This is a genomic window from Acinetobacter sp. YH18001, from assembly GCF_013416975.1.
GTDB classification, from domain to species: domain Bacteria; phylum Pseudomonadota; class Gammaproteobacteria; order Pseudomonadales; family Moraxellaceae; genus Acinetobacter; species Acinetobacter pseudolwoffii.
This window is the reverse complement of record NZ_VPEU01000003.1, coordinates 1-115,343: the sequence shown is the minus strand read 5'-3', so window position 1 is coordinate 115,343 and position 115,343 is coordinate 1. Positions and strand designations below refer to the sequence as shown.

General features: G+C 43.4%; 100 protein-coding genes, 2 tRNA genes and 1 pseudogene. 49 read left to right on the top strand and 54 right to left on the bottom strand.

Annotated elements, in window-relative coordinates; genetic code table 11:
• The first annotated feature begins 640 nt into the window (after positions 1 to 640).
• The 4 genes from FTV48_RS02170 to FTV48_RS02155 all read left to right on the top strand — a co-directional run bounded on the left by FTV48_RS02170 (position 641) and on the right by FTV48_RS02155 (position 7,732).
• Positions 641 to 2,242 (top strand): isocitrate lyase, encoded by a 1,602-nt coding sequence (locus FTV48_RS02170; RefSeq protein WP_005169883.1) that lies wholly within the window; start codon positions 641 to 643, stop codon positions 2,240 to 2,242.
• A gap of 258 nt (positions 2,243 to 2,500) precedes the next feature.
• Positions 2,501 to 5,602 carry a multidrug efflux RND transporter permease subunit gene (locus tag FTV48_RS02165; RefSeq protein WP_100534864.1) on the top strand — a complete coding sequence of 1,034 codons (3,102 nt, stop codon included), beginning with the start codon at positions 2,501 to 2,503 and terminating at the stop codon, positions 5,600 to 5,602.
• Between the two features lie 133 nt (positions 5,603 to 5,735).
• Positions 5,736 to 7,076, top strand: a complete 1,341-nt coding sequence (mgtE, locus tag FTV48_RS02160; protein ID WP_005097697.1) for a magnesium transporter — start codon at positions 5,736 to 5,738, stop codon at positions 7,074 to 7,076.
• A gap of 74 nt (positions 7,077 to 7,150) precedes the next feature.
• A complete protein-coding gene (locus FTV48_RS02155) occupies positions 7,151 to 7,732 on the top strand; it encodes a DUF4112 domain-containing protein (RefSeq protein WP_074383394.1) in 582 nt (193 codons plus the stop codon).
• A gap of 83 nt (positions 7,733 to 7,815) precedes the next feature.
• Here the strand turns inward: FTV48_RS02155 and htpX are convergent, their stop codons facing one another.
• Together htpX and FTV48_RS02145 are read right to left on the bottom strand one after the other, a co-directional pair.
• Positions 7,816 to 8,721: a protease HtpX gene (gene htpX / locus FTV48_RS02150; protein ID WP_005097694.1), complete on the bottom strand. Its 906-nt coding sequence runs from the start codon at positions 8,719 to 8,721 to the stop codon at positions 7,816 to 7,818.
• Between the two features lie 175 nt (positions 8,722 to 8,896).
• The gene (locus FTV48_RS02145) at positions 8,897 to 9,769 is read right to left on the bottom strand and encodes a lytic transglycosylase domain-containing protein (protein ID WP_005097692.1); all 873 of its coding nucleotides are present in this window, start codon (positions 9,767 to 9,769) and stop codon (positions 8,897 to 8,899) included.
• A 500-nt stretch (positions 9,770 to 10,269) separates the two neighbouring features.
• Between FTV48_RS02145 and ttcA the strand changes: the two genes are divergently transcribed.
• A complete protein-coding gene (gene ttcA / locus FTV48_RS02140; RefSeq protein ID WP_005097691.1) occupies positions 10,270 to 11,196 on the top strand; it encodes a tRNA 2-thiocytidine(32) synthetase TtcA in 927 nt (308 codons plus the stop codon).
• Positions 11,197 to 11,399: 203 nt separating this feature from the next.
• The gene (locus FTV48_RS02135; RefSeq protein ID WP_004280536.1) at positions 11,400 to 11,786 is read left to right on the top strand and encodes an SCP2 sterol-binding domain-containing protein; all 387 of its coding nucleotides are present in this window, start codon (positions 11,400 to 11,402) and stop codon (positions 11,784 to 11,786) included.
• A 96-nt stretch (positions 11,787 to 11,882) separates the two neighbouring features.
• On the opposite strand, the gene FTV48_RS02130 is transcribed toward FTV48_RS02135, so the two are convergent.
• Positions 11,883 to 12,998 carry a transglycosylase SLT domain-containing protein gene (locus tag FTV48_RS02130; RefSeq protein WP_005097690.1) on the bottom strand — a complete coding sequence of 372 codons (1,116 nt, stop codon included), beginning with the start codon at positions 12,996 to 12,998 and terminating at the stop codon, positions 11,883 to 11,885.
• Positions 12,999 to 13,360: 362 nt separating this feature from the next.
• On the opposite strand from FTV48_RS02130, the gene greB reads away from it, so the two are divergent.
• The 5 genes from greB to epmA all read left to right on the top strand — a co-directional run bounded on the left by greB (position 13,361) and on the right by epmA (position 16,599).
• Positions 13,361 to 13,855, top strand: coding sequence for a transcription elongation factor GreB (gene greB / locus FTV48_RS02125; RefSeq protein WP_005097688.1), 495 nt, complete (start codon positions 13,361 to 13,363; stop codon positions 13,853 to 13,855).
• 88 nt (positions 13,856 to 13,943) lie between these two features.
• A tRNA-Ser gene (locus FTV48_RS02120) sits at positions 13,944 to 14,033 on the top strand.
• Between the two features lie 258 nt (positions 14,034 to 14,291).
• Positions 14,292 to 14,381 (top strand) — tRNA-Ser (locus tag FTV48_RS02115).
• Positions 14,382 to 14,560: 179 nt separating this feature from the next.
• Positions 14,561 to 15,628, top strand: a complete 1,068-nt coding sequence (locus FTV48_RS02110) for a 4-phosphoerythronate dehydrogenase (protein WP_179999251.1) — start codon at positions 14,561 to 14,563, stop codon at positions 15,626 to 15,628.
• On the top strand, positions 15,625 to 16,599 hold the full coding sequence (gene epmA, locus FTV48_RS02105) for an EF-P lysine aminoacylase EpmA (RefSeq protein ID WP_005169915.1): 975 nt from the start codon (positions 15,625 to 15,627) through the stop codon (positions 16,597 to 16,599). The genes FTV48_RS02110 and epmA overlap by 4 nt, the downstream gene beginning before the upstream one ends.
• Positions 16,600 to 16,691: 92 nt before the next feature.
• Here the strand turns inward: epmA and FTV48_RS02100 are convergent, their stop codons facing one another.
• From FTV48_RS02100 to radA, 13 genes are all read right to left on the bottom strand, one after another.
• Complete coding sequence (locus FTV48_RS02100; RefSeq protein WP_179999249.1) at positions 16,692 to 17,927, bottom strand: multifunctional CCA addition/repair protein; 1,236 nt, start codon at positions 17,925 to 17,927, stop codon at positions 16,692 to 16,694.
• Between the two features lie 94 nt (positions 17,928 to 18,021).
• Positions 18,022 to 20,301, bottom strand: a complete 2,280-nt coding sequence (locus FTV48_RS02095) for an NADP-dependent malic enzyme (protein ID WP_005097682.1) — start codon at positions 20,299 to 20,301, stop codon at positions 18,022 to 18,024.
• A 140-nt stretch (positions 20,302 to 20,441) separates the two neighbouring features.
• A complete protein-coding gene (locus FTV48_RS02090) occupies positions 20,442 to 23,318 on the bottom strand; it encodes a bifunctional diguanylate cyclase/phosphodiesterase (RefSeq protein WP_179999247.1) in 2,877 nt (958 codons plus the stop codon).
• 176 nt (positions 23,319 to 23,494) lie between these two features.
• Complete coding sequence (locus FTV48_RS02085) at positions 23,495 to 24,205, bottom strand: 16S rRNA (uracil(1498)-N(3))-methyltransferase (protein ID WP_100329084.1); 711 nt, start codon at positions 24,203 to 24,205, stop codon at positions 23,495 to 23,497.
• Between the two features lie 107 nt (positions 24,206 to 24,312).
• The gene (metF, locus tag FTV48_RS02080) at positions 24,313 to 25,149 is read right to left on the bottom strand and encodes a methylenetetrahydrofolate reductase [NAD(P)H] (protein ID WP_005097677.1); all 837 of its coding nucleotides are present in this window, start codon (positions 25,147 to 25,149) and stop codon (positions 24,313 to 24,315) included.
• Between the two features lie 262 nt (positions 25,150 to 25,411).
• A complete protein-coding gene (gene ahcY, locus FTV48_RS02075; RefSeq protein WP_179999245.1) occupies positions 25,412 to 26,794 on the bottom strand; it encodes an adenosylhomocysteinase in 1,383 nt (460 codons plus the stop codon).
• Positions 26,795 to 26,985: 191 nt separating this feature from the next.
• Positions 26,986 to 27,843, bottom strand: a complete 858-nt coding sequence (locus FTV48_RS02070; RefSeq protein ID WP_179999242.1) for a DUF4062 domain-containing protein — start codon at positions 27,841 to 27,843, stop codon at positions 26,986 to 26,988.
• 109 nt (positions 27,844 to 27,952) lie between these two features.
• Entirely contained in the window at positions 27,953 to 28,471 is a 519-nt protein-coding gene (locus FTV48_RS02065; RefSeq protein ID WP_179999241.1) for a tetratricopeptide repeat protein, read from the bottom strand.
• Between the two features lie 98 nt (positions 28,472 to 28,569).
• On the bottom strand, positions 28,570 to 28,908 hold the full coding sequence (locus FTV48_RS02060; RefSeq protein ID WP_100329080.1) for a DUF3325 domain-containing protein: 339 nt from the start codon (positions 28,906 to 28,908) through the stop codon (positions 28,570 to 28,572).
• Positions 28,905 to 30,626, bottom strand: coding sequence for a PepSY domain-containing protein (locus tag FTV48_RS02055; protein WP_179999239.1), 1,722 nt, complete (start codon positions 30,624 to 30,626; stop codon positions 28,905 to 28,907). Before FTV48_RS02055 ends, FTV48_RS02060 begins: the two co-directional genes overlap by 4 nt.
• A gap of 1 nt (position 30,627) precedes the next feature.
• On the bottom strand, positions 30,628 to 30,984 hold the full coding sequence (locus FTV48_RS02050) for a hypothetical protein (protein WP_034608454.1): 357 nt from the start codon (positions 30,982 to 30,984) through the stop codon (positions 30,628 to 30,630).
• A gap of 209 nt (positions 30,985 to 31,193) precedes the next feature.
• Positions 31,194 to 32,198 (bottom strand): Tim44 domain-containing protein, encoded by a 1,005-nt coding sequence (locus FTV48_RS02045; protein ID WP_179999237.1) that lies wholly within the window; start codon positions 32,196 to 32,198, stop codon positions 31,194 to 31,196.
• A 118-nt stretch (positions 32,199 to 32,316) separates the two neighbouring features.
• The gene (gene radA, locus FTV48_RS02040) at positions 32,317 to 33,708 is read right to left on the bottom strand and encodes a DNA repair protein RadA (RefSeq protein WP_159138228.1); all 1,392 of its coding nucleotides are present in this window, start codon (positions 33,706 to 33,708) and stop codon (positions 32,317 to 32,319) included.
• A gap of 174 nt (positions 33,709 to 33,882) precedes the next feature.
• On the opposite strand from radA, the gene FTV48_RS02035 reads away from it, so the two are divergent.
• Positions 33,883 to 34,287, top strand: coding sequence for a hypothetical protein (locus tag FTV48_RS02035; RefSeq protein WP_005169959.1), 405 nt, complete (start codon positions 33,883 to 33,885; stop codon positions 34,285 to 34,287).
• Positions 34,288 to 34,389: 102 nt separating this feature from the next.
• On the opposite strand, the gene FTV48_RS02030 is transcribed toward FTV48_RS02035, so the two are convergent.
• On the bottom strand, positions 34,390 to 35,736 hold the full coding sequence (locus tag FTV48_RS02030; protein WP_005097666.1) for a sodium:alanine symporter family protein: 1,347 nt from the start codon (positions 35,734 to 35,736) through the stop codon (positions 34,390 to 34,392).
• 320 nt (positions 35,737 to 36,056) lie between these two features.
• On the opposite strand from FTV48_RS02030, the gene FTV48_RS02025 reads away from it, so the two are divergent.
• The 7 genes from FTV48_RS02025 to FTV48_RS01995 all read left to right on the top strand — a co-directional run bounded on the left by FTV48_RS02025 (position 36,057) and on the right by FTV48_RS01995 (position 42,204).
• Positions 36,057 to 37,460 (top strand): amino acid permease, encoded by a 1,404-nt coding sequence (locus tag FTV48_RS02025; RefSeq protein ID WP_005097664.1) that lies wholly within the window; start codon positions 36,057 to 36,059, stop codon positions 37,458 to 37,460.
• 133 nt (positions 37,461 to 37,593) lie between these two features.
• Positions 37,594 to 37,827: a lipoprotein gene (locus FTV48_RS02020; protein ID WP_005097662.1), complete on the top strand. Its 234-nt coding sequence runs from the start codon at positions 37,594 to 37,596 to the stop codon at positions 37,825 to 37,827.
• A gap of 24 nt (positions 37,828 to 37,851) precedes the next feature.
• Positions 37,852 to 39,096 carry a diaminopimelate decarboxylase gene (gene lysA, locus FTV48_RS02015; protein ID WP_005097661.1) on the top strand — a complete coding sequence of 415 codons (1,245 nt, stop codon included), beginning with the start codon at positions 37,852 to 37,854 and terminating at the stop codon, positions 39,094 to 39,096.
• Between the two features lie 13 nt (positions 39,097 to 39,109).
• The gene (gene dapF, locus FTV48_RS02010; protein ID WP_074383380.1) at positions 39,110 to 39,955 is read left to right on the top strand and encodes a diaminopimelate epimerase; all 846 of its coding nucleotides are present in this window, start codon (positions 39,110 to 39,112) and stop codon (positions 39,953 to 39,955) included.
• A 93-nt stretch (positions 39,956 to 40,048) separates the two neighbouring features.
• Positions 40,049 to 40,654: an alpha/beta fold hydrolase gene (locus tag FTV48_RS02005; RefSeq protein WP_227523632.1), complete on the top strand. Its 606-nt coding sequence runs from the start codon at positions 40,049 to 40,051 to the stop codon at positions 40,652 to 40,654.
• A complete protein-coding gene (xerA, locus tag FTV48_RS02000; RefSeq protein ID WP_005169981.1) occupies positions 40,655 to 41,590 on the top strand; it encodes a site-specific tyrosine recombinase/integron integrase in 936 nt (311 codons plus the stop codon).
• Positions 41,591 to 41,820: 230 nt separating this feature from the next.
• A complete protein-coding gene (locus FTV48_RS01995) occupies positions 41,821 to 42,204 on the top strand; it encodes a hypothetical protein (protein WP_005265835.1) in 384 nt (127 codons plus the stop codon).
• Between the two features lie 180 nt (positions 42,205 to 42,384).
• Here the strand turns inward: FTV48_RS01995 and FTV48_RS01990 are convergent, their stop codons facing one another.
• The gene (locus tag FTV48_RS01990; RefSeq protein WP_005265834.1) at positions 42,385 to 42,879 is read right to left on the bottom strand and encodes an Lrp/AsnC family transcriptional regulator; all 495 of its coding nucleotides are present in this window, start codon (positions 42,877 to 42,879) and stop codon (positions 42,385 to 42,387) included.
• Between the two features lie 112 nt (positions 42,880 to 42,991).
• Between FTV48_RS01990 and FTV48_RS01985 the strand changes: the two genes are divergently transcribed.
• From FTV48_RS01985 to FTV48_RS01960, 6 genes are all read left to right on the top strand, one after another.
• The gene (locus tag FTV48_RS01985; protein WP_100329074.1) at positions 42,992 to 43,597 is read left to right on the top strand and encodes a LysE family translocator; all 606 of its coding nucleotides are present in this window, start codon (positions 42,992 to 42,994) and stop codon (positions 43,595 to 43,597) included.
• 521 nt (positions 43,598 to 44,118) lie between these two features.
• On the top strand, positions 44,119 to 44,871 hold the full coding sequence (locus tag FTV48_RS01980; protein ID WP_005097655.1) for an electron transfer flavoprotein subunit beta/FixA family protein: 753 nt from the start codon (positions 44,119 to 44,121) through the stop codon (positions 44,869 to 44,871).
• 18 nt (positions 44,872 to 44,889) lie between these two features.
• Positions 44,890 to 45,822 carry an FAD-binding protein gene (locus FTV48_RS01975; RefSeq protein ID WP_179999235.1) on the top strand — a complete coding sequence of 311 codons (933 nt, stop codon included), beginning with the start codon at positions 44,890 to 44,892 and terminating at the stop codon, positions 45,820 to 45,822.
• A gap of 153 nt (positions 45,823 to 45,975) precedes the next feature.
• Positions 45,976 to 46,635, top strand: coding sequence for a hypothetical protein (locus FTV48_RS01970; RefSeq protein WP_100355612.1), 660 nt, complete (start codon positions 45,976 to 45,978; stop codon positions 46,633 to 46,635).
• A 320-nt stretch (positions 46,636 to 46,955) separates the two neighbouring features.
• Positions 46,956 to 49,949 carry a DNA gyrase subunit A gene (gene gyrA / locus FTV48_RS01965; protein ID WP_179999233.1) on the top strand — a complete coding sequence of 998 codons (2,994 nt, stop codon included), beginning with the start codon at positions 46,956 to 46,958 and terminating at the stop codon, positions 49,947 to 49,949.
• A 68-nt stretch (positions 49,950 to 50,017) separates the two neighbouring features.
• Positions 50,018 to 50,437 carry a hypothetical protein gene (locus tag FTV48_RS01960; protein ID WP_005169984.1) on the top strand — a complete coding sequence of 140 codons (420 nt, stop codon included), beginning with the start codon at positions 50,018 to 50,020 and terminating at the stop codon, positions 50,435 to 50,437.
• 33 nt (positions 50,438 to 50,470) lie between these two features.
• On the opposite strand, the gene FTV48_RS01955 is transcribed toward FTV48_RS01960, so the two are convergent.
• The 5 genes from FTV48_RS01955 to FTV48_RS01935 form a co-directional block, all read right to left on the bottom strand.
• Complete coding sequence (locus tag FTV48_RS01955) at positions 50,471 to 51,571, bottom strand: ABC transporter permease (RefSeq protein ID WP_179999231.1); 1,101 nt, start codon at positions 51,569 to 51,571, stop codon at positions 50,471 to 50,473.
• Complete coding sequence (locus tag FTV48_RS01950; protein WP_100355610.1) at positions 51,571 to 52,698, bottom strand: ABC transporter permease; 1,128 nt, start codon at positions 52,696 to 52,698, stop codon at positions 51,571 to 51,573. The genes FTV48_RS01955 and FTV48_RS01950 overlap by 1 nt, the downstream gene beginning before the upstream one ends.
• Positions 52,698 to 53,825: an HlyD family secretion protein gene (locus FTV48_RS01945; RefSeq protein WP_005170000.1), complete on the bottom strand. Its 1,128-nt coding sequence runs from the start codon at positions 53,823 to 53,825 to the stop codon at positions 52,698 to 52,700. The genes FTV48_RS01950 and FTV48_RS01945 overlap by 1 nt, the downstream gene beginning before the upstream one ends.
• Before the next feature lie 11 nt (positions 53,826 to 53,836).
• Complete coding sequence (locus tag FTV48_RS01940; protein WP_179999229.1) at positions 53,837 to 55,303, bottom strand: TolC family protein; 1,467 nt, start codon at positions 55,301 to 55,303, stop codon at positions 53,837 to 53,839.
• Between the two features lie 137 nt (positions 55,304 to 55,440).
• Positions 55,441 to 56,622 (bottom strand): type I restriction endonuclease, encoded by a 1,182-nt coding sequence (locus FTV48_RS01935; protein WP_100329066.1) that lies wholly within the window; start codon positions 56,620 to 56,622, stop codon positions 55,441 to 55,443.
• Between the two features lie 262 nt (positions 56,623 to 56,884).
• Here FTV48_RS01935 and serC point away from each other — a divergent pair, with 262 nt between their 5' ends.
• Positions 56,885 to 57,964, top strand: coding sequence for a 3-phosphoserine/phosphohydroxythreonine transaminase (gene serC, locus FTV48_RS01930; protein WP_005170010.1), 1,080 nt, complete (start codon positions 56,885 to 56,887; stop codon positions 57,962 to 57,964).
• Between the two features lie 593 nt (positions 57,965 to 58,557).
• Here serC and FTV48_RS01925 read toward each other — a convergent pair.
• On the bottom strand, positions 58,558 to 59,490 hold the full coding sequence (locus tag FTV48_RS01925) for a hypothetical protein (RefSeq protein ID WP_005097639.1): 933 nt from the start codon (positions 59,488 to 59,490) through the stop codon (positions 58,558 to 58,560).
• Between the two features lie 240 nt (positions 59,491 to 59,730).
• Between FTV48_RS01925 and FTV48_RS01920 the strand changes: the two genes are divergently transcribed.
• Positions 59,731 to 60,216, top strand: coding sequence for a YaiI/YqxD family protein (locus FTV48_RS01920; RefSeq protein WP_005097638.1), 486 nt, complete (start codon positions 59,731 to 59,733; stop codon positions 60,214 to 60,216).
• Positions 60,217 to 60,228: 12 nt separating this feature from the next.
• Entirely contained in the window at positions 60,229 to 61,143 is a 915-nt protein-coding gene (locus FTV48_RS01915; protein WP_179999227.1) for a DMT family transporter, read from the top strand.
• A gap of 9 nt (positions 61,144 to 61,152) precedes the next feature.
• Here FTV48_RS01915 and FTV48_RS01910 read toward each other — a convergent pair whose 3' ends face one another.
• Positions 61,153 to 61,716 (bottom strand): PilZ domain-containing protein, encoded by a 564-nt coding sequence (locus FTV48_RS01910; RefSeq protein WP_005097634.1) that lies wholly within the window; start codon positions 61,714 to 61,716, stop codon positions 61,153 to 61,155.
• A gap of 26 nt (positions 61,717 to 61,742) precedes the next feature.
• On the opposite strand from FTV48_RS01910, the gene FTV48_RS01905 reads away from it, so the two are divergent.
• From FTV48_RS01905 to FTV48_RS01895, 3 genes are all read left to right on the top strand, one after another.
• A complete protein-coding gene (locus FTV48_RS01905) occupies positions 61,743 to 62,978 on the top strand; it encodes a lipoprotein-releasing ABC transporter permease subunit (protein WP_005097633.1) in 1,236 nt (411 codons plus the stop codon).
• Positions 62,971 to 63,654 (top strand): lipoprotein-releasing ABC transporter ATP-binding protein LolD, encoded by a 684-nt coding sequence (gene lolD / locus FTV48_RS01900; RefSeq protein ID WP_005097632.1) that lies wholly within the window; start codon positions 62,971 to 62,973, stop codon positions 63,652 to 63,654. Before FTV48_RS01905 ends, lolD begins: the two co-directional genes overlap by 8 nt.
• Before the next feature lie 86 nt (positions 63,655 to 63,740).
• The gene (locus FTV48_RS01895; RefSeq protein ID WP_179999225.1) at positions 63,741 to 66,206 is read left to right on the top strand and encodes a DNA internalization-related competence protein ComEC/Rec2; all 2,466 of its coding nucleotides are present in this window, start codon (positions 63,741 to 63,743) and stop codon (positions 66,204 to 66,206) included.
• Here the strand turns inward: FTV48_RS01895 and FTV48_RS01890 are convergent.
• A complete protein-coding gene (locus tag FTV48_RS01890) occupies positions 66,195 to 67,169 on the bottom strand; it encodes a lysophospholipid acyltransferase family protein (protein WP_005170027.1) in 975 nt (324 codons plus the stop codon). The genes FTV48_RS01895 and FTV48_RS01890 overlap by 12 nt on opposite strands.
• Positions 67,170 to 67,295: 126 nt before the next feature.
• Between FTV48_RS01890 and sppA the strand changes: the two genes are divergently transcribed.
• Together sppA and FTV48_RS01880 are read left to right on the top strand one after the other, a co-directional pair.
• On the top strand, positions 67,296 to 68,318 hold the full coding sequence (gene sppA, locus FTV48_RS01885; RefSeq protein ID WP_179999223.1) for a signal peptide peptidase SppA: 1,023 nt from the start codon (positions 67,296 to 67,298) through the stop codon (positions 68,316 to 68,318).
• The gene (locus tag FTV48_RS01880) at positions 68,315 to 69,118 is read left to right on the top strand and encodes an alpha/beta fold hydrolase (RefSeq protein ID WP_179999221.1); all 804 of its coding nucleotides are present in this window, start codon (positions 68,315 to 68,317) and stop codon (positions 69,116 to 69,118) included. Before sppA ends, FTV48_RS01880 begins: the two co-directional genes overlap by 4 nt.
• A gap of 61 nt (positions 69,119 to 69,179) precedes the next feature.
• Here FTV48_RS01880 and purN read toward each other — a convergent pair whose 3' ends face one another.
• Positions 69,180 to 69,809, bottom strand: a complete 630-nt coding sequence (gene purN / locus FTV48_RS01875) for a phosphoribosylglycinamide formyltransferase (RefSeq protein WP_074383364.1) — start codon at positions 69,807 to 69,809, stop codon at positions 69,180 to 69,182.
• A gap of 6 nt (positions 69,810 to 69,815) precedes the next feature.
• On the bottom strand, positions 69,816 to 70,886 hold the full coding sequence (gene purM / locus FTV48_RS01870; RefSeq protein ID WP_005097626.1) for a phosphoribosylformylglycinamidine cyclo-ligase: 1,071 nt from the start codon (positions 70,884 to 70,886) through the stop codon (positions 69,816 to 69,818).
• A 135-nt stretch (positions 70,887 to 71,021) separates the two neighbouring features.
• Between purM and cxpE the strand changes: the two genes are divergently transcribed.
• From cxpE to FTV48_RS01850, 4 genes are all read left to right on the top strand, one after another.
• Positions 71,022 to 72,242 (top strand): chloramphenicol efflux transporter CxpE, encoded by a 1,221-nt coding sequence (gene cxpE / locus FTV48_RS01865; RefSeq protein ID WP_005097625.1) that lies wholly within the window; start codon positions 71,022 to 71,024, stop codon positions 72,240 to 72,242.
• A 14-nt stretch (positions 72,243 to 72,256) separates the two neighbouring features.
• Positions 72,257 to 72,961: a DnaA regulatory inactivator Hda gene (gene hda, locus FTV48_RS01860; RefSeq protein ID WP_005097624.1), complete on the top strand. Its 705-nt coding sequence runs from the start codon at positions 72,257 to 72,259 to the stop codon at positions 72,959 to 72,961.
• 120 nt (positions 72,962 to 73,081) lie between these two features.
• The gene (gene rbtA / locus FTV48_RS01855; protein ID WP_005170035.1) at positions 73,082 to 74,881 is read left to right on the top strand and encodes a rhombotarget A; all 1,800 of its coding nucleotides are present in this window, start codon (positions 73,082 to 73,084) and stop codon (positions 74,879 to 74,881) included.
• Positions 74,882 to 74,890: 9 nt separating this feature from the next.
• On the top strand, positions 74,891 to 77,302 hold the full coding sequence (locus FTV48_RS01850) for a CSLREA domain-containing protein (RefSeq protein WP_179999219.1): 2,412 nt from the start codon (positions 74,891 to 74,893) through the stop codon (positions 77,300 to 77,302).
• Between the two features lie 333 nt (positions 77,303 to 77,635).
• Here the strand turns inward: FTV48_RS01850 and FTV48_RS01845 are convergent, their stop codons facing one another.
• The 5 genes from FTV48_RS01845 to FTV48_RS01825 form a co-directional block, all read right to left on the bottom strand.
• Positions 77,636 to 78,049: a DUF3106 domain-containing protein gene (locus FTV48_RS01845; RefSeq protein WP_005097618.1), complete on the bottom strand. Its 414-nt coding sequence runs from the start codon at positions 78,047 to 78,049 to the stop codon at positions 77,636 to 77,638.
• Positions 78,039 to 78,356 carry a hypothetical protein gene (locus tag FTV48_RS01840; RefSeq protein WP_005097616.1) on the bottom strand — a complete coding sequence of 106 codons (318 nt, stop codon included), beginning with the start codon at positions 78,354 to 78,356 and terminating at the stop codon, positions 78,039 to 78,041. The genes FTV48_RS01845 and FTV48_RS01840 overlap by 11 nt, the downstream gene beginning before the upstream one ends.
• The gene (locus FTV48_RS01835; RefSeq protein WP_005097615.1) at positions 78,353 to 78,967 is read right to left on the bottom strand and encodes an RNA polymerase sigma factor; all 615 of its coding nucleotides are present in this window, start codon (positions 78,965 to 78,967) and stop codon (positions 78,353 to 78,355) included. Before FTV48_RS01835 ends, FTV48_RS01840 begins: the two co-directional genes overlap by 4 nt.
• 167 nt (positions 78,968 to 79,134) lie before the next feature.
• A complete protein-coding gene (locus FTV48_RS01830) occupies positions 79,135 to 79,911 on the bottom strand; it encodes an RNA methyltransferase (RefSeq protein WP_005097613.1) in 777 nt (258 codons plus the stop codon).
• A gap of 52 nt (positions 79,912 to 79,963) precedes the next feature.
• Positions 79,964 to 80,938, bottom strand: a complete 975-nt coding sequence (locus FTV48_RS01825) for a class 1 fructose-bisphosphatase (RefSeq protein WP_005097611.1) — start codon at positions 80,936 to 80,938, stop codon at positions 79,964 to 79,966.
• Between the two features lie 181 nt (positions 80,939 to 81,119).
• Here FTV48_RS01825 and FTV48_RS01820 point away from each other — a divergent pair, with 181 nt between their 5' ends.
• Entirely contained in the window at positions 81,120 to 81,305 is a 186-nt protein-coding gene (locus tag FTV48_RS01820) for an NF038105 family protein (protein ID WP_004645674.1), read from the top strand.
• Positions 81,306 to 81,384: 79 nt separating this feature from the next.
• Here the strand turns inward: FTV48_RS01820 and pal are convergent, their stop codons facing one another.
• From pal to FTV48_RS01785, 7 genes are all read right to left on the bottom strand, one after another.
• A complete protein-coding gene (gene pal / locus FTV48_RS01815) occupies positions 81,385 to 81,957 on the bottom strand; it encodes a peptidoglycan-associated lipoprotein Pal (RefSeq protein WP_004279115.1) in 573 nt (190 codons plus the stop codon).
• Positions 81,958 to 82,011: 54 nt separating this feature from the next.
• On the bottom strand, positions 82,012 to 83,295 hold the full coding sequence (gene tolB / locus FTV48_RS01810) for a Tol-Pal system beta propeller repeat protein TolB (RefSeq protein ID WP_171255748.1): 1,284 nt from the start codon (positions 83,293 to 83,295) through the stop codon (positions 82,012 to 82,014).
• A gap of 204 nt (positions 83,296 to 83,499) precedes the next feature.
• Positions 83,500 to 84,807, bottom strand: coding sequence for a cell envelope integrity protein TolA (tolA, locus tag FTV48_RS01805; RefSeq protein ID WP_179999217.1), 1,308 nt, complete (start codon positions 84,805 to 84,807; stop codon positions 83,500 to 83,502).
• Positions 84,808 to 84,810: 3 nt separating this feature from the next.
• Positions 84,811 to 85,260: a protein TolR gene (gene tolR / locus FTV48_RS01800; protein ID WP_005170046.1), complete on the bottom strand. Its 450-nt coding sequence runs from the start codon at positions 85,258 to 85,260 to the stop codon at positions 84,811 to 84,813.
• Positions 85,260 to 85,958 (bottom strand): protein TolQ, encoded by a 699-nt coding sequence (tolQ, locus tag FTV48_RS01795; protein WP_004279111.1) that lies wholly within the window; start codon positions 85,956 to 85,958, stop codon positions 85,260 to 85,262. The genes tolR and tolQ overlap by 1 nt, the downstream gene beginning before the upstream one ends.
• Before the next feature lie 26 nt (positions 85,959 to 85,984).
• Positions 85,985 to 86,392, bottom strand: coding sequence for a tol-pal system-associated acyl-CoA thioesterase (ybgC, locus tag FTV48_RS01790; RefSeq protein ID WP_004731733.1), 408 nt, complete (start codon positions 86,390 to 86,392; stop codon positions 85,985 to 85,987).
• A 266-nt stretch (positions 86,393 to 86,658) separates the two neighbouring features.
• Positions 86,659 to 88,002: an amidohydrolase gene (locus FTV48_RS01785; protein ID WP_167381270.1), complete on the bottom strand. Its 1,344-nt coding sequence runs from the start codon at positions 88,000 to 88,002 to the stop codon at positions 86,659 to 86,661.
• 249 nt (positions 88,003 to 88,251) lie between these two features.
• On the opposite strand from FTV48_RS01785, the pseudogene FTV48_RS01780 reads away from it, so the two are divergent.
• Together FTV48_RS01780 and FTV48_RS01775 are read left to right on the top strand one after the other, a co-directional pair.
• Positions 88,252 to 88,521 (top strand): annotated as a pseudogene (locus FTV48_RS01780) (acetamidase); the annotation flags it as partial.
• 195 nt (positions 88,522 to 88,716) lie between these two features.
• Positions 88,717 to 89,454 carry a hypothetical protein gene (locus FTV48_RS01775; RefSeq protein ID WP_228127725.1) on the top strand — a complete coding sequence of 246 codons (738 nt, stop codon included), beginning with the start codon at positions 88,717 to 88,719 and terminating at the stop codon, positions 89,452 to 89,454.
• 13 nt (positions 89,455 to 89,467) lie between these two features.
• On the opposite strand, the gene ruvB is transcribed toward FTV48_RS01775, so the two are convergent.
• From ruvB to FTV48_RS01755, 5 genes are all read right to left on the bottom strand, one after another.
• Positions 89,468 to 90,475 carry a Holliday junction branch migration DNA helicase RuvB gene (gene ruvB, locus FTV48_RS01770; protein ID WP_005097600.1) on the bottom strand — a complete coding sequence of 336 codons (1,008 nt, stop codon included), beginning with the start codon at positions 90,473 to 90,475 and terminating at the stop codon, positions 89,468 to 89,470.
• 222 nt (positions 90,476 to 90,697) lie between these two features.
• Complete coding sequence (ruvA, locus tag FTV48_RS01765; protein WP_005097599.1) at positions 90,698 to 91,300, bottom strand: Holliday junction branch migration protein RuvA; 603 nt, start codon at positions 91,298 to 91,300, stop codon at positions 90,698 to 90,700.
• A gap of 120 nt (positions 91,301 to 91,420) precedes the next feature.
• On the bottom strand, positions 91,421 to 92,761 hold the full coding sequence (locus FTV48_RS01760) for a deoxyguanosinetriphosphate triphosphohydrolase (RefSeq protein WP_005097598.1): 1,341 nt from the start codon (positions 92,759 to 92,761) through the stop codon (positions 91,421 to 91,423).
• 173 nt (positions 92,762 to 92,934) lie between these two features.
• Positions 92,935 to 93,066 carry a putative transporter small subunit gene (locus FTV48_RS14830; protein ID WP_005097597.1) on the bottom strand — a complete coding sequence of 44 codons (132 nt, stop codon included), beginning with the start codon at positions 93,064 to 93,066 and terminating at the stop codon, positions 92,935 to 92,937.
• 11 nt (positions 93,067 to 93,077) lie between these two features.
• Positions 93,078 to 94,715: a hypothetical protein gene (locus tag FTV48_RS01755; RefSeq protein ID WP_005170049.1), complete on the bottom strand. Its 1,638-nt coding sequence runs from the start codon at positions 94,713 to 94,715 to the stop codon at positions 93,078 to 93,080.
• Between the two features lie 1,354 nt (positions 94,716 to 96,069).
• Here FTV48_RS01755 and purL point away from each other — a divergent pair.
• From purL to FTV48_RS14905, 3 genes are all read left to right on the top strand, one after another.
• Positions 96,070 to 99,903: a phosphoribosylformylglycinamidine synthase gene (gene purL, locus FTV48_RS01750; protein WP_179999215.1), complete on the top strand. Its 3,834-nt coding sequence runs from the start codon at positions 96,070 to 96,072 to the stop codon at positions 99,901 to 99,903.
• Between the two features lie 526 nt (positions 99,904 to 100,429).
• Positions 100,430 to 100,876, top strand: coding sequence for a hypothetical protein (locus FTV48_RS01745; protein WP_051064989.1), 447 nt, complete (start codon positions 100,430 to 100,432; stop codon positions 100,874 to 100,876).
• A 352-nt stretch (positions 100,877 to 101,228) separates the two neighbouring features.
• The gene (locus tag FTV48_RS14905) at positions 101,229 to 101,354 is read left to right on the top strand and encodes a KGW motif small protein (protein ID WP_005170067.1); all 126 of its coding nucleotides are present in this window, start codon (positions 101,229 to 101,231) and stop codon (positions 101,352 to 101,354) included.
• Positions 101,355 to 101,543: 189 nt separating this feature from the next.
• On the opposite strand, the gene FTV48_RS01740 is transcribed toward FTV48_RS14905, so the two are convergent.
• Positions 101,544 to 103,286: an FAD-dependent monooxygenase gene (locus FTV48_RS01740; RefSeq protein ID WP_179999213.1), complete on the bottom strand. Its 1,743-nt coding sequence runs from the start codon at positions 103,284 to 103,286 to the stop codon at positions 101,544 to 101,546.
• Between the two features lie 171 nt (positions 103,287 to 103,457).
• Here FTV48_RS01740 and FTV48_RS01735 point away from each other — a divergent pair, with 171 nt between their 5' ends.
• The 3 genes from FTV48_RS01735 (at position 103,458) to FTV48_RS01725 (ending at position 106,290) form a co-directional block, all read left to right on the top strand.
• Positions 103,458 to 104,333, top strand: coding sequence for a LysR substrate-binding domain-containing protein (locus tag FTV48_RS01735; protein ID WP_179999211.1), 876 nt, complete (start codon positions 103,458 to 103,460; stop codon positions 104,331 to 104,333).
• A gap of 29 nt (positions 104,334 to 104,362) precedes the next feature.
• Positions 104,363 to 104,680 (top strand): hypothetical protein, encoded by a 318-nt coding sequence (locus tag FTV48_RS01730; RefSeq protein WP_005097590.1) that lies wholly within the window; start codon positions 104,363 to 104,365, stop codon positions 104,678 to 104,680.
• Positions 104,681 to 104,820: 140 nt separating this feature from the next.
• The gene (locus tag FTV48_RS01725; protein WP_159138207.1) at positions 104,821 to 106,290 is read left to right on the top strand and encodes a carotenoid oxygenase family protein; all 1,470 of its coding nucleotides are present in this window, start codon (positions 104,821 to 104,823) and stop codon (positions 106,288 to 106,290) included.
• Positions 106,291 to 106,516: 226 nt separating this feature from the next.
• Here the strand turns inward: FTV48_RS01725 and FTV48_RS01720 are convergent, their stop codons facing one another.
• Both FTV48_RS01720 and FTV48_RS01715 read right to left on the bottom strand, forming a co-directional pair.
• Entirely contained in the window at positions 106,517 to 107,320 is an 804-nt protein-coding gene (locus tag FTV48_RS01720; protein WP_179999209.1) for a nitroreductase family protein, read from the bottom strand.
• Positions 107,321 to 107,393: 73 nt separating this feature from the next.
• Positions 107,394 to 108,194 carry an enoyl-CoA hydratase-related protein gene (locus FTV48_RS01715; protein ID WP_005097587.1) on the bottom strand — a complete coding sequence of 267 codons (801 nt, stop codon included), beginning with the start codon at positions 108,192 to 108,194 and terminating at the stop codon, positions 107,394 to 107,396.
• A gap of 101 nt (positions 108,195 to 108,295) precedes the next feature.
• On the opposite strand from FTV48_RS01715, the gene FTV48_RS01710 reads away from it, so the two are divergent.
• Positions 108,296 to 108,865: a nicotinate-nicotinamide nucleotide adenylyltransferase gene (locus FTV48_RS01710; protein WP_005097586.1), complete on the top strand. Its 570-nt coding sequence runs from the start codon at positions 108,296 to 108,298 to the stop codon at positions 108,863 to 108,865.
• A 5-nt stretch (positions 108,866 to 108,870) separates the two neighbouring features.
• Here FTV48_RS01710 and FTV48_RS01705 read toward each other — a convergent pair whose 3' ends face one another.
• A complete protein-coding gene (locus FTV48_RS01705) occupies positions 108,871 to 109,776 on the bottom strand; it encodes a LysR family transcriptional regulator ArgP (protein ID WP_179999208.1) in 906 nt (301 codons plus the stop codon).
• 103 nt (positions 109,777 to 109,879) lie between these two features.
• Between FTV48_RS01705 and FTV48_RS01700 the strand changes: the two genes are divergently transcribed.
• A complete protein-coding gene (locus tag FTV48_RS01700; RefSeq protein ID WP_179999206.1) occupies positions 109,880 to 110,485 on the top strand; it encodes a LysE/ArgO family amino acid transporter in 606 nt (201 codons plus the stop codon).
• A 454-nt stretch (positions 110,486 to 110,939) separates the two neighbouring features.
• Positions 110,940 to 111,503 (top strand): YceI family protein, encoded by a 564-nt coding sequence (locus FTV48_RS01695; RefSeq protein WP_051064995.1) that lies wholly within the window; start codon positions 110,940 to 110,942, stop codon positions 111,501 to 111,503.
• 166 nt (positions 111,504 to 111,669) lie between these two features.
• Here the strand turns inward: FTV48_RS01695 and FTV48_RS01690 are convergent, their stop codons facing one another.
• The 5 genes from FTV48_RS01690 to dapD all read right to left on the bottom strand — a co-directional run bounded on the left by FTV48_RS01690 (position 111,670) and on the right by dapD (position 115,006).
• Positions 111,670 to 112,128, bottom strand: a complete 459-nt coding sequence (locus FTV48_RS01690; protein ID WP_005170083.1) for a peroxiredoxin — start codon at positions 112,126 to 112,128, stop codon at positions 111,670 to 111,672.
• 80 nt (positions 112,129 to 112,208) lie between these two features.
• Entirely contained in the window at positions 112,209 to 112,622 is a 414-nt protein-coding gene (locus FTV48_RS01685) for a hypothetical protein (protein WP_005170085.1), read from the bottom strand.
• A 16-nt stretch (positions 112,623 to 112,638) separates the two neighbouring features.
• A complete protein-coding gene (queC, locus tag FTV48_RS01680; protein ID WP_005170088.1) occupies positions 112,639 to 113,307 on the bottom strand; it encodes a 7-cyano-7-deazaguanine synthase QueC in 669 nt (222 codons plus the stop codon).
• 35 nt (positions 113,308 to 113,342) lie between these two features.
• Positions 113,343 to 114,053, bottom strand: a complete 711-nt coding sequence (gene queE, locus FTV48_RS01675) for a 7-carboxy-7-deazaguanine synthase QueE (RefSeq protein WP_100355703.1) — start codon at positions 114,051 to 114,053, stop codon at positions 113,343 to 113,345.
• A gap of 131 nt (positions 114,054 to 114,184) precedes the next feature.
• Positions 114,185 to 115,006: a 2,3,4,5-tetrahydropyridine-2,6-dicarboxylate N-succinyltransferase gene (dapD, locus tag FTV48_RS01670; RefSeq protein WP_100329046.1), complete on the bottom strand. Its 822-nt coding sequence runs from the start codon at positions 115,004 to 115,006 to the stop codon at positions 114,185 to 114,187.
• Positions 115,007 to 115,343: the final 337 nt, after the last annotated feature.

Sequence of the window (115,343 nt, the reverse complement as noted above, 5' to 3'; positions counted from 1 at the left end):
ACAAGAAATTATGCTGATTATGCCATAACTGCCGGGCTTTGTGTAAAGCGCCGATGAAAAAAAAGCCATGAGAATGCAGATAAAATCTAGGGAATTTATGCAGGTTTAAGCTGAATAATTAACGATTTTATTCGACTGAGTAGAAGCACGGGCTAAGCAAAGATTCCGTATTTTCATGTATGCAGATCAACAGCTCCATAACCAAGCTTTAAACTTTAAAAATACAGGTGTGAGTGCGTGAATAATTGCGTGAAAAGTATGCTATCTTGATAAATGCTTCAGCCTAAGAAATAATTCAAAATCATGATTATTTTTTAATAAAAGTGGATTTGAGCCAAGCCCAGACTTAAGTCTAATGAAGTATTTTTAAGCAGTATGAGTGAAAAACGATCAGTTTTATTTTAGTAAAATATAAAATAAAACAATATCTTATTTTAACATCACAGGATTATACTAAGACTTTCATCTACTCATTTTTTAAATAAATACTGAAGATTCTTGCAGACTATTGGATTAATTTTCATAAGCCCACTAATCTTTAGCTATCCCAACGGACCGGCGAAAATCTAAACAAGTTACTGAGGGTGTGATTTGAACGGTTCGTTGCAGAAAAATCCTAATATTATTACAGGAAAATATCATGACTACATACCAAACAGCGATTGATGCAATCCGCGAATTGAAAGCGAAATTCGGTAACACTTGGGCAGACATCAGTCCTGAAGATGCTGCGCGTATGCAAATCCAAAACCGTTTCAAAACTGGTTTAGACATTGCGAAATATACCGCGGCAATTATGCGTCGTGATATGGCTGCTTATGATGCAGACTCTAGCAAATACACTCAATCATTAGGTTGCTGGCATGGTTTCATCGCACAACAAAAAATGATTGCGAACAAAAAATACTTCGGTACGACTGAACGTCGCTACATTTACCTTTCTGGTTGGATGGTTGCAGCACTTCGTTCAGAATTTGGTCCACTTCCTGACCAATCTATGCACGAAAAAACTTCTGTTCCTGCATTGATCGAAGAAATCTACACATTCTTACGTCAAGCTGACGCGAAAGAATTGAACGACTTGTTCCGTGCACTTAAAAAAGCACAAGAAGCAGGCGACACTGCTAAAGCAGCTGAATTGACTTCACAAATCGACAATTTCCAAACTCACGTTGTGCCAATTATTGCGGACATTGATGCGGGTTTCGGTAACGAAGAAGCGACTTATCTTTTAGCTAAGAAAATGATCGAAGCGGGTGCATGTGCACTACAAATCGAAAACCAGGTGTCTGACGCGAAACAATGTGGTCACCAAGCTGGTAAAGTAACTGTGCCACACGAAGACTTCATCGCGAAAATCCACGCACTTCGCTATGCATTCCTTGAAATGGGTCTTGACGACGGTATCATCGTTGCACGTACTGACTCTGAAGGTGCTGACCTGACTCAAAAAATCCCAGTGGTTAAAGAGCCAGGCGACATCGCTTCTCAATATATCAGCTACTTGGAAACATCTGAAATTGATATCGCTGATGCACAAGAAGATGAAATCCTGATCAAACGTGATGGCAAACTTCACCGTCCTAAACGTCTTGCTTCTGGCTTGTACCAGTTCCGTGAAGGCACGCAAATTGACCGCGTTGTACTTGACTGTGTAACCAGCTTGCAAAATGGTGCGGATCTTCTTTGGATCGAAACTGCGACACCAAACGTTGCTGAAATCGCTCACATGGTAAACCGTGTGAAAGAAACAGTTCCAAATGCGAAACTTGTATACAACAACTCACCTTCATTCAACTGGACGCTTAACTTCCGTCAACAAGCGTATGACCGTTGGGTTGCTGAAGGTAAAGACGTTTCTGCTTACGACCGTGCTAAGTTAATGAGCGCTGAGTACGATGCAACTGAACTGGCTGCTGAAGCTGACGAAAAAGTTCGTACCTTCCAAGCAGATGCTGCGCGTGAAGCGGGTGTGTTCCATCACTTGATCACACTTCCGACTTACCACACAGCTGCACTTTCTACGCATGAACTTGCTCAAGGTTACTTCGGTTCTGAAGGCATGTTGGCTTATGTTGCTGGCGTACAACGTAAAGAAATCCGCGGCGGTATCGCATGTGTTAAACACCAGGCAATGGCTGGTTCTGACATCGGTGATGACCACAAAGAAATCTTCGCTGGTGACAATGCATTGAAAGCTGGTGATGACGCTAAAAACACAATGAACCAGTTCAGTGCTTAATCTGCTGAATTGATTCACCAAAAAACCCTGCATCTGCAGGGTTTTTTATTTGGAAAAATGCTATTAATAAATAGGAAATGGCAACCTCAAGACAGTATTCAAGTGAGATCATCCATAATTTCTCCATGATTGGTTTTTATCACAGTTATTATGTGTTTAATTCTTGCATTCTACTGCTATGTCACTGAATATTTAGATATAGCTTGCTCGTATTTGGTCTAAATTCATCCCTCTTTAATTAAAAAGTGACTCGGACTTATGCTGTCTAAATTTTTTATCCACCGCCCGATCTTTGCTGGGGTATTGGCGATTGTCGTGATGGCGATTGGCCTGTTCGCAGTGATGAACCTGCCAGTGGAACGTTATCCGGACATTGCCCCGCCACGGATAACGGTGGCAGCAACCTATAGTGGCGCTTCTGCAGAAACTGTGGAAGAAAGCGTGACCCAGGTGCTGGAGCAGCAGATTAAAGGGATTGACCATTTACTGTATTTTAGTTCGAGTAGTGATTCTTCAGGGCGCAGCCGGGTCAGCATCAGCTTTGAAAATGGTACCGACCCCGATACAGCACAGGTTCAGGTACAAAATGCGATTAATGGGGTATTGAACCGTTTACCGGAAGATGTCCAACGCCAGGGCGTTAACGTGTTTAAATCTCTCGGCGATACCCATATGGTGATCAGCCTGTATGATGAGTCCGGTCGCAGTAACAATATTGAACTTTCTGATTACTTGATGACACATCTGGAGCAGGACATTTCCCGGATTGAAGGCATTGGTGAAGTTGATGTTTTTGGTTCTCAATATGCGATGCGGATCTGGCTGGATCCAGGAAAACTCAAACAGTATAAGCTGATGCCAAGCGATGTTCGTGCCGCCATTGAAGCTCAGAATACTCAGGTGGCTGCGGGCGCGATTGGGGATTTGCCGGCAGTGGATGAACAATACCTGAATGCTAAAGTCACCTCGGGTTCCCGTCTAAAAACCGTTGAAGAATTCCAGAATATTATTGTCAAATCGGATCGTGCCGGTAGTTTTATTTATTTAAAAGATATTGCACGGGTCGAACTTGGTGCTGAAAGTTATCAGTCTTATAGCACCAATAATGGTTATCCTTCGGCAGGTCTTGGGATTTCTCTGGCCTCAGGTGCCAATGCCATTGCCACCTCAAACTTGATTAAAGCTGAAGTTGCCCGTATTTCCCAGCAGTTGCCCGAAGGCTATAAAATTGCCTATCCACGAGACAATACGCCCTTTGTACAAGAGTCGATTAAAGAGGTGGTCAAAACCCTGATCGAAGCGATCATTCTGGTTATCATGGTGATGTTCATTTTCTTGCAGAACTGGCGTGCCACCTTGATTCCTACCGTAACGGTGCCGGTGGTGATTTTGGGAACCATGGCGGTGCTTTATGCACTGGGCATGAGTATCAATACCTTAACCTTATTCGCTTTGGTTCTGGCTATTGGACTATTGGTTGATGATGCGATTGTGGTGGTAGAAAACGTGGAACGGCTGATGCATGAACAGCATTTGTCTGCCAAAGAGGCGGCGTTAGAGTCCATGCAGGAAATTAGTGGGGCATTGGTCGGAATTACCTTAGTTCTAACCGCAGTCTTTATTCCGATGGCGTTCTTTGGCGGTTCTACCGGGGTGATCTACCGACAGTTCTCCATCACTTTGGTTGCGGCCATGTCCTTATCCTTATTGGTGGCCTTGATTCTAACCCCAGCACTGTGTGCGCTCATTCTGAAACCGAATCCGAAACCGGCAAAATGGGCGGCATGGTTTAACCAGAAGCTGGATCATTTAAAGCATCGTTATCTGCATCTTTCCAAAGTCACGATTCAGCATCAGGTCATTTGTTTACTGCTTTTTGCCGGCTTGATCTGTGTCTTTGCACTGTTTTACCGTGCTTTGCCAACCAGTTTTTTGCCGAGTGAAGATCAGGGGATTTTAAGCCTGCAAATCAAAGTGCAGGAAGGTGCTCCGATGAAAAATACCATTCAGGTCGGAGAAGAGGTTCGTAAATATTTTCTGGATCAGGAACAGGCCAATGTCAGTCTGGTGATGATTCGTTATGGCCGCAATTTCTCGGGAACTGGCCAGAATCTGGCCACCGGTTTTGTGGCATTAAAACACTGGAATGAACGTTCCGGTCAGGACAATACCGCACCCGCGATTCGTGAACGGGCTTTGAAGCATTTTCAAAGTAACCCTAATGCACAAATCAACGTATCCATGCCCGCGTCAGTCAATGGTCTGGGACAAACCGATGGTCTGGATTTCTGGATTCGGGATATCAATGGTAATGGCCGGCAGTATCTGGAACAGCAATTTCAGGCACTGGAAGCTCAGGCTGGCAATTATGCAAGCTTTGAAAATCTGGGTAAACGTTCTAATCCTGAAAAAGCCGAACTACGCGTCAATATTGACCAAAAACAGGCCATGGCCAATGGTCTGACCCAAACGGCAATTAACAGCACCTTATCTAGCGCTTGGGGTGGCAGTTATATCAATGACTTTATTGATCGCGGCCGGATTAAACGGGTGATCATGCAGGGCGATGCCGAATTTCGTTCCAAGCCGGAAGATCTGGCACAATGGCATGTCCGCAATGACCAGAATCAAATGGTGCCTTTTAGTAACTTCTCGCAAGTGGACTGGAGTGGTGGTCCGGAAGTGGTCAACCGTTTCATGGGCTATACCGCACTACAGATGGAAGCAGATCGGGCTCAAGGCAGCAGCTCCGGTCAGGCCATGCAGGATGTAGAGGCGCTGATTGCTGAACAGGACGGTGTAGATGTGGTCTGGAGCGGTTTATCCTTTGAAGAAAAACAGTCCAATAATCAGGCCATCTGGCTGTATCTGATTTCGATAGGTTTTATTTTCCTGTGTCTGGCCGCATTGTATGAAAGCTGGAGTATTCCAACGGCGGTAATGTCAGCAATTCCTCTTGGTATTGGCGGCAATATTATTTTCAGTTATTTGGCTGGCTTCCCGAATGATATCTATTTCCAGATTGCCTTGCTGACCACCATTGGCTTGTCCTGTAAGAATGCCATTCTGATTGTGGAATTTGCTTCGCTGGCACAGCAACAGGGCAAATCGGTGGTGGAGGCAGCATTGGAAGGTGCTTCCCTGCGTCTGCGTCCGATCCTGATGACTTCCTTGGCTTTTGGCGCCGGGATTTTACCTCTGGTCTTTGCCACGGGAGCAGGTGCGGTAAGCCGTCAGGAAATTGGTGTCAGTGTATTCGGCGGCGTAATTTTTGGAACCGTGCTGGTGCTAATTTTTATTCCCTTTATGTATGTGATGATTCGAAGTTTAATGGCTAAAAAAGAACCGGTTGATTCATGATCGTGCGCTCAGAAAAACAATCAATAGCCTGACTCAATCCGGCTGTGATGATTTAGATGCACTGAGAGCAGGGGTAATGTTCGGAGGATGATGCTAAAATCCACGCCTTTGCGCTTATAACCATGGACTGCCTATGCCGAAAATTTCAGAAAAAATACAGCATATTCAACAACAGATCCGTTCTGAAAACCATGCTATGGCGATTGGCTTATTAAATGAGCTGAATGTCGCCGATCAGGCCAGTATTTTAAAAGGTTTGAAGTTAGAAGAACAGATCCGGATTTTTCAGGAACTCAAAGAACCGAGCCGGGTATTCGAGTTTATGCCACTCAGCCAACAAGTCAGTCTGGCTGAGCAATTACCGGTCGCACAGATTATTGCGATTCTAAATGCGCTCGATTCGGACAACTTTGTCGATGTTTATAAACGATGTTCTCCACAGCTGCAGCAGCAGCTCATGGCAAAATTGTCCGAAGCGAGTCGGCAAACCCTAAAAGATCTGGCGATTTATCCTGAAGGGACTGCTGGTGCGCTGATGAGCTCCAGTTTTGTTTCTTTGCATCAGGATCTGTCGATTCATGACGCTATCCAAATGTTGCGTGTGGTGGCCGCAGATCAGGAAACCCTATATCTGATTTATATTGTTGATGAGCAGGACCAGCTGATCGGGGTAGTCTCTTTAAGGCAGATGATTCAGGCCAGTCCTGAAACCAGCATTGCCGAAATCATGCAAAGAGATGTGATTTATGCCAAGATTGGGGATGACCAAGAAGACGTCGCAAAAACTTTAACCTATTATGATTTTATGGCTTTGCCGATTGTCGATGAGCATAAAAAAATTCTTGGAATTGTCACTTATGATGATGCCATGGACATCATGGAAGCCGAAACCACCGAGGATATTTTAAAGTCAGGGGCGGTTGAGCCTTTAACTGAATTAAGTTTAAAAACTGCGCCTATTTTTACACTGTACCAGAAGCGTGTATCTTGGCTGGTGATTCTGGTCTTTGGCAGTCTATTGTCCGGCATTGGCATTGCACATTATGAAGAGACCATTGCCGCGCATATTGTTCTGGTTTTTTTCCTGCCATTGCTGGTGGGCAGTGGTGGTAATGCCGGCTCGCAGTCGGCGACCTTGATGGTGCGTGCTTTGGCCACCGGTGATGTAGAGTTTAGAGACTGGTTTAGCCTGCTCAGCCGGGAAACCTTGGTGGCGTTGTGTCTGGGTGGCACCATGGCACTGGCTGTCTCGGTGTTGGGTTATGTCCGAGGGGATATCATGGTGGCTGTGGTTCTGGCGATCAGTATGCTCGGCATTGTGCTGATGGGCTGCCTGATCGGCATGAGTCTGCCTTTTATTCTGAACAAGTTTAAGATGGATCCGGCCAGTGCCTCTGCACCTTTGGTGACCTCTATTTGTGATGCCACCGGTGTGATTATTTATCTATTTGTTGCTTCCAAATTATTGTTTTAATTCACAGATTGCTACAACTTTGGTCTCAAAATAATTTATGCTGATGAAAGTCAGCCCTATTTTTGGAATCACATATGCCTGAGCCTGGACAAAAAACAAAACTGAGTCAACAAGAGGTCATTCGTCTGGAACGTGATCTGGCCAAGTTTGCCAACATGATGGATTCAGTGGTACGTATTCCATTTACCAAGCAAGGGGTAGGGGCAGATGCCGCGCTGAGTACGATTCCGGTCGCTGGAGATATCGCCGGTTTTGTATTGACCTGTTATGCCATTCATAAGGCCAAACAGATTGGGGTGCCGAGTGCCAAGCTGAATCCGGTCATGAAACTGGCGGTGATGGATGCGGTGGTTGGATTTATTCCAGTGGCAGGCACCATTTTTGATATTTTTATTCGTCCCAGTCGCAAGGCGCTTGATGTGGTGCATGTTCATATTCGTGAAGAATATCAGATTCACAGTGATCGACATGTGGTACACCCTTTTTTGCATGAAAGCCTGGAACGCAAACAGCAGCAATCTGAATTTTGGCGCAATCCTGTAGTGGCCTGGATCTGGATTCATATCCCGGATATTTTAGGCACCTTGTTCCTGATTCTATTTGTTTTTGCGATTGGGTGGGGTGCGATGGCGTTGTATCAGTGGATCAGCGCATAAAGGCCTATATAAATAATGAATAATTGAATCCAATAAAAAAGCCTGCAAGTGCAGGCTTTTTTCAATCAACGCAATAGTATTACTTAAGCACAATCAAGCTGTTGTAATGCAGCAACACGTTGTTCGATGCTTGGATGCGTCTGGAACAAGGCAGCAAGGCTAAAGCCTTCTTCTTTACCCGCAGAAATCGCAAATGCTTTCATTTCTTTCGGCATGGCATCTGGCATTTCAGACTCTGCCTGTAAGCGCAATAATGCTGAAATCATAGCCTGTTTACCTGCCAAGCGCGCACCTGCTTCATCGGCACGATACTCACGCTGACGGGAGAACCACATCACAATCGACGACGCCAGAATACCGAATACGATATCCAGTACGATGGTAATTACAAAATAGGCAATACCCGGTGCTTCACCTTCTTCACGACCAAAAACGTTACGGTCAATAAAATCACCCGCGACACGTGCGAAGAACATGACGAAGGCGTTCACAACACCCTGAATCAGTGCCAGAGTGACCATATCACCATTGGCGACGTGACCAATCTCATGCGCCAATACTGCACGAAGCTCGTCTTTGTTCATACGCTCAAGTAGACCAGTCGATACGGCTACTAAAGCATCGTTTTTATTCCAGCCAGTGGCAAAGGCATTGGATTGATAAGATGGGAAAATACCCACTTCCGGCATTTTAATGCCTGCACGCTGAGAAAGTTGTGCAACTTCATGGAGCAACCAGGCTTCAGCTTGGTTACGAGGTGCATTCGGGTCAATCAGTTCAGTACCCGTGGTCTTTTTCGCCATCCATTTAGACATGAACAGGGAAATCATTGAGCCAACCATACCGAACACGAAACAGATGACCAACAGGTTGCCTAGATTCAAGCCACCTGCGCCATGGTAACTACCGACACCGAAGAGTGACAAGATAATGCCAGCTACAACCAGTACCGCGAGGTTGGTTAGCAAGAACAAACCAATCCGCATCATTGAGAAATCCTCTTATTACAGAAAAATAATCTGATTATTGAATGTAAATCATTGAAATCAATATGAGGTGAAATCGATAAGATTTCAAGAAAAAAATAGCAATTCGCTACAAAAAGACAGTATGTTTTTTGTCCATATTGAAAGATAGGTCTTTAAAAACAAAGCTGTTTCAAAATTACTCACTTAAATATATTTTTGCAGATGCTGTCGCATTGGCAGTGGCATAAGAACCCATCGGTGCATCAGTGAAGCTACCATCTGCTCGTGCAATGATCTGACGCTGATATTTTGCTGCCTGAACATTGGACGCCGTCGTGGTTTCAGTTGAATAATTGGCAGAGCTGGCAATGACACGACCAGTATCAGAAGAAGCGGTATATGTACCACTGGTGCTGCCCAGTCCCTGTGCGTACAAGTTCTGATAACGGCTGCTGACACGGCGGACATAGTCCTGAGTTTCACGAAAAGGTGGCACCCCCTTATATTTGGCCACATTGCCTTCGCCGGCATTATAACCTGCCAGTGCCAAGGTGGTATTGCCATTAAAGCGTTTCAATAACCAGGCCAGATATTTGGCCCCGGCCATAATATTCTGCTGCGGGTCATAGGCATTGCTGACATTAAAACGACGTGCTGTCGCCGGCATGAGTTGCATCAGGCCTTGTGCACCGACTGGAGAACGAGCCTGTACATTAAAACCGGACTCGGTATGCATCACGGCTTTGATCAGGCCTTCAGAGACACCATAGGTTTGCGCTGCCTGGCGAATAATCGAATCATAAGCATTTTTATTTCTACTATAGCTCGGCAAGACCGAAGCTTCACTGGAACCCCAATTGCTATAACTATGAATATTACTGTCTGGATAATAGGTCTTCTTTTCAACCTGAAGATGGTTATAGCGACTTTTCTTATTGGTTAATAAGGTGCTGCCATTGCTATCGCGCAACTGATAAATGGTTTGACCGGCATAGACCAACTGGCAACAACTCGCCAATAGCACAGCACTGATCCCATGACACCCCAAAACACGCAAATTTATTTTCATTGTTTATATTAGGTAAACACAATCGAGAAAAATTTAATGATGAGTTTAACAAAAAATTACGGAATGAAAAGACTTGTACGCTGCATTTATAAACGAGTTTGTAAGTGCAAGCCATTTTTTACATTTTAGAGTTAGAAAAAAAAATATGATTTAATTTAAAACCTTAGGGTTGACAGGTTTAACTAGTTGATTTTTATTAATAATTAAATTGGTTAAAAAGTGATCGATTTAAAGAAAAGCCTTATCTTTTGAGACGAAGAACTTGTCAAGTGCGTTTCAATCCACAAAGTTATCCACAGCTTTTGTGGACAACTGTGGAAAAGTCCAAAAACTAGGCATCTTGCTGATTAATTGAACTGAAACGTTCAATATATCAATCTAAATAAAACATGAAAATGAAACTAATATGACATTTGCATGAAAATAAATTCTTTTGATGCGATGCGGGCCTGAATCGGCTAAAATTGCGCGGTATTTTTATTTATGGGTGAATCTCGTCTATGTACTCGCCAGTTGAGTCCGAACAAGGATTTAATTTCAAACCTGAACTGCCAACAAGCTCAGCCTACTATCGTTTGTTGAAGAAGCTGCGTCGCCAGGTCGGACATGCCATTCGTGACTTCAAAATGATTGAAGAAGGCGATAAGGTCATGGTGTGTATTTCAGGTGGTAAAGACAGTTACACCCTGTTAGATATCATGTTGCAGTTCAAGCGTATCGCACCGATCAACTTTGATGTCGTGGCGGTGAATCTGGATCAGAAACAGCCAGGCTTCCCGGAAGATGTATTACCACGTTATTTAGAAGAAAATAACATTCCGTATTACATTCTGGAAAAAGACACCTACAGCATCACCAAAAAGTTGACCCCGGAAGGTAAGACTTATTGCGCCGTCTGTTCGCGTCTACGCCGTGGCTCTTTGTATGGCTTTGCCCAGGAAATTGGTGCGACCAAGGTTGCGCTGGGGCATCACCGTGATGATATTCTGGCGACCTTCTTCCTGAACCTGTTCCATGGCGGCAGCTTGAAGGCCATGCCACCAAAACTGTTGTCTTCTGACAAAAAGAACATTCTGATTCGTCCACTGGCTTATGTGGAAGAAAAAGACATCATCAAATATGCAGAAATGCGTCAATTTCCAATTATTCCATGTAATTTATGTGGCTCTCAGGCGAACCTGCAGCGCGCAATTATCAATGACATGTTACGTGATTGGGATAAGGCACATCCAAAACGTCTGCACAGTATTTTTGGTGCATTGCAAAATGTCTCGCCATCACAGCTGGTCGATCGTGAATTGTTTGACTTTGAAGTGCTGGACAGCCAGCGCGAATTTGACTTCAAAGACAGCTGTTCGACTGAAGAAGCGCTGGAAGGCGAGAAACGCCGGATTAATATGGTCAATCTGGGCTTTGCCGCAGAATAATTTCAGCACACAGATATCAGCCTTCGGGTTGATGTCTGTATGAAAAACAAATAAAAATAGAACTACAAAAATTGAACGACGCGTACAAAATTCGTTAGCCTTTGCGCTAATGATCATGATATAACAAAGCACGAGCATAATAGCTTCAACATGATGTCGTCTGGATAGTCGACACAAATGAACAAATAATTTGAGGAAAGATCATGCCTGCTTTTTTAACTGATGATTGGTTTTCAACTGTAGAAACACTTACTGCGCAAGCTGGTGATTTAAACTTGCCACCAGCTTTGGCGAACCTTGCGATTAATTTGGTTGTAGCGGACACTACAGGTAATACTGAACTATCTTTAGATGGTGGAGCAATTAAAAAAGGTTTGTCTTCAAATGCCAAAACGACTTTGAATATGGACGGCGAAACGTTACGTAAAGTTTTTCTGGAGTTTGATATGGCCGCAGCCATGCAGGCATTTATGACCGGTAAAATCAAAGTACAGGGTGATATGTCTCAATTGATGGCACTTCAAACTGCCAAACCGAGTCAGGAACAAAAAGATCTATTCAAGAAAGTACTTGAAAATACGACAGCTTAATTTTGCTGAACATCAGCTGAAATGAGCACAAAAAAAGCTTACCTTTGAGGTAAGCTTTTTTATCGCCGGATAGAATAAAATCCAGCTCATCAGACCTTAGATATTCACCAATTGTGGTGTGGTCTTGATGTGTTCCAGATAAGCACGAATACGGGTTACATATTGTACTGCCTGACGATAGCGGCCGTTATTGGCTTTATTCTGATCCAGATAGGCATAGAGGTTGACCCAGTTATTTGGATTCTTGCCTTGTGACTGAATGCGTTTTTGTAACTGATTCACTGCACCTGGGCCCATATTATAAGCGACCAGTGCAAACCAGTTGCGATCTGGATAAGGAATATGCTCATAGCGGCTCAGCATTTGATCATAATACTTGGCACCACCCTGAATGCTTTGGGCTGGATCGGTACGATTGCTCACACCCATTGCTTTAGCAGTGCTATTGGTCAGCATCATCAAACCGCGAACACCTGTCGGAGAGACTGAGTTCGGTTTCAGATAAGATTCCTGATAACCAATGGCAGCTAATAAATGCCAATCTAGATCATATTGCTGCGCTGTCTGTTTAAAGCTTGCTTTATAGATCGGTAACCGGTTGCTCAAATCACGTTGAATGGCTGTCCAAGATTCCTCTTTCACCACATTCTGATTATAAAATGAAGCAAGCTGCTTGATGGCACCACTTTGTTTGCCTTTACAGATAAAAGCACTAGCAGTCTGGCTCAAGGGATCTGTGGCAGATTTAAATACCAGATTTAAATTGGTATTCAAGCCATTACTCACCAAAATAGACTGATCACCACAGGTGGCGGAGAATGAAGTCAGGCGCTTATTTTCAATTTCACCTAAATCGGTGGTGGTCATGGCCAGATTGGCTTTGCCCTGAGCAACCCATTGCAGTGCAGTGGCATTATTCGGGACAATTTTAAAATCCAGTTTCACATTCAGACTGTTGGCATAGTTGCGCACCAGGTCATAACCGAAGCCATGCAGATGTTGTCCATCCTGAAATACGGTGGTCGGATTTTCGACTGCAACCACGGTCAGCTTATTGCTATTGACCACATGATCAAACTGAAGTGTGGTCTTACTTGCATTGATACTGTGAAAGGGAATAAATGCAGTGCTCAGTACAAGTGCTTTCAAAGGGAGAGAAGAAATTACAGATCGTAGGCAAAGCCTCGACCCAGTGGATGAACTACTGTGCATGTTGTCTCCGCTACAAGTAATTTATGCCCTAAAAATCACAGCCAACATAGCCAGAAATTTTAACAGTTTGATAAATTCAATAAGGGTTGGGCAGTCATGACGTCATTCAAAATGACAAGAGATTTACGCATCATTATGTAGAAAAACTACATAGATTAAAAAGTAAGCATTTCCGGAAGTAGGTGGCATATTAATGATCTAAAAAACGATTGTCAAATTTTGTACACAAATTATTATTAAAAATAATTTTAAGATACTGAAATATAATGTGATTTTTTTTTGAATTTTTTCATTGTTTTGAAATGGTAAATAAAATAAGCTGTTTGTAAGTTAATACACTGAAAATTTGATCAGCACGACGTATGAAATCCAACTTAATCACCCGTGGTGGACACGATAAATTGGTGGCAGAACTTAAGAATCTCTGGCATGAAGAGCGTCCGGAAATCACCAGAAAAGTGAACTGGGCAGCGAGTCTCGGCGACCGTTCGGAAAATGCCGATTACCAATATAACAAGCAAATTTTGCGTAAGATTGACCGCCGGGTCAGATACCTAGGCAAGCGTCTTGAAGAGCTAAAAATCATCGATTTTTCTCCAGAGCAGGAAGGCAAGGTCTATTTTGGAGCTTGGGTCGAGATTGAAAATGAAGAAGGCGAGCAGAAAAATTTACGTATTGTTGGAGTCGATGAAATTTATGATCATCATCCGCAGCATATCTCGATCAGTTCGCCCATGGCACGTGCGTTGTTGGGCAAGCAGGTAGATGATGAGGCTGAAGTGCTGACACCTTCTGGAAAGAAACGCTGGTTCATCAATTCAATTCGTTATGAAAAACCAGAAAATTCAGCAAATTAATGGAATTGATTTTATTTTGTGCAATTGATGCAGTGAAAGCATGAAAATATTTGCCAAGCGTGATTTTTGTTTATATCATGTCGGCCATGGAAGCGTGGCAGAGCGGTTTAATGCACCGGTCTTGAAAACCGACGAGGGTGTGAGTCCTCCGTGAGTTCGAATCTCACCGCTTCCGCCAAATTCTAAAAACCCAGTCAATTGACTGGGTTTTTTTATGCCTTTATTTTTATATTCATTATCAAGCTAATTCTGATTCATGTCGTTGCTTTATCTTGAATTAAATAGCTCTTGGCATCGTTTAAGTATTAACTTCTTTAAATAAAAATACATTTCAGCTTTTGTTTCGACTGATTTTTAACTGAATGAACAGCTTTTGCTAAAAGTTTTGCTAAATTTTATTGCCAAAAATCCGATTTATTTATATGATGGCGGCCAAGGAAGCGTGGCAGAGCGGTTTAATGCACCGGTCTTGAAAACCGACGAGGGTGTGAGTCCTCCGTGAGTTCGAATCTCACCGCTTCCGCCAAATTCTAAAAACCCCAGTCGAAAGATTGGGGTTTTTCTTTTTAGGCAGCAATGATTCAATACTTTATTCATCAATAACCAGCTCATAGCTTAAAACTTGAAAAATGGACGCATGTGCCAAATATAGAGTCAGAGACATCAACGCGCTATCATATGCCCAAGCATCATATGGATCTCATTATGAAAATTGTCGCAGATGAAAATCTGGCATTTACCGATTATTTCTTTTCTGAATTTGCAGACATTCGTCATTGTCCAGGCCGTAGCTTAATGGCACAGGATGTTCAGGATGCAGATGCATTATTGGTACGCTCAGTGACTCAGGTCAATGAAGCACTGCTACAGAATAGTTCGATCAAGTTTGTAGGCAGTGCCACTATTGGTACAGATCATCTGGATATTGCTGCATTGGAACAGCATGGGATTCAGTGGAGCAATGCAGCCGGCTGTAATGCACAAGCTGTGGCTGAATATGTCATTACCGCATTACTGCATGTACGTCCTGAGTTAGTAGATGCCAATGCAACATTTAGCCTGGGTATAGTCGGTTTGGGTAATGTTGGAACCCGTCTGGCTTATATGGCAAAACTTTTGGGCTGGCGCGTGATTGGCTATGATCCTTTGGTTCAAAGAACGCAGGTTGATCAAGTTGAATTTAATGAATTGTTGCAGCAAGCAGATGCGATTTCGATTCATGTCCCTTTAACTCAAACGGGTCTTTATCCAACTTACCATTTATTCAATACGGCTACATTGGCGCAAATGCAGCCTGATGCAATTCTGATTAATTCTGCACGTGGGCCAGTGATTGAAGAGGCCGCCCTGATCCAGGATCTTAAAGCGACACAACGAACCGTGATTTTAGATGTTTTTGAACACGAACCGGTTATTTCAGCAGAGCTTCTGGATCTGCTGACGCTGGTGACGCCGCATATTGCCGGTTATAGTCTGGAAGGCAAGGCGCGTGGTACTCAAATGATCTATGACGCTTTCTGTCAAACTTTTGCTTTTGCAGCACATAAACAGTTCGAAACCCAGCTTCCGGTCTGCGAGCAGTTTTTCCAAAATCAGGATTTAAAAATGGTGCTAAAGCAATATTTAACGCAAATTTATGATATTGCCCGTGATGATCAAAATCTGCGTGCTTGTGTCAAGGATGGCAAAGTGGATCAGCAGGCTTTTGATCATTTAAGAAAAACCTATCTGCTGCGTCGTGAATGGGCTGCACATGGTGGGCCAAAAGCATGAATAGCACTTATCAGCCGACGTGTGACCTGAATGCCATGCGTGCACGTGCCACCTTATATGCACAAATCCGTCAATTTTTTGCTGAGCGGGATGTATTAGAAGTCGAAACACCAATTTTATCTCAAGCCGGTGTGACCGATGTGCATTTGGCTTCAGTACAGGCGCAGCGTCATGTACTGGCTAAAGCACATACGCATTATTTACAGACCTCACCTGAATTTGCCATGAAGCGTTTATTGGCCAGTGGCAGCGGGCCTATTTACCAGATTTGTAAAGTCTTCCGTGATGATGAGCATGGGCGTAAGCACAATAGCGAATTTACCATGCTGGAATGGTATCGTCCGGGCTTTAGCTTAAAAGATTTGATGTTCGAAGTAGCCGATCTGCTTAATGTGACGCTTAAAGCACGTTTTGCTGAAATCCGTCCAACCATTTTGAGCTATAAACATGCCTTTATGGATCGTCTGGATATTAATCCATTGCAAGCGACCTTGCAGGAACTGAAAGACTGCTGTCGCCGTGTCGGTCTAAATCTAGATTTGGGTGAGGATCGGCTCGGCTATATCGACCTGTTATTTTCACATATGGTGGAGCCAAGTCTCGGTTTTGATACCGCAGTATTCCTGACCGATTTTCCACCTGAAATGGCCTCTCTGGCGAAAACCCGAATCGATGAAGATGGGGAACTGGTCGCTGCACGTTTTGAGTTGTATATCGAAGGTTTAGAATTGGCTAATGCCTATGATGAGCTGATTGATGCCGAAGTTTTGCGCTCACGCTTTGAGGCGGATAATGCAGAGCGGGCCAGACTTGGGCTGCATGTTATGCCTATTGATGAGTATTTACTGGCGGCTTTACCGAATATGCCGGAATGTTCAGGGATTGCTTTGGGAATTGACCGCTTGCTCATGATCGCGACCAATCAGATGAAACTGGAGCAAGTGATTAGTTTCCCGGCGGATATTTCCTGATCGGGATTTGATTTTCCTTAAGCTCTTTAGAGGGCTGGGTCTCTGCACTAAATGATTGAAGCAATAAAAAAGCACCCTCGGGTGCTTTGTCTTTATTCAATAGATACAGTTTGTTGGGCTTTAAGTTCACCCAGTGCCTGAATACGCCGTTCAATCAGCATTTCGCCAATATCCGGGCCTTGAATATCGGCAGGCAGGTCTTGTGCTTTAATGGCACGTACTATCTGCATGGCATCAAGTACATATTGTGCTTGTGGATAGGCACGATCTTCCAGTCCTAAACGGCCACGTGAATCACATTCACAGGCCTGTACAAAAGCTTCGACACGCTCGGGACGACGTAAAACGTCCAGACGCTGCAATAATCGCCATAAAGTACCGGGTTTGAGATTAAATGCCTGATGACATTTCAGATGCTCTTTACATACTGTCAACGCCAGTTGCTTGGTATAGGTCGGTACTTTTAAGCGATCACACAGATCATTGACCGGCTTGATGCCACGTTCTTCATGCATGATATGCCGCGGTAATTCTTCAACCGGGGTTAATGCTTTGCCCAAATCATGCACTAAAACGGCGAAACGTACATCCAGGCTATAGTTTTGACGACACGCCTGCTGCAAGGACATCATGGTGTGAATGCCGCAGTCAATTTCCGGATGATATTCAGGGCGTTGCGGAATACCATATAAGGCATCTATCTCAGGAAATAAGACTTTTAAAGCGCCACATTGACGCAATACTTCAAAATACACATCAGCATGACGTTCTGTTAAGGCACGTGAAGTTTCTTTCCAGACCCGCTCCGGTGTTAATGCATTCAATTCACCGGATTCCGTCAAGCGCTGCATGAGTGCTAAAGTTTCATCCGCAATCACAAAACCTGCACTGGTATAGCGGGCCGCAAAACGGGCAATTCGCAGCACCCGTAATGGATCTTCGACAAAAGCATCGGAAACATGACGCAGCACCCGGTTATTCAAATCCTGCTGACCGCCATAAGGATCATAAATCTGACCGGCATCATCCATCGCCATGGCATTAATGGTCAGGTCACGACGGATCAAATCCTGTTCCAGGGTCACACTGATATCGGTATGAAAGTCAAAACCATGATAACCGGTGCCGGATTTACGTTCGGTACGGGCCAGTGCATATTCTTCTTTTGTTTTGGGGTGTAGGAAAACAGGAAAATCTTTGCCTACGGGCTGATAGCCTAAGTCAAGCATTTGCGCCGGAGTTGCACCAACGACCACATAATCTTTTTCGTGATAGGGGTGTCCGAGCAAATGATCCCGAACTGCACCGCCTACTAAATAAACTTGCATGAAAAAACCTCTATTCTTACAAGCATCATGCTACAGAATAGAGGTTTTCTCAAGTTAAGAAACGAGGCGGATGCGTCGTTATCTTGTCATTGGATTAAAGTGCGTCTTGTTCCGCTTGCTGGATTTCTGCAACGGTAAGTGCAGTCATGTTCACCACGCGACGCGTAGTCGCAGTCGGAGTCAAGATATGTACCGGCTTCGCAGCACCCAACAGAATTGGGCCAATCGTCACGTTGTTGCCTGAAGTTGCTTTCAACAAGTTAAACGAAATGTTGGCAGCATCCAGATTCGGCATGATCAGTAAGTTTGCAGAACCTTTAAAACGTGAGTTCGGGAAGGCAAACTGGCGAATATTTTCATCCAGTGCAGCATCACCGTGCATTTCACCTTCCACTTCTAGCTCAGGCGCTATTTCAGACAGGATGTCATATACCTTACGCATTTTTTGCGCGCTGGCATCATGCTGGTCTGAACCGAAACTTGAGTGAGAAAGCAGGGCAATACGTGGGGTCATACCAAAACGGCGCACTTCTTCAGCAGCCAGAATGGTCATTTCCGCCAGCTGTTCAGCCGTTGGATTGGTGTTGACATAGGTGTCGGCAATGAACAGGTTACGATCTTCAAGCATCAAGGCATTTAGGGTAAAGAAAGTGTTATGACCTTCTTTTTTGCCAATGATGTTGCTGACGAAGTCCAGATGAATGTCGTAGCTTGAATAAGTACCACAGAGCATGCCATCTGCCATGCCATGTTTGACCAGCATCGATGCAATTAAGGTAGAGCGACGACGCGCTTCACGCTGTGCATATTCAGGCGTTACGCCTTTACGCTGCATGATCTGGTAATAATCGTCTGCAAACAACTCATAATCCGGATTCTTTTCCTGATCAACAATCGTGATATTCACGCCATCTTCAAGACGTAGACCCAATTTTTTGATATTGGCTTCAATCACGGCTGGACGACCGACCAGAATAGGGATCGCCAAACCATCATCGACTGCAATTTGAACGGCGCGAAGTACACGCAGATCTTCACCTTCCGCATAGGCAATACGCTTAGGATTCGATTTTGCCTGTTCAAAGATCGGTTTCATCACGAATGCCGAGTTATAGACAAACTCAGACAAACGTTGACGATAATGCGAGAAATCTTTAATTGGACGGGTTGCTACACCCGAATCCATGGCTGCTTGTGCCACTGCAGGCGCGATTTCAAGAATCAGGCGCTGATCCAGTGGACCCGGAATCAGGTATTCACGGCCAAATGATGCCGATTTCTCACCATAGGTTGCAGCATCCGCTTCGACGTGTGCCATACGCGCAATTGCATGTACACAGGCAATTTTCATTTCTTCGTTAATCGTGGTTGCACCAACGTCTAATGCCCCACGGAAGATGTACGGGAAGCAAAGTGCGTTATTGACCTGGTTTGGATAGTCAGAACGGCCAGTGGCCATGATCACATCATCACGAACTTCGTGTGCATGTTCAGGCAGAATTTCTGGATCCGGATTCGCCAGTGCGAAAATGATCGGATCTTTGGCCATCACCTTAACCATTTCTTTGGTCAGGATGCCGGCAGCAGAAAGACCGAGGAACATGTCTGCACCCGCGATCACATCACCAAGCTGAGTGGCTTCAATGTCTTGTACATACGCTTTTTTAGATTCATCCAGACCTTCACGATGCGTGGTCAGCAGACCACGTGAATCGGCAACGATGATGTTTTCTTTTTTAGCGCCCAAAGCACACAGCAGATTTAAGCAAGATAGCGCTGCTGCACCCGCACCTGATGCCACAATCTTGATTTCGTCAATTTTTTTGCCATTAATTTGCAGGGCATTCAGTAACGCAGAACCGACAATAATTGAAGTACCGTGCTGATCATCATGGAATACCGGAATATTCATGCGTTCACGCAGTTTTTGCTCGATGTAGAAACATTCTGGCGCCTTGATATCTTCAAGGTTAATCCCGCCAAAAGTCGGCTCTAAGGATGCGATAATGTCTACAATTTTATCTGGATCATTTTCAGCGATTTCGATATCGAATACATCAACACCGGCGAATTTTTTAAATAATACGCCTTTGCCTTCCATGACTGGCTTAGAAGCCAGAGGACCAATATTACCCAGGCCCAGCACCGCAGTCCCGTTGGTCACTACAGCGACCAGATTACCACGTGCGGTATACAATGCAGCAGTTGAAGGATCGCGTTCAATCTCAAGACATGGTGCAGCTACGCCAGGCGAGTAAGCAAGGGCTAAGTCACGTTGGTTGACCAATTGTTTGCTTGGTGTAACGCTGATTTTCCCCGGGGTAGGAAACTCGTGATAGTAAAGGGCCTGTTGCTTTAAAGATTGTTCGTCCATCAGTCTCTCGATCGTTGTAAAGATTACCCGGTCAGCGGGTAAAAAATTTATTTATGTCCCCGAATATACCATTTGTTCGCCAGTTCGCACAGCCAAAGACGGCCGTTTTTCCAACAATCTTATTGGGGTAGGGTATAAACTTAGACTTGATAAGTATAAGAGTCGTTGGTCATATTTTGTGTCAAATACGCAGTGGCTTCCTCTTCTGGCAGCGGTTTGGAGAATAAATATCCTTGAGCGATATCACAGTCTAAATCACGCAGATATGCTAACTGCTCTTCAGTCTCGATGCCTTCCGCGACCACGGTCATCCCCATGGCTTTACCCATCGCCACCATGGCACTGACAATGGCTTCCTGTTTGTTTTCACCAATCTTGGACACAAAACTGCGGTCAATTTTTAGGGTATCAATCGGGAAATCAGCAAGATAGGACAGGGATGAATACCCCGTGCCAAAATCATCCAGAGCAATATGGATCTGTCGCTGTTTGATTTCGTTCAGCAGGTTTTTGACTGCTTCCGAATTTTCAATTAAAGACGATTCGGTAATTTCCAGTTCCAGACTGGCACCTGAAATCTGGTTATCGGCAATGGCCTGATCCAGATCATCGAGTAACTGACCGCGGCGCAATTGCTGCGCCACGACGTTGACTGATACACAAATATGATTAAAGCCCAGATTATTCCATTGGCGGATCTGTTTGGCTGTCTGCTGGATGACCAGACGGCCAATATCTGAAATCAGGCTGGTCTGTTCGGCTAAAGGGATAAACAAGCCGGGTGGAATAATGCCTTTTTCGGGATGATTCCAGCGAATCAAGGCTTCAAAGCCATAAATGCGCTGATCACTGAAATTAATTTTTGGCTGATAATAAACAATCAGCTCATTATTCTGGAGGGCTTTACGCAAATCCCGTTCCAGAAAAATCCCCGTTTCTTGTAGGCCATCACTTTGATTAGAATAAAAGTGAATGGTATTGCCCCCCAGATTTTTAGCTTCGTTCAGGGCCTGTTCGGCACAGTTGTTTAAATAATCGAGTTGACGACCATGATCTGGATAAAATGCCACGCCCATGGAAAGCGTGATCACATAATCCTGACCGTAAATATTAAATGGAGTGGTAAATGCCTGAGCGATGCGTTCACAGTGTCGCTGTACTGAAGGGCGAATATGTGAAATCTCATAGATAATCGCAAAATCATCACCATTCAGATGCGCCACAAACAAGGCTTCTGCATTATTCATGCGCAGGCGCTGCGCGACCTGACGTAAAAGTTCATCCCCGCCATTATTGGATAGATATTCATTTAATGGACGGAAGCGATCGATATTCAGGCGAATCACGGCCATCTGCTGAATGGAGTCTTTTTGCGAGACCAGATATTGATGCAGCTGATAGTTATAATAGAAACGATTCGGTAAATCGGTCAGTGGGTCATAATTTTCCAGATAAGACAGGCGCTGTTCCTGTAATTTGCGTTCGGTCAGATCCGAGACAATCCCGACATAATGGGTAATCCGGCCTTCATCATCGGTGACGGCATTGATGTGTAACCATAAGGCGGATTGTTTGCCCGACATGAATTTGGCGTATACCTCGCCATCATAGGAGCCAATCTTTTGAAGCTGTTTGATAATACTGGCATGGTTACTGCGCTGTTCAGCTTTATTTTGTGCAACAAGATCGAATAAAGACTTACCGATGATCTGCTCACGCTCAAAGCCACTCAGGTATTCATAGTGAGGATTGACATCAATATAATACAGTTCAGGATTGAGAATAAAAATCCCTTCCGCGGCCTGTTCCAGTACACTGGCAACCAGTTTTAAACGTTCTTGAGAAATACGTTCCTGCTGAATATCACGACGAATACCCACCATTCGCAAAGGTTTGTTATTTTTAGGATCACGGCTAATCACGCGGCCAATATCATGCACCCAGTTCCAGCTGCCATCACTGAGCAGAATCCGGTAAGTGGCATCATAACGCTCAATCTGACCACGCAAATGCTGTTTCATGTTGCGCTTAAAATAGTCCAGATCATCAGGGTGAATCAGATGCTCTAATTGCAGATGATGATCTTTGGAATCACGCAGAATTTTTTCATCTTTATGATTGGTTAATGTAATGAGACGGTCTTTGATATTCCAGTCCCATGGGCGAATGCCGGCAATCTCATGGGCAAGATCCAGGTTCTGTTGCTGATTTTTCAAATGATGATTAATCTGTTCAATATCATAGGTACGTTCCCGTACTTTTTGTTCCAGTAATTGATTGTTGAGCTGTAATTGTAATTCAATATCTTTGGATTTATTGACTTCAGTTTGCAGTTTCTGGCACAGCTCATCAGTCCAGGCCACTTGCTGTTCGGCATTTTTAACCAGCAGACTGTTTTCTGCATACAAGCGCGATGTCCGGCGATGAATACGATAACTACTATTGGCACACAGCAGAATGACAATCACCGCAAAATTTAAGGCCAGACCGAAGAAGGGATTGGAAAGGCTGACATGATAAATTTGCGACAATAAAAAAGGGAATAAAGAGGGTAAAAATACCAGGCAGAAATAACTGAGTTTTTGGGTCAGATAAGTCAAGCCAAATGCCTGAGTCACAATCAGGAGCAGAGCAGACAAGGTCAGTGCTTCAATATCTTCGAATGCAGGATTGGCCTGCGGCAAATAGTAATAAATTGTATAAATACCGACAGCAATACAGCTCCCGACGGCAAGACTCTGAATCTGTAACCAGCGATGTGCGCCTTTCAAATCATATTGTTCAGGCTTAAAATAAAGTGTGCTCACCAACCAGCACATACTGACCAGTAGCTCGGTCAGAATAAACCAGGTATTAAAATAGGTATTGGAAGGACGATATTGAAGGTGATAAATACAAAAAATATAAAGGCAAATCACCATTATACTGATTAAAAAATAGCGACTATGGCGAAGTGTGTTCGCAATCTGAGCATGATGCAAATGCTGCTGGATATAGTCGTCTTGCTTATCAACCATGTGATTCAATGCCTGTATTCATCCTAAACGTTTTTCCCTATGTATTGTTCTTATAAAAAAACTCCAGGAAATGTGTAAAATTAACTCATCAATAGTTATTATTCTTTCATCGAGATTAGAGGTCTTAGGAATAAAAATCAACAAAATTAAAGACAAATTTTTACTGGCCTGATGAACTAGAGATTATAGTTCAAAATTGAAAGGGCCACGACAGGGGCTGTTTCGGTACGTAGTACGCGTTCACCAATACACCAGTTTAGAAAACCTTTTGCATTTGCTGCTGTAATTTCTGCCTCACTGAGACCGCCTTCAGGGCCAATCAGCAGTGCAATATCCAGGGTCGCATCTGCCAGTACATCTGTTTCATCTTTATTGGGCGCCAAAACCAGTTTGGTCTTGGGTAGCTCGGTTTCCAACCATTTTTCAAGTGATATTGGTGCTAAAATTTTAGGCACAATATTCAGTCCACACTGTTCACATGCTGCAATCGCGATCCCTTGCCAGTGATCCAGTTTTTTCTGGTCACGATCATACTTCAAGCGCATTTCACAACGATCCGAAGTCAGCAGCTGAATTTCGGAAACGCCCAATTCCACAGCTTTTTGAATCGCATAATCCATGCGGTCGCCTTTGCTCATCACCTGACCGAGCAAGGCCTGGAACTTGGGTGTGCGATTGGCGGGATTAAATGCATTGACCGATACTGTGGCTGATTTTTTAGCAACCTCAGTTAAGGTCACTTCATATTCGCCACCCTGTCCATTGAACAGGGTCGCGGCTTCGTCCGCTTGAGCGCGTAATACCTTTACCCAATGATGAAAAACGGTTTCCGTTAACTCAACCGTAGTATCAACATTTAAGTCTGCTTCAATAAAAAAACGTGGCATGTAAGGATTACTCTCAGATGGAACAAAACAAGACTGCATTGCATTTACACCCTCTTTGTGTTTCTCTCAAAGGGAGAAAATGGGTGAGATCAATGCAGCCTAAAAACTTATGCTAGACCTAAGTCTTTTACAAGTTGGCGTGTAGGATCAGTGGTGTTCATGGTGTAGAAGTGCAAGCTTGGTGCGCCACCTGCAAGTAGACGCTCACAGAATTTAACCACAACTTCGTGGCCAAAGGCTTTGATGCTGGCAGTATCATCACCATAGGTTGCCAGTTGCTTGCGAATCCAGCGTGGAATCTCGGCACCGGTACCGTCCGCAAAGCGGATCAGGTTGCTGGCATTGGTGATTGGCATAATGCCCGGCGCCACAGGAATATCAATTCCGGCTTTCTGGATGCGCTCTACAAAGTAGAAATAAGCATCTGGATTGAAGAAAAACTGGGTTAATGCTGCATTGGCACCAGCTTGTACTTTTTCAACAAAGTGCTGGATGTCTTGATCAAAGCTTTCTGCCTGAGGATGCATTTCCGGATAAGCTGCGACTTCAATCTTGAAATGATCGCCTGAATATTCACGGATAAAGCGAACCAGATCAGCGGCATAGGGTAATTCACCCAAACCAACCTGACCTGATGGCAAGTCACCGCGGAGGGCAACAATACGGTCAATGCCTTGTGATTTGTACAGATCAAGCAGTTCTGCAATACGCGCTTTATCATCGCCGATACATGACAGGTGAGGGGCAACCGGTGCACCTTTGCCATTAAAATCGTTGATGGTAGACAGGGTGCGTTCACGAGTTGAACCGCCTGCACCATAGGTCACAGAGAAGAATTCTGGATTGAGCAATTGTAGTTCTTGATGAACCACTTTGAGTTTTTCCGCACCTACATCAGTTTTGGTCGGGAAGAATTCAAATGAAATTGGAATTTGCTTAGACATGTTGAAATCCTTTTTTTTTATAAATACTGTTTTAATTTTCACCCTCTCCCTGTCCTCTCTTGCGCTTCACTTTAAAGCAGTGCTTAAAGTGAAGCGCAAGAGAGGAGTATCCATTACTGAATAACGCAGGCTTTTGACTCAAATTCTTTACATACCAAACTTAAGCTTGTCATGTAAATGGCTTGAGAGATTCACCCTCTCTTGCGCTGAACTTCAAAGCTGTGCTTGAAGCACGCTCAGGAGAGGGATGGGGTGAGGGCAATTAGTATTTATAAGTCTCAGATTTAAACGGACCTTCAACAGCAACGCCTAAGTAATCCGCTTGCTCTTGAGTTAATTGAGTCAGAACACCACCAAAACCTGCAACCATTGCAGCAGCGACTTCTTCGTCTAATTTCTTAGGAAGAAGCTCTACACGAATTTGCGCAGCTTTTTCAGATTCTGGAAGATCAGCAAATTTCTCAGCGAATAAATGCATTTGACCCAATACCTGGTTGGCAAATGAACCATCCATAATACGTGATGGGTGACCAGTCGCATTACCAAGGTTTACCAAACGACCTTCAGAAAGAAGGATCAGGTAATCATTTTCATTTTCTGAACGATACACTTGGTGTACTTGAGGTTTCACTTCAACCCACTTGTAGCCACGTAGGTAAGCTGTATCAATTTCAGTATCGAAATGACCGATGTTACATACAACAGCGCCCGCTTTTAATGAATCAAGCATTGCTGAGTCACACACGTGGTAGTTACCCGTTGTAGTCACGATCAGGTCAGTGTTTTGAAGAAGATCAAGATTCACGTCTTCTTTCTTGCCAGTTTGTACGCCATTTTTGTATGGAGAAACAACTTCGTAACCGTCCATGCATGCTTGCATTGCGCAGATTGGATCAACTTCAGTGACGCGTACAATCATGCCTTCTTGACGAAGTGATTGAGCAGAACCTTTACCTACGTCACCGTAACCAATTACAAGCGCACGACGGCCAGATAAAAGCATATCTGTACCGCGTTTGATGGCATCATTGAGTGAGTGGCGGCAACCGTATTTGTTGTCGTTTTTAGATTTCGTTACTGAATCGTTTACGTTGATTGCAGGAACTTTTAAAGTGCCATCACGAAGCATTTCATACAGACGTTGAACACCTGTCGTTGTTTCTTCAGTGACACCGTGGATTTTAGCGATCACTTCTGGGTATTTTTCGTGAACAAGTAGCGTTAAATCACCGCCATCGTCAAGAATCATGTTGGCATCCCAAGGTTTGCCATTGACATTGATCTGTTGTTCAAGACACCACATGTATTCTTCTTCAGTTTCGCCTTTCCAGGCAAACACAGGAATACCCGCAGCCGCGATTGCAGCAGCAGCGTGATCTTGAGTCGAGAAGATGTTACATGAAGTCCAGCGAACTTCGGCGCCCAATTCAACCAGTGTTTCAATAAGAACAGCAGTTTGGATTGTCATGTGGATACAACCCAAGATTTTAGCGCCAGCAAGTGGTTTAGCAGCAGCATAGCGTTTACGCAGACCCATTAAGGCTGGCATTTCAGCTTCTGCAAGTTTAATTTCTTTACGGCCGTAATCAGCAAGTGAAATATCAGCAACTTTGTAATCTGTAAATGAAGCAGTAACCGCGTTCATCAGGATCTCCTAGGAAAAAATAGATTGGATCGTTCTGTTCGCGGATGCCGTTGTTGATCAGAACGAATGTCTGACCGATGGTCGAGCCTAGCGATTTTACATTTAGTGCCTGTAAAACGTCGCAGCATCCCTCGACTAGCGCAGTATTGTACTTGGATTCTATGAATGAGCCAAGTTGAAAAAAGATAATATTAATTGTTTTCTAAGCTTTGAGCTTTTAGTTGATCAAAAGTATTCCAGCCTAAACCAGTTAATTCATACAGCCTACCATTGTTGCCAAGATCATTAATAAATCCTGATTTCTTTAGATCAGTGATAGCCGTTTTCCATTGAGCAATTTCTCTTTGGCTATTTAAATTCAAATGTAAATCGCCAGCATGCAGTTGGGTAGAATCAATATTTTGTAAAAATTGAATTTCACTTTCGCGTTCACCAGCACTTAGTAAAAGTTGCATCATTCTCTCGCTTAATTCATTTTTTTGTTTTAAGAGTTTAGGGTTTTTGAAATCAATGATTTTTAGATTATTTAAGATATTTTGAATGTATGTATTTTGCTGGATATGAAGAGATAAATGATCTTTAATTTTTTGCTTAAAAATAGATAAATCATTGTAAAATTCTAGTACGCCACTTGGCTTCCACTCCCTGATTTGAATTTGTAGTTTTTGATATTGTTCAGTAATTTGACTTGGGGGAATAGGTTTATCACAGATATAAATTGAAGTCAGTTTTTGAGAGTCGATATGTCTGGAAATTTCCTCTACAGTGCCGCTGGCGTATTCCCCAGTGTCTGTACCTAATCGAGTCCAAAATATTCCAATCAGAATGTCGGCATCATTGAGAATACTTTTATTGATAATTTCTTGAGGCCTATTACCCATTTCAGGTGCTACATGAGTTTCCCATCTGATAGGATTTAACATTACATTAAATTGCTTAGAATGAATTGCATTCCATTCATAGATTGCATCACGAACAAGTCGTCTTTCTTCTGCGACATCGTTTGGTGAAGCGATCATTACGTTTAATACTGTTGCTTGGTAAACCATATTGTTATCAGAATTTTATTAATATTAATGACTAATATATAGGTGCTTTTTCAATTGAGCCAGACTATTTTTATAATAAAAAGCCCATCATCTGACGGGCTTTTCTTACTTATTTAGCTTCAGCAGCATCTGCTTTATTGGTCCAGAACTCAGCCTGTTCTTCATCGCCATCTACGCCTAAACCATTGGCATAAATGAATGCAAGATCACGCATCGCTTGAACTTCGCCAAGTTCCGCGGCTTGTTTGACCAAAGCAATCGATTTTTCCACGTCTTTTTCAATTACATCACCACGACGGTAGAAACCGGCCAACTCTAAAGTCGCAGCAGGGTGCTTCTCGATATTGGCCTTACTTAGCCAGTAATAGGCTAACTCAAAGTGAGCTTTAGATTCTTCTGGATCTTCTTCAGCCAGTTCTTTGGCATAAACGGTATAACCTTCACCTAACCAGTACATCGCATCAACCAGTCCGCCGTTGGCAGCTTTCAATCCCCATTCTTCAGCCAGAATGATGTCATCATCATGCTCGCTTTGCATATACAGTTCAGCCAATTCAAATTGCGCTTCAGCATTGCCTGCTAAGGCAAGATTGGTCAGGGCAGCAGAGGGAGAAACACGCTGGGTCATATCAACATCTCAAAAATATTATGCGTAGACTAAAGGTTTAAATTAAAAAAGCCAATCCGAAGATCAGCTTTTCAAATGAGGATGGGGAAAATAGAACTTTAGACCAAGCAAATGATTGCTGAAATCACGGCGATTACCACACAGATTGAGGCGATTACTTTAATTTTACTTTCCAGATAGCTCAGGCTTAAACCAACGACCAATGCTGCAAAAGTTAAACTGCCCAGCCAATAACTGATCATGTTACTGATTGTACCTGCGAACAGGCACAGGATGAGCGCAATCGTTAATATCACCCAGCCAAGAATGCTGGCCATTCTGGTTTTGGAAGCATCTAGCTCTTTAGCAAAGATCTGTTTCTGATGTTTGGACATCGACGCGGCAAGTGCAAATAAACCGAGAGAAGTCAAAGCCCAAATCAATAAGAAGAACATCATGCCTGATTCTCCTTGAGCATCACTTTGGATTTTTTAGGCGGCAAGCCTTTATGGTTTTTTACTTTCTTGAATGCAAACCAGAACAGGATTGCAAGCGCCCACATCGCCAGATCAAAAGAAGCAATCATCCACTGACCATGCATGATGCTGTTCCAGATTGCCTGACCGCCGGTCAGGAAGTTTACAATTGGGAGTAGGGCAAATGCTGCTGTTGCAAGCAGGAGCAGCTCTAGCCAGGCCTGACGATTGCTACGAATCATGGCATAAACTAAGGTCAGCAACCACGCGATAAAGAAGCTGCGAATTTCCCAGTTCAAACGCATGTCCATGTCTGCCGGAATAAAACGGTTGGCATAAAAGTAGGCAGCACAGGCAATCGGTAAACCGATAATTGCCGCGATATTAGTCACTTCCACAAGACGATAACCAAAAGATTTATAGCCTTGCTTTTGTTGTTGTGGTGCGCGTTTGACACACCACAGAATCAAACCAGTCGCAATCATGAATGTGCCGACCACACCAGACATGAACAATAACCAGCGTAGAGCCAAGTCCACGCCACGTGCTTCATGCAATGTGGTAAATACGTTATAAATACCGTTTGCAACTGAAGGTGTTTTCAGTGTGGTTTGATCCGGCTTTAATTCACCCGTCACGCCATTGAAAGCCAGACTCGGATAAACATTACGATAGGCTACGCTGACCCCATTTAAGGCACGAAGTTCAATTTCAGCTTTGGCGGTATTTGGCTGGATGATGTTAATTGTAGCAACCGGATTGTTTTTCCATTGCTTTTCTGCTGCTGCAAGAATGGGCGCTAAGTCTGCCAATGGCGCAGGGCGGGCAGGTGACGCATCGCCACGCGAACGGCGAGCTTCACCCCGTGCAGACATATCACCACGTTCACCACGATTCTCTCCCTCACTACGCGGTCGACGCTGGTCACTATCACCGGATTCAGCCTGAACGCTATTGTCCTGAATCAAGCTCTTACGTTGATCTTGCAGAAATGCGCCTCGATTTTCATAAATCTGGCTGACACCCCAAGGCATCAGGGTAAACAGCAGCAGTAACAAACCGCTAAAGGTAATCATGATATGAAACGGCAGGGCAAATACCGCCGTTGCATTATGGGCATCCAGCCAGGAGCGCTGACCTTTGCCAGGACGGAAAGTAAAGAAATCCTTAAAAATTTTCTTATGGGTAATCACACCGCTGATAATCGCCACCAGCATGAGCAAGGTTGCAATGCCGACAATCCAGCGCGCCCAGATTCGGGGCAGTCCGTACAGTTCAAAATGAAAACGGTATAAGAATGAACCACCGCGTGTTTCACGGGCTTGCAGCACTTCACCGGTTGCACTGTCAATGGTTAGGCGGGTACCGCCACGACGGGCACGCGGATCTTCACCGGCACCGCGAATATTCAGTATGGTGGTATTCTGGCGTGAGTTAGGCAGCTGAATCGCCCAGCTGCCGGCATCCGGATGATGCTGTTGCAGATAAGCCAATGCGACACGGGTCTGTTCGATTTGGGACTTTTGTGGGACTGACTGATGAAATTCCGGTTTCATCCAGATGCTGATTTCATTCTGGAAAAAACTTAAAGTTCCAGTTAAAAAAATCGCATATAAAAGCCAGCCTAAAATCAGACTGGCCCAGGTATGCAACCATGACATCGACTGGCGTGGCCCTTCCTGTTTTGCATCTACTCTCATCTTAATTTCCTAGGAATTTATAGCTGATATAGAGCAAAACACTGGGAATTACGATTCCGAGCGTTGCCTTGATAGTTTTGTTGACCATAAATACCCAAATAAAGGCTGCGGTATTCAGGCTAAAACCAATCAGGGTGGCTGACATGGCAGCACTGCTTCCTGCATCCATAAACATCTGGGCAATCACGATGGCAGCCAGCGAGGCAAGCATATAACCGCCGACACCAGCCAGAAGAAAGCGATATAAAATCATCCCACGATAAACCAGCAGATTTGCTTTAACTTTATTTTTGCTCGATGGACTCGGTGCAGTAACTGTTTCAGTCGCTATTGCATGCATATTCGGACTACTCATCATCGAAAATTCTATCTATTAAACTTGTTAAGCTATTTCGATGCGAATGATAACAATTATTGTTTATATTTTAAATACGAAACATCAAACTATTTATATGAAAAATAAAAAGAACTATTGGATAGGCTAAAAGGGGGGGTATTAAAAAATATAAGCTTTAAAAATAAAAACAGCGGCTCGAAAGCCGCTGTCTAAATATTATCTGTTCAGAATTAGTCTTGCTGAATACCTGCAACCACCCAGTCCTCATTTGAACCTGCTGGTTTAGTGAAATGCCAGATTTCTGCAAACGGTTGTGGCAAGCTGTTCAAGTCTTCGCTTACCGTACCGGTAAAGCGCACGCTGACAATATACTGACCATTGTCAGTCGATGAATCTACCACCATGGCATTCAGATTTGAAAACTCGGCAACATCCTGATCCTGATTGCTCATGATGTCATTACGCATTGACTGATAAAGATCAGGAGTTAGGTAACGCTGAATTTCCGAAATATTGCTTGCCGTATTCATAGACTGAATGTGGTTAAAACGCTGACGTGCGACACGCAAGAACGCGGCAGGTTCAGTACCATCCGGTAACTGGCTGCCGCTTTGGGTATAAGCCGTGCCGAAAGGCGCAGTATTTGCCGGCGCAGAACCAAACGGTGCATTAGTGCTTGGCGTTTGACCGCCAACATTCTGACCAAAGATATTGCTATTGTCACCACCGCGAGGTGCAGTCGGTGCTTGACCAAAAGGTGCTGTATTACCAGCACCGCTATTTGGTGCAAATGGATTAGAAGCTACTTTTTTTTTTGCGCCCATCTTACGGAAAATGAAGAAGGCAACAGCAGCAGCAAGCAGGATCCAGATCCAGCCTGGAATACCACCTTTTTCCTCTTCTGCTGGAGCCGCCTGAGCTTCAGACGCTGCCACACTTTGATCATCGGCCAATGCATTGGCAGCTACGGCACCAATCGCAGCACCCGCTACACCGGCAGCAACCATACCACCCACACCTGGGCCAGATTTTTGCTGGGTTGCAGCACCGGCAGCTGGCGCTTGTTGAGCAGGCGCAGCTTGACGAGGTTGTTGATAAGATTGGGTAGGCTGTGCAGAACGTTGCATACCGTGACTTTTACCGCCACCGGCACGTTTTGCTTCAGCAGCAAAAGGCGCAACCAATAATACTGCTGTCAAGATACCTGTAATCAAACCGCGCTGTCGAACTTGCATTCATTTTTCCTATGAGAATAAAACCTATTTGTACAGTCTATTTATATAGGCTTTGTGTGGAATTTCAATCAAAAATCTGTATTTTTTTGCGCTTTACTGCAAATTCACTGCCTGATGCTTAATTTAGCTCATCACTTAAAGACATGGCTTCACTCAGGGCTTCATGCAAACGGGCAACAGCAATAATTTGCACGCCTGCAATGGTTTTTTGCGGTGCATTGCCACGCGGCACAATAATGTATTTAAAACCATGCTTGATCGCTTCTTTCAGACGTTCCTGTCCATTTGGCACGGGACGAATTTCACCAGACAGCCCGACTTCCCCAAAAACAGCCAGTTGTTGTGGTAAGGCCTTGCCACGAATACTGGAAGCGCAGGCCAGAAGTACCGCCAGATCGGAGCCGGTTTCTGTAATTTTAAGACCACCAACAATATTGACATACACATCCTGACCTGAGGTTTGCACACCACCATGCCGATGCATGACGGCCAAGAGCATATTCAGGCGGTTCTGATCCAGGCCAAGTGCTACACGTCTTGGTTGGCCATGCGCATCATCGACCAAAGCCTGTACTTCGACCAGGAGTGGACGCGTGCCTTCACGACTGATCATGACAATCGAGCCCGGAATCGCTTCATCATAACGGCTTAAAAATATTGCAGATGGATTGGACACTTCGCGCAGCCCTTTGTCGGTCATGCCAAACACCCCGAGTTCATTCACCGCGCCAAAACGGTTTTTGACGGCACGGATCATCCGGTAACGTGAATCGGACTGACCTTCAAAATACAGCACACAATCGACCATATGCTCAAGTACGCGTGGGCCTGCCAATGCACCTTCTTTGGTGACGTGGCCGACCAGAAATAAAGAGGTACCGCTGTTTTTGGCAAAGCGGGTCAGCAGGGCAGCGGATTCACGAATCTGCGAGACTCCACCTGGAGCCGATTGTAAGGTCTCGGTATACAGGGTTTGAATTGAGTCCAGAATTGCGACGGCAGGACGTTGCTGGGCCAATACTTCACAAATGCGTTCGACACAGGTTTCTGCCATGACCTTGAGCTGATCGGTTGGCAGATCCAGACGCTGGGCACGTAATGCGACCTGAGACAGGGATTCTTCGCCGGTGACATATAAGGCCGGATTTTTGGCAGAGGCCATATGCGTGGCTGTTTGCAGCAAAATGGTTGATTTACCAATGCCGGGATCACCACCGATCAGAACCACTGAACCCGTCACCAGTCCGCCACCCAGAACCCGGTCAAACTCACTGATACCGGTCGGTAAGCGTGTTTCATGCGAGACTGAGACCTGATTTAAGGTGGTGATTGTGGATGCCTGACCTGCATATCCACCCGCGATTTTTGGCTGAGCCCGATGTGTAACCGCAGGTGCAATGCTGACCTCAGTCAGGCTGTTCCATTCCCCACACTCCGAACATTGTCCCGACCATTTCGGATGATCTGCACCACATTGTTCACAACGATAGACACTTTTTGCTTTAGCCATATTTTAAGATGAAGCGATTGAAATTGACTGACAGCATAGCGGTGAATGTGATCTAAAACCAAGCCTTTCACCTGAGAAATCATGGTTTTTACGACAAGGCTTGTCGTTTTTATTTGTGCTTATTCGGATGTTGTGTATCAACGCCGTCTATAATGCCCGTCTTGTTATGCTGAAATGGAACAGATCTTGTCACAATTGCTGAAACATATTGATGCGATCGCACGTGAAAAAAACCGTGATGTGCTGTTTGTGCATTTTGAACAGTATGTATACCCAGATCAGGACGCTCACTCGGTTCGGCAAATGTTTATCGGCTGGTTAGAGCAACAGGGTATCCGTTATATACCGTGTTTGGGCATTGAGCCCACAGTCCGCAGTGACGTGTATTCGGGCAGTCTATATCTGGATGTACCTTTTGACCTGCAGCATAAAACTTATCAAAAACTGAGCGAGTACTTGGAAGATGATCAGGGCAATATGAAAATTGAAGGCATTCAGTTTTTTGTTTTATCTTTAGGGCTGGCACTTGAACTCGAATCTGACGGCAAATTACCAGAATGGGGCGGTTTACGCTCATAGAACATGAATATTGGATTTGGATTTCGAATAAAATTAATAATAAAAAGCCACAATTGATGTGGCTTTTTATTCTCTTGGTTCGGGATTTAAGCAATAAGGCGGTTAATAAAGTTCACCAGATTTACGTCTTGCGATGAAGTCTTTCGATTCCTTGGCAATCACGCCAGACAATAACAGCAATGCAATCAGGTTGGGAACCGCCATCAGACCATTAAAGGTATCGGCAAATAACCAGACCAGATCCAGTGTCGCGATACAGCCGACAAAAACCGATGCAATATAAATAATACGATAGGGTAGAACGAACTTTTCGCCGAGCAAGTAAGTGGCACATTTTTCGCCGTAGTAGCTCCAGCCTAAAATCGTGGAATAAGCAAAGAAAATAATTCCGAAGGTGACCACCCAGCCACCGACACCGGGCAGGAGTTTGTCGAACACGCCAATCGTCAGTACTGCACCGGTCTGATCACCAAATGAATTACCGGCCATGATGTAGCCCATCACCAGAACAATACCAGTAATTGAACAGACAATAATGGTATCAATAAAAGTACCGGTCATAGAGACCAGACCTTGACGGGCAGGATGGTCGGTTTTTGCTGCTGCGGCTGCAATCGGTGCAGAGCCCATGCCGGCTTCATTCGAGAATACCCCACGTGCTACACCATAACGAATCGCCGCACCAATCGCACCGCCTACTGCAGCTTCACCAGTAAAAGCATAGGTGAAGATCATTTTTAGTGCAGGTGCTACCAGTTCTAAATTGTTGAGAATAATGACCAGACCACCAGCCACATAGCCTACCGCCATGATTGGAACAATCACCGAAGATGCCTTGGAAATCGATTTAATCCCGCCCAAAATCACCAGTGCTGAAAAGGCAGTAATGATAATGCCGGTCATCCAGGTTTCGATCCCCAAACTGTTTTCAACTGCCAGTGCAACAGTATTGGACTGCACTGAACTGCCGATCCCAAAAGAGGCCAGTGTCCCGAACAAGGCAAAAATCAGCGCCAGCCATTTCCATTTCAGGCCACGTTCGATGTAGTACATCGGACCACCCGACATTTCACCTTTTTCATTTTTAATCCGGTATTTGACTGCAAGGACACCTTCGCCGTATTTAGTCGCCATACCAAACAGTGCAGTCATCCACATCCAGAACACCGCACCCGGACCACCCAGCACACAGGCGGTGGCTACGCCGGCAATATTACCGGTACCAATTGTGGCAGACAGTGCGGTCATCAGTGAAGCGAACTGGGAAATATCACCTGAGTGCTCGGGATGCTTGCCAAAGACCTGTTTGAAGGCCAGTGGCAACATACGGAATTGCCAGAACAATAAGCGGAAAGTGAGGAATATCCCGGTGCCGACAATCAGTACCAGCATATAAGGGCCCCAGACCCAGCCGCTTAAAGTCTCCATTAAACTTTGTAAATTTTGCATAAAATTCTTCTTATTGATCCATGTCTATGTAATTCGAGATATTGATTAAAAAGCAATTATTGTGCCATCGGTATTCATCCTGAATACTTAAAATGGCGGAATTGTGTTCTAGTTTTTACATGGTTTTGCTGCTTTGACAAGAAGTTTCTTGAATCTCGGGCGTCGAAAAAATAAGCGTTAAGCTGGCGCAAGTGAGATATAAGAAAAATAAATGAACTTTACAGTTTAGGCAGAAAATACAAATGATGTGATTTTTCTTTTTGTATTCAGGCTTTTTTACGTTAATTTGTCGCGAGTAAAACTCGAAGTTGAAATCAATAATGTCAGAAAAATATAACAGTTCATCGGCAGAGCACGGTGAGTTACAGCGAAGTTTATCCAATCGGCATCTACAGCTTATTGCCATTGGTGGCGCCATCGGAACCGGCCTGTTTATGGGTTCGGGCAAGACCATCAGTCTCGCAGGTCCTTCTATTCTGGTGATCTATATGATCATCGGTTTTATGGTATTTCTGGTAATGCGTGCACTCGGTGAGTTGTTGCTCTCGAATTTGCAATATAAATCATTCATTGATTTTGCCACGGATCTGATCGGGCCTTGGGCCGGATACTTTGTTGGCTGGACCTACTGGCTGTGCTGGATCACTATCGGGATCGCAGATCTATCCGCGATTATTTATTACCTGCAATTCTTCAATAATGGCTTGCCCTTTAGTCCTGAAGAAGGAGTGATGATCAGCGTTGCCGCGATTGTGTTTATCATGGGTTTGAACCTGGTCACGGTCAAACTGTTTGGTGAAATGGAATTCTGGTTTGCTCTGGTCAAGATTATCGCGATTGTGGTGCTGATTGCCGTTGGCCTGTGGATGGTCTTTACCGGGTTTACCTCGGATGCCGGCACAGTTGCGTCATTTAGTCATATCTGGTCACATGGCGGTATCTTCCCGACTGGAGCGATGGGCTTCCTGGCCGGGTTCCAGATTGCGATTTTTGCCTTCGTGGGTGTAGAGCTGGTGGGTACGACCGCAGCTGAAACCAAAGATCCGGAAAAGAACCTGCCGAAAGCAGTGAACTCGATTCCGATCCGTATCATTATTTTCTATGTACTTGCACTTTTGATTGTGATGTCGGTAACGCCATGGAATCAGATTGATCCAAATATCTCGCCCTTTGTGAACCTGTTTAGTCAGGCTGGTATTGCCGCAGCTGCGATCATCATGAACCTGGTAGTGTTGTCCTCGGTGATGTCATCGATGAACAGTGGGGTATTCTCGACCAGTCGTATGCTGTTCGGTCTGTCGCGTGAAGAGCAGGCACCACTTGCCTTTGGTCGCTTAAACCGTCGTGCAGTTCCGGCAAATGCCTTGTATTTCTCTGCGGTATGTTTGTTGCTGGGTGCAGCACTACAGTATTTCGTTCCAGATACCGTCCGCGCTTTCACTTTAGCAACGACTTTATCCACGATTCTGTTTATCTGTGTCTGGATCATCATTATCTGGAGCTATATCGTGTACTACAAAACACGTCCAGAATTGCATGCCAAATCGACCTTTAAGTTGCCGGGCGGTCTGGTGACCTGCTGGATTGTGATCGTATTCTTCCTGAGCATGATCGTGGTGTTGGCGCTGGAAGACGATACCCGTCAAGCACTGATGGTCAGCCCGATCTGGTTTATCCTTCTGGTTATTGGCTATTTCGGTTTCTATAAACAGAAACATAAATAAACCTTATCAATAAAAACGTCAGCGATCTGCTGGCGTTTTTTTATCGCTAAAGATAATCTCTAGGCTTTAGCGCTTTGGTCATGGTGATCATCGCGTTATACTTCATCGAAACACTATTCAATTAGGTGGTCAGATGCATCAAGTCATTTGCTACATCAGTATCTTGGCGACAAGTCTTGTTCTTGCAGCTTGTGGGCAGTCAGGTGCGTTGCACTTGCCGAATGATCCAGATTACGACAAGCGTGCCAAGTATTTGTTATATAAAAATACCGAAGCTGAATCCAAAGCCTCCGATGAAGAACGAGATGCCCCTGTGCAACAACAGTTTGCTGCGCCTGAAGCATCAGATTCAACGACTACACCTTAACGCTTTCAAAGAAAGGATACCTTCATGAGTTTCACCCGCATTAATGGGGTATTGCACGCTGAGCAATGTTCATTACAACAGCTCGCAGAGCAATTTGGCACACCTCTCTATGTTTATTCCAAAGCCACCTTGGAAAAGCATTTTTTAGATATGGACCGTGCTTTTAACTTTATCGATCATCAAATCTGTTTCGCGGTAAAGTCCAACTCCAATCTTGCGGTATTGAATGTATTGGCCAAACAGGGGGCCGGTTTTGATATTGTGACCGGCGGTGAATTGGCACGTGTACTGAAAGCCGGTGGTGATGCCGCAAAAATTGTATTTTCGGGTCTGGGTAAAACTGAAGCAGATATTAAAAAAGCCTTAGAAGTGGGCATTGCCTGCTTTAATGTGGAATCTCATGCCGAGCTGGATCGTATTCAAAAGGTTGCGGCTGAATTGAATGTTAAAGCGCCGATTTCATTGCGCGTGAATCCGGACGTCGATGCCAAAACCCATCCTTATATTTCAACCGGTCTAAAAGAAAATAAATTCGGTATTCCATCTGATAGCGTATTTGCAACCTATCAATATGCGGCGTCACTGGCCAATCTGGATGTGGTCGGGATTGACTGTCATATCGGTTCACAGCTCACCGAAACCCAGCCTTTTGTTGATGCGCTGGATCGTGTCATTGTCATGATTGACCAGCTCAAAGAAATGGGTATCCACCTCAAACACATCGATATTGGTGGTGGTCTGGGGGTGACTTATAAAGATGAAACCCCGCCATCGGTTGAAGAATATGCCAATGCGCTACGTCCAGCATTAGAAAAATTGGGCCTGAAAGTGTATATGGAGCCGGGGCGTAGTATTTCTGCCAATGCGGGTGTATTGCTGACCAAAGTCGATCTGCTCAAACCGACCAATCATCGTAATTTTGCCATCATTGATGCGGCGATGAACGACCTGATTCGTCCGGCTTTATATGAAGCATGGATGGACATTCAGCCAGTGACGCCGCGTAATGATGCTGAAACTAAAGAATGGGATGTGGTAGGTGCGATCTGTGAAACCGGTGATTTCCTCGGTAAAGAGCGTGAATTGGCAATCAAAGAAAATGATGTACTGGCAGTCTTGGGCGCAGGTGCCTACGGTTTTGTGATGAGCTCAAACTACAACAGCCGTGGCCGTGCGGCTGAAGTGATGGTTGATGCAGATCAGGCACATTTGATTCGTGAACGTGAGACGATTGAATCACTCTGGGAACGTGAGCGTTTATTGCCTTAAGGACTAAATCGAGATGTTATTAGAATTTACCAAGATGCATGGTCTGGGCAATGACTTTATGGTGGTTGATCTGATCAGCCAGCGCGCTTATTTGGATCCGGTCACCATTCAGCGCTTGGCCAATCGTAATTTTGGTATTGGTTTTGATCAGCTGCTGGTGGTTGAACCACCAGACGTACCGAGTGCAGATTTTAAATACCGGATTTTTAATGCCGATGGTTCGGAAGTAGAACAATGTGGCAATGGCGTGCGCTGTTTTGCCAAGTTTGTACATGACCGTCAGCTGACCAGCAAAACCAAAATCAAGGTACAGACGAAGTCTGGTATTGTTGAACCGGAATTGGGTGCCAATGGCTGGGTGCGGGTCAATATGGGCTATCCGAAATTCCTGCCACAGGACATTCCATTTTTGGCCGATGCAGCGGAAAGCCTGTATGACATTGAGCTTGCTAGCGGTGAAAAGCTGAGCATTGATGTGGTGAATATGGGTAATCCACATGCGGTGACGATTGTACCGGATGTGATTGCTGCCGATGTGGCACGTATTGGCCCACAAGTTGAAGCGCATGCGCGTTTCCCGGCACGGGTCAATGCTGGCTTTATGCAGATCATTGATGAAAAACATGCGCGTTTGCGTGTATATGAACGTGGTGTCGGCGAGACTCTGGCCTGTGGTACAGGTGCCTGTGCCGCAGCCATTTCCGGGATGCGCCGTGGTCTGCTGTCGAGCAAGGTTGAAATCGAGCTGGCAGGTGGCAAGTTGCAGATCGAGTGGAAAGAAGGCGATGTGGTCTGGATGACCGGACCAACGGCGACCGTGTATGAAGGGCGTCTGGATTTGCGTTATTTTCAGGGTTAATCGGCATTAAGTTTTAAAAAAGCACCGTGCTCAGAACGGTGCTTTTTTTATGTTAGGATGAAACTGAAATTTAATATGCATGATTATGCCTTCATGAATCAGCTTGTATTTTTACCGGGTGCATCTGGCAGCCAAGGTTTTTGGCAGCCGTTAAGGGCAGCATTAACCGAATATCCAGATCAGCAGGTCATTGCCTATCCAGGATTTGATGGGGTGACGCCAAATGTAGCCATTCAAAACCTGTATGATTTGCAAGAACTAGTAAATAGGCAGATTCAGGATGACTCCATTCTGATTGCCCAGTCGATGGGCGGTGTGCTGGCAGTTGGGTTAGCGCTTAAGCATCCGCAAAAAGTCAAAGGGCTGGTATTGTTGGCGACATCAGGCGGTTTAAATTTGAAGAGATTTCACTGTGCCGACTGGCGAACAGATTATCGTGAACAGTTTAAAGCAGTACCGAACTGGTTTGTACAAGATCACACTGAATTTAATCCTGATCAGCTCGCCGGTCTTGAAATTCCCATTTTGCTAATTTGGGCAGATCATGATCCTCTAAGCACCATTCAAGTAGGACAATACTTAGAAAAAATATTTAAACATGCAAAACTGCATATCATCCAAGGCGGAAATCATTTCTTTGCCAACACTCATGCAGATCAGGTGGCAGCACTGATTCAAGATTATCTGGAGCAATTTTAAATGGAGCATGCAGTGACTGTGCCCCCTCAACTTTTGCTCAATATGTGGCTGAAAGAACGTGAAATCCAGAACCAGTCTAAACATACCTTGCAGGCCTATGCTCGTGATGTCTCGGATTTTTTAGAGTTTTGCCAGCGTGAGCAGCTCAATTTAAATGATGTAGAAGCCACAGACCTGCGCCAGTTTCTGGCTGAAAAAGTCGAACAGCATCAGCTGAGTCCCAGCAGTCTTCAGCGCATGCTGTCGTCCATTCGCCAGTTTATGAAATGGGCAGAGCAGGCCCAGCATCTCGCCTTTAATCCGGCGGATGATTTTCAGTTAAAGCGCCAATCGCGTCCTTTGCCGGGCATGGTAGACATTGAAACCGTGAATCAGATCATCGATCAGCCTGCGCCTGAAAATGAAATCCAGCAGCAAATGTGGCTCCGGGACAAAGCCATTCTGGAGTTGCTGTATTCCAGTGGGTTGCGTCTGGCCGAATTACAAAACCTCAGAATCAAAGATATCGACTTCAACCGGCAGTTGCTACGTATTACTGGTAAAGGTAATAAAACCCGGATCGTGCCTTTCGGCTCCAAGGCCAAAGCAAGTGTCATGGCCTGGTTGCAGGTTTATCCTTTATGGAATGGCGACTTTGTGCCAGAAGCGAATGTATTTATTACCCAGAAGGGCAATCCACTGGGTGCACGCCAAATTGAAAATCGGGTCAAGTTTCAGGCGCAGCGCGCAGGCGTCAATGTGGATTTACATCCGCATTTGTTACGTCACTGCTTTGCCAGTCATATGCTGTCGAATAGCCGCGACTTACGTGCGGTTCAGGAAATGCTGGGCCACAGTAATTTAAGCACCACCCAGATTTATACTCACGTCGATTTTGATCATCTGGCACAAATTTATGATCAGGCGCATCCGCGTGCACAGCATAAAAAGGATTGATCATGCGCCAAGTGGTAGAAAGTAAGAATCATGAATATATTTTTTTGGCATAAAACTTTCATATTTAAATCTTAAAATGGAATTGAACTGAAAGCTGGCGTTCTGTTGGGCATTTCACTATTGTCTTATTCGTTAAATGCGCCATTTCAGGTATAACAAGAACGAGTAATTAATATTTAAAATGAAGTATGACTGAGCAAAGTCTCAGCATTTGGCGGATGGGAATTGATATGGACACAATAGTGATTGCAGATATAGAACAAAAATATGCACAGTTAAGCGCAGCTCAAAAAGAAATGTTTGCAGGTTATGGTTTGCGACAAATCAAGCATTTTGTGGACATTAGCTTACCGAGTCTTGCAGCGACTTTACCTGAAGGTGCCATCATTCAAGGGATTAATGCCGATGGTAAAGTTCAGGCATTTAATGCAATGACAGGACAATACTATTTATGGATTTCTGATTTACAGTGGCAAGTGTCGAATCGTGCCACCCAAGCGGTCGATTTAAAAGAAGATGCGATTGCGATTTGGACAGTTTTTGAATTATCAGACTATGAATTGGTGGATTTAAGCCATATTCATCGTGATTTTTTAGCACAAGCAACTGCCTAAACTCCCTAGTATCTCGGCTTTACTCAAGAAAAAGGTTGTCTTTAAACAAGGCAACCTGATATTTTTCTTATCGTCAAACTTGCGATCTATCTATCTGCAACATAGCGGGTGATTTAAGCTGGCTATGATTATTTAGCGCTGGAATTAAAAATACGCCATCGTCACTCTTAATCCATTCGTTTATAAATCCTCTAAAGGCAATTGGAAACTCTGTTTAATAATCTGACTCGGTAAATCGGTTTTAACACTGGTAATACCATTTTTTTTAGTCAGATGTGTCGACTGGAATTTACGGTAACTTTCTAGATCAGGCACCACGACTTTCAGCAAGGCATCACTTTCCCCCAAAATGATATAGCACTCCATCACTTGAGGCAGTTCTTTCATGGCCTCAATAAAGGTGTCAATGGTTTCAGCATCTTGACCGACCAGCCAAATCCGTGAAAACAAAATCAGCTGAAAGCCAATTTTCTGTTGATCGACAATGGTGGTGTAATTCTGAATCACACCCGCATCTTCCAGTAATTTGACCCGCCGCAAACAGGAGGAAGGTGAAAGTCCAATTTCCCGCGCCAGATCATTATTCTGAATACGGCCATTGGCTTGTAAATGTCGAATGATATTTTTATCAATTCGATCAAGTTTTACCCGCACAGACTTGGTGGATATTTTCATAAATTAGAATAATATTCGAAAAATAAGACTTATTATAAAATAAATTGAAAGCCAATTTTGTAAAAAATCGCAGATACTTGTTTCACTTTCTGGAGTTTGAAAGGAAAAGGAAATGTCTGTATTTGTACTCTTTGCACTGACCGTGCTTCCCCTGATTTTTACGCCTGGACCCGATATGTTATTTATCCTGTCTCAAGTGATGGGTAAAGATGCAAAAGCAGGCATGATGGCGACTGTCGGTGTGTGTTGTGGTTATCTGGTGCATTCGATTCTGGTCGCACTCGGAATTGCCGCGATTATTGTGTCCTTTCCGGTGCTGTTTGAAACGATTCGCTGGCTCGGAATTGCTTATCTGCTGTATCTGGCCTTTGGCCTGTTCAAGTCAGTATTCAGTAAAAGTGTGCTGAACATTGAGAAAAAGACATCAGCTAATCCGATTCAAAAAGGTTTTTTTACTGCGTTATTAAACCCGAAAGGCATGCTGATTTATTTTGCGATTTTGCCGCAGTTTATTGATAAATCGGCCAATACTGTCAGTCAAGGTTTGATTCTGTCCTTTATTTTTATTGGTCTGATTTTTGTGGTGTATTGTGGCTTAAGTATTTTGTTCAGCAAAATCAGCCAGAAAACCCAGATTGATGAACGTAAACAAAAATGGGTAGACGGAACTTCTGGTGGTTTATTGGCGCTTGCAGCAAGCTGGCTCATCATCAATTAAGCCCGATTCAAAAAAGCATACTTTTCACAGTATGCTTTTTTTATAGTTAAAAGCACTTGAAAAAGAGATGACTTTCCTGGCGTATCTATAAGTGAGCGGGTTGCTTATTCAATCAATTGGTCTTTTTAGTGGGCCAAATCCGTTTCAAAGAAGATTTCTGTCTAAAATGACAAATATGATTGTGGGTTCATCCTGCCAGTTTTGCTGCCAACTACTTTCATTTTATTTTGCGTACAGCTTTTCAATCAGAACTATTGATGTGACTAATCAAATAAAAAAATAATATAAATCAATGCTTAAATTTTAAGTAAATGTTTATACATTTCATTGTAATAAATGGATAACAATTAATTGTGAACGCATCGTTCAGGTAAATTTACGCATTTTTACAGCTCTTTGTTGAATTGTGACTTGACCGAAATGCCGTACACATTGCAAGATAGGGCACCTAAAAAAATTTAAGTGAAGAGTTACACTAACTTTTCTCAACATTTACATTTGCTAAAACAGCCGAGGATTACATGAAGGCTCTTGTTGCTGTAAAACGTGTGGTTGATGCCAACGTTAAAGTTCGTGTTAAACCGGACAACAGTGGTGTTGACTTAACCAACGTTAAAATGTCAATTAACCCATTCTGTGAAATCGCAGTGGAAGAAGCGGTTCGTTTAAAAGAAAAAGGAACTGTTTCAGAAATCATTGTTGTTTCTATTGGTCCTAAAGAAGCGCAAGAACAGATCCGTTCTGCAATGGCGCTTGGTGCTGACCGCGGTATTCTGGTTGAAGCTGATGACAGCCAGCTCGGTGCGCTAGAAATTGCTAAAATCCTGAAAGGTGTTGTTGAAGCTGAACAACCACAATTAATCCTTCTAGGTAAGCAAGCCATTGATGACGACTCTAATCAGGTTGGTCAGATGCTTGGCGCTCTAATGGGTGCGGGCCAAGGTACATTTGCTTCTGAAGTGAAAGTAGATGGCGACAAAGTACAAGTAACACGTGAAGTAGACGGTGGTTTACAAACTGTTGAACTTGCACTTCCAGCCATTATTACCACTGACTTGCGTTTGAACGAGCCACGTTATGCAGCGCTTCCAAACATCATGAAAGCGCGTAAAAAACCGCTTGATAACAAGTCGCCTGCAGATTTTGGTGTAACGACCACAACTAAACTGAAAACAGTAAAAGTTGAATCACCTGCAGAGCGTAAAGCTGGCGTACAAGTGAAGTCTGTAGACGAGCTTGTAGAAAAATTGAAAAACGAAGCGAAAGTGATCTAATACAGAAGGATAAAAATCATGAGTATTTTAGTTATCGCTGAGCACGACAACAAAGCATTAAACGCTGCTACTTTAAACGTTGTTGCTGCGGCGCAAAAAATCGGTGGTGATATCACTGTATTGGTTGCTGGTTCTGGCGCTCAAGCAGTTGCTGATCAAGCAGCGAAAGTTACGGGTGTAAGCAAAGTCGTACTTGCTGATGATGCTGCTTATGCAAACCAGCTGGCTGAAAACGTAGCGAAACTGGTTGCTGAATTAGGCAAAGGTTATACACATATCCTTGCTGCTTCTACGACGACTGGTAAAAACATTTTGCCACGTGCAGCTGCGCTTCTTGATGTGAGCATGATTACCGACATCATCGCAGTCGATGGTCCTAAAACATTCAAGCGTCCGATCTATGCAGGCAACGCGATTGCAACTGTAGAGTCGGGCGAAAATGTCGTACTGGCAACTGTTCGTGGTACAGCATTTGATGCTGTTGCTGCTGAAGGCGGTTCTGCCTCTGTAGAAGCTGCGACTGTTGCTGGCGATGCAGGCATTTCCAAGTTTATCAACGAAGAAATCGTGAAGTCTGAGCGTCCTGAATTAACAGCTGCTCGCATTGTGGTGTCTGGTGGTCGTGGTGTGGGTTCAGGTGAGAACTATCACGCGATCCTTGATCCATTGGCGGACAAGCTTGGTGCTGCACAAGGTGCATCACGTGCTGCAGTAGATGCTGGCTTCGTTCCTAACGATATGCAGGTTGGTCAAACCGGTAAAATCGTTGCACCTGACCTGTACATCGCTGTCGGTATTTCTGGTGCAATTCAGCATTTGGCCGGTATGAAAGAATCTAAAGTGATCGTTGCGATCAACAAAGATGAAGAAGCGCCAATCAATGCAGTGGCTGACTACTGGTTAGTTGGTGACTTGAACACTGTTATTCCTGAATTGGTTTCTAAAATCTAATTCCTGAATACAGTTTAAAACGCCTCTTAGTCTCGGTACCAAGAGGCGTTTTTTATTGGAAAAGTTTTAAAGATACTCGGCAGTCGAAACTAGAGTATGTGATTTGGATGAAAAGTGATAAAATCCTGCTTTGCTTTTTCTCCTGCTTTGATCATGTCCTTTTCCAGAACCGCTCATATCCTGTTTATTAGTTTCCTGCTGATTGCGCTCTATGTGAGTATTTGTGTGCATACTGCGTTGAATGCACCGCTGTCAGTAACCCAGTATTTATTCAGTGAGTCGGGCGCTTTTGAAGTGCTTAGTCCTTGGCTATGGTACTTGCTGGCCATGCTGTGTCTGCTAAATACTGAAATTAAACTGAATACCCGGATATTTACCGCTGCTGCTGCGATATTGTTGGGCTTCAGGGAAATGGACTTTCATAAGCGACTGTTTGACGACAGCTTTATTAAAACCAATTTCTATCGCAGTGCTGAAATTCCGCTCATGGACAAGCTGCTGGGCTTTATTTTATTGCTCGGGATTATTTTTGTCTTTATGGTACTGGCAAAAAAATTGGTAAACACCATACGCAGCATGAAAGATTCTTTGAATATTGCGCATTTTTTTATCTTCCTGACCATTGCCTGTGGCGGACTGAGCAAGGTTCTGGATCGCACGACGTCAACCCTCAGGGAGGAATTCAATATTCAGCTCATACCACATACCCAGGTCATGATCATGACCATTGAGGAAGGGGTGGAGATGCTATTGCCGATTCTATTGATTGTGGCGGTGCTGACTTATCGCAAGGTACTGAATCAAGCGCATTAAAAGACAGATTAAATCTAAGGAAGATGCCCATTTTGTGTGTGCATCTTTTTTTTGCACTGCTGTTTTTATGTATATTTCGGGTGCGAAAAAATATGGATGTGGTGCACTTGTTTTTGACGCTGAAATAACAGGAAAATGACCACTAAAATGAAGATAATTAACAAGGTTAAGCTGAATATTTCGACACAAAAATACAAGTGTTTATGCTATAATTTAGGGCTGTATTTTAGTTTTTAACTCAGTCGTTTGAGTTAATGATTTTGCTAGTTTTACGACATATAAATACAAGCCAAAACTGGCTTGTAGAATAAGGAGTATGCATGAGCGTATCGGAAATTAGACCGATTGCCATTGAGGATGAACTTAAAAGCTCATATCTCGATTATGCGATGAGCGTGATTGTGTCACGTGCATTGCCCGATGTACGAGATGGTTTAAAACCTGTTCATCGTCGTGTGCTTTTCGCAATGCACGAATTAGGCAATGACTATAACAAAGCTTATAAAAAGTCTGCACGTGTCGTCGGTGACGTGATCGGTAAATATCACCCGCATGGTGACTTTGCCGTATACGAAACCATTGTACGTATGGCACAAGATTTCAGTTTGCGTTACCAATTGGTCGATGGTCAGGGTAACTTTGGTTCGGTCGATGGCGACAGCGCAGCAGCGATGCGTTATACCGAAGTGCGTATGCGTAAACTGACCCACGAACTCTTGGCGGATCTTGAAAAAGATACCGTCGAGTGGGAAGACAACTACGATGGCTCTGAGCGTATTCCTCAGGTGATGCCCACCCGTGTACCGAACTTATTGGTTAATGGTGTAACCGGTATTGCAGTGGGTATGGCGACCAATATGGCGCCGCATAACATGACTGAAGTTGTGAATGCGTGTCTGGCCTATGCCAATGATCCCCAGATCAGCATCGAAGGGTTGATGGAACACATTTCTGGTCCGGACTTCCCGACAGGCGGTATTATTTACGGTAAATCGGGCATCGTGGATGCCTACCGTACCGGTAAAGGCCGTTTACACATCCGTGGCAAGTATCACTTCGAAGAAGATCCAAAGAATGGCCGTACTACGATCGTGTTTACGGAAATTCCATATCAGGTCAATAAAGCAAAAACCATTGAGCGTATTGCTGAACTGGTTAAAGAGAAAAAACTGGAAGGTATTTCCGAGCTGCGTGACGAGTCGGATAAAGACGGTATGCGTATCGCGATTGACTTGAAACGTGGCGAAAATGCCGAAGTGATCGTGAACAACCTGTTCCAGAACACGCAACTTGAAAACTCTTTCAGCATCAACATGGTCTGCCTGGACAATGGCCAGCCTAAACTGATGAACCTGAAAGATATTATTGCAGCGTTTATCCGTCACCGTCAGGAAGTGGTAACGCGTCGTACCATGTTCGAATTACGCAAAGCGCGTGAACGTGGTCATATCTTGGAAGGTTTAACCGTTGCTCTGGCGAATATTGATGCCATCATCGAAACCATCAAAAGTTCTGCAAACCCGGCTGAAGCGCGTGAGCGTTTACAGGCAGGTGAGTGGGCAGGTGGCGGTGTATTGGCATTGCTAGAAAAAGCTGGCTCAGTTTCTGTACGTCCGGATGAGATTGAAGGTGAAGACCCAAGTCGTCCGTTTGGTCTGGATGGCGATATTTATCGTCTGTCACCCACCCAAGTCAATGCGATTATGGAACTGCGTCTGCATCGTTTAACCGGTCTTGAACAAGACAAGTTACATGCTGAATATAGCGAAATTCTGGCGCAAATTGCTGAACTGACTGCAATTTTAAATGACTTTAATCTGTTGATGAACGTGATTCGTGAAGAGCTTGCGTTAATTCTTCAGCAATATGGCGATGCACGTAAAACGTCGATTGTTGAATCACGTATCGATTTCTCTCGTGAAGATCTGATTCCTGAAGAGCAAATGGTGCTGACGGTTTCAAAAACAGGCTATGCGAAAACTCAACCATTGTCTGATTACGCCGCACAGCGTCGTGGTGGCCGTGGCAAGTCTGCGACCAGCATGAAAGAAGACGATTACATTCAACATCTGATTGTGACGTCAAGTCATGCGACGGTACTTTGCTTTACCAACGTTGGTAAAGTCTATCGTCTGAAAGTGTATGAAGTGCCACAAGCATCACGTGGTGCCAAAGGTCGCCCAATGGTGAACTTGTTGCCATTAGACGAAAACGAGACCATTACCGCAATTTTACCGGTGATTGATGCACCGAAGAAATTCAAAGAACGTCTGGCGGACTTCAAAGCCTTCGTAAAAGCCAATGCTGCACAACTGCAAAGCAATGAAGTGATTAATGGTCACTTTACGGCACTTGAAGCGGCACTTGCTGAATCTGAAGAGGGTGCGGATGATATTTCTGATGCACTTCGTGTTCAATTGAAAGAGCTAGGTTTAGAACTTTCAACGACCGATCTTGATGATGACATCATCAATGATTTTGCACAGCAGGCTGAAGCGGTTCGTAAAAACTTCTATGTGTTTATGGCGACTGAATACGGTACGATTAAACGTGTAGAACTTGAACAGTTCTCGAATGTGCGTTCAAACGGTTTACGTGCGATTGAACTGAATGGCGATGACACTTTAATTGGTGTTGCGATTACTGACGGCGAACAGCAAATCATGTTGTTCTCGAACGAAGGTAAAGCCATTCGCTTTGCAGAGACTGATGTACGTTCAATGGGTCGTTCAGCCAAAGGTGTGCGCGGTATGCGCGTGACCATCGGTGCAGCAGCCTTGCTGGAAGAAAGCGAAGAAACTGAGATTGAGTCTGATGATGAAGATGCTGCAGATTCAGCATTGATCAGCCGGATTGTGTCTTTAGTCGTTGTCCCTGAAACTGGTGAAGTATTGTGTGCTTCTGAAAATGGTTATGGTAAACGTACCCCGGTGGATGACTTCCCGACCAAGAAACGTGGCGGTAAGGGTGTGATTGCACTCAAGACCTCAGAACGTAATGGTCAGTTGGTCGGTGCAGTAGCGATTGATGCATCTAAAGAGCTGATGTTAATTTCCGATGGCGGTACTTTGGTTCGTACCCGTGCCTCTGAAGTGGCTCAAACCGGTCGTAATGCACAAGGTGTTCGTCTGATCCGTCTCGGTAATGAAGAGTTACTGGTTGGTGTGGTTTCAGTTGAAGCTGTTGAAGAAGATGAGTTTGTTGAAGCGATTGAAGGTGAAGAATCTTTAGTAGCAGAAACAGATGTAGCGACTGAAACAGATACAGTAGCTGAACATGTTGAAAAAGATGGTGAAAACTCAGTAGAAGAATAAGTGTTCTATTGATAAAAAGGGCGCTTCGGCGTCCTTTTTTATAAATCTTGACTGAATGAAGGTAAGCGATGAAAACCCAATCAATGTTGTTAGCGGCAGCAGTTGCATTAAGTGGCTGTAACTCAATGGACAATATTCCAAACCCAAGTCCTGAGCAGGAACAGGCAGCACAGCTGGCCTATGAGGATTTGCGTGATGGGAAATATGACGAGTTTCTGGATCAGCTAGAGCCGCAATTGCAAACACAGTTTAAGGACAACGAAAAGCTGATGAAACGCTTTTCACGTTCAATTCCGAAAGGTGAGTACAAGTCTAAAACTTTAATGACCAAGCAGATTGAAGAAGCAACCAACCAGCCTGGCCAATATAAGATCAGCTATGAAATTGCCTATCCAAATAATCTGGTGCAGTATGATGTCAGTTTCGACCAGCCGAATGGTAGCAACAAGATTCGTAATTTTAATATTCAGGTCTTTGGCGAATCTTAATCCATAAGTTGATGACAGCATAAATCCAATGCTTTATCTGCTTTGACTCACTTGAATCAAACGTCGATAAGCCAAGAAAAAACATAAACTGCCTATCAGCCCCAGATATATCAGTTTAGGCAAAATCAGTGCGGTCGGTACACCCATCTGATTCAGTTGAATAAACATCTGCACCATTTGGGTAGAAGGCAGTATCTCAGCGATCACTTGCATCCAGATGGGCATAGCTGCATGTGGCCAGGCAGCACCGGATAAAAAAAATAGAGGGATAGAAGTAAAAACAATTACATGTCCAGCGCGTTCCGGCATATCCAGAAAACTGGCAAATAGGCAGGTGATTCCAATCACAGTATAAACGAAAACCGGCACAGCCAGCAGCATGCCGAATAGGTTACCCCCTCGCGGATAATCAAATAACCAAAAGGTAAATCCAAATAAATAAAAACAACCCAGACAGCCAATGCTCAATATCGCTAAACATAGCCCAATCAACGCATTTGAGTTTAACTGCACTTTTCTTTCGCGGTACACCAGAATCAGCATATTCAAACCTAAAAAAATGGTCTGATGAATGATGAGAGGGGCGACCGCAGGAAAGACATAACTGCCATAGCCGGAGAGCGGATTAAACAATGGAATCTGATGCACTGATAGGGCAGGAGAAAAATCTGAAACCTGGCCAAAACGTTCAGCATAGTCTGCCAAGGTCTGCTCAAGAGAGGTCGCTAAACCGATCCCCATCTGTTTGGTGACTAAAAAATTGGCAGCACTTAAGTACAGTCCTATTCCACCCGTTTCACCATGCCTTAACGTTTGCGATAAATTGTCCGGTAGCAGCAAAATCCCATCCGCTTGTTGCGATTCAACCCATGTTTTGGCTTCGGCGAAATTGCTGGTAATCGCCTTGATTTCAACATTCGGGCTTTGACGGACTTGGCCAATAATCCGCGCGCTCAAGTGACTTTGTTCTGCATCAACAATAATAATCGGTAAGGCTTCGGCTTGCTGTGCCTGATAAGCAAAGGGATAAAAGAAGCTATAAAACACCACTGATAAAATCAGCGTGGTAAAGATAGCGCCGTGGCTGACAATATCTTTAAAGCTGCGCAGATAATAAAACCAAAGGGATTTCATCAGGCCGCTCCTTTGGCTATTTTCTTGAGAAAAATATAGGCTAGCAGTGCGTACACCACCACATAGGCCAACAAGATCCATATAGCTTGCAGTGAAATCTGCACTGGACTGCCAATCATCCATTGTTCAGTTTGTAATTTGGCATAAGGAGTAAAGGGGATAATATTGGCCCAAAACTGGGTGAATAGGGGCGCATTATTTAAGGGTAAAGTCACCCCGGCAAAGCTTAACGATGACCCACCATATACAGCAATCAAGCCGAAAGATTTACTTAAATCTTGGGTGGCCAGCACCACCGCAGCGCTTAAAAATGCATAGGCGCTATACAGCAGCAATTGTGCTAATAAAATCAGACCAAGCGAACCGGCAACAAACCAGCCGCGAATTTCAATCATCCAAAACATCCACGCCCAAGTCCATAGACTAAAAATAGCCACATAGACCAGATTTTTAGACACTAAAGCCATCCAAATGGATGAGTTGCTAATCCAGCTTGTTAAGGTCTGCCGCTTCAGTTCCTGACCGACGGAAAATGCCACACAACAACACAGCAGTAAATGCAGAACTGCGAGAATGACATAAGGTTCTAGATATAACTCATAATTCAATTGCGGATTATACAAAGGTGAGATCTTGATCTGTGGTATCGGTGCTTGGATATAGGGCAGTCGATTCACCAGATAGTGCTGTTCAGTAAACTCAGCCAGGGCTTGTAAGGTACTCACCAGCATGGCTGAAGAAATTGTATTGCCGATACTGAAATAACTCTGGTTAAAGGCAATGCTAATTTCTGCATCCTGAGCACGAACAAAACGTTGTTCGGCACCATTTGGAATATGGATATAACCCCAAATTTTATTTTTATTCAGTAGGCGTTCAACTTCAGCAGCTTGCTCGGATACTGTTTCAATTTTAAGGGTATGATTGAGCGAGACATGTCGATAGATGCTTTGGCTGAACGCACTTCGGTCTTGATCAATAATGGCAATCGGTAAATGAGTAGGCTTGCCCTGCGCAAACATGCTGCTGAATAAAATAATTACTAGAGCAGGTGCCAGCGTAACCAGGCACAGATCCCATTTTTCTCGGAGCAAATAGCGTAGTTCGCGCCATATACCCAGCCACATTAGGGTGTCTCTTTAAGTTTAAATAACACGCTCATACCGACTTTCAGTTCAGGCATGGTTTGTGTCGGTAGCAAATGCAGTTTAAAACTTCTCACATCATAGCCGCCGGTTTGGCGGGTGGTTTTAATGGTGGCAAACTCACCTTCAGCGCTAATACTTTTGATCTGAAAACTGGCTGTTTGATCCAAGGCTGGAATATAACCTTGAATGCTTTCTAATTTTTGAAATGGAGCATACTGGTCTTCGCGAATATTCAGGCTTACCCACATCTTCTCTTCAATCAGGCTGACCACGGGCACTGCGGTTGCGACCAGCTCAGATATTTTGCCATAAGTTTTAGACACCGTTCCATTGACGGGGGCCAGCAATTCGGTTTCTGCTTCTAGCGCATTGGCTTCGTTTAGAGCAGCCTGGGCAATGTCTACTTGTGCATCGGCTGAACTCTTTTGCTGCGGGGTGCTGCCACGCTTGGCACGTGCATATTGCTGATAGGCGGCCTCAGTCATTTCTAGCGCAGATTGACTGGCTGCATACAGTTCATCACGGCGCTGACGTGAAATCACACCTTCCTTAAATAGATTTTCCCCACGCTGATAAGATACTGTGGCGAGATTTTGCTGTGCTTTTAGCGATTGCCAGTTGGCATACAGACTCGCGACATTTTCTTCCTGCGAGCCACGTTCAGCTGTGGACTGTAAGGCCAAAGCCGATTGTAAGGCTGCTGTAGCTTGCTGTTTTTTGGCTGCAATTTCCGGGCTATTTAAGCGAACCAGAACATCGCCTTTTTTAACTCGCTGACCTTCTTCCACATAGATTTCTTCAATCCGGCTTGGCACTTTGGTGGCCACCTGAATCGTTTCAGCCTCGACACGACCTTGCAATTCAATCGGCGTCGGTTGATAGCTTTTCCATAATCCAAAAATAATCACGGCCAGCAGAATAGGCAGCAACGCCAGCAGTAGATATTTTTTCTTTTTGGAGATTTCAGGAGGCTGCTCATCGGTCGAGGTCGTCGCGTGATTTTCCTCTAGCGTTGCTGATTGGGTCTGTGGAGCGGGAGAGCTTTCTGTTTCGGTAGATGAAACCGCTTCATTCACAGGATCATTGGGTTTTTGATCGTCGTTCATGTTCGGCTCCATTAGCGAATATAGTGGGTATTGGTGTGTTGAATATAATTGGGAAATTCTGCAATCGAGCCATGGCTTTGTAACAGGGTGGCCAGTGACATCACATATTTATAGGCATTCAATGCAGTTTCGGCTCGTAGCCCGCTAAGCATGTTTTGGGCATCAATGACCTGTGTTGCTGTTCCGATATCCTCTTTAAAGGACAACTCTTGAATGCGTAAATTTTCCTGCGCAGCTTTTAGATTTTGTTCCAACAAAGCATGACTTTGCTGTGCACTCAAGGCTTCGCTATAAGATTTATAAATCAGGTTTTCAATCTCTTGCTGGGTGCGTGAGGTGAGCAGTTCTGTGGCATAGCGTTTGAGCTCGGCCGCCTGAATATTTTTGTTTTTATCAATCCCTGAAAACAGGTTATAGCGTGCGGCAACACCGACAATCCAGTTTTGATTCTGATCCAAACTATATTCACCAAAAGCAAAGACATTGGGTTTTTTTGCTGCTTGCTGAGCTTTGACATTGGCTTGTGCTAATTGGGTATCTAGCTGCATTTTTTGAATCAGCGCAGAGTTTTGACTAAAGGTTTTCAGTAGTTGATTTAAAGCCTGTGGCTCGGTCTGATTGACAAATAAAGGTGTCGACAGTTCAGTGATACTGCTTTGTTGCAGCAGATTATTCAGTTGAAATAGACTGGCATTTAAATTGGTTTGCATATTTTGCTGACTGCGCTCGGCATTATTACGCGCCACTTCAAACTGCATGCGCTGGCCTTTGCTAATAAAACCTTGCTGTTCCATTTTTAAGGCATTGCGATAATGCTGTTGCATGGCATTCAGATTAAATACTGCTGCTGCATGGAGTTGCTTTTGCAGTTGCACATTAAAATAACTTTGAATCAGTTCGAAACGCTGCGTGTCTTGTTGCTGTTGATTACTGAGCTGACTGCGACCGACCTGAAGATTGGCAATCTCCTTGGCGCTATGAGTCAAACCACCGGTATAAAGCGGCATCATCATGGACACGGTAGGACGAATCACTTGATCTTCGAGTACGACCTTGGAGGTATCGGGAATTAAGCCTACACCATCATGAATCGGTTGTTGTAAACCTTCTTTTAAAGGATTGGCAATATTCGCAGCTAAATTAAACTCATCAATTTTATTATTTAAGCCATTGGTGAGAGATTGCTCCAGGTTGTTTTTAAGAGCACCCAAAGGAATATCTAATTCATTACGAAAAGCATAAGCACGCACATTCAGATCGACACGTGGTAATCCCAAACCTTTTACCGCTTCAGCTTCAAGTTTCGAGGCTTGTTCCAAGCTTTGATAGGCCTGACTGCTGTAAGAAGACTGCAATAACTGTTTTTCGGCGTCTTGAAAACTCAAAGTCTGGGCGTATAGACTCTGGCTATTCAACCATAGGCCTGACAATAATCCACACCCCAAAAATAATTTACTTTTATAGTTCGTCATATTCATGCAAGCAGATGGCCAAAGTGAAGAATAAGTTGATTTGTGTACATTATAAATCAGTGGTTTGCAGCTCAGTAAGGGGCATGGTTGTAGTATTGTTTATTTTACATCTGTCTAGCATCAAGGACGCTTGCGCGTCCTGACTAACTTAGGGCGGTTCTTTTGAAATTTTCATCATTCATGCAAAAATCTAAACAATCTTTTAAAACCCCTACGGCTCTATAAATATGCTCCGGTTTATCCAGATAAATTTGTCCATTATTTAACACTTCTAGACCCGCTCTATTTAATTCAAGTTTATGTCTCTCATCAATGGGAACAATAAATTGAACAGTAGGACGTTTTCGGTTCACATCATAGCGGAATAACCATCTATTATTTTTACTTTGATACAGAATGGAATAATAGCTCTCCGTATCTTTTCCGGTGAGTTCATGGTCTGGAAAAAGTTCATGGATAATATTTTGTAAGCTTTGTTCATCTACCGTGGTAACAATTCTTTGATTCTGAGGATTTATAATGTCTTGTTGAAGATTTGAGGGAGTCGGCTCTTCTGAAACTTCATCAGTCCTTAATTCAGTTTGTTGCTCAATGGGTTGTGCTGTAATGACGGTGGGTGCAGATAAGCCTTTTAAAACCGTATCGCTAATTGCACGTTCGACTGCTTGTTTAACGAAGGGTTGAATTGATTCAAGGAATTTTGTATTGAGCTGTCTTGGAATATTGGCTTGCTGAGCAACATAACGTACAAAATCAATATCGACTTCATTAATTGATTTTTTGATTACCGCTTTAAACTGTTGGATATACTGATTCTCTTCGGCAAAAAATCGTAATTTTTCTACATGGAAATTATCATGTTTGAATTCTGCTAATTGAGTCAGTTCTTCGGCTTGATGTTTAGTGAAATCAACAACCAGAAAAGGTTTTTCATCCATAATATTTGGATTAATGAGGTCAGTAAAAAAACGCCATTCACGTCCATTGGTAATGACGCCAATGGTCACTCCCAGAGTAGAGTTAAAATATCGGGAGAGTTGTGGTGCGTGATTTGTTAAATTACTTGCATAAGATTTGGCTTCAATAAACATAACCGGTTGACCATTACAATATAGCGCGTAGTCAACGCGCTCTGTTGATTTGACACCAGGAAAATCAGCGGCAAACTCTGCCAGTACTTTCGTTGGATCATAAGGACTGAAGCCTAAAATATCCAGAAGTGGCAATATAAGTGCTTGTTTGGTGGTTTCTTCAGTTGAGCAATGCGCACCGACACGTTTAACATGCTCAATATGTAATTTGAGGCGATTAATAAAGTTATCCATTTTTTCCCTACTTATAATTTTTCAGATTATTTTTTAATCATTGTGAGTTCATCATAATAGTTTTATTTTTAAACTCAAACATTTAATAAAAATAGGCATAATAAGTTTAATTAACCCTATAAATGGTCAACTTATCTTGTGAATCTACATTGATTTTTTGACTGTAATTACAGTTCGAGATTGAAATAATTTTGTGCAAGACCTTGCCAGATATGGTTAAATGCCATCATTTTATTGTGTCTCACATAGATAAGGAAAACTCATGCGCGCGTACAACTTCTGTGCTGGTCCTGCTGCATTACCGACTACCGTACTTGAAAAAGCTCAAGCTGAAATGCTTGACTGGCATGGCAAAGGTCTTTCGATCATGGAAATGAGCCACCGTAGTTCCGACTATGTGGCCGTGGCTGAAAAAGCGGAAGCAGACCTACGCAAACTCATGAATATTCCCGAGAACTACAAAGTATTGTTCTTGCAGGGTGGCGCATCCTTACAATTTTCGGCAATTCCATTGAACTTGCTGGGTAAAAATAACAAAGCGGACTATATCCATACCGGAATCTGGTCTGAAAAGGCCTTGAAAGAAGCGCAACGCTATGGCGATATCAATGTCGTAGAAGCAGGTATCAAAATTGATGCTAAACATGCCATCAGCGCGCAAAACGAATGGAAGCTGTCTGCCGATGCCGCCTATGTGCACTATGCAGACAACGAAACCATTGGTGGTTTGCAGTTTGCTTCTATTCCTGAAACAGATAAGCCCCTTGTTTGTGACTATTCATCAAGCATTTTATCTGCGCCACTTGATGTATCAAAATTTGGTGTGATCTATGCAGGTGCGCAAAAGAATATCGGCCCAGCGGGTTTAACCCTGGTGATTATTCGTGAAGATTTACTGGATCAAGCCAAAGCTGAAATTCCAAGTATCTTAAAATACTCAGATCAAGCCAAAAATGGTTCTATGGTAAATACGCCGTCGACTTATGCATGGTACTTGTCTGGTCTGGTATTTGAATGGTTGCTGGAAAATGGCGGTGTAGAAGCCATGCATAAAGTGAACCTGGAAAAAGCCAATCTGCTTTATGGTTATATCGATCAAAGCGATTTTTATGCCAATCCAATCTTCAAAGAAAATCGTTCAATCATGAATGTGCCATTTACTTTGGCCAATGCAGATCTTGAAAAACAATTCCTGAAAGAAGCAGAAGCCCAGCATTTATTGAATCTTGCGGGTCACCGTTCTGTCGGTGGTATGCGTGCCAGTATTTATAATGCAGTGCCATTAGAGGGCGTACAAGCCTTGGTGAATTTTATGGATGACTTTGCAAAACGCAATGGTTAATCCCTGAAATGTAAAAACCCAGCATAGGCTGGGTTTTTTTATGCATTCGGTTATGTCAGGGAATTTAAAAAATAAAAGTATGCAGGGTAAAGCCGCAGATCAGCATTCCCAACATGAAAAAAAGGCATGACATCATATCAATATTATAGCGAGAGCTAAGATGATGCTCGACCTGGTCTAATGTTTCTTCTTGCACGATTTTCATAGATATTTATTGTCCGATCTATTTATCGTTAATACTATTTGTTGTGAGTATTTTTATCATAAAAAATTGATTAAATAAAGTACATTCTTGATTAAAGTTCATAAATTTTCATTTTATTTAAATATCAGCTTTGGATTTGTCTGAACTTATTCGTATGCGAAATCAAAGTCTTATTTTTACAAGATTTTTAGGATTCGATTGCATGTATAAAATGAATTCATGTGAATTTAACAATGTGGATAACTCGATTTTTTAAATGATTTAAATAGGTTATTAAGCTAGAAAAAATGGGTAAAAAATAATCAAAAAAATAAAATTAAAAACAGAAAATACGGATTAAACAAAGAAGATCCCCATCAAAAAGAAGACCTTCTTTGTTTATTTTAACTTAAGCTGATTTTCTATAAATATTGGCCTGAATCCACAGATTTCCACGAATATATTGACCAATCTGGAAATTTTTATGCTGCTCATTCCGCGTTGCAATCCGGATCAAGGTGGCTGGTTGACCTTCATCATGAATCAGCGTGACATCATACAGGGTATAGTCCTGATCCATAAACTGCATGGCAGTTTTACCGACAATATTGCCCTGAAACCAGGCTTCATCTTCCTGGCCCATGGTTTCACCATAAAGATAAGCCACCATTTTAGAGAAATCTACAGTAACAGGTGCTTTATCTTCTTCTGAGTGTGGCTGCCAGGCATCAATCTGTTCCTGCAAATTATCGGGTGCCACGCCCTGGTTGGCTGCCAGAATATCATTCAAGGCACGGTGATGCTTGATCGAAGCCGGATCATCCACCACCAGATGTTCATGGTCAGCCACTGCTTCAAGCTCATAGGCCCAAGCATTCAGATTCACCACATAGGACTGGTCTTTTTCATAATGCGGATGATTGACGCTATACAGACTATCGAAAGCATAAATAATATTGTTGGCACCCAGATTCAGACGTAATACCGCCTGAGTATTGGATTTGCAGGAAATAATTCGATCGATGGTCGCTTTGACCTGATAAGGACTGTCAAAGCAGGGGAATGCAGTTTTTACGGCCTGTGGCTTATTATTTTCTATGGCGATCACTTGGCTCAATTGCACCGCAGCTTTACTCGGCCCCTGAATCAGCCAGGTATTTTCATCCATATCACATTCTTGTGTGCAAATGCCCATCGGCATAATAGGCGCATCAAGAGCTTTGCCTAACCACTGTGGCACATCTGTACCTGGATTCTCGGTGAGTAATGTCCAGTGTTCGACGTGACTACCGAAATTCTGATCATCAATGGTGATGATCTCTGGGCTATTCTGATTTTTCATATGCACAATTGATCTTGGATGACTTATTTATAGTTAATCGAGGGTCATTACGATTTTTCAAGTCAATCGAATGAATTTTCAAATTAAATGCAGTCAATTTTTTTTCTAGACTGAATCACAGTTACGGCTCAAATCAAATAGATTCAAAAAAACATGAGCGACAGCAGCGATGAAAATGCAACGATTTAATCATCAACCTGATCCTCTCAATTTGCTAGAATACCCAGGATTTATACCTTAATGGGAAACCCTGTGTTGCCATTCAAACTTTGGGTCGATGCTGATGCATTACCCCGTATTTTAAGAGATGTGATTATCCGTGCGTCGGATCGCTATCAGTTGGAAGTGACTTTTGTGGCCAATCAGTCGGTGGGCATTACGCCTTCAGTCCGGATTAATTCAATTCAGGTGATGAGTGGCGCTGATGCTGCAGATAAAGAGATTATTCTGCGCATGAAAGAGCATGATATTGTCATGACCCAAGATATTCCCCTGGCGGCAGAAGTGATTGAAAAGGGCGGGATTGCCATTCATCCACGCGGTGAAGTGTATACCACGGCCAATGTCAAAGCACGTTTACATCTAAGAGACTTTATGGATAGTTTACGTGGTGCCGGTGTGCAAACGGGTGGGCCACCTCCGATTTCAGAGCGGGATAAGCGTGAATTTTCAAGCGCACTGGATCAAACCATTCAAAAACAAAAACGTAAAACATCTGCACTTTAAGAGCAATCGCGCATGTCAACACAAACCAATATGGTTGTGACCTATCTTTTATTGGTTTTTATCTGGGCCACTACACCGCTAGCCATTGTCTGGAGTGTGAGCGATCTGCATCCGCTCTGGGCACTGGCTCTGCGATTTTTTCTGGCATTGCCTTTTGCATTTATCTTGTTGTGGCTGTTTAAAACCCGTTTTCCTGTCGATTCTCTCTCGATGCACAGTTATCTGGCTGGAGCTTGCAGTTTTATTGGCTCGCAGATTTTTACCTATCTGGCCACGGATTATCTCAGCTCAGGCATTATTGCGCTGATGTTTGGTCTGGCACCTATTATTACCGGATTGATTGGCCGTTTCGTGTTTCAGCTCAAGCTCTATCCTTCACAGTGGTGCGGGATGGCGATTGCCCTGACTGGTTTGGCAGTGATTTGTCTCGGTGGTAAAGACCAGCACATTCAGCCAATCGGCATTGGTCTGATGTTACTGAGTGTGTTTATTTATTGTGTTTCGATGTTTTGGGTCAAAAAAGTCAATGCACCTTTACAACCGATGGCGCAAGCGACTGGTTCCATTGCAGTTTCAGCAGTCATGGCCTGTGCCATGTTGCCTTTTATCTGGCAATTTGCGCCAACCCAAATGCCTCAGGCAAAATCACTGATCGGGCTAGGATATGCCGTGGTGATGGCTTCGCTGATTGCCATGTTCTGTTATTTTAAACTGGTACAGAAAATCAGGGCGACCACCTTGTCTTTGACGACGGTATTGACTCCAATGCTTGCTTTATTCGTCGGTGTGCTTTTGAATGATGAAAGCTTGTCGGGTGAGGCCTTAATCGGTGTCGGTATTTTGTTGACGGGTTTATTGTTGTATTTTTCCAGAGAAATTAAAGCGAGCTATGCAGCTCGCCTTCCATCCAGTATTCACAATGACTAAATCAGTGATTTAAGCAAAGTTGGCTTTGACACATTCACCGAGTTTGACGCGGTCTTGTGGGTGCATGGTAATGAAATAAGCACCGGTCCGGAATTTGCTATTTTCTTCTTCACGACTGTAGGCCACTTGGGCGGTTGCCGCAATATGGAAGAAATTTTCCGGGTGGCTTAAAGTCACGTGCAGATAGGTGCCTTCAGTGATGGGGCGGTCACTAAAGAAACTAAAACCGGTTTCCGAAAAGTTCACCTGCTCTGGTACAGGTAACATGCTTTGTACAATTGCGTCATACAAAGAACCGGTAATAAGGTTTAATTTTTGGTTGAATAAGGATAAGATTCGAGCAATTTGTTGATCTTTTTCAGATAATTGTTCTAATTCGTAGTTAACCGCATGATCAAATTGATCTAGCTCTGCAAGTAGTAGAAAATAGCGGGGCAAGACGAAGTTAGAGTCATAAGGATCATTTAAGGCAACATCATCGGAAATAATCTGATAATTAATTCGTAAGGCAGCATCGATGCGAGACATAACGCGTCTTTCCGTGTATCCGTTTGGATGCTGTACATTTTCCATAATTTATTACCTCGGACTAGATGGTTATGTTTAAACCAATCTCGCTGTATATAGGGTTGAAATATACTCGCGCACGGCGTAGTAACCACTTCATTTCTTTTATTGCATTGGTCTCAATGATCGGTCTCACGCTCGGTGTAGCAGTCCTCATTACAGTTTTGTCTGTGATGAATGGGTTTGACCGAGAGTTGAAAAATCGTGTCTTGGGAATGATACCTCAAGCTACTGTTTCTTCAACGCAAATTCTAACAAATTGGCCCGAACTTGCAAAGCAGATTGAGCAGCATGAGCATGTCCAGGGGGTTGCACCATTTACCCAATTACAGGGCATGCTGACGGCACAGGGACAGGTTGCCGGGATTATGGTCAGCGGGATTGAACCCGAGTATGAGAAAAAAGTATCCATTATACAAAACCATATGGTCGAGGGCAGTATTGATAGCCTGAAAAAAGGTGAATTTGGTATTGTTCTGGGTAAGCAGATGACCGATGCCATGGGGGTCGGTTTAAACGATAATATTACTCTGGTATTGCCAGAGGCGACCCCTTCACCAGCAGGTGTGGTGCCTCGTTTCAAGCGCTTTAAAGTGGTGGGAATTTTCAGTATTGGTGCTGAAGTCGACTCGATGATGGGATATATCGCTTTAAATGATGCTTCAACTTTATTGCGCCTACCAGATGGTGCACAAGGCGTGCGTTTAAAACTGGATGATATTTTTGTCGCACCGCAAGTGTCTCAGGAAATCGTGCGGGATTTACCAGCCAACTTCTACGCATCTGACTGGACTTATACTCATGGTAATCTGTTCAGCGCGATCCAGATGGAAAAAGCCATGGTCAGCTTGTTATTATTCCTGATTGTGCTGGTTGCGGCATTTAATATCGTTTCATCACTGGTGATGGTGGTGACGGATAAAAAATCGGACATTGCGATTTTACGGACTTTGGGTGCTTCGCCTGCCACCATTACCAAAATCTTTATGGTGCAAGGCACGGTGATTGGGGTGATTGGGACATGTGCCGGCGCAATCCTCGGGATTATTGCAGCGACCAGTATCAGTAGCTTTATCGGCTGGTTAAACAATACTTTGGGTCTGAATATGTTTGATGCCTATTTTATCAATTATCTACCTTCTTATTTACGCTGGCAGGATGTCTTGGTGATTGTCGGCTTGTCATTGGCCTTAAGTTTTGTCGCGACGATTTACCCCGCTTTACGTGCAGCAAAAATTCAACCGGCAGAGGCTTTGCGTTATGAGTAATCTGATTTTAGATGCCCAGAATATTCACAAATCCTTTACCGATGGCAAAGCCACCGTCGATGTGATTCGAGGCTTGTCGCTGCAGGTCAAAGCAGGTGAGTTTGTCTCGATTGTCGGTTCGAGTGGTTCTGGTAAAAGTACCTTATTGCATGTTTTGGGTGGACTGGATCGACCAACATCAGGGCAAGTGATGGTCAATGGTCGCCGTTTCGATACCTTGTCCGAAGCAGAGCGTGGCTATGTGCGCAATGAACATTTGGGTTTTGTGTATCAGTTTCATCACCTGTTGCCAGAGTTTACGGCACTGGAAAATGTAGCCATGCCCCTGATGCTCCGCGATAATGTGAAGTTTAAAGAAGCCAAACAGCAGGCTGAATACTTGCTGGAGCGGGTTGGTCTTTCGCATCGTCTGACACATAAGCCAGGTGAATTATCTGGAGGTGAGCGCCAGCGTGTGGCCTTAGCGCGTGCAGTGGTGGGCAAACCTAAACTGATGATGGCGGATGAACCGACCGGAAATCTGGATCGTAAGACTGCAGCAAAGATTTTTGAACTGCTCACCGAATTGCAACGTGAATTCAATATGGCGATGCTGATTGTGACGCATGATGAACAACTGGCACATGCTGCAGACCGAATTTTACATATGCAGGATGGTCTGTGGGTCACACCCTAAATCAAGAGAATATTCGCATTTGATTGAAGCTCACTCCGGTGGGCTTTATTATTGGGTGAAATAATAACCATAAAGAATAAGATCCAATGTTGCAGTGGCTGTGTATCGGCTGGATTTTAGGTCTGGCCTGTATGGGGAAAAGTTTTCTGTCTGTTCAACTGAGCAGCACGGTCGTTCTAATCGCGGTATTACTGTGGTATCTGGGTTGCCGTAAATTAAAGCACATTTTCAACACACCATTCAGTAATTTGGTCATGACTGGTTCAAGCCTGTTGTTAGGATTATTTCTAGGCCATGGCTATGCCAATCTGCAACTGTCTGAACGCTTGTCGACGCGTGAACATGAAGTCTCCGAAAAACAGATCGTGGTGCATATCAAAGACCTGAATAAGCTTGGTGAGCAGAATATCCAGCAAGCTCTGCATGTGCTCAGTCCTGATGGCAGTACAGTTAAATGGATGGGCTTTTTGCCTGTCCAAGAACCCGTGACTCAATCCAGTTTGATAAATACGCAGATAAAGCAGCACTCCCTTGAATTTGGACGATATTACTTAATTCAAGGCCAAATCCGACCTCATCATAGTTATGCCACCCCCGGATCTTTTGACGCTGAAAAGTGGGCATTACAGCAAAATATCATGGCCGGTTTCCGAATCAAGAGCATTCAGGAGTTACAACCGCAACAACTTTATGCGCTTGGTCATGGCAAATATTTACGCCAGCAGCAAAATTTAAGTCCGCGAATTTTACTTTGGGTAGAGCGGCAGCGACTGGCATTAAGAGAATTCGTAGCCAGGCAACCCGTACAGCATAAAGGTTTGTTATTGGCCTTATTAAGCGGTGATGAAAGCCTGTTAGATCCGGCGACAGAGCGACAATTCCAGCGTTTTGGTATGAGCCATTTATTAGCCATTTCCGGGCCGCACGTTCTGATCTTTGCCTTGATGGTCTGTGGTACTTTGCAATATCTGATTTCAAGATTTATGCCGCATATTTATCTGAAATGGCCAAGGCAGTATTTTTTGAGCCTGCCTTTTTTACTATGTGTCTTGCTGTACTGCGCCTTTGTGGGCTTTGAAATTCCAGCGCTACGCACTTTATTGATCTGCGTGATTGTGACCTTTACCTTGTTGCTCAGGCAAAATGTGCAAGCTTTAAAATTACTGATTCTGAGTGCTGCCTTATTATTGCTCTTTGATCCTTTCAGTATTTTGTCGGCTGCATTCTGGCTGTCTTATGGGGCCTGCTTTGTTTTGCTGCGAATCTATCAGACCATTCAGCAGCAACCGCGTCAGACAGAACAAACCTTATTACAACGGCTATATTTTGCGTTGAAAGTGCTGCTGGAATCACAATGGAAAATCTTTCTGGCGCTATTTCCCTTGATGATGCTGTTTTTTAAGCAAATCGCCTGGATTACCCCATTCAGTAACCTGGTCGCGATTCCATGGATTGGGCTGCTGATTGTGCCTATAGATATTCTGGCGGCTTTGTTGTTTTTTATTTCAGAGCCACTTTCCAGTGTGGTATTTCAATTGAATGATGTTTTCATTCACATGCTGCTGGCATTTCTGGATCTGCTTGATCGGCTGTTTGCTCCACAACTGATTCCGGTGGCGATGAATGTCTGGATGATTGCGCTGTGTATTCTGGCCTTAATGATTGTATTTTTACCGCGTGGCCTATTGCCCAAAAGCTGGACGGCGCTTGCCTGTGTGCCGCTGTGTATTCCTCAGCTCAATCAGCATGCATTTCAGCTCTCTATTCTGGATGTGGGGCAGGGACAAGCAATTTTTCTTCGGGATGGAGCACGCAGTATGATGATCGATATGGGTGGCTATTATGATGAAGAAAAATTCAGTATCGGTCGACAGGTGATTCTGCCATTTCTGTCTGTGCAAGGTGTGGGTAAGCTGGATCAACTGATTTTAACCCATCTGGATCAAGATCATAGTGGCGCTTATCACAGTATTAAACATCAATTGAAAATTAAAGAGGTATCGTCCAATCAGATTCCTGAAATAGCGCACTCCTCCCGTTTTCAGTTCTGTCATCAAGGTCAGCAGTGGCAATGGTCTGAAGATATTCAGTTTAAAATTCTGGCACCTCGGCAGCAGCAGTTAAATACAGCCCATTTCAATAAAAATGAACGGTCTTGTGTGGTATATCTGCAAGTTAAAAATGCCGGGCCTTATCAAAATTTTTTACTCATGGGCGATGCGGGTTGGGAGACTGAGTATCAGCTGCTCCAAGATTATCCTGAGCTTAAAGTTGATGTGCTGGTGCTTGGACATCATGGCAGTCAGCACAGCTCAGCCTATCAGTTTTTAGAAGTTTTACAGCCTAAACTGGCAATTGTTTCGGCAGGGAAATTTAACCGTTATGGCCATCCGAGCCAATTGACTCAGCAGCGGCTCAAAGCCCTCAATATTCCGTTACTGAATACGGCAGAGCAGGGTAGTCTGCACTTTCAGCAACAAGACTCAAAACTGGTACTTTCAGCCGAACGACATCAATGGCAATGGTTATATCGTCAGCCTTTAAGTCGCTGATTCTAGAGCGGGCGAAGCTTCATGTAATTCCTGAGTTCTTAACGCATTTACTTTGCCTAAAGCCTGTTCATGCTCCAGTGTATAAAGATTGCCCAAGCCCTGATGTGCATTAAAGCGTTTATAGCTCCAGTGATAATGTTCAGGATGGCGACGGATTAAATTTTCAATACTATTGATAATGACTTGCGTGCCCTGATTGGCATTGCCACTATAAATTTTTTCGTCGATCGCTTCGATAAAGATATCAAAACCATCTTCAGTATTACGCAGGGCATATAAAAACAGAGCACGGGCTTTGGTCTTTTGAATCAGCTTGGCACTTAAATTACTGGTGGCCAAAGGCACGCCAAAATACGGAATATACTCACCACCCACATTGGGCGTATGATCTGGCAAAATCACGGTGGTGCCGCCTTGTTTTAAGGCCTTAAAGATCTGACGGACACCGGATTCATCGGTCGGTACCAGATGTGCCTGTTCACGGCTACGGGCAGCCCGTACAAATTGATCCGCAGTCTGATTTTTTACAGGTTTGTACATAATGGTCATGGCGGTAAACTGGGCAACATAGGCATTCATAATTTCCCAGGTACCAAAATGCGGCACAATTAACACCAGACCTTTATTCTGTGCCAGTGCCTCATGAAGGAGATCTTCGCCAATAACGCGATGCACACGTTTGATATTTTTTTGATTGCTTGAGCCCCAAATGGTAAAGAACTCGAAATATGACATTAATTCATTGCGAACCGCGGCACGGTTAATACGTTCACGTTCATTATCAGACAGTTCAGAGAGACTGATTTCTAGGTTCAGGCGAATGACTTCCGAGGTTTTCGTGACTTTGAAACTGTTTACAATAAAGGCCAGGATGCGAGCCATCCATCGAGAAACTGGAAGCGGTTGGCGGCTAATGTATTTGAGTAAACCGTAAGCTGAATTCCGTGAGTCCTGTTTCGTCATTGATTTCGTCTAAGTACAATAAAAAGAGAACAAAATTTATTATAGGCGAAAACGTTTTGTTTAGACAGAATTACCCGATTCAGTGTATATAATGGGTTCAATATAAATCAATTTATTGGATTATTTATGTCCGATTGGCCACCAAAACCTGAAAATCAAATACAAAATACACAACAGCCAGTTCAACCGACTGGTCCGGAGTGGAAATTGCTGGAAAAAGCGGTTTTAGCTTCGGTTGAAGAGCAGCGTCGTGCGCGCCGTTGGGGAATTTTCTTTAAATTCCTGACTTTTGCTTATCTGCTTGTGGTGATTTTGGCACTCGGCAAGAGCTGTAGTTCAGTTTCCTCAGATGCCAGCGCTGGCGCAGGTGCTCATATTGCCGTCGTCGATATTATTGGTACGATTGCTGCCGACAAGCAGAGTGTCAACAGTAGCAATACGATTAAATCGCTGACAAAAGCTTTTGAAAATAAACAGAGTAAAGCCGTAGTGCTGAATGTCAACTCGCCGGGTGGTTCACCGGTACAGTCCGATGAAATCTGGCAAGAAATTCAGTATTTGAAAAAGCAGTATCCCGAGAAAAAACTCTATGCAGTGATCGGTGATACCGGTGCTTCAGGTGCTTATTATATCGCTTCTGCTGCGGATGAGATCATTGTCAATCCATCGAGTTTAGTCGGTTCGATTGGTGTGATCATGCCAAATTATGGCGTGAGTAATTTGCTGCAAAAGCTTGGTGTTGAAGATCGCACCATGACTTCAGGTGACAATAAAGCCTTGCTGTCGATGACTCAACCAGTCGATCCTGCACAAAAAGCCCATGTACAAGGTGTCTTGGATAATGTGCATAGTCACTTTATTAATGCGGTAAAACAGGGGCGTGGTAATAAACTGAAATCAACCGATCCTACGATTTTCTCTGGTTTGTTCTGGACCGGTGATCAGGCGGTGAAACTAGGAATCGCAGATCGGATCGGAAGTTTAAATACCTTGAAGCGCGAACTGAAAACTGAAAGAGCCTTGAATTATACCATTGAATATAGTCCATTTGAGTCCGTATTGGGTCGCATGGGCTCATCGATTGGTGACGGAATTGCCACTTCAGTTGCGCAGAAACTTCAGTCAGAAAACAGTACGACATTGCAATGAAACCATTGATTCATTTCGCGCACGCCAATGGCGTGCCATCGAAAGTCTATCAAAAGCTGTTTGATGGACTGCAAGATGATTACGATATTATCTATGTGCCGCTCTTAGGGCCTGATAAACGTTATCCAGTGGATAACCATTGGAAAAGCCTGACTCGGCAAGTGATTGACAGTATTGTGCGTCAGTCAAAAGGTCGACCGGTGATTGGCTTGGGACATTCTCTAGGATCAGTATTAACTTTCCAGGCTACCTTGCAGCGTCCCGAACTGTTTTCGCAGATGATCATGCTGGACCCGCCGATGATTATGGGTAAAGAAGCCTTTGCCTTGCATCTTGCGAAAACTTTGCGCTTAAAAGCTTTGGACAGAATGTCTCCGGCAGGCCTGTCCAAGCGCCGTCGTGATCATTGGGATTCACGTGAACAGGCAGCAGCGTTGTTGCGTCCTAAAGGTTTTTATCAAGACTTTGATGCCGATTGCTTCCAGGCCTATATTGAGCATGCCTTGCAAGATGATCCGATTCGGGGCGGAGTAGAACTCACCATCCCTAAAAAGGATGAAGTGGCCGTGTTTAGAACCAATCCCTCACTGTGGTGGTTGCCTCAGGCGAAACCGAAAGTTCCGGTACATTTGGTCGTGGCTGAGCAAGGTCCATTTCTGGCCCGCAAGTTCCCGCAGCAGGTCGAAAAGAAATTTGGTATTCCTTTTACCGTGGTAGAGGGAGGACATATGTTTCCATTGGAACAACCCGATCAGGTAGCGGACTTGGTAAAGCAATTGATTCAGCAACAATCTGTTTGAATCATTAAAAAGAGAATATAAAAAACGCATCCGAGGATGCGTTTTTTATATTTAAATGATGTTAAAACTTGCAGAATTGAACAGGTTCTTGCATTTTCTCGTTTCGATATAGCACACCGTCTTCAGTGTATTGAATCGCACCGCTGCAAATCCATTCTACGACTTGAGGATAGATTACATGTTCAAGGCTATGCACACGCATTGCCAAACTGTCTACCGTATCGTGGTGAGAAACCTTGAGCACACCTTGAGCAAGCGCTTGGCCTGCGTCAAGTTCAGCCGTGACATAATGCACCGTACAGCCGTGCAGAACATCACCGGTATTGAGTACACGCTGATGGGTATGCATGCCTTTGTAATAAGGCAATAGAGAAGGGTGAATGTTCAACATTTTCCCCTCCCAGGCTTTTACAAATTTTTCACTTAAAATTCGCATAAAGCCGGCAAGTACCACCAGATCCGCATCCCAGTCCAGCAGTTGCTGATGCATCACATCATCAAACGCTTCTCGGTTTGGATATTGCCTGTGTTCAATAACTGCAGTTTGAATTCCTGCTTGTTGCGCACGCGTTAAAGCAAAGGCTTCAGGTTTATTGGAAATCACGCCGACAATTTGCCCTGAAAGATTGGCATCAATCAAGGCTTGTAGATTTGATCCGCTACCTGAAACAAGTACAGCAATTTTAATCATGCGAAATTATGCGAAGATCACACGAATTTTTTCGTCTGCACCTGCAACCGATTCAGCATTGTCTTGAATCTGACCCATTGTCCATGCTTTCTCACCAAGACCGTTGAGTAATTCAACAGTTTTGTCAGCTTCATTTGCATCAACCACAAGCACCATGCCGACGCCACAGTTAAAGGTACGATACATTTCAAACTGCTCTACACCGCCTTCACGTTGTAGAAGTTTGAATAGCTCAGGCCATTCCCAAGAAGATTCATTCACAAGCGCTTGAGCACCATTTGGAAGGACGCGAGGTAAGTTACCTGGCAAACCGCCACCGGTGATGTGCGCCATGGCATGTACATCGACATGTTTAAGCAATTCGAGAATCGATTTGACATAAATACGGGTTGGTTCCATTGCAACATCTGCAAGTGGGCGACCATCAACGATTTGAGTTAAATCAACATTTTTCACGTCTAGAATTTTACGAAGCAGTGAGTAACCGTTTGAGTGCGCACCTGAAGAAGCAACACCAACTAAAACGTCACCGGCTTTGACTTTAGAGCCATCAATAATTTTGCTTTGCTCAACGACACCGACACAGAAACCTGCAAGATCGTAATCTTCGCCTTCATACATGCCTGGCATTTCAGCAGTTTCACCGCCGACCAGTGCACAGCCAGCAAGCTCACAACCAGTACCGATACCAGTGACAACATTTGCAGCAACATCCACATTCAAATGACCAGTTGCATAATAGTCGAGGAAGAACAGTGGTTCAGCACCACACACGAGAAGGTCGTTAACACACATTGCCACCAGGTCTTGACCAATGGTGTCATGACGGTTCAAATTCAATGCTAAACGTAATTTTGTACCCACACCATCTGTGCCAGATACGAGAACAGGTTCTTCATAACCTTTAGGAATTTTACAAAGTGCACCAAAGCCACCTAGACCGCCCATAACTTCGGGACGTGAGGTACGCTTAGCGACAGATTTGATACGATCGACTAACGCGTCGCCCGCTTCAATGTCGACACCTGCATCTTTGTAGCTTAAACCAGTATTTGGGGTAGAAGTTGAGTTGCTCATAATGAAGTCTCCGCATTCGCGGTGGCGATTATAACCTGAATATATAAAACTCTTATGGTATTTCTGATCTAAAATGCTATCTTTATTGAAATATTTTAATTTTTAGAATGATTAATAGAGAAAAGGCGAAACTTTATGGTAGATCGCACATTGCGTCGCGTGTTTATCCTAGCTGGGATAGCTTTATTGTTATGGACTTTATACTTATTAAAACCCGTTGTAATTCCATTTGTTGCAGCACTTTTAGTGGCTTATCTATTTAGCCCGCTGGTGGATAAATTGCATGATGTGGGTCTGCCGCGTTGGCTTTCTATTAGTATCGTTTTTATCGGAATCGGAATTGTACTGACCTTGGCCATCTGGTATTTAGTGCCACTGATCTGGCAACAGTTGATGTATGCACGTGACAATATACCCGCGATCATTGGATGGATTAATTCGACCTTTTTACCATGGTTGTCCAATACCTTTAATGTCGTTGAAATGGAAATTGATACCAATCAGATTTCTGATGTGGTCATGAATTATGTACAAACCAATTATAGCGCAGACAGTATTCAGGCATTCTTGTTACGCCTTGCTCAATCCGGAATTAATTTTCTCCAGATTGGCGGTACGATTGTCTTAATTCCCATCATTGCCTTCTATTTTCTGCTGGATTGGGATCGTATGCTGGGGAGTTTGCGCCGCCTGATTCCACGTCCTTATGAAAAAAGTACACTAAAAATTGTAGGCGAATGTCATAGCGTGCTGGGTGCTTTTGTTAAAGGGCAGTTTCTGGTCATGATCTTGCTGGGAATTGTCTATGCGGTGGGCTTGCAACTGATTGGTCTTGAAGTTGGATTGATTATTGGTATGGTGGCAGGTCTGGCCAGTATTATTCCTTATCTGGGCTTTGCAGTCGGTATTATTGCAGCGGTGATTGCGACCTTACTGCAATTTGGGATTGACTGGTGGCAACTGGTATTGGTCGGCATTGTGTTTATGGTCGGACAGGCAGTTGAAGGTTATATTCTGCAACCATTCTTGCTGGGCGATAAAATTGGTCTTTCTCCTGTTGCCGTAGTATTTGCCGTATTGGCAGGTGCACAGCTGGCAGGCTTCCTGGGAATGCTGATTGCATTACCGGTGGCAGCCGTGATTGTGGTACTACTGCGGCATGTACGCGAGTACTATGAACACACAACATTTTATGGCGATCGGGCCATTGTGATGCAAGATGCCTCTACTGGTTCAATCAATATCGAAACAGCAGACTTAGATGTTGATATTGAAATGAAAAAGCCAGAGAAAAAACCGCTGCAAGCAGAGGAGAACTCAAGTAAAATTCATGATCCCCATGGTAGAGACTCATAAGGCCAAAAAATCATATGCGTCAATTGCAGTTAGATATAGAACCTCAGCTCGATGCCCGAATCAGTGATTTTTCAGGGCCAGGTTGGGGGCATGTGATTGATGCAGTGCGTCAATTACATGCAGGCTTAATCAGCCGTTTTTATGTCTATGGTGGGGCGGGTACAGGGAAAAGTCATTTATTGTCTGCTATCTGTGACTCTTATCTTGAAGTAGGGAAATCTGCGATTCAGGTATCTTTACTTGAGCTTCTAGATGCCCCGACCGAGGCGATTACCTCGCTGGATCGTTTTGATCTGGTCGCACTCGATGATATTGAAGCGATTAGTGGTGTGCCGCATTGGCAGCGCGCAGTCTTTCATCTGATTAATTATAATAATGAAGGCGGCGGACAGTTGGTATTTTCTTCACGCTTTGCGCCGATTGAACTTAAGCTTGAGTTACCAGATCTACAGTCACGCTTAACACAAGCGGTGAGTACCCGTGTGCCGAGTGGTAGTCTCTATGCTGATCGTTATGCGCTGGTTTCATCCGTACTAGATCGTCGGGGGATTCATTTAGATCCTCAAATTTTTGACTATTTACTGAGTCATGGGCCACATCAAACTTCGGTACTTCTTCAGAGATTAGAGCAAATTATTCAACTGCTTAAAGGAGAAAAACTGAAGGTCAGCAATGCCAATCTGCGACAGATTTATGCCTTGATTGACGAATATCGGTAAATCATAAAAATTCTTGAGTAATTACTCAGTCTATGCCACAGTAAGGCAAAATAATTCACAGTTGCAAGGATTCTGCAACTTTAGAAGAAAAAGAAAGAAATAAAAATTAAGGAGAAGGTTATGCTCAAGAAGAGCATAGGCATGGCTTTGCTGTGTATGGCAGGGCAGGCGTATAGTGCAGATATTATTGTAACCACGACAGAAGATATTGAAAAAGATGACAAGGAATGTTCACTTCGAGAAGCCGTTGAATATATTAACCGGGGCTTAGCCAAAGAAGGTTTTATGGGATGTGGTGGAGAAAATTCATCCAGTACCATTATTTTAAAAGAAAAAAATACTTATGTGCTCAATAAGCATATAGCAATCAAAAAATCTCTAAGCATTCGGTCTGTAGCTGATAGCGATGAAGAATTCAGTACAACTGAAAAAACACTGGGTCTGCATAATGCCCATATTCAAATGCAAGGAACTGACAATCTATTTCGCCTTAACAGCACAGATACACTAGTTCAGCTTAACTTAAAAGAACTAGACCTCGAAGGCTGTGGCAAAGTCAGTTGTGCTGAACAAGGTGGTCTGATTCATAATAAAGGCCAAGTGGTGGTTGAATATAGCCGTTTATTTAATGGTGCAGCCAATTTGGGTGGGGCAATTTATAATACGGGACAATTTGGTCAGAACTTTCTCAGTCGTGTTGAAATTAAAAATAGCCTGATTGAAAATAACAAAGCACAACGAGGTGGCATTTTATATAGCGAGTTGCCCGCTTTCCTTATCAGGCAAAGTGTCCTTAAAAATAACCAGACCTTAAATAACTCGGCGGCCAATATTTATAGCGCCGGGCAGTTTGCTGACACAGAGAATCTTCAAAACATTAGTGCCGAAGTATTAAGTAGTACCCTATTAAAAAATAAGGGGACACTCATTAATGTCATGGACGGGATGGGATTAAATAACCTAACGATCGTTGATAATGCTGATACTGCTTTACGTATGAATGCCCCGGCTGGCAGGGCTTATGTGGCAAATAGTATTATTTTAAGAAATGGTGCACAGGACTGCCAAATTGAAAACGGCGATAAAACCCTGATTCAAAACAATCTGCTGACTGTGTCCTGCGGTACAGGGGATGCTGTTGCTCCAAATGAGCTTTGGAATGGTACACAAATCTTAGCCGAAGCTTCAAATAAGAGTGAAGGTGTTTGTCAAACCTTGAGTGAAAATAGCACAGCCATACTTTGTCCATACAGCGTTGCTAAAGGGCAATTTCTTGGTTATATGCGTCCACGTATTTTATTAAGTCATAATCAGGTCAGCGACTCATCTATTGTAAATAGAGGTACAGCGCTTAATCTTGCAGCCCCGACAGTGGCATGTGAAGCTGCTGACCAGCGTGGTATCAACCGTTTAATGGATAATCTGTTCTGTGACCGTGGTGCGATTGAAATCACTGTGCCAACCTCAGGGAGTCTGGTTGGACAAGACCTGTTAAAAGGTGAAATTGCCAAATTTTCAATTGAATCCTTTTTGGGTGATAGTGATTTAATTCCAAAAGAACAATGCAATGTCATAGTTGGTCAACAGCCGACAGGTGAGCCTTGGCAAGATGGATGTTTGAAAGTTGTGCAAACTAAAACAGAATCCAAAGGTAAAACACGTATCGATATTCATGGCAATGTGGTGTATACCCCAGATTCGACTTGGCATGGGGCAGATATCTTCGAGCTGCAAGTGGTAACCACATCCACGCGATTTAATAAAAGTAAACCTTATCTGACCATTACCACTCAAATCGTGCAGGAGCCAAAAAATGAAATGGAAGACAAATCAGTCAAAACTTCAGGTGGTGCATGGGGCTTTGGTGGGCTACTGATTTTAATTGGGTTAATGGGTTTGCGCCGTGAATTAAAAGATTAAGGAAAAATCATGAAAAATTATAAAAAAGGACTGCTTGCGGCCATGATTTTATCTGCCATGAGTTTGATGGCAGCCGAAGATAAAACCATCTATGTCACCACTTTGGTGGATGAAGACGGAGAGAACAGTAATGCCTGCTCTTTGCGAGAAGCGATTAAAACTGCAAAACTAGATAAATCCTATGGTGGATGTAACGTCGGCCGTACGCTTCGGCTGGATGGTTCAGCCCCAGACGTGATTCAGCTTGAAGCGGGTGAATACAAATTAGACAGCGAACTTGTCATTGAGTCCGCGCTCAAAATTTATGGAAAAACGCCCTTTAGTTATACCAGTCGTAGTCCGATTACGAATTTATACCCAACCCGTGATGCTTTAAAAACCACGATTTCAGGTCAGGGAAAAACCCGTCTCTTTAACAGTATGGCCAGTCAATCCAGTCTGGAAGTCTATCATCTCATCTTAAAAGATGGTTATGCGGCAAAAAATACACAGGATAAGGGCAATGGCGGTACCTTTTATGTCGCGGGCCCCTTAAGCATTAATAGCAGTGAAATCGTAAATTCCCGGGCAGATGCAGAAGGGGGTGCTATTTATACGGTGGCGATGAATACCGAAAGGAGTGTGATCATCCAGGATTCGCTGCTTCACCAAAATAAGGCAAGTTCATATGGTAGTGTGCTGGCTATGGATTGCCAGGGGAATTTAGGGACGACTCAAACCAATGTAAAAGTTAGTTCTAGTAGTATTGTTAAAAATGGGTCAGAAAATACGGCCAGCATTCTTGATTTTTGTGGTTATGCAACCGTAGAGTTGAATAATTCTACCATTGCCAAAAATACTGCGAGTCAGACAGGGCATATTTTGCGTATGACCAATCAAGCCAATCGCCCTCTCAGTGCCTTTTCCAGTTTAACTGCCTTAAGTAATACTATTGTTGAGAATGCAGCTCAATCTACTTTATTTTATGACAAAACAGGTTCTAAATATTTCTATTTTAATGTTTTAGCATTTAATCAGGGCTTATCTTGTGAATATGTCTTAAATCAGGGGAATCCGACTAAGGAGCAAAGCGTCGTATTTACTACTGTTAAAAATGCCATACAAACCACTGGACTATCACGTTGTGTATTGCCAGAGTTAGATGCGGATGAAACTTCAAACAATCTTGACGTTTCTAACAGCACGATAAACAACTTATTAACAGCTTATATTGAGCCTGCAATTGATAACCGTTTTCTAGGCATGTATTACCCACGTGATAATGGAACAGCTACAGATTTGGTAGATGTGGGGGTAAGTGGCTGTGCTGAACAGGATCAACGTGGCATTGATCGGGTGGTGGGATCTACTCTTACCTTAAATCCAGATGCAAAAAATAGCTGTGAAATCGGTTCAATCGAAATCCGACGTCTGACCGTAGCAGATATCACAGATCTGAAAAATAGCAGCTTGGTCGATTTGAATAATTTTTATCAGGACAATATAACTGACATCAAAAGTATTATTGCAAATAAGAATACGCCAGCAGAGGAAATACCTGGTTTAAAGGAAGAGTTAAAAGAATACGAAGATTTACTTAAATATACCAAGCAATATCAGCAATACCGTGCAATTTATGTCAATCCCTTTGTGCTGGCCATGCCTCAGGAAACCTTGATGGGCAATACGGTTCAAACCAAAGTCTTGAATGCACAAAATTATGATATTAGTGTTAAGTCTTTAGGAGTAGGTGAGTTAATTGGTACCGGGAGTTCGACCAGTGTGAAGGGTGATCCGAATGACCCCAATCTTAAGTGTGAATGGAAGCCTGATCTCAACCGGATCATGATGTATCGTACCGATGGGAAAATGACCAAGGCAACAGATATGGAATTCTGTAGCTATACTCTCAAAGATAAGGCCACGGGGATCAGCAGTGCTGGAATTTTAAAAGCAGCTTTTAACAATATTGCACCGATTGCCAAGAGTGATGAATACTGGATTAGCCCAGAGAATAATCTGACAGTGACTGTGAATCCACTTGAAAATGATAGTGATGATGGTGATGGGCCTCTACCTTCAGGAAAGTCGGCTTTTTATCAGGATAAAGAGGGAAAAGAGATTCCAATTCGTATTGTGAAGATTCCTGCCGGAGTTTCTCTTAATGCAGAGCGACAAGGCCCTTGTCCTGATACTTATCAGCGCGAGACCTGCTATGGTGGAAAACTGACATTTAGTGTGAGAAATAACTTAAGCCAGGCAGATTACAGCATGCAGTATACGATTTTTGATGCAGATGAAAAAATGTCTGAAACAGCAACGATCCTGCTACGAAATACGGTAAAAAATACCAATACGTCATCAAGTGGCGGTGGCTCATTCGGAATTTGGGGACTATTCGGATTATTGGGGCTGGTCGCTTATCGCCGTCTAAGAAAATAAAACCTAATTGGAAAATTCAAAAGCCTCCATTTGGAAGAATGCTGATCAGTTAAGGAGTTTAGCAATAGACGCTTTAACTTTTTAGTGGTTCACGATGGAGTCTTAAGGTTTTAAATCAAATATTTGTCATATCATTTGTGACTTTGGTTTTGCTCAAATGAGAAGCGGAGTTTCACAAGGAAGGCATCTTGCGGAGCAATACACCTCATGCATCCAACAGTTGCGGATGACTTTTCCACCTGGCAAATATTATCATGAATTTAAAAAAGAAAATGCCAGTCAATTGTTTAACTGACTGGCATTATCCATTTGGAGGCTTTTTATATGGGTCGCTTAATGCGAGCTAGAGGGTGGTTGAGTCGTTTGCTGGTATTTGAGAATGTACTCTTCCCGAATGGCAAGTCGTTCTTCAGGTTTGGCATTTTGCATGCGTAAGCCAAGTTCTCGACGTTCCTGACTGCTCATCATTTGCCAAGTCTCACGCATTCTTTGTTTTTCAACCTCAGGAAGCTGGGTAAACCAGTCCATACGCTGCTGTAAGCTGACGCTCTGCTGTTCTGGAATTTCCTTGAGGGACTGATAGCGTTTAATAAGTGCCAACTGTTCGGAATCAGAAAGACTATCCCAGGTATCGGAAACCTGAGTATTTGCATCTTTAGAAAAGATCCAAAAACGTTCAAATCCTGCAAAACTGGTTTGCAGAAAACTGAATGCACAAAAAGCAATTGCCAATCTTTTAGCTGCCATGTGGAACTTTGTCCTCACCTAGAACCATTAGCATTTCTAAATCTTCAAGCATTTGTGGGGACAGTTTCGGTACTGACACCATTTGGGTTTGCGGCTCATTGTGGCTAGAAATATTGGGTAATACTACAACACCTGCAATTGCTGCTGCCAAGGCAAAACCTGACATTTTTAAAAATGCAAAACGTGAATGTTTAGAATCCTGAATTTCTTCAAGAACATGGTGCATGACAACAGGTTTGTGTTTATGTTGTTGTGCCAGTCCATCGAGTTTGGAAGTTACTTGTTTTAAGAAATCATCTTGATTCATTCGGATGACCCTCCCAGATATGGATTTAAATGTGCCAAAGAGGTACGTAAGCCTTGAATAGCACGGTGATAATGAGTTTTTACACTGCCTTCTGAGCAGTCCATAATTTGTGCGGTGGTATGCGTATCAAATCCTTCCCAAGCTCTCAGCATAAATGCCTGCTGCTGACGTACAGGTAGTTTGGCAATGGCTTCCTGGATTTCTTCAGCTGTCACTGCCTGATCCAGAAAGTCCAAAGGCGTCGGTGTAGCTTCGTCCACGATATCCTCAAGTTCAATTTCGTCATCATCCAGACTGACTTTCTTAAAAAATGAAAACATCTGACCACGCCGTGCTTCTTTACGACGCCAATCCTGTAATTTGTTGTTCAGAATTGTATAAAATAGGGGATACCATTCTTCAGTACTTTTTTCCGCATAGGATTTATGTAAGGAAATGAAAGCTTCCTGAACCAGATCCATGGCAATACCATGATGACCTTGAGTTGCACTTTCCATCATCACCAAGGCGCGTCCAGTCACATCTTGCATAAAATTCTTCAGACGTGCTTCAGCCGTACTCTTCAGAATACTTACATCGTGTGATTGCAACTGTTTTGGTGCTAAATCCATAGAGATGGAAAATCCTGTCATTGGACACCCACCATGATTCCCAAGTTCATAATCATATAACGTTGGGAATTATGGTTTGGTTGACAATTAAGTTTATTATTTTTGTAGTGTAATCTATTTTATAAACGGACAGGGCCGAATTAAAACACTGTAACCTAAATCCCTAATTAGATACGTTGACGTACCATTTCAAAGAAACAGATCGATCCTGCAATCGCAACATTTAAGGATTCCTGACCACCCGGCTGCGGAATACTGACAGCTTCTGCGTGTTGCATTGCATAATCAGAAACGCCTTGACCTTCATTGCCCAAGATCCATACGCAAGGTTTACCTAAATCTTTTGAGTACAGACTTTCGGCACGATGTGAGCTGGTGACGTATACAGGAATTTGAAATTGCTCAAGAATTTGTTCAAGTGCAATATTTTCAAAAGTTTGCAGCGTGAAGTGCGCACCCATACCGGCACGTAATACTCGTGGTGACCAAAGTGAGGCAGAACCTTTGGTGCAGACAATCTGTTCAATACCGGCTGCTGCTGCAGAGCGAAGCAGGGTACCAACATTACCCGGATCCTGTACATTTTCCAGAATTAAAGTGTCGGCTTTAAAATCCAGTGCATAATTTGCTGTCGGTAAAGTGACCACAGCTAAACAGGCTAAAGACGTTCCTAAGGTGCTTAAATCTTTGTATAAAGATTCGCTTAAAACAAAGACCATCCCTGTGTATTTTGCGAGAATTTTCTCGAAATCAGGATGGGAAAGTGCATGTTCAGTGGTAAAAATCGAATCAATTTTACGGTTTTCATGCAGCCAGGCGAGAGACAGATGCGTGCCTTCCAGCACAGTTTGCCCCTGTTTTTTACGATAGGTGTTTTGTTCAATCAAACCACGTAAGTGTTTAATTTTTGGATTGTCTTTTGAATCAAGAAAAAAAGTTGGCATGGGAGATATAATCCACGGTAGCCGATTCCATATCGGCTACCGCTATAAAAAATTAGTTATGATAGCTGGTCACAAGATCAACTTCGTTTTTAGAACCGATAATCACTGGCACACGTTGATGTAGATCGGTTGGTTCGATCTCCAGAATACGGACACGGCCTGTGGTGGATGCGCCGCCAGCCTGCTCCATGAGCATACTCATTGGGTTGGCTTCATACATTAAACGCAGACGACCAGCTTTAGCCGGATCTTTAAAGTCGTATGGATACATGAAGATACCGCTACGACAAAGAATACGGTGAATATCGCCCACCATACAGGCAACCCAGCGCATATTGAAATCTTTTTCACGAGGACCGGTTTTGCCTGCTAACAATTCATCGATATAACGTTGTACTGGTGCTTCCCAGTGGCGTTGATTCGAGGCATTGATCGCATATTCTTTGGTATCTGCAGCGACTTGAATCGCTTCAGAAGTTAGCAGGAATTCTTGAGTTTCCGGGTCAAAGGTAAAGAACACTACGCCTGCACCGACAGTCAATGCCATCATGGTCGATGGACCATACAGTACATAACCTGCAGCCACTTGATTGACACCGGCTTGCATAAAGTCTTCGGCCTGAGTCACGGCATTTTTCGCAGGAAGAATCGAGAAAATCGTACCGACACACATATTGATGTCGATATTACTTGAACCATCGAGTGGATCGAACAAGACCAGAAATTGACCATTTTCTTGTGCAGGGGTGAATTCATCCAGTTCTTCTGAGGCCAAACCACCGACATTCGGGTGTTGCTGTAAAGCATCAATCAGATAATCATTGGAAATGACATCCAGTTTCTTTTGCTCTTCGCCTTGAACATTTTCATGCTGTGCACTTCCCAATACACCCGCTAAAGCACCTTTTTGCAGCAACAGATCGATGTCCTTGCAAGTGTTTGCAATCGTTTCAATAACTTGTGCAAGTTCAGGTGTGAGATTCCCGCTTTGTTGCTGTAAAAACTGGGATAGGGTGCGGTATGACATAAGGGAAAACTCCAAGACTTAAATCGGGAAAAAATGATCAAAACGATATGCGGCTATATTTTAGATGAGAACGTACTAAAAGAAAAATTAAACTGGATTATTTGTATCGATTTTGCCCTTGCAACTCCTGCGGAAAGTGCTATGTTGAAGACAAAGGAAAATTGAGAATAGGAGCACAGATATGACAACATTGAAGTTTGATGCGACTCCAACGCCAAGCGAAGGCATTACTTTAGATGATATCTCTGAAGACAAGATGAAAGAAGCCTGGCGGGATTATGAAGCAAAACCAGAGTACAAACAATTCAATAAACATGACCTGATCGAATCGATGCATCCGGCTGAACAGGATCAGCTTCCAAAGTAGACCGTTTCTTTCATTGAAGCCAATAAAAAGCACTCATGATTGAGTGCTTTTTATTTGATGAAACCATCATGAATGAAAATTATTTCAACAATGGTGGTACCGCCTCATAATTAATTTCTACACGGCGGTTTTCTTTCCAGGCATTTTCGTCATGGCCTGCATTGATTGGCATTTCCTTACCATAGCTGACTGCTTCCAATTGACCAGGATTAACACCAGTCGTCACCAGGAAACTTTCAACTGCTTTGGCACGACGTTCGCCAAGCGCCATGTTGTATTCACGGGTACCGCGTTCATCTGTATGACCAGTTAAGGCTACACGTGAATTGGCATTGGCCATCAGGAACTGCGCATGGGCTTGCAATGTATTTAGATCTTCATTGCTGAGTTCAGTACTGTCATAGTCAAAATGCACCACGCGTTTTGCCAAGAATGCTTTATTTTCTGCAGTAACGCCTTTTGCCGAAGCGCCTGCCATGTTTTGTGCATTCAGTGCTGCATCTTCACTCAAGCCTTGAGTATTCACAGTTGTTGTACCAGTCGTATCTAAACCGCCCGTTTGAACTTCAGCGGCAGGCTTACGGCTCGCACAACCTGTCATAACAACAGCTGCTGCTAAAAGTGGCAAGGCAAATAATTTTACTTTGTTCATCTTCATCTCCATGAAGTTTGATTATGGGGTAAAGGGTTTATCAATATAAAAATGTTATTTTGGTGCCCAAGCCGGTTCACGGACTTCGCCCGTTTCACTTGGCAAGTTCATACGGAAACGACCATCTAGTGACATGATCGACAGAAGTCCGCGCGCGCCTTCACGTGTGGCATACACCACCATCTGGCCATTTGGCGAGAAACTTGGTGATTCGTCTAGAGTTGTTGGCGTCAGAATATTATTTACACCAGAGTTCATGTCTTGAACGGCAACCCGATAGTTACTGCCGCTTGGACGATGAACCAATGCAAGTTTCTTGCCATCTGCGCTCAGCGTACCACGTGCATTAAATGCACCACGGAAGGTCAGACGTTTATTGCTACTTGAAGCGAGATCATGGCGATAAATCTGTGGAGATCCACCACGATCAGAAGTAAAGATAAAGGATTTTCCATCTGGAGCATAACGTGCTTCGGTATCGATCGCACTGTCATTGGTCATACGTTGTAATTGACGTGTTTCCAGATTCATCTGATAGATTTCCGGATTGCCATGCATGGATGCAGTAAACAGCATGCTCTTGCCATCTGGAGAGAAACTTGGTGCGCCATTTAAGCCACGGAAACTGGCCAGTTTTTCGCGTTGTCCTGTGGCCAGATCCTGTACATAAATTGCCGGACGTTTGGTTTCAAACGAGACATAAGCAATTTTTTTGGCATCCGGTGTCCAGGCTGGAGAAAGAATCGGATCACGCGAAGTCAAAATTGTTTTTGGCTGTTCGCCATCGGTATCAGCAATTTGCAAGGTATAACGTTGTTCTGGTGTTGCTGGATTACGCAGTACATAAGCAATACGTCCAGTAAAATCACCTGGAATGCCAGTTAATGCCTGATAGATGGCATCACTGATCATATGCGCTGCCTGACGGGTACGTGAGGCTGGAACAGTTAGTAATTCATTTAATAGATATTGTTTTTTTTCGATATCGTATAACTGATACTGGATTTCAAAAGAACCATCCGCTGTGGTTTTTGATGAACCGGTCACGACATAGGGAACGCCAGCGGATGCCCAAGCTTCTGCATTCGGGTTATTTAATGTGGCAGTCGCAGGCAGGTTTTTTGAAGCACTGGTAAATCTGCCTGAACGATTCAAGTCATTTTCAACAATAGGATAGATGCTCTGATCCTGACTGAATGGCACAATGGCGATTTTAGGTGCTGCCTCAGGTGCCTTGGTAATTTCCAGATGCAACTGGGCATAGGACTGAGTTGCCAAGACAGGACTTAAAGCGCCAATGATTGCGAGGCAGAGTAGGTGTTTGCGAGTCTTTTCCATCATTCGTTATTTACTCAAATCAACGGATTTATTGTATAGGTAGCTTGGGCTACATCATCGCATGGATTTAATAGAATAAAACCAGGATTTTATGACCAAACTGTTATGACACTGTGAAAAATGAATATTATTTAATCATATTAAAGTGAAGTTTAGCTGAAAAAATCAAAGCCATCACCTCAATAATGTGTGATGGCTTGGTTTTTATTGTGCAGTAAAGGTTGATGTAAAACTTCGTGCTTCTCGGCGTGCATCTGGATCTGAAGGCATCGGATACGGCGCAGCAGCCCGCACCGCAGCTTCGACACTGGCTTTCATGTCTGCATCACTTGAGTTCACGATGACAGAAACCACACCGCCATTGTCATTCAAGGTCACACGAGCAGTAGCGCGCTGACCTGACGATCCCACTGGGGTATCCCAAGCACGTTTAATTTTATTTTCGAAATCACGTTTTGCAGTAGACGCAATCCGTTTTGATTCTGCTTTTTTCTGAGCAGCTTCTTCAGCGGCCTGTTTGGCTGCTGAAGCCTTGGCATCTGCCTCTGCTTTGGCTTTTGCATCGGCATCTGCCTTACGTTTTGCATCCGCGTCTGCTTTTGCCTTTGCAGCAGCATCGTTTTTGGCTTTTGCATCGGCATCCGCCTTACGTTTTGCATCCGCCTCAGCTTTTGCTTTAGCTGTCGCGTCTGCTTTTGCCTTTGCAGCAGCATCGTTTTTGGCTTTTGCATCGGCATCCGCCTTACGTTTTGCATCCGCCTCAGCTTTAGCTGTCGCCTCTGCTTTGGCTTTTGCATCCGCATCAGCTTTACGTTTCGCCTCCGCATCTGCCTTACGTTTTGCATCCGCGTCAGTTTTTGCTTTAGCTGCCGCCTCAGCTTTCGCCTTTGCAGCAGCATCTGCCTTGGCTTTCGCAGCGGCATCGGCTTTTTGTTTGGCGGCCAAATCCGCTTTTTTCTGAGCATCTAATTTGGCTTTCTGTGCAGCGTCCGCTTTACGCTGTGCATCGATTTCAGCCTTACGAGCAGCTTCGGCATCTGCCTTGGATTTTTGTGCTGCCTCCGCTTTTGCTCTGGCTGCTGCCTGTTTCGCCTGTTCGGCAGCTTCGGCACGTTTCGCTGCTTCAGCAGCTTGTTGTACAGCCTTGGCTTGCGCTACCTCTTTGAGTTCCTGCTGGGCTTTTTGTGTATCCACTTTCGGTGCAGGCGGAGCAGCAGGTGTGGCAGGCGCCGCTGTCGGAATGACTGGCGCAGGCTCAGGACTAGGTTCAGCTGTTTGAGTAATTTCTTCTGCGACATTTTCATGTGCAGTTTCCTCAAACGGCGTTTCTTCTCGGGTGACCGGTTTGAGGTCCTCAGGTTTGATCAGGACCGTTTTAATCTGCTTCGGCGGTTCAGGTGGTTTACTCATGCCAAGATAAAGTAAACCCACCAAAGCCACGGCATGGATTCCTAAGGTGAATCCAATCGCGATGGCTTTTTTCTGAAATGGTGGCTTTTTATAATCTTTCATACATTATTCTAATGGCTGGGTCAGTAAACCGACCTGAGATAAACCGGCATCCTGCAGGCTGGACATCAAGGCCATGACATCGCCATAAGGACGGGTATTGTGGCCATTGATCACGACATTCAGCACTTTATTGTCATTTTGTGCCTGTGTTTGCGCTTCAACAAGGGCAGCAGTCAATTCATCCAGCGTGACTGGGCCAGTGGCCTGATTTTTATGTTCTAAATAATATGAACCATCTTCTTTCAGGGTGACAATGGTCGGTGCATCTTTAGATTCAATCGGTAGCCCATTGGCCTGAGGTAGGTCGACCTTGATGCCACTGGTGATCATGGGTGCAGTGACCATAAAGATCACCAGAAGCACCAGCATCACATCAATATAAGGTACGACATTCATGTCACTTTTCAGTGGCTTTTTAATACGCTGAAAGCGTCCTGAACCTTGAATCGCCATTAGTCTTTGTCCTGAGTTATGCCCACGGACTGACGTTGTAGCAGTGCCACCATTTCTTCGGCAAACAGGGCACGATCAGAGTAAACGGTTTCACCTTTGGCCGTGAAATGGTTAAAGGCCAACACTGCTGGAATAGCTGCGAACAGGCCAATGGCAGTTGCAATCAGGGCTTCAGCAATACCAGGTGCAACCGTCGCCAGCGTCACCTGATCGACATCTGCCAGGCCAATAAAAGCGTTCATGATGCCCCAGACGGTACCGAACAGACCAACATAAGGTGCAACCGAACCAATACTGGCCAAAGCACCGAGTCCTTGCTCCAGATGACCTTGATCACGGCTCAGGCCGACACGCAGAATACGCTCTGTTCCTTCAATGGACTGGGCAGTCGGTGCATGGCGTTTTTTCAGTTTCAGGAACTCACCCAGACCCTGATAGAAAATATCTTCAAGGCCAGTGCGTTTAGAGTTGAGCTGGGCATTGTTATACAGGGTATTCAGTTCAGCGCCAGACCAGAAGATTTTCTGGAAATGTTCATCATCGGCCTGGGCTTTTTTATAACTCATATAGAGTCTGGCAATCAGATACCAGCTATATATTGAGGCTAACAGAAGAGAAAGCATCACCAGTTGTACGACAGGGCTTGCTTGTAAAATAAGATCTGAAACTTGAAGAGATGATTCTAACTGAGTCGCCATAGTTGTTACGTGTGCCAATAAATTTTTTAGTCTTGTTCCAATTCTTTTTGAATTAGTTCGCGTATTTCATCCGGGAGTCGACGTGGTCGCATCTCTGCACTGATACATGCCAACTCAACCTCACCCGATGCAAGCATGATTTCACCACGATAAATATTTTGTTGCAATACAAATGATGAAGCTTTACATGAAATCACACGTGCAGTAACAGTAATTAAATCATCCATCAGGATCGGGCGCATATATTTGACATTAATTTTGTGTACCACAAAATTATATTCTGCCTGTTGCCAGTAATGACTGACTCCGGCAGCACGCAACCATTCGGTACGGGTACGTTCCATATAGCGAATGTGGTTAGCATGGTAGACAATACCACCTAGATCAGTATCTTCAATATATACGCGGATATTGAATTCAAAATGATTCGCCATAGTTTTGTTCCATGCAGATGTTCGAAATTTTTGCTTGTTTTTTGGAGAGAGGAAAATCCTTGAATTTGCCGGATTCCTGTCCAAAGTCAAGCAATTTAGCGGAACAAAGTTTAGCATTTTGAGTTTTGAGACCAATGGCACAAGATGTCAAATCTGGCTAGAAATAGTCAAGAGGAAGCGCAGAGCACCTGATAGCTCATTTATAAAACAGCAGAAGATGATGAAATGCGCGAGCTCATCAACTCGCGCATTTTTATAGCAGGCAATTAACCTTTATTGTTCTGTTTCCAGTTGGCCTGAACCTGTTCAGCCACTTTTGGATAATCTAGAATAAAGCGCACATGACTTTCGACACCGGTTTTTAAGGTCGCATCATCGACAATGAAGTTCGGATTATGGTTTGGCGCGGCTTTAGCCGGATCTTGATCGGCCGGCGTGGCACCGACAAAGACAAACAGGGATGGCATGAGCTGGCCATAGTAAGCAAAGTCTTCACTCGCACTGGCATTATTATCCAAGACATGCAATTTATCTTCACCATGGACTTTGGCCAGGGTCGGTTGCATCAGCTTGGTCAAAGTTTTGTCATTGGTGGTGACCGGGGCATAAGGCGCAATTTCGACTTTCACCTTGACATCGTTGGCTGCTGCATTGTGTTCTAGCATCTTCGGTAAGTCTTTTAAAATGCCTTGACGAACGTCTTCACTATTGGAGCGAATAGTCCCGACCATATTGACCTGATCTGGAATCACGTTACCGGTGGTACCACCCTGAATGCTACCAATACTGACCACGCCCATTCCTTTGGTCAGATCCGCTTTACGGCTGATCAAACTTTGCAGATTGGTGACCATCTGGGCAGAGGCATAAATTGGATCTTTTCCTGCCCAAGGCATCGAACCATGAACCTGACTTCCATTGACCTGGATGCGTAAATGATCGGCACTGTTTAAAATGGCACCATCTTTGTAGAAGATATTGCCACTTGGCATACCGGCCATGACATGCATACCGAAAATGACTTCAGGTTTTGGATTTTTCAGGGCGCCGTCCGCAATCATTTTACGCGAACCAATCTGATCGCCTTGGGTAAAGTTATCAATATCTGCACCACCTTCTTCGGCTGGCTGGAACACAAATACCACCGTTCCTGCAATTTTATCTTTGTTGGCGGCCAGAACTTTGGCTGCACCCAGTAACATGGCGGTATGCGCATCATGACCACAGGCATGCATCACATAAGATTCTTTGCCCTGATAAATGGCTTTTTGTTTGCTGGCGAATGATACCGGTGCAGTTTCCTTAATTGGTAATGCATCCATATCTGCACGCAATGCCATGACCGGGCCGGGTTTACCACCTTTTAGTACACCGATCACACCCGTTTTGGCATAACCTTTTCGTACTTCAATCCCATAGGATTTTAATTCTTTTTGAACCAGTTCCGAGGTTTTAAATTCCATATTCCCCAGCTCAGGATATTGATGAATATGCTGGCGTAATTTTATGGTGTGCGCTTCAGCCGTTTGTACAGAATCATCAATCCAGTCGGCCAGACTGAGTTGGCTACAGAAAAGAAGAGGAAGACAAAGGGAAATCTGCTTATACATATTCATACTTGGGGAGAACCTTAAGAATTTTAAATGGTTAAAGTGATTCTCTAGGATTGCATATTGATTTAAATTTGACCAAAACTCTCTAAGTATTATGATAATACCTTTAAGGTATATTGCTTGTTAGACCTTGTTCTAAAAGAGCTTTATGAATACTTTTACATTGTAAAATTATGTACCCTTATTTATTTTCTATATGCTAAAGGTATCAAAATTATCAATAAGACAAAATAAAAACAAATATCAAAAATAGATCAGGACAAGATTCCGCGACAATCATTAACGCAACCTTTGGGCGAAAATGATGAGTTGTGGATTACTCTAGGTTTAGATGAAGACTTAGACGAAGCCATGCGTAAATCGACACGCGAAGCAATCCGTTTTTTGGTCAATGAATACGGAATTTCAGAAGAAATTGCTTATGCATATTTAAGTGCTGCAACGGATTTTAAAGTATCGCAAGTGGTAGATAAAACCAAAGGTATTCACGCGATGATTCGTAAAGCGGACTTTTAGGAGTTTAAGAAAAAAGAGAAGTAATTTTTTTATTTAGTTTTTTGTTTTGTGCTTTTGCCAACTGATTTAGACATGTCAGTTGGCTTTTTCTTTTGTAATGGTTTGAAAATTTTTAGAATATCAATAATAAAAATTTATTGAAATGAAATGGGGAAATTGTGGCAGAGCAGAATAATAATGCAGTGATGATTTCAATTGCCATGGACAGTGCCACAGCAGCCTTTTGATCAAACGGCAAGTGTTGTAGAGAATCCAAATAGAAAGATGGAGCTTGATCTCAATCATTCGACAGATACGACAGCAATTTCATCATTTACTTTATCTGTCATTATTGCGCTTATTTTAGGTAGTTTCGCAACTTGGCTTGCTTATTGGTATGGACGTAAGAGTTTTCAACTCACAGAACTATCTTTTAAAGTAGTAAGTGAAGATATTAAAGAAGCAGCAGAATCTCATAGAAATATGACTAAACAACTTATAGAAAGTCAAGAAAATTTAAAAAGAGTTGAATTACAAGAAGAATTTTATAGAGGTTGGAAACTTAAGTTAATAGACGATCTTGCTGTATTGAAACCATTAGTGCATAAATACATTACATTGTTAGGCTCTGTAGCTTTAGTACTAAATGATGTGAAAGACTGGTTCAAAAATAATGAATACGAAGATATGCGTTCAGAATTAAAGAGTTTAGAAGATGATATATTCCCTTTAATAGCTCGTATTAGTACTCATTTAAAAATGTTCGTAGAGGAAGATCATGAATTAGTATCTGAATGGGACGAATTTGAGCGTTATCTCACTCAGCTACAAATCATGTGTATTACCGCGGTAATTGATAAAGAAGGTATTGCTGATAGTTTCAAAGCTCTAAACATTGTAGTAGATTCTCTTATTCAAAATTTGAAATCTATATTCAATAAAAAAGCAGCCTAAGCTGCTTTTTGAATCACTTTTCTTTTGGCTCAGGTGGTGTCAATCCAAACTGTAAATAGGCCATATTGGTGGCAATACGGCCACGTGCAGTACGCATCACATAACCTTGCTGAATCAAATATGGTTCAATCACATCTTCCAGCGTACCAGAATCTTCTGCCATGGCAGCAGCCAACGCTTCAACACCAGCAGGGCCACCATCAAAACGTTCTAATAACATCGATAGATAACGGCGGTCTAAAGTATCTAAACCATCTTTATCGACTTTGAGCATGTCCAAAGCACGTTGCGCCATATCCTGATTAATTTCACCAGTGCCTTTGACCTGAGCATAGTCACGTACACGACGCAATAAGCGGTTGGCAATACGCGGTGTACCCCGTGAGCGACGGGCAATTTCTTTTGCGCCATCACCGGTCATGGGTACATCCATCAGGTTGGCTGAACGTTTGACAATGTGGGTCAAATCTTCAACTGAATAAAATTCTAAACGCTGTACGATGCCGAAACGGTCACGCAAAGGAGAGGTAAGCAGACCTGCACGTGTGGTTGCTGCAACCAGGGTAAAGGGTGGCAAATCCAGTTTGATTGATCGTGCAGCAGGCCCTTCGCCAATCATGATGTCGAGCTGGTAGTCTTCCATCGCTGGATAGAGAATTTCCTCAATCACCGGTGAAAGACGGTGGATCTCATCAATGAACAGGACATCACCTTCTTCCAGATTGGTCAGCATGGCGGCCAAATCACCGGCACGTTCTAGCACCGGACCTGAAGTCGACTTAAGATTACCGCCCATTTCGCGGGCAATAATATTCGCCAGCGTGGTTTTACCCAGGCCGGGCGGGCCAAAAATCAATGTATGATCCAGCGCTTCTTCACGGCCACGGGCGGCACCAATAAAGATTTCCATTTGCTCTCGAACCACAGGCTGACCAATATAGTCATCGAGTGAGGTTGGACGGATGGCACGATCAAAATGATCTTCTGGTTTTTCAGAACCACTGATGAGACGGTCTTGCATATCTTTTGAGTTAATCTCTATTGTTTATTTGAGGTGAATAAAGTCATAGCCTCAAAATGCTTTAACAATTCGTATGCCATTGTGCAGGCATGCTCTTACTTTTGACAGGGCAAAAGTAACAAAACCCTTTGCAAAAATAATGGCACATCCTATGCCATATTTCTGCGGCAGCATCCATGCTGCCTTCTCATCTTCATTTTGCAGCGAATATTTAAATCAGTATTAACGATTCATCGATTTTAATGCGGCACGAATAATGTCGCTGGCTTCAGTGTAATCTGCTTTAACCGCATTAATCAGTTTTTGCGCTTCAGCAGGTTTATAACCCAAAGACTGTAATGCAGCTTCTGCTTCAGCCACGGCTGAATTGCCCATAAACTGAATCTGTGGTGCAGTTGAATTGCTTGGCGCAGCACCTGAAGCCATGGCTTTAAAACGGTCACGTAATTCAATCATTAAACGTTCAGCGGTTTTTTTACCGACACCGGGAACTTTGACCAAGGTATTCACATCTTCATTTTCAACGGTATGAATCAGCATTTCCACACTTAAAGTCGAAAGAATACCCAAGGCCATTTTGGGACCCACGCCGTTGACTTTGAGTAAGGTGCGGAAAATGGTTTTTTCCTGAGCATTGATAAAGCCATACAGCAACTGTGCATCTTCACGCACGGCCAGATGGGTCCAGAGTGTGACTTGTTGTCCTTTTTGCAGCTGGCAGAAAGTCGTCAGCGGCGTATCAATTTCATAACCGACGCCATTTACATTTAACAGTACGGTGGGTGCTTCTAAAGCCAGTACTTCACCAATCAGACATCCAATCATCTTTTATCATCACTAAATTCAGTTTTGCTGCATAGTAGTCAGCATTTTCCGGAAAGGCAAAATCTGCCGCTGTAAAATAGATGATTTTATTACAATCATCCTCCCATACAGCAGAATATTTTATAACAATCCGGCTTTATTGCCTTGTAATTCCTGCGACAGGTTATAAGCCTGATGATCAGAAAATTTCGAAACAATATCCAGCACCTGCATGATATTGTCATAATGGCTGGCGCTAAAATTCGCCCCTGAACGTTGCAGAATCGACATCAAGCGCTGTTCTTTAAAACTCAGGTTTTTATGCGGCGTTGTTAAGGGAATAAAGGCATCCAGAATATTTTGCAAACATTGATGCGCGATAATTTCCAGTCCTGCTTTTTGCGGATGCTCAAAAATTTTATCCCGTGCCAGTTCTTTGGCGCGATTAATCCCGATTTCAATGTCCGCAGTACAATATTGCAATAAAGTACCTTGTAACTGACCCGATAAAATCTGGTCATGATGACGGGCAAAAGCCGTTGTCACTTCATCGACCAGACGTTTCATGACCCGACCACGCAAGGCGGCAATTTTTTGCTGCCAGGTGGTATTGCTCATGGCGATTTCAGAAGGAATACCATAATCACCGAGCAGATTTAAAAAGACCGGCTCAACTTCGTCATAACTGAGCATATTCAGGCTAATACCATCTTCAAGGTCAATCAGGGCATAACAGATATCATCAGCCGCTTCGAGCAGATAGGTCAGTGGATGACGGCAGTAATGATATTCAGCTAACTGAATCAGTCCGAGTTGTTCTGCAATCTGCTTTAAAATCTCTTTCTCGGCCTGATAGCAGCCAAACTTGGCCCGATTGCTGGCAGGTAAATCGACTTGAGATGCCATGGTTTTTGACAGCCACGGATATTTTAAATAAGCCCCTAACGTGGCATAAGTCAAACGCATGCCGCCATCATTGGGATGGTAATCGATTTTGGTCAACAGGCGTAGACCTTGGGCATTGCCTTCAAACTGACGTACATCGGCTTCTTGTTCAGGACTGAGATCTTTTAAAAAATCGGTATGCGATGCATCGTCGAACCATTCTCGAATGGCATATTCACCGGCATGGCCAAAAGGGGGATTACCAATATCATGTGCCAGACAGGCAGCCTGAATAATGGCACCGACATCGGCCGGGGAAATCCAGGGCGGTAACTGATCTTTTATTTTCTCTGCGGCCAGCATCCCGAGTGAACGCCCAATACAGGACACTTCAAGTGAATGTGTGAGTCGTGTATGAATACCATCGTGCTGGGTTAAAGGGTGAACCTGAGTTTTACGGTTCAGCTGGCGGAAACTTTGTGAAAAAATAATACGGTCATAATCTTTGTGGAACGGGCTACGTGCCAGTTCAGTACTTTGCTTTTTACTACCAATCCGAACTGTCGAAAGCAGCTCTAACCAACGCATTTGAGTCATTTATCATTATTCAATTCTTTGCTAAGTGCATCATGCCAAAAAAGTAGCAACAGCACTAGAGTGCTGCGACATGAATTGTCGGAACAAACAAAACTCTGTGGAAATTTCAGCTGAACAATCGCTATAAAAAAACAGGTCATATTGACCTGTTTTTATCTCATGATAGAAGTGGACTAAAGCAAATCTTCACCACTGATCTTGGCTTCCTGGATGTCTTTATAGACCCCCATGCAAATGACGAACAAAATCATCGTCGCCACCAATGGCCAAAAAAGTACATATAGGGTCATAAATTGACTACTCATCTGAAATCTCCTTATTTACTTTTCTCAGATACCTGGTGAAATTCAATCACCATCTTATTGATTTGTTTAAAATCAAATCGTTCTTTGCTATTCATTAAAGTCAGTACTGTACAGACAATGGCGCTGCTGCCGTAGGCGGTCAGGGAACTCAATAGCGTGCCATAATCACGCAGGAAGCCGATGGTCCATGGAAGGAAGCCGATACTGGCCAGAATACCGACCACCAGGCCGACTTTCTTGCCAAAGAAGCCAAAGCTCATCAGACCCAGTACCACACCAATACCGATGGTGGCCATAAGCTCAAAACTGAGTGCGATCAGACCCTGAATTGGCAGCCATTCAAATCGAACCACCAGAAAGCTTAAAAATGCGATACCGACAGACCAGTTAAAGGCACGGGCATTGACCTTGTCCCAGTACAGGCTGGCAATCACCGGGAATACGATGGCACCCCAGAGTGCACCGACGAAAATCAGCATCGCTAGAATGTCGAATTTAAGCGTGGCAATTAAAATACCGAGCATGGTGGCTACAATCATGGTCATCCGGCCAATAAACAGCATTTTCTTCGGATCAGGACGATTTTTAGCAATCTGTTTGCCATAAATATCGGTCATTACGATGGCAGACAGGGCAGATAAATCCGAATCCGCCGTTGACGAAAGCGCGCCAATCACCATGACAAAGAGTAAGGCCACCATAAATGGAGACAGATACGTTGCTGCCATTTGTGGAATCAGGTTGTTCAGGTTGCCATCAATCGGCTGAATCCCGGCAAATAGCGCCAATAATCCGAGCATTCCCAAACCGACGACAATCGCGGCATAACCGATGGTTGCAGTAATGAAGCTGGGTTTGATCAAGTCTTTACGCACTGCAAACAGGCGTTGGGCGATGGTCTGGTTACCAATCGCATAAGCCAGTACCGCCACAAAAAATGGCGCACCCTGTTCTAAAAATGCGGTTTTCGAAAAGAAATCCAGTTGTTCCGGTTGCAGATTATGCATGCCGGTCTGGAACAGTGAAGGGCCGCCCAGGGTGAAAAATAGCGTCGGAATAATGATCACTGCCGCCACAATCATGGCGACCAGTTGCCCAAAGTCGGTAAATACCGAGGAGCGGAAACCTGACCATAAAGTATAGGACAGGACGCCAATTCCGGTAATCAAGACCCCATGGATAAAGCTGAGGGGAGACAGAATTTCAACCAGCGCACCTGCTGCGGTAAAGTTTACCATCAGACTGATCACGCTTCCGACAATATTGGAGCCTGCCAGAATCATCTGGCTCTGGTTGCCATGCCGTGCATGCATGATTTCTGCCAAAGTGTGTGCATTGGGTGCCAGGTCGCGGAAACGTTTGCCGAATGGGTAGATAAATAAAATCATCAGTGCACCCCACAAACCATAGTGTAAGGCACCGGAAACACCGTATTTATATCCGGACGAAGCTGCTGCATAAAATGAAGCGGCCCAGATCCAGGTGGCGGTCATACTGGCCGCAGACATTCCAAATCCGATGGAGCCATTCGAGACCATATATCCATCGACATTTTCATTTTTTTGCTTAATGCGTAACGACAATAGAAAGGTGATGCCATAGAAAAGCACCATCAATAGTACAGTTGCTGTACTAGTGAATTGAAACATACATACTCCTTAAGCGGGTCACCTTTTGTTTTTGAAAATTAAATCATTGGCAACAGATTAAGGCTCTAGATTAGACAGAGCAGTGAAGCTACAGAAAATAAAAAAACCAGCGTCTGAATATCAATTGGATATTCATATCTGCAGCAGAAAAGAGGATGATTCATGCGTCCTGAATGTGGACATTTCCTCAGCAATTGGCGTAGAGGTTAACATAAAATCATCAAATTTACTGATGAAGTCATTAATTATGTAGATTCTTTGCTGATATAAGGCTATTTTTGATTTCAACATCTTATAAAATGTAGATCTGTTGGTTATATATTTTTATAGGAATTACAGGTATTTATTGCATGGTTTTTTATTAGAATAAAGATGGATGTCAGTCAGAAAATGAAAAAGTAACAAAATTTTAATATTTCTTATTTTCTTCATTATGAGTAGTGATTTTTTTCATAATAGCCTAAAAAACTTTCATTAATTCATGTCTGATGATGCTTATATATTCTGAATTTTTGCATAAGAATAGAGGCCGAGAATCAGTTTGAATTTAAGCTTTATATTTTCAATTGATTAGCATGTAATTTCGCTCTTTTTAGCGAAGAATTTAAGAAATATTTGAATCAATATTTTTGGTTAATATATCGGTGAAAACAGACTTAATATCCTGGAAATTCATTTACTAAAGTAGATCTATTGATTTTAATTCTCACTCTTTATTAGAAACTATGGTGGGGTCTTATATGTGAGATTTAGGTATCTTTGAATAGAGTTCATATATTAAGATGAGTGATCGGAATAATCTGGGCTACCGGATATTACTGGAAGTCGATTGAAGCAGGCGATATAGTTTGCTCATACAGACAGGCTCGAAAAGGGAGAACAGCGGGGCAGAGTCTTAAATCCTGCAATGGAGCCCGGAATGGGGATAGCTGGATACAAAATTATTTCAGTAGTGCAACTCGCCGACAGAGAGATGAGCTAAAAAATGAACTCGACTGTTTCAGTCTATCCCGAGAAGCTTTAGCCTAGCCTTAATAAGTTTTTTATAACGGCTCAAGAATAAGTTCTGTACGCATTTTAAGTGGTCTTGCTGTTGAAAAATAATACAATTTTCTTAAGTGAAATTATTGTTAATCGGTTTTGATTTTTCTTTAACAAATTGTGTTAATCTACGCGACTACATTCAATTTTCCTGCCTGAAAATAAACACAATATTTTAAAAATACAGAATATTTCAGCCGTAGTTTTCGTATTTGCCATCTAGCCGATTTCCTTATTTCACAGTAGAATATGCGCTCTCTCAAGTCACATTGTGGCATGGTTGTTCAGACCATCCCGTGGAGCCAAAATCAGCATGTTTATCGTTGCCGGTGCACCCGCACATTCTTCTTTTAAGAAAACTCAACTATTATCGCGTTTGACGTCAATTAGTTCTGTTCAATCAATTGAAAGTCAATGGGTCTACCTCTTTGACCAAGCGCTCAGCGAGCAACAACAGCAATCAGCTTTACAGCTTCTCAACGATGGGCAATCTTTTGAATTGCACCAGGCTGCAAGTGATGAAATCCAAATTTTAGTGACACCGCGTGTCGGCACCATCTCGCCTTGGTCTTCTAAAGCTACAGACATTTTCAAAAACTGTAATACGCCGGTGCATCGTCTTGAGCGCGGCGTTTTATTTACGTTGAAGGGTCTAAAACACGTATCAAATGAAGTTCAACAGATTTTGCATGACCGTATGACTGAAAGCGTATTCAATGCGATTGAAGAGGCTGCGGTACTGTTTGTTGAAACAGCACCAAAACCACTGAACTCGATTGATATTCTAGGTGAAGGTAAAGAGGCACTGGTTAAGGCCAACAACGAATTTGGTTTTGCATTGTCGATGGAAGAAATTGATTACCTGACTGAAGCGTTTATCAAGCTGGGTCGTAATCCAAATGACATCGAACTGATGATGTTTGCACAGGCAAACTCTGAGCATTGCCGTCATAAAATCTTCGGTTCTGAATGGACGATTGATGGTGAAGTTCAGCCATTGTCATTGTTCCAGATGATCAAGAATACTTATAAAGAATCACCTACAGATGTATTGTCGGCTTATAAAGACAATGCTTCGGTGATTGTCGGTTCGGATACCCAGCGTTTTTATCCAACCAAAGAAGACAATGGCCAGCAGGTTTATAAATATAAGAGTCAAGCCGCGCATATCTTGATGAAAGTGGAAACTCACAACCATCCGACAGCGATTGCACCATTTGCCGGTGCTGCGACAGGTTCGGGCGGTGAAATCCGTGATGAAGGTGCGACCGGTCGTGGTGGTAAGCCTAAAGCAGGTTTAACCGGCTTTACAGTATCTAACCTGAACATTCCGGGCTTTGAACAGCCTTGGGAAGAAAACTATGGCAAGCCATCGCGTATGGCATCGCCGCTACAAATCATGATTGAAGGCCCATTGGGTGGCGCTGCGTTTAACAACGAATTTGGTCGTCCTGCCTTAAATGGTTACTTCCGTACCTTTGAACAAAACATCAATGGCGATGTTAAAGGTTTCCATAAGCCAATCATGATTGCCGGTGGTTATGGCAACATCCGTCCAGATCACGTTGAAAAAGATCCAATCTTGCCCGGTGATTTATTGATCGTGCTCGGTGGCCCTGCCATGCTGATCGGTCTCGGCGGTGGTGCAGCATCTTCTGTAGACAGCGGTAAACTCGGCGAAAACCTGGATTTCGCTTCGGTACAACGTGAAAACCCGGAAATGGAACGCCGTTGTCAGGAAGTGATTGATACTTGCTGGCGCATGGAAGACCAGAACCCGATTGTGTCTGTACATGATGTCGGTGCAGGTGGTGTATCGAATGCCATGCCTGAACTGGTGAATGACCATGAACTCGGTGCGGTGCTGGATCTGCGTAAGATTCCATCGCTTGAGCCGGGCATGTCGCCTATGGAGATCTGGTCAAATGAAGCGCAAGAGCGTTATGTACTGGCGATTCGTCCATCTTCTTTAGAATTATTTGAATCGATCTGTGCGCGTGAACGTTGTCCGTTTGCGGTACTCGGTGAAGCAACTGAAGCGCGTCACTTAACCGTTGAAGATCCGTTATTTGGCAACAAGCCAGTGGATATGCCAATGCAGGTGATGCTTGGTGGTACACCGCGTATGAGCCGTTCATATGAAACGATTGAACGCAAAGGCGATGATTTCGACGCGGCTAAAGTCACAGATCTGAAAGATGCGATTTATCGCGTTTTGAAAAACCCGACAGTGGCTTCTAAATCATTCCTGATCAGTATTGGTGACCGTTCGATTACTGGTATGGTGGCACGTGATCAAATGGTCGGTCGCTGGCAGGTTCCGGTGGCGGATGCTGCGGTAACAACGACAAGCCTAGTAGGCTACACCGGTGAAGCGATGGCGATGGGTGAACGTCCACCAGTCGCATTGCTCAATCCTGCTGCATCGGCACGTTTATCAGTGGCTGAATCAATCTCGAACATCATGTCTGCGAAGATTGAAAAAATCAGCGACATTAAATTGTCTGCAAACTGGATGGCTGCTGCCGGTCAACCGGGCGAAGATCAAGCGCTATTCGAAGGTGTAAAAGCCATCGGTATGGAAATGTGTCCAGCACTGGGTATCGCAATTCCAGTCGGTAAAGACTCATTGTCAATGCGTACCACCTGGAATGATGAAGGCGAAGACAAATCAGTGACTTCTCCAATGTCAGGCGTGATTACTGCATTTGCACCAGTGACCGATGTTCGTAAAACATTGACTCCTGAATTGAAAAATGAAGAGTCGGTACTGGTTCGTATTGACTTATCGAAAGGTCAGTTCCGTCTAGGTGGTTCGATTCTGGCGCAGGTGTATAAAGCAATCGGTTCTGTGACGCCTGATGTCGACAGCTTCGATGACTTCAAAGCATTTTTCGCATTGGTTCAAGACTGGAACAATCGTGGTCTGATCAAGGCATATCATGACATCGGTGATGGTGGCTTAGTCGCAACTGTTGCAGAAATGATGTTCGCATCACGTCTGGGTGTGGCTTTAGAAGATCAGTCAACTGCAAGCCTGTTTGCAGAAGAAATTGGTGCAGTGCTTCAAATCAGCAAAGCGGATTGGGCAGCATTAGAAGCTGAAGTTACAGCATCTACCCTGAAAGATGCCATTCAGGTGGTGGGTACGGTAAATAACACGGATCAGTTATCTGTAAACGGTCTAGTACTTGAACGTGCTGATCTGCAAGTGGCTTGGACGGAAGTATCCCACCAAATCCAGCGCCTACGTGACAACGTACAAACTGCGGATCAGGAATTTGCTCTTATCACTGACAAATCTCATGCAGGTATCATTGCGAAACCGACATTTGATTTGAATGAAGCGATTGAAGCGCCTTATATCAACTCACGTCGTCCAAACATGGCGATTCTGCGTGAGCAGGGTGTCAATGGTCATATTGAGATGGCAGCAGCATTTGATAAAGTAGGCTTCAATACTGTTGACGTACATATGAGCGACTTGCTGGCAGGTCGTATCAGCCTGGATGATTTTGAAGGCTTAGTGACTTGTGGTGGCTTCTCTTACGGTGACGTGATGGGCGCTGGTGGCGGCTGGGCAAAATCAGTATTGTTCAATACTAAACTGCGTGACCAGTTTGAGAAATTCTTTAACCGTCAGGAAACCTTCTCGCTGGGTATCTGTAACGGCTGTCAAATGTTGTCTCAGTTGGCTCCGCTGATTCCGGGTGCTGATGCTTGGCCACGTTTCCACCGCAATACTTCTGAAGTGTTTGAAGCACGTGCGGTGAATGTTCGTGTGGAAAAATCAAACTCTGTATTGCTTCAGGGCATGGAAGGTTCGATTCTGCCGATCGCTGTAGCACATGGTGAAGGTCGTGCGGTTGCAACTGCGGAAAACTTTGCTGCGCTCAACGCATCGAATCAGGTGGTTCTGCGTTATGTAGATAGCTTGGGGAATGCAACACAACATTATCCATTGAACCCGAACGGCTCACCGGAAGGTATTACCGGTGTAACCTCTCAAGACGGTCGTGCAACAATTATGATGCCGCACCCTGAACGTAACTTCCGTGCGATTCAGCATTCTTGGAAACCAGAAGACTGGGATCAAGATGGTGCTTGGTTACGTATGTTCCGTAATGCACGTAAGTTCATTGGTTAATCGGTTTTAGATTAAAAAAGGGTTGCGTCAGCAGCCCTTTTTTTATGTATGTTTCGGAGTTAACATCGTTTAAATAATTCAAATAAGTAACCAGTTTAAATCATGAAAATATTTACATATTTTATCTTTGCATTATTGTGTTTTAGTGCAGATTATAACTTTGCAGATGGTGCATATTTAAAAATAGAAATAACGGCAATAACCATTTTAGGACTCGTTTCCTATAGTCTGGTTTATTTGACTCTCTTCGAAAAAATGTCGGATGAGCTGTATAGTCCACATTTAAAAATCATCTTGTGTTTAGCTTTGCATTTGATCGCTGTTGCGATCTTTTATATGAAATATCGTAAACACTACAGATCTACTAAATCATGAAAATATATTGAGATTCAGGATAGATGTTGAGCTTTTTGACAATGATGATGCATATAAAATAAAGAGGTACCTCATGCCAAGAATATTTATCAGATTCTCAAGGTGCATTTTACTTATTTCACTATTCACATTGGCGGGGTGTGATACATACATGTGGCGAGCTAATATCAAGCATTTAGATGAAATAAAACAAAGTGGTTATTTGCCGAAACTCAATCGTGATCGCGATATCGAAGGCCCTGATGTGAATCAAAACGGAATTCGTGATGATATTGATCTCTATATTGAAAAGAATTTTATAAATATGGAACAAAGACAGGCGGTAAAACAATTGGCTATGGTTCTGCAAGAGAGCTTATTACTCGATACTTCTCAGCAATACCCGCTACGAAAAATTGCATTTGAAAAATCGCGCGCGATAGGCTGCATTTACGAGCGTTTTTCTCAAGATACTTTGTACAAACCATCCAATGTCGTTCAGCATGTCATTGCAGTCACCACAAACACAAAACAGCGCTTTAAGGCGTATTTAGCTTTTAGTAAAGCGATGGATGGTAAAAGTATCACACTTCCAAATGAGAACTTATGTAATGAATAATTCATGCTTACAGCAAAGTCACTTCTCATGTGGAAATATCAGAAAATTACTAATCATTAATTTTCTTAATTTTTAATAAATAACATTTAAAAATATTAACTTAATTATACTTTATGGAAAAATAATTTAAAAATATCTATAATTACTTAATTCGTATCCACCTTGGGGTGGATTTTTGCTTTTTAAGCATTCTGATTTTTTAATTTAACTTCTCCCACTGAACTTGGTTTAGATTTTGCTTTCATATTGTATATAAAGTGCTATGGTATGTTTTATGCACAACTTTATTGCACTATAAAAGAAAGATGGAATAGATCAGTTCAGTATCAATTCTCAAGTATGAGGTGATGACATGGCTAAAACACTTAGAATAATGGATAAGGCGGCAATGCGTCAGAAAGGCTGGATGTTGTTTGCTATTGTCGTAGGACTACAAATATTGTTTGTTGTGGGCAGTTATTTGATGCAGGGTTCTTGATATTTGGCTTTAAAAAAGCCACCGAGAGGTGGTTTTTTAGTTTTGTTTCTATATTTGCTTTTGTTCGGGCATGAGGAACATTGCTCCGAAAGACAAAACCCCTTCGTCAGACTGATAGAATGACTATATCCCACAGGCTGACAGGTGACATCCATGTCGATGGTCAATTAAATATGATTGATGGAATAGTTAGATTATGAGTTGAACTTGCTTCAATACCGCCTTTAACGTATTTTCATAATCAAAAGATGCATTGGTACTGTCCTGATAACGCCAAGCCACATAACCATCTGGACGAACCAGCACTGCACCTGATTCATGAACTTCAGACTTGGCATTCCAAGTACCATAGACATCACGATACTCACGTGAACCAATCTGAATTACATCTAAATAAGGTAAATCTAGAGCCTCGGCAGCCAATCTCCAGCCTTTGCCTGATAAACCTGTCAGTAAGGTAAAACGGCCTTTACCGCTAATATCCAAAGTGGATTGCTTTTGGCCTTTGCTATTGATTAGCCAGGTATGTGGAACTTTGGCACCCGGACGAGTCGTGGCTTGCAGATAAAGCTGTTCATCTTTTTCAAAGATCTCGGGCTCAGTTTCACTCATCACCGCATTTGAGCTATAGCGCTGATTCAGTTCAACACCTTGGGCATTAAATTCAAAATGCTTAATTTCAAGTGCTTCAAATAACTTTTTACGAATTTCGGCACCTTGCTCATCTTCAGCAAAAATACGTTCCAGCATCTGTTTTTGCGTAGTGATGCCTTGGTCAAAACCAAAGACTTCTTTTAAATGCTTATAGTCAAAACGGGATTGGTTGGCACGTGCGACAATCTGCTTGCCTACAGGCGCACGTTCAGACGTATATGAATCGAGGAGGGAAGGTGCGGCCCAACCTTTGATTGCATAGGTGAGTTTCCAGCCAAGGTTAAACGCATCCTGCATACAGGTATTTGAACCTAAACCGCTTGAAGGCGGGTGACGGTGTACAGCATCACCACCACAGAACACGCGGCCTTTAGAGTATTCAGTTGCCCAAGTCTGGTTTACATACCAGTAGGACAGTTTTTGGATTTCGACATCTTCCACTTCAGCGCCAACAAATGTATTCAGACGCGATCGAACCTGTTCTTCAGTCACTTGTGGCTCGCCTTTGGAAATGTCAAAGCCCCAGCCCATAATCCATTCATTCCAAGGCGTAATGGCACGTAGCAAGCCCATACCGAGATCACCAAAGCTGGCTTCAGGATTGACGATCCATTGCAGAATCGCAGGGCGGTGCTGAACATATTTGCTTAGATCGGCTTTAAAAGTCACATAGACTGTACCCGCACGCGCCATCACACCTTCGAGTGGTAGCTCAAGTTGCTCAACCACTTTTGAGCGTGCGCCATCCATACCAATCAGATATTTGGCTCTTAAACTAAATTCTGTGTTGGTAATCCGGTTCAGGAAAGTAGCGGTGACACCATTTTCATCCTGAACATGCGATAAATATTCAGTATTGAAGTTATAGATTGCACCGCGCTCACCGGCATTCTTGACCAGTAAGGCTTCCATTTTCGGCTGAATCAAATCCACCAATGGACATGGACTGCCTTTGATATAGTCGCCATGACGTTCATCACCTGTGCCCCAAGCGCTTAAACGGGCAATTTCTTCACCGACCAGACTGGTGGTAATCAGGCTTTCGCCCATGTGTTCCCACGGTGTCGCAATTTCTTTGACTTGTTCTTCAATGCCTAAATCACGTAATACTTCCATAGCACGCTGATTGGTAATATGTGCACGTGGACTATTGGCCAGCCAGTTAAACTGTGTGAAGAGTTGAACTTTAATTCCATAGTTTGCCAGTGCTAAACCTAAGGTCGATCCTGCAGGTCCTGTGCCAATTACCAATACGTCAGTATCGTAATGCTGTGTCATACATGACTCCATGTGTCTGTCTGAAGAACAAGATTTGAATATATTTACAATCCAGTGTAGTGAAATTCAGGCAATACAATAGGAGTATTCATATAAACTATAGGTCTATTGAGATTCTTACTACTTTCTCGTTTGGCAGCTTAAAATGCCTGAGAATATGCGGCTGAGTTTATGGAACTTCGACATTTACGTGCTTTTTTAACAGTAGCTCAGGAACAGAGTTTTACCAAAGCAGCAGATAAGCTGTTCACGGCGCAGCCTTCTTTAAGTCAGCAGATTAAGGATCTGGAGCAGGAAGTCGGTGTAATGCTGTTTGATCGTTCATCCCGGCAAATCAAACTGACCGATGAAGGGCAAGCTTTTCTGATTCATGCTGAACAGGCGCTTGAAAGTGCCAAACTGGCAGTTGCCGCGGCGCGTCAGGTGGCGCAGCAGAAAAATAACCAGATCCATATTGGCTTTTTAAATGTTGCAGAACTGAAAGTGATGCCAAATATTCTGGCCAAACTGAAGCAGAATATTCCTGATTTAAAAATACATCTGCATAGTCTGACCTGTATGGAGCAGATTCAACGCCTGAAAAATGCCGAGTTGGATTTAAGCTTTACCCGCTATTGTCTGCAACATCCCGATTTTGACAATATTCATTTAATGAATGAACAGATTTATCTGGTGGCAGCCGAGCATTTACATCCCACAGATCGGCCATTGAAGTTACAAGAATTGAAAAATCATCAGTTGATTATGTGTGAGCAAAATGCCTCGCCAGTCTTTTATGCGCAGTTGAATCACCTGATGTCTTTTGAACAATTGCAGCATGACCAAATACTATGGGTTACCAATGTGTTGCAACATATTAACCTGATCAATATGGGCATGGGTTTTAGCTTCGTCCCGGAATATCTGCTGCGTTTTTTAAATGAGCATGTGAAAATCGTGCAAACAGATCAAGTCCTGCCACAATTAGGACTTTATGCAACATTTAACAAGAATTCTCATAATTCTGCATTGAATATTATTACCCAGGCACTGGACAATAGATCTTAAATAAGCCATTGAAAATGTTGAAGGGAAACATGCTAAAACTCATTTATTATGTACCAGATGAACATCTTGAAGTGACTAAGGAAGCCTTGTTTAAAGCGGGTGCAGGCGGCATCGGAGATTATACCCACTGTGCCTGGCAGGTACTGGGAACAGGACAGTTTAAAGCGCAGCAAGGTGCAGATCCTTATATTGGTGAAGTCGGGGAATTAGAGCAGGTTGAAGAGTGGCGAGTAGAAATGCTGGTTGCTGATGAAAAGGCGGTCGAGGTCGCCAAAGCTCTGAAAGCAAGCCATCCTTATGAAGAGCCTGCTTTTGAGTTTATTCAGCTCCTGGATATTAAAGTCTAAACGTGCAACCTTATTGCTGCTAGAAGTAATGGTGCGCATCGTGTTTTAGCGTACCATCAGCTTATCTGTTTAAAATGATTAACCTCCTTTTATGAGTATAAAATCAGTCATCATCATAAAAATAAAACAGGAAAATAATAATGCAGTGGTCAAAACAGCTCGGCAATATCCTCAAGAATACGCTCAGTAAAACTATCAAACATGGTGCGGGAATCCTGCATAGCCGCATTCCCTATTCTCATGACAATCCCTATCTGGATGGCATATTTGCGCCACAACGACAGGAGCATTTTGCTACTCAATTGATGGTAGATGGGCAAATTCCTGTAGAACTAGAAGGTGCGCTGATGCGGATTGGCCCGAATCCGATCACGGTAAAGAACCCACGAAATTATCACTGGTTCACCGGTGACGGCATGATTCACGCGCTGAAACTCAAAGCTGGTGAAGCACATTGCTATAAAAGTGCTTATGTCGGATCGGCCAGTGTGCAGAAAAAATTGCATAGACCCCAGATTTTAGGGAAAACGCGTGGAGTCGCGGATGCGGTCAATACCAATATCATCCACTTTGCCGGGAAAATCTGGGCACTGGTCGAAGCGGGGGCTTATCCGATCGAAGTAAATCGTGAGCTGGAATCAAAACGGCATCAACTTTTTGAAAATGATCAGGATTTACCGTTTACGGCTCATCCGCATATCGACCCGGAAACAGGAGATATTCATGCGGTTTGTTATGATGCCTTGAATCATCATCAGGTTTTTTATTTACATATTGATGCTCAAGGCAAACTGCAACATCATGTCGAAATTCCAGTCAAACATGGCCCGATGGTGCATGACTGTGCCATTACTCAATCTCAGGTGCTGATTCTGGATTTGAATGTCAACTTTTCTATGCGTAGTGCCTTAAAAGGCTCACTATTACCCTATCAATGGAATCCTAAACATCAGGCTCGTATAGGTATGCTGCCTTTTGGTGGCAGTGCGGCAGACATCCGCTGGTATGAGATTGATCCCTGTTTTATTTTTCATACGGTCAATGCTTATGACCTGAACACAGGTGATGTAGTGATGGATGCAGTGGTACATTCCAAGGCACTGGTCAGTTCCATTCAGGGACCAATAGAAGATCAGGAGATTCGGCTGGAAAGATTGATCTTCGAGCAGCAAACAGGAAAAGTCACTCGAACTGTATTATCCAATATCAAGCAGGAATTTCCGCGGATCAATGAAGCCTATACAGGGCGGCCTTATCGCTATGCCTATAGTGTTTCCTTTGCCGGCTTTGATGATCCTTATCATGTTAGCAGTAATACACTCTTATACCATGATCTGGAAACCGGCAGTACAGCAAGCTATTCCTTTGGAGCAAACTGGGTTACAGGTGAGGCGGTTTTTGTCGCCCGAGAAGGTGCTCAAACAGAAAATGATGGCTGGCTGATGTCTTATCTACACGCCTTAGATGGCAGTCCATCGAAAGTGGTGATTTTAGATGCGCAATATATTCAGAAGGGGCCTATTGCCACGATTCATTTACCGGTTCGTGTACCCGTCGGATTTCATTGTAACTGGATGGATGACCGGAAATTGAGAACTTACTATTCTTAGATTTTGATGATGCATAAGCACTTTGGGTGCTGGCACAGTCTCATATCGCGTGAAGATTTAAATCTTTATTTAATAGGTTGATGTTACTTTGAAGGATAAGAAGGGTATGTCTAAATTAACCGAGATCCCAGGTTAGGCAGAAAATTCATTTCTGAATCTCTGCCTAAGAGTGGTATTCATATCGCCAAGAATATCAAATCAAAGATTTATTCTTCTATTGCTACTGTTAAACTTTCTGGATAAATAACTCACGATCAAAACGGTATTGCGGGAAGAACACGCCGTCTTTGGCGCGTTCACCTGCACCAATCACCATGACTGGATATTGCTGATCATTTAAGCCCAAGAGATCGCGTACCATCGGTTCATCAAAACCTTCCATCATGCAGCTGTCAAAACCATAAGCACGTAAGGCCAAGACCAGATTTTCGCAAGCCAGTGCCGTTGTTTTGGTTGCCCAAAGTTTGGCATCATTTGGACTAAAGGCAGAAACAGGCATCTGTTTATCTAAAGTGCGGGCAACTTTGAAAGCCACTTTTTTAAAGTTGCCAAAGACATTTAAATAACCGGTTTTATAGTTATATGGAATGTATTTATAGTATTTTTTGATGGCAGCTGGCGCTTCCGGATATGGAAATTCATTGACATTCCGTTTGGCCATTTCATCAATACGGTCGGTACGTGCCACACAGATAATCAGCTCAGAAGCCGTTTTTGCTGCCAGTTGGCTCATGCAGGCTTTGACCAGTCGCTTTTTCTTCGCCGGGTTTTGTACCACATAAAATGTCCAGGGCTGCAAGTTTGACGAATTGGGAGCCAGCAACGCCAGATCCAGACAAGCATCAAGTACATCTTCTGGAATTGGTTTTTTGGTAAATTTACGCACTGAACGACGACTTTCGATCACTTTACGGAAATTATCGACATCAATATCCTGTGGAGCAGGTTCATAATAACGTTTTTTATCAGGATTGGCGCTATCAATGGTTTCAGGAGACTGGGCAATAATGGATGAATTTTCAGTAGACATATTCTTTATTCTTACAGGTAAAGGAATCAATGAGGCAGTCTAAACCAGCTCATTGAGATCCTAAGTTTGAAAATTAGTTGAATTGTGTGAAATCAGGTTTACGTTTTTGCATAAAAGCTTGTACGGCTTCCAGCATTTCCGGAGAGCCAACGCGCTGCATGAAAATTTCTGCTTCATGATCGATGCAGGCCACAATTTCATCCAGATTATGTTTCATCAAGGCTTTGGTTTGCTTCAAAGATGCCAAAGGTAATGCTGCTAAAGTCTGCGCCTGTTTTTGTGCAGCCGCATAGGCATCTTCTTCAATACTATTCACCAGACCGGCACCGAGTGCTTTTTCGCTATTGAATTTTTGTGCAGTCAGCAATAATTCAGCCGCTTTATGATAGCCCGCCTGCTGAATCAGCAATTTGCTTGAAGCGCCTTCAGGCGATAGGCCCAGACTGACAAATGGAATCTGGAACAGGGCAGTATTGTCACTATAGACCAAGTCACAATGCAATAAGATGGTTACCCCAATCCCGATTGCAACGCCACGTACCGCTGCAATTAAAGGCTTGGAAAACTTGGCAGCCGCTTTGAGTAAAATAAAGGGCGGGCCTTCAGCCGCAGGGGCCTGACCTTTTTTCGCAGCAGATTTCATGAAATCCTGCATATCATTGCCCGCGCTAAAGTCCGTGTCCTGACCGCGTAACACCACCACACGCACCTGATTGTCCTGATCTGCTTCATCGAGCGCTTGAGCAATCCATAAATACAGCTCGCTGTATAAGGCATTTTTCGCTTCCGGGCGATTGATGGCTAAAGTGAGTACGCCATGTTCTAAATTCGCATGCAAATGCTCATGAGGTTGTTGAATACAGCTCAGTGTCATCGTACTATCCTTGCTTTAAAACTTAATTTGATTTTATGAGATTGATTATGTCGCATATTTATTGGGGCGGCACAACTCATGAGTCATAAAAATGATCTGTTATGAACTATACATTTGATTATCTGGTTTTCATTGGCCGTTTTCAGCCTTTTCATCTGGCGCATATGCAAACCATTCAGATTGCTTTGGAACACAGTCAAAATGTGATTTTGGCCCTTGGTTCTGCGCAGAATGAACGCAATATCAAAAATCCATTTCTGGCTTCGGAACGTGAAGCCATGATCCTTGCAAATTTTAGTCCGGAAGATCAGGCGCGGATTCAATTTGTAGAAGTCATTGATGTTTATAATGATGAAAAATGGCAAAAACTGGTGAAATCGCTGATAAATCAGGCCATAGAACCGAATGCCAAAGTCGGACTGATTGGACATTTTAAAGATGATTCTTCATATTATTTAAAATTTTTCCCGGAATGGGAAATGGTCGAACTGGAAAGCCTGGAAGGTGCTTTATCCGCTACGCCGATGCGTGAAGCTTATTATCGCGGTGAAATTCAACGGGATAAATTTCCACAAGGCACGATTGAGTTTCTAGAGCAATTCCAGCATACCGAAACCTATCAGCAACTCAGTCAAAAATTTGTCCAGAAGGATAAAAGCAATCTGGCCTGACTCGATCAGATGGCTAGAGGCTGATTCATGGTGGTCTGAGCATGCTGTTTTAAACATTCACCCAGAATCGCCAGAGCAGGAGACTGCTGTTTCCAGTGATGCCAATACAAGGGGACTTCAATTCGCATTTCACCGGAAAGTTCAATCAATTGTCCTGATTCCAGCAAATGCCGGGTTTGATAATCCGGCAACCAGCCATAACCCAAGCCCATGACAATGGCATCAAAAAATGCATGCGTCGATGGAATAAAAAAGTGAGGATATTGTGCCGGACTCAGGCCAAATTCTTGCTGGATATACTGGGTATGCAACTGGTCTTTTTCATTAAACAGAATCGCCGGTGCGTGGCGTAAGGCATCACGATGTATTCCTTGTTGAAACCAGTTCCGGGCAAATTCAGGCGTGGCAACCAGACGGTAGTGCATTGGTCCAATCCGCTCGGCCAGACAGCCTTTCATGGCTTTGGCTTCAGTGCTTAAACAGGCATTGACCAGTCCGGCTTCCAGTAAATGATGGGTTTGTGATTGGTCATCCAGTTGAAAATGCAGCACAATTTTATGCTGGATCAGTTGGGCTTGTAAGGTCGGCAATAACCAAGTCGCAAGTGAATCGGCATTGGTGGCAACATTCAGGCAGTAAAAACCTTCCTGTTGTACCTGACCACCCAAATCCTGCATTAAATTTTGTTCTAGCAAACGTTGATGCTGTAAATAATGCAATAAAGTTTGTCCCGATTGAGTCACGCGACAAGGCCGGTCTCTCACCAGCAGCAAGTGTCCCAATTGTTTTTCCAGACTCTGAACACGAAGGGTCACTGCTGAGGCAGTAATATTGAGTTGTTCTGCGGCCAGATCAAAACTACCGGTTTTTGCAACCGCGTAAAAAGCATTACATTGTTTCGCATTCAGCATCGCTATAATCTAAGAAAAATTTAGTTAAATTGATATTAACTTAGTTTTAATGAATAGCTTCCTTTTTGTTGAATAATTCATGTATTCAAAAAAGGGGAATGTGATGTTGAGTTATATGGTCAGTGGCTTTGCTGTAGGTATGAGCCTGATTGTCAGTATCGGGGCGCAGAATGCCTTTGTACTAAAACAGGGTTTAAAACAGCAGCATATCTTCTTGGTCTGTTTGACGTGTGCCTTGTCTGATACTATTTTGATATTATTAGGTGTTTTTGGTTTTGCTCACATCATTGAACATTATCCAAATGCGGTTATGTTTTCTAAATATATCGGCGCAGGATTCCTGTTTTATTATGGTCTGCAACATGCAATCAGTGCATTTAAATCAACAGAAGTTTTGGCTCCAAGTGATCAAGTTACAGCACATTTTTTACAAGTGTTGATGATCTGTCTGGCATTTACCTGGTTAAACCCGCATGTTTATTTAGAAACCGTCATCCTGATTGGTTCAATTTCAACGCAATATAGCCTAGGAAAATGGTGGTTTGCGCTTGGTGCTGTCTGTGCATCTTGGTTTTTCTTTTTTAGCTTGGGCTATGGGGCAAAGATATTGACACCCTGGTTTCAGCATCGCCATGCCTGGAAGGTTCTGGATGCTCTCATTGCTTGTACCATGTGGATCGTCGCAGGGTCATTAATTCTCAGTATTTAATTCAACTGGTAATATAAAAATCCTCAATTGAGGATTTTTATATTTTGAGCAAGAGAATGCGAGTAAGGTCTGTAATTGATATTTGTCTAGACATTCTGTTTTAAACATTTTTCAAAGAGAATCACAATAGAAAATAGAGTTTGCAGTGCTCGCTGTGTAAGCAAATTTTACTTCAGATTTTGTTGAAATATATGATCATATTTAGGAGATGAATTTTAAAATCAAAGTATTAACAGTCTCCATTCGATGAGCATACTTCGATTAGGCCATTTCTTAAAAATAAATACTAACGATTATTTTTTCCATTAGTCACTAAGGGTTTTACAAAAACTTCAGTTAACTGGTATAAAAATAACGAAAACAAAAATTCTAAAACTGAAAAGAAAATTTAATTTCAGCTTGAAGCGTGTACCTAAATCCGATCAATAAGAAATTAAACAAGGTGGATTTAAAATTGAAAACAACAATAAAAACTGGACTGATTGGCCTGGCAATCTGTTTATTTTTCAGCAGTCAGACTTTTGCAAAATCATGGACGCTCACTCCTAAAAGTGATGTCGGCTTTGAGATCAAGTCAATGGGACTGACTGTGGTCAAAGCCAAGTTTAATCAGGTGCAATCCAGCATGCAGTTTGATGCCAAAGCACCGCAAAATGCTTCAACGCATCTGGTCATGGATGTGGAGAGTTTGAGTTTTAATAAACCGTTATTGAAACATATGATTTTGGGTGAAGACCTTTTTTATGTTGAAAAATATAAAACGGTAAGTTTTAAAAGTATCCAGTTTAAAGACCTGGGCAATGGTAAATACAATGTTTTAGGCAATTTGACTTTGCGTGGTGTGACCAAACCGGTGATTTTTGAAACCACCTTTAAGTCGAGTCTGTCTAATGACAACTTGCTCGAAGTCCAGGCATTTGCAGTGATTAACCGCAGTGATTTCGGCATGAGAAAGGGGATCGCAGGCGTAGGGGAGAAAGTGAATCTGCATCTCTCGGGTCATTGTGAAGTTAATTAAGGGTGTTTGAATACAGTCTTTTTTCAGCTTAATAGACTGCTGCATGTCTATTGCTTAGCTTTAAAAATTGAAGCATAGAAGACATATAAAATGCTTGTATTACATCAAAGTAATCACAAAAAAAGCCCGATTTTTTCGAGCTTTTATCCTTGCAGGAAATAGTCAATTAAGCACTTTGCAGAGCTTTTAAATCTTCCAGGACTTGTTCGGCATGACCTGCGGCTTTGACTTTACGATATTCTTTGACCAGTTCGCCGTTATGGAAAATAAAAGTCGAGCGCTCGATCCCCATGACTTGTTTGCCATACATGTTTTTTTCTTTAATCACATCAAAGTGATTACACAGGATTTCTTCTTTATCACTGATCAGATTAATACTCAGATTCTGCTTTTCAGTAAAGTTTTGATGGGCTTTGACCGAATCACGAGATACGCCAATAATGGTGGTATTTAAAGCATCAAACTGATCTTTTAAACAAGAAAATCCGACGGCTTGAGTGGTACAACCCGGAGTAGAATCTTTAGGATAAAAATAAATCACCAGCCATTCTGTATCCAGCTGGGTTAAATTGATTTCAGCTGTCGTTGCAGGGAAACTCTGGTCAAGCAAACTGATGGCAGTCATATTAACTCCTGTTTTATTTAAATTTTTCAAAAAAATAAGCCACATTATAGTGGCTTATTTCATCAAAGAATAATGAGATATTATTTCTTCGGCGCAGCTTGAGCTGATTTCATTGCTTCTTCAGTCAAAGTTTTCAGTTTGCCTGTTAACTGTGGACCAAAACATGCTTGCAGGTCTTTATTCTGCTTCTGTACAAAAGCTAAAGTTCCAGGACTTTTCTTCTGATTAATGGTGCTTTGGATTTCCCATTTTTGTGCATTGGTTAGTTTACCATCTGCTTCAACAGCGCAAGTACAATATTTACTGACTTCAGCAGCGGTCAGTTTTTTACCTTTGCCAGTTTCATCTTTACAAACATTGATCAATGCAGATTTTACATTGGTGCTTTTATAAGCTTGTTGTAATTTGTCATCAGCTGCCTGAGCCGTTGTTGCGAACATAGCAGCAGCTGAAACAATTGCTGAAAGCACGATGCTTGATTTTAAATTCTTCATAAACTCTACCTTGTTATTACGGTATATAACGTGTCGGGTCTTCAACACCTGCGTCCGCAAAACCCTGTTTACGTAAACGGCAACTGTCACATTTGCCACAGGCACGTCCTTGGTCATCTGCTTGATAGCATGACACCGTTTGACTGTAGTCTACGCCATGTTCAATACCTAAGCGAATAATATTTGCTTTGGATAAATGTAACAAAGGTGTTTCAAATTTGAGCGCCTGACCCTCTACGCCAACCTTGGTCGCAAGGCGTGCCATGTTGGCAAATGCGTCAATAAATTCCGGTCGGCAATCCGGATAGCCCGAGTAATCAACCGCATTAATTCCGATCACAATTGCTTCGGCTTTAAATACTTCCGCAGCGGCTAAAGCATAAGACAGGAAGATGGTATTACGTGCCGGAACATAGGTAATCGGGATACCGGCTTGTTCATGATCAGGCACCTCAATGCTATGATCGGTAAGGGCTGAGCCACCCAGATTGCCCAGATCAATATTAATCACACGATGTTCCACACCGGCAGCTTGAGTCAGTGCTTTGGCTGCATCCAGCTCTGTGGTTGAACGCTGACCATACTTAAAACTGATCGCGATACATTCGTAGCGTGCCTGTGCCCAAGCCAGACATGTAGTTGAGTCTAATCCGCCAGATAACAGAACAATGGCACGAGGGCGCATAAGCTGATTCTCCAAAAAAGTAACTTTACAAAAAATTAACGACCAGTTTCATCATTCCATAACAACTTGTGCAGCTGTAACTGGAAACGAACAGGGAGATGGTCTTCTAAAATCCACTGAGCCAAATCACGCGCCAGTTGCGGTAAACGAACCGCGCCTTTTTCAACCGCAAATGCAGGCGAGAACCAGACTGTACTGACTTTCTCTTGAAGCTGATACTGTTCAAGCTGCTGCTTTGACCATTCATAGTCTTCACGGTTGCAGATCACAAACTTGATTTGATCATGTGGCGTTAAATGATCCAGATTGGATAACAAATTTCGTGCAACTTCACCTGAAGTTGGGGTTTTTAAATCTAGAACTTTGGAAACGCGCGAGTCTACTTTAGCAACATCTAAAGCACCACTGGTCTCTAAAGAAACCTCACAACCTAAATCAGCAAGGCGCTGCATTAAAGGCAGGGCATTCGGTTGAGCCAGTGGTTCACCACCGGTCACACAGACATAGGGTGTTTTAAAATCGAGCGTGGTCTGAATAATTTCATCCAGAGACTGACGCTGACCACCTTCAAATGAATAGGTGGTGTCACAGTATGTACAGCGTAACGGGCAGCCGGTTAAGCGGATAAAAACCGTTGGCAAGCCCGCAGCATTGGCTTCACCTTGTAATGAATAGAAGATCTCCGTAATGCGTAAACCCGCAGACGGATCAGAAACTGGAATTGCGGAAGAACGAAGCGTATTCATAACAAAACTAACCACTGAGAAATAAATAACCGGGTATAAAAATAAAAATCCCTACGATCATGACTGATCGTAGAGACGGGGAGCGCTTGAAGCTCCGAGGAACACCAATGTGCCCTCTAAGTTAAGACATATTAGTCTTCGCGTAATAGATCGTTCAGGCTGGTTTTGGAACGAGTTTGCGCATCTACTTTTTTCACGATAATCGCAGCATAAAGGCTGTAAGTACCACATTTAGAAGGCAGACTACCTGCAACAACGACTGAACCTGCTGGTACGCGACCATAGTGAATTTCACCAGTGGCACGATCATAAATCTTGGTCGATTGACCAATGAATACGCCCATTGAAATTACAGAACCTTCTTCAACGATCACGCCTTCAACGATTTCAGAACGTGCACCGATAAAGCAGTTATCTTCAATAATCGTCGGGTTGGCTTGAAGTGGTTCAAGTACACCACCAATACCAACACCACCAGACAAGTGAACATTTTTACCAATCTGTGCACATGAACCCACAGTTGCCCATGTGTCCACCATCGTACCTTCATCTACATAGGCACCGATGTTGACATAAGAAGGCATCAAGATCACGCCTTTGGCCTGGAATGAACCTTTACGCGCCACCGCGGGAGGGACTACACGTACGCCAGCCGCTTTGAATTGTTCTTCAGTCCAGTCTGAGAATTTAGTATCTACTTTGTCATAGAAACGAAGATCACAAGCTTGCATTGGTTTGTTGTCGTTTAATTTAAATGATAACAATACCGCTTTCTTAATCCATTGATGAACAATCCATTCACCATCGATTTTTTCAGCAACACGTAAAGTACCATTGTCTAGACCAGCAATTACGTCCTCAATTGCTTGACGGATTTCAGCAGGGCAATCTGCAGCTGTGAAATTCGCACGATCTTCAAACGCTTTTTCAATGATTGTTGAAAGCTGCGACATGATCTTCCTTCCAGAAAAAATTTTCTAGATTTTACACTATATTGCATTAAAAATAGTTGAGCAGATTGAAAATAGATGAAAAATAGCCAAAAGTGTGGGAAGTTTGAAAGAATGAACGTGATAAGTGTTATTTTTCATTATTTTAAAATGTAGTAGAAGTGTTAGAAAAAGCCAGGTTATCAACAAGAAAAACTAATTTGTATCAAAAAATAACAAAAGCCATACATGGTAATCAGACTGACCACCGCACGCCAGGTGCGCATCCACAGTTTTTCAGTGTTAAAAAATCCGCGACCTTGGTTAAAAATGAAAGGCAGGAAAATAAACAGCCCGACCA

What these genes read in the sequence shown, in the direction of transcription:
- rbtA (WP_005170035.1), top strand. Translation starts at nt 73,082, where the DNA reads ATGCTCAAGAAGAGCATAGGCATGGCTTTGCTGTGTATGGCAGGGCAG.
- FTV48_RS01995 (WP_005265835.1), top strand. Translation starts at nt 41,821, where the DNA reads ATGGACACAATAGTGATTGCAGATATAGAACAAAAATATGCACAGTTA.
- FTV48_RS01880 (WP_179999221.1), top strand. Translation starts at nt 68,315, where the DNA reads ATGAAACCATTGATTCATTTCGCGCACGCCAATGGCGTGCCATCGAAA.
- dapD (WP_100329046.1), bottom strand. Translation starts at nt 115,006, where the DNA reads ATGTCGCAGCTTTCAACAATCATTGAAAAAGCGTTTGAAGATCGTGCG.
- FTV48_RS01730 (WP_005097590.1), top strand. Translation starts at nt 104,363, where the DNA reads ATGCTAAAACTCATTTATTATGTACCAGATGAACATCTTGAAGTGACT.
- FTV48_RS01910 (WP_005097634.1), bottom strand. Translation starts at nt 61,716, where the DNA reads ATGGAAAATGTACAGCATCCAAACGGATACACGGAAAGACGCGTTATG.
- queC (WP_005170088.1), bottom strand. Translation starts at nt 113,307, where the DNA reads ATGCGCCCTCGTGCCATTGTTCTGTTATCTGGCGGATTAGACTCAACT.
- dapF (WP_074383380.1), top strand. Translation starts at nt 39,110, where the DNA reads ATGTTATTAGAATTTACCAAGATGCATGGTCTGGGCAATGACTTTATG.
- FTV48_RS01955 (WP_179999231.1), bottom strand. Translation starts at nt 51,571, where the DNA reads ATGAAATCCCTTTGGTTTTATTATCTGCGCAGCTTTAAAGATATTGTC.
- metF (WP_005097677.1), bottom strand. Translation starts at nt 25,149, where the DNA reads ATGTCTAAGCAAATTCCAATTTCATTTGAATTCTTCCCGACCAAAACT.
- purN (WP_074383364.1), bottom strand. Translation starts at nt 69,809, where the DNA reads ATGATTAAAATTGCTGTACTTGTTTCAGGTAGCGGATCAAATCTACAA.
- FTV48_RS01925 (WP_005097639.1), bottom strand. Translation starts at nt 59,490, where the DNA reads ATGAAAAATCAGAATAGCCCAGAGATCATCACCATTGATGATCAGAAT.
- queE (WP_100355703.1), bottom strand. Translation starts at nt 114,053, where the DNA reads ATGAATACGCTTCGTTCTTCCGCAATTCCAGTTTCTGATCCGTCTGCG.
- FTV48_RS01745 (WP_051064989.1), top strand. Translation starts at nt 100,430, where the DNA reads ATGTGGCGAGCTAATATCAAGCATTTAGATGAAATAAAACAAAGTGGT.
- sppA (WP_179999223.1), top strand. Translation starts at nt 67,296, where the DNA reads ATGTCCGATTGGCCACCAAAACCTGAAAATCAAATACAAAATACACAA.
- tolA (WP_179999217.1), bottom strand. Translation starts at nt 84,807, where the DNA reads ATGAAAGATTATAAAAAGCCACCATTTCAGAAAAAAGCCATCGCGATT.
- FTV48_RS01700 (WP_179999206.1), top strand. Translation starts at nt 109,880, where the DNA reads ATGTTGAGTTATATGGTCAGTGGCTTTGCTGTAGGTATGAGCCTGATT.
- FTV48_RS02170 (WP_005169883.1), top strand. Translation starts at nt 641, where the DNA reads ATGACTACATACCAAACAGCGATTGATGCAATCCGCGAATTGAAAGCG.
- FTV48_RS02145 (WP_005097692.1), bottom strand. Translation starts at nt 9,769, where the DNA reads ATGAAAATAAATTTGCGTGTTTTGGGGTGTCATGGGATCAGTGCTGTG.
- FTV48_RS01940 (WP_179999229.1), bottom strand. Translation starts at nt 55,303, where the DNA reads ATGAATATGACGAACTATAAAAGTAAATTATTTTTGGGGTGTGGATTA.
- gyrA (WP_179999233.1), top strand. Translation starts at nt 46,956, where the DNA reads ATGAGCGTATCGGAAATTAGACCGATTGCCATTGAGGATGAACTTAAA.
- ruvB (WP_005097600.1), bottom strand. Translation starts at nt 90,475, where the DNA reads ATGCAAGACCGTCTCATCAGTGGTTCTGAAAAACCAGAAGATCATTTT.
- greB (WP_005097688.1), top strand. Translation starts at nt 13,361, where the DNA reads ATGAAATCCAACTTAATCACCCGTGGTGGACACGATAAATTGGTGGCA.
- lolD (WP_005097632.1), top strand. Translation starts at nt 62,971, where the DNA reads ATGAGTAATCTGATTTTAGATGCCCAGAATATTCACAAATCCTTTACC.
- FTV48_RS01850 (WP_179999219.1), top strand. Translation starts at nt 74,891, where the DNA reads ATGAAAAATTATAAAAAAGGACTGCTTGCGGCCATGATTTTATCTGCC.
- ybgC (WP_004731733.1), bottom strand. Translation starts at nt 86,392, where the DNA reads ATGGCGAATCATTTTGAATTCAATATCCGCGTATATATTGAAGATACT.
- FTV48_RS01725 (WP_159138207.1), top strand. Translation starts at nt 104,821, where the DNA reads ATGCAGTGGTCAAAACAGCTCGGCAATATCCTCAAGAATACGCTCAGT.
- FTV48_RS02035 (WP_005169959.1), top strand. Translation starts at nt 33,883, where the DNA reads ATGGAACAGATCTTGTCACAATTGCTGAAACATATTGATGCGATCGCA.
- tolQ (WP_004279111.1), bottom strand. Translation starts at nt 85,958, where the DNA reads ATGGCGACTCAGTTAGAATCATCTCTTCAAGTTTCAGATCTTATTTTA.
- FTV48_RS02030 (WP_005097666.1), bottom strand. Translation starts at nt 35,736, where the DNA reads ATGCAAAATTTACAAAGTTTAATGGAGACTTTAAGCGGCTGGGTCTGG.
- purM (WP_005097626.1), bottom strand. Translation starts at nt 70,886, where the DNA reads ATGAGCAACTCAACTTCTACCCCAAATACTGGTTTAAGCTACAAAGAT.
- FTV48_RS02130 (WP_005097690.1), bottom strand. Translation starts at nt 12,998, where the DNA reads ATGCACAGTAGTTCATCCACTGGGTCGAGGCTTTGCCTACGATCTGTA.
- FTV48_RS02020 (WP_005097662.1), top strand. Translation starts at nt 37,594, where the DNA reads ATGCATCAAGTCATTTGCTACATCAGTATCTTGGCGACAAGTCTTGTT.
- FTV48_RS02060 (WP_100329080.1), bottom strand. Translation starts at nt 28,908, where the DNA reads ATGATGTTCTTCTTATTGATTTGGGCTTTGACTTCTCTCGGTTTATTT.
- FTV48_RS01845 (WP_005097618.1), bottom strand. Translation starts at nt 78,049, where the DNA reads ATGGCAGCTAAAAGATTGGCAATTGCTTTTTGTGCATTCAGTTTTCTG.
- FTV48_RS14830 (WP_005097597.1), bottom strand. Translation starts at nt 93,066, where the DNA reads ATGAGTAGTCAATTTATGACCCTATATGTACTTTTTTGGCCATTGGTG.
- FTV48_RS01830 (WP_005097613.1), bottom strand. Translation starts at nt 79,911, where the DNA reads ATGCCAACTTTTTTTCTTGATTCAAAAGACAATCCAAAAATTAAACAC.
- ruvA (WP_005097599.1), bottom strand. Translation starts at nt 91,300, where the DNA reads ATGATTGGATGTCTGATTGGTGAAGTACTGGCTTTAGAAGCACCCACC.
- FTV48_RS02110 (WP_179999251.1), top strand. Translation starts at nt 14,561, where the DNA reads ATGAAAATTGTCGCAGATGAAAATCTGGCATTTACCGATTATTTCTTT.
- FTV48_RS02065 (WP_179999241.1), bottom strand. Translation starts at nt 28,471, where the DNA reads ATGACCCAGCGTGTTTCTCCCTCTGCTGCCCTGACCAATCTTGCCTTA.
- FTV48_RS02045 (WP_179999237.1), bottom strand. Translation starts at nt 32,198, where the DNA reads ATGCAAGTTCGACAGCGCGGTTTGATTACAGGTATCTTGACAGCAGTA.
- serC (WP_005170010.1), top strand. Translation starts at nt 56,885, where the DNA reads ATGCGCGCGTACAACTTCTGTGCTGGTCCTGCTGCATTACCGACTACC.
- tolR (WP_005170046.1), bottom strand. Translation starts at nt 85,260, where the DNA reads ATGGCGATTCAAGGTTCAGGACGCTTTCAGCGTATTAAAAAGCCACTG.
- FTV48_RS01920 (WP_005097638.1), top strand. Translation starts at nt 59,731, where the DNA reads ATGGGAAACCCTGTGTTGCCATTCAAACTTTGGGTCGATGCTGATGCA.
- FTV48_RS02090 (WP_179999247.1), bottom strand. Translation starts at nt 23,318, where the DNA reads ATGGTTGATAAGCAAGACGACTATATCCAGCAGCATTTGCATCATGCT.
- FTV48_RS01840 (WP_005097616.1), bottom strand. Translation starts at nt 78,356, where the DNA reads ATGAATCAAGATGATTTCTTAAAACAAGTAACTTCCAAACTCGATGGA.
- FTV48_RS02135 (WP_004280536.1), top strand. Translation starts at nt 11,400, where the DNA reads ATGCCTGCTTTTTTAACTGATGATTGGTTTTCAACTGTAGAAACACTT.
- FTV48_RS02005 (WP_227523632.1), top strand. Translation starts at nt 40,049, where the DNA reads ATGAATCAGCTTGTATTTTTACCGGGTGCATCTGGCAGCCAAGGTTTT.
- FTV48_RS01950 (WP_100355610.1), bottom strand. Translation starts at nt 52,698, where the DNA reads ATGTGGCTGGGTATATGGCGCGAACTACGCTATTTGCTCCGAGAAAAA.
- FTV48_RS01825 (WP_005097611.1), bottom strand. Translation starts at nt 80,938, where the DNA reads ATGTCATACCGCACCCTATCCCAGTTTTTACAGCAACAAAGCGGGAAT.
- purL (WP_179999215.1), top strand. Translation starts at nt 96,070, where the DNA reads ATGTTTATCGTTGCCGGTGCACCCGCACATTCTTCTTTTAAGAAAACT.
- radA (WP_159138228.1), bottom strand. Translation starts at nt 33,708, where the DNA reads ATGGCTAAAGCAAAAAGTGTCTATCGTTGTGAACAATGTGGTGCAGAT.
- FTV48_RS02055 (WP_179999239.1), bottom strand. Translation starts at nt 30,626, where the DNA reads ATGAGAGTAGATGCAAAACAGGAAGGGCCACGCCAGTCGATGTCATGG.
- FTV48_RS01905 (WP_005097633.1), top strand. Translation starts at nt 61,743, where the DNA reads ATGTTTAAACCAATCTCGCTGTATATAGGGTTGAAATATACTCGCGCA.
- FTV48_RS01740 (WP_179999213.1), bottom strand. Translation starts at nt 103,286, where the DNA reads ATGACACAGCATTACGATACTGACGTATTGGTAATTGGCACAGGACCT.
- FTV48_RS01685 (WP_005170085.1), bottom strand. Translation starts at nt 112,622, where the DNA reads ATGAAGAATTTAAAATCAAGCATCGTGCTTTCAGCAATTGTTTCAGCT.
- FTV48_RS02070 (WP_179999242.1), bottom strand. Translation starts at nt 27,843, where the DNA reads ATGGTTTACCAAGCAACAGTATTAAACGTAATGATCGCTTCACCAAAC.
- FTV48_RS02165 (WP_100534864.1), top strand. Translation starts at nt 2,501, where the DNA reads ATGCTGTCTAAATTTTTTATCCACCGCCCGATCTTTGCTGGGGTATTG.
- FTV48_RS02155 (WP_074383394.1), top strand. Translation starts at nt 7,151, where the DNA reads ATGCCTGAGCCTGGACAAAAAACAAAACTGAGTCAACAAGAGGTCATT.
- FTV48_RS01715 (WP_005097587.1), bottom strand. Translation starts at nt 108,194, where the DNA reads ATGACACTGAGCTGTATTCAACAACCTCATGAGCATTTGCATGCGAAT.
- xerA (WP_005169981.1), top strand. Translation starts at nt 40,655, where the DNA reads ATGGAGCATGCAGTGACTGTGCCCCCTCAACTTTTGCTCAATATGTGG.
- FTV48_RS01705 (WP_179999208.1), bottom strand. Translation starts at nt 109,776, where the DNA reads ATGCTGAATGCGAAACAATGTAATGCTTTTTACGCGGTTGCAAAAACC.
- FTV48_RS01755 (WP_005170049.1), bottom strand. Translation starts at nt 94,715, where the DNA reads ATGTTTCAATTCACTAGTACAGCAACTGTACTATTGATGGTGCTTTTC.
- FTV48_RS01935 (WP_100329066.1), bottom strand. Translation starts at nt 56,622, where the DNA reads ATGGATAACTTTATTAATCGCCTCAAATTACATATTGAGCATGTTAAA.
- FTV48_RS01710 (WP_005097586.1), top strand. Translation starts at nt 108,296, where the DNA reads ATGAACTATACATTTGATTATCTGGTTTTCATTGGCCGTTTTCAGCCT.
- FTV48_RS01970 (WP_100355612.1), top strand. Translation starts at nt 45,976, where the DNA reads ATGTCCTTTTCCAGAACCGCTCATATCCTGTTTATTAGTTTCCTGCTG.
- cxpE (WP_005097625.1), top strand. Translation starts at nt 71,022, where the DNA reads ATGGTAGATCGCACATTGCGTCGCGTGTTTATCCTAGCTGGGATAGCT.
- FTV48_RS01735 (WP_179999211.1), top strand. Translation starts at nt 103,458, where the DNA reads ATGGAACTTCGACATTTACGTGCTTTTTTAACAGTAGCTCAGGAACAG.
- FTV48_RS01835 (WP_005097615.1), bottom strand. Translation starts at nt 78,967, where the DNA reads ATGGATTTAGCACCAAAACAGTTGCAATCACACGATGTAAGTATTCTG.
- epmA (WP_005169915.1), top strand. Translation starts at nt 15,625, where the DNA reads ATGAATAGCACTTATCAGCCGACGTGTGACCTGAATGCCATGCGTGCA.
- FTV48_RS02095 (WP_005097682.1), bottom strand. Translation starts at nt 20,301, where the DNA reads ATGGACGAACAATCTTTAAAGCAACAGGCCCTTTACTATCACGAGTTT.
- FTV48_RS02025 (WP_005097664.1), top strand. Translation starts at nt 36,057, where the DNA reads ATGTCAGAAAAATATAACAGTTCATCGGCAGAGCACGGTGAGTTACAG.
- pal (WP_004279115.1), bottom strand. Translation starts at nt 81,957, where the DNA reads ATGAACAAAGTAAAATTATTTGCCTTGCCACTTTTAGCAGCAGCTGTT.
- FTV48_RS01760 (WP_005097598.1), bottom strand. Translation starts at nt 92,761, where the DNA reads ATGACTCAAATGCGTTGGTTAGAGCTGCTTTCGACAGTTCGGATTGGT.
- FTV48_RS01720 (WP_179999209.1), bottom strand. Translation starts at nt 107,320, where the DNA reads ATGTCTACTGAAAATTCATCCATTATTGCCCAGTCTCCTGAAACCATT.
- FTV48_RS14905 (WP_005170067.1), top strand. Translation starts at nt 101,229, where the DNA reads ATGGCTAAAACACTTAGAATAATGGATAAGGCGGCAATGCGTCAGAAA.
- FTV48_RS01895 (WP_179999225.1), top strand. Translation starts at nt 63,741, where the DNA reads ATGTTGCAGTGGCTGTGTATCGGCTGGATTTTAGGTCTGGCCTGTATG.
- FTV48_RS01975 (WP_179999235.1), top strand. Translation starts at nt 44,890, where the DNA reads ATGAGTATTTTAGTTATCGCTGAGCACGACAACAAAGCATTAAACGCT.
- FTV48_RS02085 (WP_100329084.1), bottom strand. Translation starts at nt 24,205, where the DNA reads ATGCCACGTTTTTTTATTGAAGCAGACTTAAATGTTGATACTACGGTT.
- htpX (WP_005097694.1), bottom strand. Translation starts at nt 8,721, where the DNA reads ATGATGCGGATTGGTTTGTTCTTGCTAACCAACCTCGCGGTACTGGTT.
- FTV48_RS01915 (WP_179999227.1), top strand. Translation starts at nt 60,229, where the DNA reads ATGTCAACACAAACCAATATGGTTGTGACCTATCTTTTATTGGTTTTT.
- FTV48_RS02050 (WP_034608454.1), bottom strand. Translation starts at nt 30,984, where the DNA reads ATGATGAGTAGTCCGAATATGCATGCAATAGCGACTGAAACAGTTACT.
- FTV48_RS01785 (WP_167381270.1), bottom strand. Translation starts at nt 88,002, where the DNA reads ATGTATAAGCAGATTTCCCTTTGTCTTCCTCTTCTTTTCTGTAGCCAA.
- FTV48_RS01980 (WP_005097655.1), top strand. Translation starts at nt 44,119, where the DNA reads ATGAAGGCTCTTGTTGCTGTAAAACGTGTGGTTGATGCCAACGTTAAA.
- mgtE (WP_005097697.1), top strand. Translation starts at nt 5,736, where the DNA reads ATGCCGAAAATTTCAGAAAAAATACAGCATATTCAACAACAGATCCGT.
- FTV48_RS01985 (WP_100329074.1), top strand. Translation starts at nt 42,992, where the DNA reads ATGTCTGTATTTGTACTCTTTGCACTGACCGTGCTTCCCCTGATTTTT.
- FTV48_RS01945 (WP_005170000.1), bottom strand. Translation starts at nt 53,825, where the DNA reads ATGAACGACGATCAAAAACCCAATGATCCTGTGAATGAAGCGGTTTCA.
- FTV48_RS01890 (WP_005170027.1), bottom strand. Translation starts at nt 67,169, where the DNA reads ATGACGAAACAGGACTCACGGAATTCAGCTTACGGTTTACTCAAATAC.
- FTV48_RS01990 (WP_005265834.1), bottom strand. Translation starts at nt 42,879, where the DNA reads ATGAAAATATCCACCAAGTCTGTGCGGGTAAAACTTGATCGAATTGAT.
- FTV48_RS01690 (WP_005170083.1), bottom strand. Translation starts at nt 112,128, where the DNA reads ATGACTGCCATCAGTTTGCTTGACCAGAGTTTCCCTGCAACGACAGCT.
- ttcA (WP_005097691.1), top strand. Translation starts at nt 10,270, where the DNA reads ATGTACTCGCCAGTTGAGTCCGAACAAGGATTTAATTTCAAACCTGAA.
- lysA (WP_005097661.1), top strand. Translation starts at nt 37,852, where the DNA reads ATGAGTTTCACCCGCATTAATGGGGTATTGCACGCTGAGCAATGTTCA.
- tolB (WP_171255748.1), bottom strand. Translation starts at nt 83,295, where the DNA reads ATGGAAAAGACTCGCAAACACCTACTCTGCCTCGCAATCATTGGCGCT.
- ahcY (WP_179999245.1), bottom strand. Translation starts at nt 26,794, where the DNA reads ATGAACGCGGTTACTGCTTCATTTACAGATTACAAAGTTGCTGATATT.
- FTV48_RS02100 (WP_179999249.1), bottom strand. Translation starts at nt 17,927, where the DNA reads ATGCAAGTTTATTTAGTAGGCGGTGCAGTTCGGGATCATTTGCTCGGA.
- hda (WP_005097624.1), top strand. Translation starts at nt 72,257, where the DNA reads ATGCGTCAATTGCAGTTAGATATAGAACCTCAGCTCGATGCCCGAATC.
- FTV48_RS01820 (WP_004645674.1), top strand. Translation starts at nt 81,120, where the DNA reads ATGACAACATTGAAGTTTGATGCGACTCCAACGCCAAGCGAAGGCATT.
- FTV48_RS01960 (WP_005169984.1), top strand. Translation starts at nt 50,018, where the DNA reads ATGAAAACCCAATCAATGTTGTTAGCGGCAGCAGTTGCATTAAGTGGC.